This is a genomic window from Kitasatospora sp. NPDC041917 (assembly GCF_055589745.1).
The window spans coordinates 1-105,402 of record NZ_JBVJBI010000031.1; the positions used below are offsets into that span (position 1 = coordinate 1).

The following is a 105,402-nucleotide window of genomic DNA, read 5'->3' on the forward strand; positions in this document are numbered from 1 at the left end:
GTCCCCCCACCTCCCCCCCCCCCCCCCCCCCCCCCCCCCCCTCCCCCTCCCCCCCCCCCCCCCCCCCCCTCCCCCCCCCCCCGGGCCCGGTCGCGTTTCCCGTCCGTCCCACCCCGTTGCGCATGCAACCCATGGCGCATGCAACCTATGGCGAATGCCCCATACCCTCGCTTGCACTTATCGCGCGCCTGCAACTATTGTTTAAGCACGCAAGGCGCTAGCTCAAGCAATCACAGAAGGGTTCGGGCCCATGCCTCTCGCTCTCATCGCCCTGGCCATCGGCGCATTCGGGATCGGGACCACCGAGTTCGTGATCATGGGCCTCCTGCCCCGGATCGCCGGCGACTTCGGCGTCTCCATCCCCAGCGCGGGCCTGCTGGTCACCGGCTACGCCCTCGGCGTGGTCGTCGGCGCCCCGCTGATGACCGCCCTCGGCACCCGGATCAGCCGCAAAACCATGCTCATGCTGCTGATGGGCCTGTTCACGGCCGGGAACCTGCTCTCCGCGTTCGCCCCGTCCTTCCCCGTGATGCTGGCCGGGCGCATCGTCACCTCGCTCGCCCACGGCGCCTTCTTCGGCATCGGCTCCGTCGTCGCCGCCGAGCTGGTCGCCCCGCAGAAGAAGGCCGGCGCCATCGCCACCATGTTCACCGGGCTGACCGTCGCCAACATCGTCGGCGTGCCGCTGGGCACCTTCGTCGGCCAGGCCGTCGGCTGGCGCGCCACCTTCGCCGGCGTCGCCGCGCTCGGCGTGCTCGGCCTGCTCGGCATCGCCGGGCTCGTACCCGCCGTGCCCCGCGCCGAGGGCGCCCACCTGCGCCGCGAGCTCACCGCCTTCCGCAATCCGCAGGTGCTGCTCGCGATGGCGATGACCGTGCTCGGCTTCGGCGGCGTCTTCGCCGCGATCACCTACATCGCCCCGATGATGACCAACGTCACCGGCTACGCCGAAGGCTCCGTCACCTGGCTGCTGGTGCTGTTCGGCGTCGGCATGTTCCTCGGCAACCTGCTGGGCGGGCGCTACGCCGACCGCAAGCTGATGCCGATGCTCTACACCACCCTCGGCGGGCTCGCCGTGGTGCTGGCGCTGTTCACCCTCACCGCCCACAACAAGGTCGCCGCCGCCGTCACCGTCCTGCTGGTCGGAGCCCTCGGCTTCGCCACCGTCCCCCCGCTCCAGAAGCGGGTCCTGGACCAGGCCCACGGCGCCCCCACCCTGGCCTCCGCCGTCAACATCGGCGCCTTCAACCTCGGCAACGCGCTGGCCGCCTGGCTCGGCGGCATGGTCATCACCGCCGGTCTCGGCTACACCGCCCCGAACTGGGTCGGCGCCGTCCTCGCCGCTGCGGCCCTGCTGCTGGCCCTCTGGTCCGCCGCCCTGGAGCGCCGCGCCCCCGGGCAGGTGACCGCGGCCGCCGCCACCGCCCCCGTCCCCGCCCACCACTGACCCCACCCTCACCCCGGAGAAGACCTCATGAGTGCCACCACCGCCGTCGCCCCGCTCACCACCGCCGACGCCGAACTCCTCGTCGACGCCGCCCGGACCGCCGCCGAGGCCGCGGACGTGACCGTCAGCGTCACCGTCCTGGACGCGGGCGGCCACCTGCTCGCCTTCCGCCGCGACGACCGCGCCGTGCTGATCTCCGGCGAGACCAGCACCCGCAAGGCCTACACCGCCCTCCAGTTGAACGCCCCGACCGCCGACCTGGTCGACCTGGTCAAGCCCGACGGGCCGTTCCACTCCCTGCCCACCGCGCTGGACCGCCCGCTGCTGTTCATCGCCGGCGGCATCCCCGTCCACCGCGACGGCCGGCCGATCGGCGCCATCGGCGTCGGCGGCGGCGCCCCCGAGCAGGACCACTCCTTCGCCGCCGCCGCACTCGCCCGGCTCGGCTGAGGCCCCGCCACCGGCAGGCGCCGCCGCGCATCGCCCGTACCGGGCAATTTCCGCCGCGTCCCGCGGCCGGATGCGCCCGGGCGGGGCGCCGCTGTGGCAGGCAGGGGGACGGACGGCCGCCGCCCCCGAGGCCCGGACCGTGGCCCTGCGCTACGGCGGCAACGGCCGGGAGATCGACGGGCCGGGCAACATCGCCTTCGACGCCGACGGCAACGCCTGGGCCAGCAACAACTACCGCCACGACGCCGATCCCGCCGTCCCGGCCTGCGGCGGCGAGAGCGTCCTGAAGTTCACCCCCACCGGCCGGGACGCCCCCGGCGCCCCCTACCGCGGCGGCGGCCTGTACGGTGCCGGATTCGGCGTCACCGTCGATGCCCGGGGCTCCGCCTGGGTCGCCAACAGCGGCATCCTGCCGGTGCCCTGCGGCGACGGCACCGCGGGCGACCTCGCGGACGCCGCCGTGGCGGGCGACGCCGGTGCACGCCCGGGCGCCTCCGTGCCGCTGATCCGGTCCGACGGGACCCCGGCCCCCGAACCCTTCACCGGCGGCGGCCTGTTCCTGCCCTGGGGCGTGGCCGTCGACGGCGACGACACCGTGTGGGTCGCCAACTTCGGCGGCCCTGACCGTCCCCCCGCCCCCCCGCGGCTCCGGCCACCGCCGCGATGCCGGCGCTTCCCGGAGCCGTAGGGGCGACTACCCACCGGTACCGGTGGGCGTCGCGGGCGGCCGGGAAGACTGCGCCGATCGGCGCACCGCCGTGCAGGAGACCCGGGAGCCTTCCATGCCGCCGTCCGCCCGTCCCGCCCCCTCGCCGGCCGCCGCGGCGCCGGCCCGGCGCTCGGCGCTGCGCCGCCTGGGCGAGTGGTGCGCGCGCCACTCGCTGATCGTCATCGTGCTGTGGCTGATCGCCCTGGCCGGCGTCCAGGCCGCCAACAGGTCGGTGGGCGGCGCCTACTCGGACGACTTCTCGCTGCCCGGCACCCAGGCGCAGCAGGGCCGGGACGTCCTGCAGGCGCACGAGCCGGCCGCGGCGGGCACCAGTTCCCAGGTGGTGCTGCACGACGCGGCGCCGCTGACGGGGTTCCAGCCGCAGATCGCCCAGGCGGCGGCCTCGCTCCAGCAGTTGCCGCACGTGCTGTCGGTGCAGAGTCCGTTGCCGCCGCCGGGGCAGAGCCCGCCGCCGGGCGGGCCGCTGTCCGCCGACGGGCTGACCGGGTACTTCACCGTACGGTTCGACACCAACCCGACCCTGCTGGGCCAGGACTACCTGCCGGGGGTGGACGCGGCGGTGGAGCCGCTGCGGGCGGCCGGGGTGCAGGTGGAGTACGGGGGGCCGCTGGGCGAGCTGGCCCGGCCGGCGGCGGACGACCGCTCCAGCGAGGTGATCGGCTTCGCGGTGGCGGTCGTGGTGCTGCTGGTGGGGTTCGGCAGTGCGATCGCGGCCGGGCTGCCGCTGCTGACGGCGCTGTTCGCGGCGGTGGTGGGCCTGGGGGTGCTGGGGCTGGTCGCGGCGCTGTCCACGTTCGCGACGGTGGCGCCGACGCTGGCGACGATGATCGGCATCGGGGTGGGGATCGACTACGCGCTGTTCCTGCTGACCCGTCACCGGCAGAACCTGATGGACGGGGTGGATCCGGTGGCCTCCGCCGGGCAGGCGGTGGCCACCAGCGGGCGGGCGGTGCTGGTCTCCGGCTGCACCGTGATCGTCGCGTTGTCCGGGCTGTCGGTGTCGGGGATCTCCTTCATCGCCAAGCTGGGGGCGGCGGCGGGCATCACGGTGGTGTCGGCGGTGCTCGGGGCGCTGACCCTGCTGCCGGCGCTGATGGGGCTGATCGGGCGCCGGATGGACCGGTTCGCGGTGCGCCGTCCGGTCGCGGAGGCCGGCGGGGACGTGGAGGGCGGGGCCTGGCACCGTTACGCCCGGCGGGTGGAGGCGCGGCCGTGGCGGTACCTGGTGGCCGGGGTGGTGGTGCTCGTGGTGCTGTCGATCCCGCTGTTCTCCATTCAGCTGGGCCACATCGGTGACGGCGCGGACTCCACCGACTTCACCGACCGGCGGGCCTACGACCTGATGTCCCAGGCCTTCGGGCCGGGATCGAACGGGCCGCTGACGGTGGTGGTCGACCAGAGCGCCGTGCCCGCCGAGGCGCGGGCGGGGGTGTCGGCCTCGGTGCAGCAGGCGCTCACCGGCCTGCCCGGCGCGGCGAGCAGTACCCCGCTGCAGACCAGCCCGGACGGCGCGGTGCTGTTCGGCACCGTGATCCCGGCGAGCGCCCCGCAGGACCGGGCCACCACCGACCTGGTGAACCGGCTGGCGGACACGGTGCTGCCGGACGCGGTGGCCGGCACCGGTGCGAAGACGTACGTGACCGGCAACACGGCGGCGCAGGTCGACTTCCTGGACATCGTGTCGAGCCGGCTGGTGCTGATCATCGTGGTGGTGGTCGGGCTGGCCTTCCTGATCATCCTGCTGGTCTTCCGCGGTCCGCTGGTCGCGGTCAAGGCCGCGGTGCTCAACCTGCTGTCGATCGCGGCCTCGTACGGGGTGGTGGTGGCGGTCTTCCAGTGGGGCTGGGGCGGGCCGGCGCTGGGGGTGGAGGGGAAGGTGCCGATCGAGAGCTACGTGCCGATGATGATGTTCGCGATCGTCTTCGGGCTGAGCATGGACTACGAGATCTTCCTGCTGTCGCGGGTGCACGAGGCGTGGCTGCGCACCGGTCGCAGCCACGACGCCGTGGCGCACGCGCTGGAGATCACCGCGCGGGTGATCAGCTGTGCGGCGCTGATCATGGTGAGCGTGTTCGCCGCGTTCATCGTCAGCGACAACGTGGTGATCAAGATGATGGGGCTGGGCCTGGCCGTGAGCGTGCTGGTGGACGCGACGGTGGTGCGGCTGCTGCTGGTTCCGGCGGTGATGACGCTGCTGGGGGCGGCGGCCTGGTGGACGCCGCAGTTCCTGGACCGGGTGCTGCCGCACATCGACACCGAGGGCACGAACGTCTAGGGCTCCGGGTGGCGCAGGGCGACGGCGGCGCGGACGGTGTTGGCCTGGTGGGCGGCCTGGCGGGCGACGGGGAGCCGGACGGGGTGGAAGGTCCGCTGGTACTGGGCGCACCAGTCGCGCAGGAGGTGGTCGAGGCGGGCGGCCTGGGGTGCGGCGGGCGCACCGGCGACGCGGACGGCGCGGCGCAGCAGGGCGGCGGCGCGGACCGGGACGCGGTGGGCCCACAGGTCGATGCCGGTGAGGCGGGCGCGGCTGAGCGGGGTGCGCAGGAGGTCCTGTCCGTGGACGTCCGGGTCCCATTGGTCGGCGAGTTGGTGCAGGGCGGTCAGTGGGGTGCGGGCGGCGCGCAGCAGGGGGGTGTCGGGGTTTCGCACGTAGGGCAGGGCGGCGTCGAGGAGCGCGGTGAGGAGTGTGCCGCGGTGGCGCAGGCGGTCGGCGCAGGTGCGCAGGTACAGGCGGACGGCGTCGGCGGGGCGGGTGTCGCCGAGGTGGGCGCTGGTCCAGGCGGGGACTTCGACCAGGACGGTCTGGCCGCCGTGGCGCTGGGGGGCGAACCAGGTGCCGGCCCGGCCGCCGCCGTCCTGGCGGGGGGTGAGCATGCCGGTGGCGGTCTCCTGGTGGTCGATGTGGTGGGGGGCCATGAGGTAGAGGCCGGGGCCGGATTCGTGCAGGTGGAAGGTGTCGAAGTTGCCGGTCTCGACGGGGATGCCGAGGTCGGCGGCGGAGCGGGTGAAGGGCTCGGCGAGGGCGGCGGGGTCGCCGGTGGCCTGGACGAAGGTGCCGCCGACGTCGGTGCTGTGCAGGGAGAACTGGAGGGTGGGGCGCAGTTCGTCGATGAGGTCGAGGAGGGTGCGGCTCTCCGGGAGGTCGGAGCCGATGGCGGGGGCCCATTCGGGCTGGTCCTCGGCGGCGGGGCGGTAGTAGTGGTCGTAGTAGGCCCGCAGGGTGCGGGCGGTGCGGCTGCCGTCGGCGAGGTGGGCGCCGTCGGGGTCGAGACAGAGCAGGAAGTGCCAGGCCAGGCCCGGGTGTTGGGCCGCGAGGGCGTGGTGGGCGAGGTCGGTGACGGCGGCCCGGCCGGCGAACTCGTCGGCGTGGGCGCCGGCGACGACGAGGAGGTCGTGCGGGCCGCGGCCGACGGTCAGCAGGGTCAGGGGGCGTCCGGCGCGGGAGGTGCCGACGGTGCGCACCCGGCACAGGTCGGGCCGCTGGGCGGCCAACTGGTGGGCGGTGGCGGTGAGTTCGTCGAGGCTGGGGTAGCGGTCGTGGAGCCGGGCGGCCCGGCCGGCCGGGGTCGTCGTGTCGATCACCTTCGGTTTCCTCCCCTGTGGTCGTGGCAGTAGTTCTACCTGGCACGCGGGGCCGCCGGTACGGGCCGGGCCCGCCCGGGCGCGGAGGCTCGGGCGGGCCCGGGTGGGGCGGGGGGTGTCAGCCGGTGATGGGGCGGGTGTCGAGGCGGATGTGGTCGACGGCCCAGTACCAGTTGTTGCCGGCGTCGTACATGCGGAACCTGAGGGTCACCGAGCGGGCTCCGGCGGGGACGGCGAAGCTGCGGGTGATCCGGGTGTTCTGCACGTCCTTGCCGGCGTTGTCGTTGCCGGTGGCGTCGGAGCCGTAGGCGAGCAGGCGGGTCTCGGTGCCGTTGTCGAAGACGGCGGTGACGGAGGCCTTCTGCGGTGCCTCCTGGCGGTAGTGGGAGTCGAAGGCGAGGTGGAGGGTGTCGGTGCCGGCCGGGACGGCGACGGCGGGCGAGACCAGGGTGGAGTCGAAGACGCCCTTGCGGGAGGGCGAGCCGGTGTCGTCCCAGTCGTCGGGGTCGGCGACGGCGACGACGCCCAGGGCGCGGGTGAAGTTGCCGCGGTCCTGGCCGGCGGGGACGGACCACTCGCGCTTGGTGTGGAAGGTCCAGCCCTGGAGGCGGACGGTGCCCTGCGGCATGGCGGGGGCGTTGACGACCGTCCAGCCCTTGGGGGCCTGGGCGGTCCAGCCGAGGACGCCGGCCTCGGGCTTGAGGGTGTCGGCGAGGGACTCGAAGTCCTCGTCGAGGAGGTGGCCGGTCATCACCGGGGCGGGGCGGGCGGCGAGTTCGCCGTCGGCGAGGGCGAAGCGGCTGTCGGCCTGGGCGCGGGCGGTGACCAGCAGGCGGTGGGTGGCGGTGGCGGGCAGCTGGGCGGGCGGGGTGACCTGCCAGACGGCGGTGGCGGCGGCGCCGGCGGCGAGCCTGTCGGGCGCGGCGGTGACGGTGGTGGCGCTCCAGCCGGGCGGGAGCAGCGGCTGGGCCTCCAGGCGGGTGAGGGCGGTGGTGGCGGTGAGGGTGGCGGTGATCGTGGCGGGGCGTCCGGGCAGCAGGACGGGTTCGTCGATGGTGGTGGAGGCGGCGCCGAGGGCGAGGTTCACGGCGAGCGGGTCGGCCAGGCCGAGGGCGGGGTCGGTGACGGTGCGGTCGTCCCAGGGGAAGCGGCCGGCGATGCGGCGGCGGAAGCCGAGGTCGCCCTGGACGGCGACGGCGACGTCGTACCAGCCCTCGGGGCCGACCTTGAGGTTGACGGTGCGGTCGTCGCCGGCCGCCACGCGGACCTCGCGCAGGCCGTCGCCGTAGGCGAGGTCGCCGACCAGGAAGGTCTGGGCGGTGCGCGAGCGGTTGATGACGTCGACCTCCAGGACCTTGCCGTCGCTCTCCTCGGAGAGCGAGACCTCGTAGGCGGAGGCGGTGTCGCCGCGCAGGTGCCACAGGGCGCCGTCGGGGCCGTGGACGCGCAGGTCGTAGCCGGCGGGGCCGACCTTCCAGACGTCGGACAGGCGGCTCTTCGCGGCGACGGTGTAGTGCTTGGGGGCCTCGCCGGGGGCGGGGTAGACGGCGAGGACGGCGCCCTGGCGGCCCTGGTTGACGAAGTCGAGGGTCAGTTCGTCGCCCTTGAGGCGGGGCTTGACGAGCAGGTTGTACGGGGCGGGGCGGGCGGAGCGGGTGCCGCGCTCCTGCTGGGGGAAGGTCTGCGGGCTGGGCACGGTGGGGGCGGGGAGCTTGCCGGTGTCGACGACCTTCTGGCGGTTGCCGCTGGTGTCGGGCAGTTGCGGCCAGGCGGGGTTGCGGCCGGAGAAGTCGAAGACGTTGGTGAGGTCGCCGCAGACCGCGCGCCGCCAGGGGCTGATGTTGGGCTCCTGGACGCCGAAGCGCTGTTCCAGGAAGCGCAGCACGGAGGTGTGGTCGTAGACGGTGGAGTCGACGACGCCGCCGCGGGTCCACGGGGAGACGACGACCATCGGCACCCGCACGCCCAGGCCCATCGGGTAGGGGCCGGAGACCAGGGTCTCGCCGGCGGGGAGGGTGGCGGACCAGGCGAGGGTGCCGTCGGCGGCCTTGACCCGGTACCGGCCGTCCTGGCCGACGACCCGGTGGTAGGTGGAGGAGCCCTTGGAGACGCGGACGACGACCTCGCCGTCGACCGGGACGTTGGACTTGCCGCGGCCCTCGGCCAGCGGCGGGACGGGCGGCAGCTGGTGGTCGAAGAAGCCGCCGTGCTCGTCGTAGTTGAGGATGAAGACGGTCTTCTGGAACACCTCGGGCTTGGCGGCGAGCGCGGACAGCAGCCGGGAGGTGAGGTGTTCGCCGTTCGGCGGCGCGTAGTTGGCGTGCTCGGACAGCGCGGCGGGGGCGACGATCCAGGAGACCTGCGGGAGGCGGTCGGCCTGGACGTCGGCGGTGAAGGCCTCGACCAGGGCGTCGCCCATGGCGAAGGGGTCCTTGGCCTTGGCCGGGTCGCCGACGGCGCGCATGCCGCGCTCGTACAGCGGCTCACCGGGCTTGGCCTTGACGAAGGGGGCGAACCAGGCGAGGGCGTTGTCGTCGAAGTTGTCGAGGGCCTGGTAGGTCTTCCAGCCGACGCCGGCCTTCTCCAGGCGCTCGGCGTAGGTGGTCCACTCGTAGCCGCCGGGGATCTCGGTGTTGTCGGTCACCGGGGTGTCCCGGACGGTGCCGCCGCTGGTGCCGGTCATCAGGTGGTCGCGGTTGGTGTTGGTGTTGCACTGCACGGAGGCGTAGTAGGCGTCGCAGACCGTGAACACCGAGGCGAGGGCGTGGTAGAAGGGCATGTCGGCGGACTCGTAGTAGCCCTGGCCGAGCCAGCCGGAGGAGCGGCGGGTGACGGAGCCGTCGGCGCGGCCGTCGTTCCAGGCGTTCATGGAGTCGCCGTAGCCGAAGGCGGGCGCGCCCTGCTGGTAGGCGTTGGTGTGGGCGGCGTTCATCGCGAAGGGCAGCAGGTAGCCCTCCTTGCGGCCGGGGTCGGGCTGGTGGAAGACCGAGCGGCCGTCGACGCCGCGCACGGCGGTGCGGTCGCCGAAGCCCCGCACGCCCGCCAGGGTGCCGAAGTAGTGGTCGAAGGCGCGGTTCTCCTGCATGAACACCACGACGTGCTGGATGTCCGCCAGCCGTCCGGGCCGGGCCGGCGCGGCGAGTGCCTGCTGGACGCTGAGCGGGAGGGCGGACAGCACCGCGGCCGCCGCCGCGCCGCCGAGGACGCTGCGGCGCGACAGTTCGGGCTTCGGACTCATGGGGGTGGGGCTCCTTGCTGACGGACCGCGGTTCCTCGGTACGGGGGCCGGCCGCGCGGTTCGGACCGGACCCGTTATGTGTACGAGACCGAGGTGGACGCAGCCGTGGTGTCCGATGACGGGCCGATGACCGGCAAGAGACCCCGAGCTGTACAGACAACTTGACGCCCCATGATCAAACGGTTGGCTCGTCGACCAGCCCGGACCGGCCGTGGGCCGCCCGGCTGCGAGAGCCCGGCCGGGCGCCCGGCGGACTCCACCGCGCCCCGGACGCCGCAACCGGGGTGTCGCACCGTGCGCCGGGGGCAGACGCGCGGTGTGAACCCCATCGAGCGAGGCCTGCGGGCCGTGCAGCACGCCATGGCCGAGGTCTGGAACGTGCCGGGCGTGCAACGGCCCGGCTACTGGCCGCGGCTGGCGCGCAGCCTGCTGCTGTTCGCCGTCCTGGGCAGCGGGCTGGTGGTGGCCACCGCCGCCGCGCTGGTCGGCGGCACGCTCGCCGGGACGGCCGCCAGGATCGGGGGCCTGGTCGTCTCGGCGCTGGTGAACGCCGCCCTGTGCCTGGCCTGCTTCCGGGTGCTCACCCCGCGCGAGGTGCCGCTGCGGGCGCTGTGGCCGGGCTGCGCGCTCGCCGGGCCGCTGTTCACCGCCCTCCAGGCGGTCGGCTCACTGCTGGTCACCCACGAGCTGCGCCACGCGAGCCAGGTCTACGGGTTCTTCGCGACGGTGATCGGGCTGCTGTTCTGGCTCTACCTGACCGCGCAGGTCACCGTGTACGCGGCCGAGGTCAACGTCGTGCTCGCCCGGCGGCTGTGGCCGCGCAGTCTGCTGCAGCCGCCGCTGACGGACGCCGACCAGGCCGTGCTGTCCTCGGTCGCCCGGCAGGAGGAGCGCCGGCCCGAGCAGCGGGTCGACGTCTCCTTCCACGACGGGCCGCCCCCGCCCGGGGAGCCGGGGGCCCGGACGGGGACGGCGGGGACGGCGGGGACGGCGGGCAGGACCGGGGCGGCGGGCAGGACGGCAGCGGCGGCCGGTGACGGCCCCGGTCACGCGCCGGGCGTCCCGGGCCGTGCGGGCGGTTCCTGCGCGGACGGCGGCACGTCGGCGACGGCCCCGGCGTCCCGGGAGGAACCGGGTGCCGGTGCCACGGGCAGCCGGGGCAGGGCGTACGGGTGGTGGTCGCGCAGGTAGCCGACGAGGTGCTCGCGCAACTGGCAGCGGAGCTCGAACGCGTCGGCGCCGTCCGCCGCCGCGGCCAGGCGCCGCACCCCGAGTTGCGCGATCCGGTCCAGGCCGTACGCGACGAGCACCGCCGCGGCGCTCGCGAGTGCCAGGCGTAGCAGGCTCCACGTCGGCGTCTGGGAGTTCCGCGACGCCAGCGGCCACAGCGGGGGCGGTGCGGGGTACGGGGGCCGGGCGTGCGGGCCGGTGCGGGCCGCGGGTCAGCGGTGGGTCAGCCGGTGGGCGTCGAACTCGGCCCAGATCGCCTTGCCCCGGCCGTTCGGCTCGGCGCCCCAGCGGTCGGCGGTGCGCTCCACGATGAACAGGCCGTGGCCGCCGGGCAGGGCCGGCTCGTGCGGCAGGCGCAGCACCGGCATGGCCGGGCTGCGGTCGCTGACCTCCACCCGCAGGCGCTGCCCGGTGGCGTCCAGGACCAGCTCCAGCGGGCCGTCCCCGTGCAGCATGGCGTTGGCCACCAGCTCCGCCACCAGCAGCACGACGTCCGCGCCGACGCCCTCGTGGGCACCGGGCGCGCCGGCGGGCGGGTACCAGTCGCCGACCGCCTCGGCGGTGAAGGCCCGGGCCCGGGTGACCGGCTTGGGGAGCCCGGCCAGCGGCAGCCGGCGGCGCTGGCCGCCGGGCGGCAGGGCGGGCCCGGCCCGGTGCGCGTCGCCGTCCAGGGTTCCCCGGCTCATCGTCATATGAGGGCACCCTTCGGATCGACGGCGGTTCGCATGTCGGTTTCCCGGCGCTCCCGGGATTATGCCTTCCCCGGCGCCGGGTGCGCGGCACCCGCGACACGCGCGGCACCCGCCCCGCGACGGCGTGCCCGGCCGGCTCAGGCCGCCAGGGCCTCCTCGGCCGAGCCGTGGATGGAGAACACCGCCCGGGTGCCGGTCAGTTCGAGGACCCGCATGACGGTGGGCGGCACCGCGGCCAGGTGCAGCCCCACGCCCTCCTCCCCCGCCGCGAGGCGGGTCTTGAGCAGGAGGTTCAGGCCGGAGGAGTCGCAGAAGCCCACCCCCGCGAGGTCGATCACCACCGCGCCGGGCCGCCGGGCGACCAGGGCGGTGAGCGTGTCGGCGGCGGGGGCGAGCGTCTCGATGTCGAGGTCGCCCGCCAGGGCGCAGACCACCGCGCCGCCCGCCGCGGGTCGGGTCCGTACCGCGAGCTCCGCACGGTAGGGGGAGGCCGCCGGCGCGAGGCCCCGCTGGTCGTTGTCGGATGGCATCATCGTCGTCCCCTCGTGTCCGTGCCCTCCGACCTTACGTAGGCGGCGTGCCGCGGCCAAGCGGGTGCCGGGGCGCCGGGCGCCCTCAGTCCTCCTCCAGTCCCTCGCGCAGGCGCCGCAGGGTGCGGGAGAGCAGCCGGGAGACGTGCATCTGGGACAGCCCCAGGCGGGCGCCGATCTGCGACTGCGTCAGGTCCTCGCAGAAGCGCATCGACAGGATCTGCCGCTCGCGTTCCGGCAGGGCGGCGACCAGCGGCTTGAGCGCCACCAGGTCCTCCACCCTGGAGAGGTCCGGGTCCTCCTCGCCGAGGCGCTCGCCCAGGCAGCCGGGGCGGTCGTCGTCCTCGGTGCCGGTGTCCAGGGAGCCCGCGGTGTGCCCGTTCGAGGCGGTCAGGCCCTCGACCACCTCCTCCTCGGCGAGTTGGAGGTGGTCGGCCAGTTCGGCCACCGTGGGCGCCCGGTCCAGTTCCTGGGCCAGCCGCTCCTGGGCCTTGGCCAGGGCGATCCGCAGCTCCTGGAGGCGGCGGGGCACGTGGACGGCCCAGGTGGTGTCGCGGAAGTGGCGGCGGATCTCGCCGAGCACGGTGGGCAGCGCGAAGGTGGTGAACTCGGCGCCCAGCTCCGGGTCGAAGCGGTCGATGGCCTTGATCAGGCCCACCGCACCGACCTGCAGCAGGTCCTCCTGCGGCTCCCGGTGGGCGTTGAAGCGGCGGATCGCGAACCTCACCAGCGACAGGTTCATCTCCACCAGGGTGGCCCGCACGTACGAGTACTCCCGGGTGCCCTCCTCCAGCGCGGCGAGCCGGCGCAGCAGCACCCGGGTCAGCTCACGGGCGTCGGACGGCGCGACCTCCCGCAGGTCCTCGGCGGCGGCCAGCTCCGGTGGCAGCAGGTCGCGCAGCCCCGCCGTGGCGGAGGCGGCCGTGCGGGAGGGGTCCTTCGTCGGCGTAGCGGCGGAGGCGGTCAGTTCACCAGTGGTCGTGACCATCGGAGTCCTTCCTCTTGTCGGCACGGTCGAACGCCCCGGATACCCCGCCCGGGCCGATCGATGCAGAGGCGCCGCGTGGAGGTTTCGTGAATCCCGGGCGGGCGTTCGGGCGGGGCCGGAAAACCCGGTGGTCCGCGGCGCCGTCCGGTGGATCATGGCAGGGCGCGCTCCGGCGCCCCGATGCCCCTGACGCCCCGTCGACGTGAAAGCGGTGCCGCCCCCGTGACCCCCGCCGTGCCCGAACTCCCCGCCGTGCCCGATCCGACCGCGCTGCACCCCTTCCCCGGACAGCCGCGGGTGGTCCTGCTCAAGCCGCTGGTCACCTCGCCGCTGATCCAGGTGGGCGAGTACTCGTACTACGACGACCCGGACGACCCGACGGCGTTCGAGACCCGCAACGTGCTGTACCACTACGGGCCGGAGAAGCTCGTCATCGGAAGGTTCTGCGCCTTCGCCACCGGGGTGCGGTTCGTGATGAACGGCGCCAACCACCGGATGGACGGGCCCTCGTCCTTCCCCTTCCCCGTCATGGGCGGCGCCTGGGCCGAGCACTTCGACCTGATCACCGGCCTGCCCGGGCGCGGCGACACCGTGATCGGCCACGACGTGTGGCTCGGCTACCGCACCACCGTGATGCCCGGCGTGCGCATCGGCCACGGCGCGATCGTCGCCGCCGGGTCCGTCGTCACCTCCGACGTCCCCGACTACGCCGTCGCCGGCGGCAACCCGGCCAGGGTGATCCGGCTGCGCCACGACGAGGCCGACATCGCCCGCCTGCTGGACATCGCCTGGTGGGACTGGCCCGTCGAGCACCTCACCCGCCACCTGCGCACCGTCATGTCCGGCACCGTCGACGAGCTCGCGGCCGCCGCCCCCGGCGCCTGAGACCGCGTCCGCCCCTTTTCTGTTCGGCCACGGCCTCGCCCAGTACGACCCGGCGCCGCCGGACGGCCCCGCGCAGTCCCCCGGAAACGGCGGGGCCCCGAATCCCTAACGGGCCGTGGGGTGGTGGAGCCGGCGGGCGGCGGTGCGGATGGCGAGGGTGTACGGGGCGTCGAGGGCGCGGGTGCGGGCGTCGAGGTCGTCGAAGGGCACCAGGGCCTTGTGGGTGTCGTCGGTGGTCTGGGTCCAGGCCGTCCAGGCGTTGTGCACGTCCTCGTCGGTGACCTGCTCGCCCTTGGCCTGGAGCAGCACGGCGTAGATGCGGAAGAGGTCGTCGGAGCCCGCGGGGGGGCTGGCCTCCGAGGGCAGGCAGGAGCGGATCAGGTCGGCGATGGGATCGAGGTGGCTCATACGGCCAGTGTGCCGGTGGCGAGCGTGCCCGTGAGCAGGATCAGATGAGCCACCGCGAATGTCACCGGCACGAGCCGTTCGGTGGTGCCGAGTTCGGTGTAGTGCCGGTGGCGCCGGCCGGGCGCCGCGGCGTTGCGCAGGACGTCCCACTCGTCGGTGTAGATCCGCGCGGACAGCTTCTCCTCCATGCTGTTGATGACCTGGAACTTGGCGCCGTTGAGGTCCCGGTAGCTGCGCAGCTGCATCCACCAGGCGCCGGAGAGCGTGATGCCGGCCAGCGCGACGGCCGTCGCCACCCACCACGGGGACTCCGACAGCTTGGGTATGCCGAAGCCGATCAGGGTGACCAGCGCGGTCTGCACGGACAGGAAGAAGGTGTTGGCGTTGCCCCGGCGGGCCGAGACCCGGTCGGCCATCTCCACGGCGAGCTTGTACAGCTCCAGCAGTTCGGTCTGACGGTTCGGCTCCGGCGGCGTGGTCATCGCGAAACCCCCTCGGGCAGGTGGTGTGCCGGCTTCGCCCGCTGCCCGGGCTCCCCCCGTGGTGTTCATCCTTCCCGGCGGGACGGCCTGTCAGTGCTGCGCGGCCGGCGGTACTGCACGCCGCCGGTGCCGCGCGCCGTCAGTGCCGCGCGCCGGCGGTGGCCGTCGCGACGGCGCCCGCCACCGCGGGGGTGCCGGCCGACAGGGCGCGCAGGGCCGCGCCGGCCTCCGACTCGCCCTCCCCGTACTGGTGGGCGCGGGCGGTGCGCAGGGCGGCCCCGAGGTGGAGCGCGGCCTCCTCCGGCCGGCCGGTGGCGGCCAGGGCGCGGCCGTAGAGGGTCTGCAGGACCACCCGGCGGGCGACCGGGAAGGGCGGCTCGGCGACGGCCAGGCCGCGGGCGGCGTGGTGGGCGGCCTCCTCGGCGGCGCCGGCGGCCAGGCACTCGCCGGCCAGGTGCTGGCGGGCGAGGGCGACGAGGTCGGCGCGCCCGGCCCGTTCGGCCAGGGACAGGGCCTTCACCAGCAGGCCGCGCGCCCGGGCGCGGCCGGCCCGGTCGCCGTGGCGGGCGAGGGCGACGGCGAGGTTGACCAGGGCGACGGCCTGGGCGGTGCTGTCGCCGGCCCGGGCGGCGAGGTCGGGGGCGCGTTCCAGGTGGACGAGGGCCTGTTCGGGGCGGCCCTCCTCCAGCAGGACCCAGCCCAGCAGGGCCCGGGCGCGGGACTGGGCACCGGGGTCGCGGTCGGCCTCGGCGGCGGCCAGGCCGTGTTCGAGCAGCGGCGCCCAGCCGTCCCGGACCTGCCAGACGATCAGCGGCCACTGGAGCAGCACCAGGCGCCAGGCGCGGTCGTGCAGTCCGGCGGCGACCGCCGCCTCGACCGCGCCGCGCAGGGTGTCGCGTTCGGCGGCGTACCAGGCGAGCGCGCCCTCCCGGTCGGGGAAGGGGCGGACCTCGGCGGGACGGCGGGTGCCGGGCGGCAGGGTGCAGCACGGTTCGCTGCCGGGTTCGGCGGCGGAGCAGGCGGTGAGCAGGGTGTTCAGCAGGTGGTCGAGCAGGCGGGGCAGCACCTGGGTGTCGGTGTCGCCGGGCAGGCTGCGGGCGTAGAGGCGGACCAGGTCGTGCAGGGTGTAGGCGTCCCGGCCGATCTCCACGATCAGGTGGGCGGTGGCCAGTTGGGCCAGCGCGTCGGCGGCCTCGTCGGGGCGGCAGCCGGCCAGGGCTGCGGCGGTACGGCTGTCGAGGGTGGCGCCGGTGTGGGCGCCGAGGCTGCGGAACGTCCGGCGGACGGGTTCGCTCAGGTGCTGGACGGTCAGCGCGAGGGCGGCGGCCACGCTGGTGTCCTCGACGTCGAGGAGGTTCAGGCGGTCCTGCTCGACGGCGAGTTCCTCGGCGAGCGCGGCCAGCGCGCGGGCCGGGCCGGTGGCGAGGCGGGCGGCGGCCAGCCGCAGGGCCAGCGGCAGGCCGTCGCACAGGCCGGCCAGGCGGGCGGCGGCCTCGGGTTCGGCGGCGACCGGGTCGGGGCCGAGGGTCGCGGCGAGCAGGCTGACGGCCTGCGGGGAGGAGAGTTCGGCGAGCGGCACCGGGCGGGCGGCGTCGGAGGCGACCAGCCCGCCGAGCCGGTCGCGGCTGGTGACCAGGGTGACGCAGTCGTCGCCGTCGGGCAGCAGCGGGCGGACCTGCTCGGAGCGGCGGGCGTTGTCCAGGACGATCAGCATCCGGCGGGTGGCGGTCAGTTCCCGGTAGCGGGCGGCCATCGCCTCGGGGGTGGCGGGCATCTGCTCGGCGGGCAGGCCCAGGGCGAGCAGCAGTTCGCGCAGGACGGCGGCGGTGTCGCGCTCCGGGAGCGGGCTGTGGCCGCACAGGTCGACGAAGAGCCGGCCGTCGGGGAAGTCCTGCTGGCGGCGGTGCGCCCAGTACAGGGCGAGGGTGGTCTTGCCGACGCCGGCGCCGCCGGTGAGCACGGCGACGGCGCCGGGGGCGGCGGTGGCCCGGTCGAGCGCGGCCAGTTCGTCCTCCCGGCCGGCGAAGCCGCGCGGACGGCGGGGGAAGGGCCAGGGCGCGGGCTGGTGCCAGGGCGCCGGACGCACGGGGGCGGGCGCGGGGGCTGCGGCCGGCAGCGGTTCGGGGCCGGGAGCCCGGTCGGGGACGGAGGTCAGACCGCCGACGGTGGGGACCCGCGCGGGCGGGACCCGGTCTGCCGGTGCGCCGTCGGCCGGTGCGCGGTCGGCCGGTGCGCGGTCGGACGCGGCCCGGCCGGCCGGCTGCTCCTGGTCGCCGGGCAGCCGGGGCGGCGGCACCCGGTCGGACCGGCCCGGCAGGGCCTCGGTGTGCCGCGGGGCCTCGCCGCGCTGCGGCACGTCGGTGCGCTGCGGCACGTCGGTGTGCCGCGGCAGGTCGGTGCGCTGCGGCAGGTCGGTGCGCTGCGGCAGGTCGGTGTGCAGCAGGCGGTCGTAGGCGTCGGTGAGTTCCGGTCCGGGGTCCATGCCGAGTTCCTCGGCCAGGGCGCGGCGGGTGCGGTGGAACCAGTCCAGGGCCTCCGAGCGGCGCCCCGCGCGGCCGAGCGCGTGCATGAGGTCGGCGACCAGCGGTTCGCGCAGCGGGTTGGCGGTGGCCTCGGCGTGCAGCAGGTTCGCGGCCGCGCCGTGGTCGCCGAGCCGGCCGTGGGCGCGGGCCAGTTCCTCGGCGGCGGCCAGCCGCAGTTCCTCCAGGGCCTGGGCGGCGCACTGCAGCGGCAGGCCGGGGATGGTGCCGGCGAGGGCGGGGCCCCGCCACAGGGCGAGTGCCTCGCGCAGGGCGGCGGCGGCCTCGGCGGCGTCCTCCAGGGCGCGGGCGCGGACCACCAGCTGTTCGAACCGTACGGTGTCCACCGCGTGGTCGGGGGCCCGCAGCAGGTAGGCGCCGTTGTCGGTGACGAGTTCGACGCCGGCGGCGGGGGCGTCGTGGGCGGTGAGCAGGGCGCGCAGCCCGGAGACGTGGTTGTGGATGACGGTGCGCGAGTGCCGGGGCGGCTCCTCGTCCCAGAGGGTCTCGGTGAGCCGTTCGACGGTGACCGGTGCTCCGGGGTTCAGCAGCAGCATGGCGAGCAGGCTGCGGCGCTTCGCCGATCCGGCCGGAAGCTCCCGGCCGTCCGCGGCCACCACGGCCACCGAGCCCAGCAGTCGGAACTCCACGCACCCCCCTTAGATGGATTAGATGTATATGACAAGCTTATGACACCAGGCGATCTGTCGATCGCGGAGCGTCGTCCCGGGCGCCCGGGACGACGGAGGCGGGACCGGGGCCGCCGCGTCCGGGAACTACCAGGTGACGGCGTCGTCCATGATCTGCTGCCAGCAGGTGACCTTGAGCGAGTCGTCGATGTACAGACCCTTGACGGGCAGCGAAGGGTTGCTTCCCGCGCCGACACTCTCGTTGCCCGAGGGGCCCTGGAAGTGGACGGCCGGTGAAGTCCCGGTGCGGCCGTGGCCCTTCGGTGCTCGGGTCGGTGCGGTGTCGGTGCGGTGCTCGGGTCGGTGCGCTGCTCGGACGACCGGAGCCTGCGCGGTGATCCGTCCCGGCCGCAAGGGTCAACGGCCGATCAGGGACGGCGGGACACTGGAACGGGCTCCGAGCAGGGGGAATGCCGGGGCCCTGGAACGCGGGGATGAGACGCGGGGCTGCGCGGTGGAACGGGTCGTCACCGGGCGCGCGCCGTTCCGGGGCCGGGCGCCCATGGCCGGGCGCCCGGGGAGGGTCTTCCGGTCAGCGGGTCTCGATGACGACCTTCTCGATGACCACGTCCTGGACCGGGCGGTCGTTGCGGGGGTTGGTCTCCGCCGTCGCGATGGCGTCGACGACCTTCCGGCCGGCCTCGTCGGCGACCTCGCCGAAGATGGTGTGCTTGCCGGTGAGCCAGGTGGTCGCCCCGACGGTGATGAAGAACTGGGAGCCGTTGGTGCCCGGTCCGGCGTTGGCCATGGCCAGCAGGTAGGGCTTGGTGAAGGCCAGGTCCGGGTGGAACTCGTCCGCGAACTTGTACCCGGGGCCGCCGGTCCCGTTGCCCAGGGGGTCGCCGCCCTGGATCATGAAGCCCTCGATGACCCGGTGGAAGACCGTGCCGTCGTAGAACTTGTCCGTGGTCTTCTCACCGGTCTCCGGGTTGATCCACTCCCGCTCGCCGCTGGCGAGCTCCACGAAGTTCTTCACGGTCTTGGGGGCGTGGTTCGGCAGCAGCCGGATCACGATGTCGCCCTTGGTGGTCTTCAGCGTCGCGTACAGCTCTTCCGCCATGGCACGTCCTTCGATAGCTCCTACGGATGCGGCCAGTCTTCAGGGCGGCCGGCGGGTTCGAGCGGCGGCGACGCGGCAGTACACCCACACGGGTGACACCCCGCGAACGGGCATCCGGCCCGCGGCCGGATCCTGTGGCGCGCGGCCGGATCCGCGGTGCGCGGGCGGTGGCCGTAAGATCCCCGACAGCACCGGGCCCGTCGGGCCTCGTCACACGTATCCGCAGCTCACGCGGGTCCGTGTGATCGCCGGGACATCCGGCGGCCACGAGAATGGTGCGGACGGTTCCCCGAAGTACAGAGAAAGCGAAACACCATGGATCTCGGCGTGCGCTGGAAGCTGCACGGTGACGGGCGCACGCCCGCACCGGGGGCGGTGGTCCGTCCCGACGAACGGCTCTCCTGGCCCCGCACGGCAGGCCTCGGCGCCCAGCACGTGGTGGCGATGTTCGGGGCGAGCTTCGTGGCGCCCGTGCTGATGGGGCTCGACCCCAACCTCGCGATCATGATGTCCGGCGTGTCGACCGTGATCTTCCTGCTGGCCACCAAGGGCCGGGTGCCCAGCTACCTGGGCTGCTCGCTGTCCTTCGTGGGCGTGGCCGCGGTGATCCGGGCGCAGGGCGGCACCAGCGCGACGGTGACCGGCGCGGTGTTCGTGGTGGGTGTGGCGCTGTTCCTGGTCGGTGTGGCGGTCCAGCGGTTCGGGGCGCGCATCATCCACGCCGCGATGCCGCCGATCGTCACCGGCGCGGTGGTCATGCTGATCGGCTTCAACCTCGCCCCGGTGACCGCCTCGGTGTACTGGCCGCAGGACCAGTGGACGGCGCTGCTGGTGATGCTGTTCACCGGCCTGGCCGTGGTGTGCCTGCGCGGCTTCTGGTCGCGGGTGGCGATCTTCCTGGGGCTGCTGTTCGGCTACGGGATCTCCTGGCTGTTCGACCGGGTCTTCGGGAAGATCCACTCGGTCGACGGCGGCGGGCACATGACCGACCACTGGCGCCTGGACCTGTCGGGCGTCGGCAAGGCGGACTGGGTCGGCCTGCCGACCTTCCACGGCCCGTCCTTCCAGTGGTCGGCGATCCTGGTCGCGCTGCCCGTGGTGATCGCGCTGGTCGCGGAGAACGCCGGGCACGTCAAGGCCGTCGGCGAGATGACGGGCTCGAACCTGGACGACAAGCTGGGCACCGCGATCTCCGCGGACGGCGTCGGCTCCATGCTCTCCACCGCGGTCGGCGGCCCGCCGAACACCACGTACTCGGAGAACATCGGCGTCATGGCCGCCACCCGGGTCTACTCGACGGCGGCGTACTGGGCGGCGGCCGGCTTCGCGCTGCTGTTCGGCCTGTGCCCGAAGTTCGGCGCGATCGTGGCCGCGATCCCGGGCGGGGTGCTCGGCGGGATCACCGTGATCCTGTACGGCATGATCGGGCTGCTGGGCGCGCAGATCTGGACCAAGTCCCAGGTGGACCTGCGCAATCCGCTCAACCTGGTGCCGGCCGCGGCGGGCATCATCATCGGCATCGGCAACGTGACGCTGAAGTTCACCGACACCTTCAGCCTCAGCGGCATCGCGCTCGGCACGCTGGTCGTCATCACCGGCTACCACGTGCTGCGGGCGCTGGCCCCGGCGCACCTCAAGACGCAGGAGCCGCTGCTGGACGAGGGCACCTCCTCGTACGACCAGGACGCCGAGGAGCCGCGCACCCCGTAACGGCCGGGAGCGGGGCCGGGTTCAGGTCAACAGGGCGGCCGGCGGAAGTGTCCGAAAAGGATCTTCCGTCGGCCGTTTCGGCTGGCCGGACGGGCCGATTGCTGGTCGAATCGCTCCTCGCCCGTGTCCGCCACTCATCCCCCCGGGAGAGGCATGTCCCTTCTGACCCACCGCCGCAAGGCCGCCGCCGCGGCCGTCGCCCTCGCCACCTTCGCGATCACCTGCGGCCAGGCCTCCGCGAGCAGCTCCGCCGCCGCGGGCAAGGTCCTGTGGACCCCGAGCACCAGCACGGGCCCGTCCTCGTTCAAGGCGGTCCAGTGCGCGGCCGGCAACTTCGGGGTCGTGAAGGACTCCGCCAAGGGCAACGTGTGGCGCGCCTTCCAGGCCGGCGGTGAGGAGCGCTGCGAGACCCTCAGCCCGGACCTGAAGGAGGGCGACACCTTCTACCTGGGGTGGTCCTCCAAGGTGGACATCCAGGACACCAACAGCCGGTACGTGTTCCAGCTGAAGTGCTCGCCGAGCACCGACACGGCCAACCACCCGATCGAGATCGACATCGTGAACGGGCGCGTCCGCCTCCAGGAGTGGGACACCGCCCACGTGTCGCACTCCCTGTGGACCGCGCAGACGGCCAACAACACCTGGCACTCCTACGCCCTGAAGATCCGCCTGGGCCGCACGGACGGCACCATCGACTTCTGGTTCGACGGCGTGAAGCAGACGTTCACGACGGGCTCGGGCACGTTCAAGGGCACCACCTGGGACGGCGACCGGAACTACCTCAAGTGGGGCTCGTACCACCCCTCCACGGGCGACGCGACGAACACCTTCACCAGCCCCGTGATGGCCACGACCCTGGAGGCGGCCACCGCCGGCTCGTAGTCCCCCGAAGCACAGCCCGCAGGCCCGGACCGCGTGGACGCGGTCCGGGCCTGCGGTTGTCGGACCGGGGCTCGGACCTCGCCGAACGCGCCGCCGCCGCCTCCGGCCGAGCTGGGTGCCGGACTCACCGCCGCATGGGAGGCCTACCGCGTCGGCGACTTCGTCGGCGCGGGCGTGCGTGTCGCTCCGGCTCTGCGCGAAGCCGCCACCGCTCTGCGGGCTGCAACCACCGACCAGCGGGACGCGGCGGCCGGCTTCCTCGCGGACGCCTACCGGCTCGCCGCCTACGTGGCGAACCAGTTCGGCGCCCGCGACCTCGCGTACGCCGGTATCGGCCATGCGCAGCACCAGGCCCACCAGGCCGGGGATACCGTCCGTTCGGCCATGGTCGCATCGGGCCGCTCGTGGATCTACCTGCGGGATGCCCGGCTCGACCAGGCCGAGCAGACCGCGCGGTTTTCCTACGAGGCGATCGAGCCCCGGTACGGGAACCGTGATCTCGATCTGCTCGCCACATACGGATGGCACGTGACCTTCGCCGCCGTCGTCGCGGCACGGCGGGGCGACGTCGCGGACGCGGACGATCTGCTGTCGCAAGGGCACGCCGTCGCCGCTCGGATGGGCCGGGACGTCACGGTGAACGGTACGGCGTTCGGGCCGGCCACGGTCACCGCGCAGGCCATCGGCATCACGGTGTCGACCGGGCGCCCCGGCAAAGCCCTCGGTCTGTTCTCGTCGATCGGCGACACCTCCGGCCTCACCCCGTCCGCGCGCAACCGGATGCTGCTGGATGTCGCCCTCGCCCAGGCGGAGACCCGGCAGTCGGACACGGCGCTGGACACCCTGTGATACGCCCCCGCCGTTCACCGACAGTGCCCACATGGTCACAGTGGATCCGTGCTGACGCACCATCACGAAGTGGTGTGTCAGCCACAGCTGCCCCACGGCGGCCGACACCTCCCGTCCCCGAACGCAGTGCCGGCAACCGCACCACCCGACCTGAGGGGAAGCAACACCATGTCCGTTCTGACCGATCGACTGCCCACGCTGAACATCGCCGTGGACGCGGAGCCGACCGGCCCGCTCGCCACCCGGCCGTTCGGGCTCGACGCCATCACCAACCCGGTGACCGTCGCGCCGCTTCCGCCCGCCTGCGTCGACCCCGACACGCAGTTGTCGCTGATCGACGGCCGCACGGCGATCGACCTGCCCACCATGGACGGATCGGGTTGTCAGACCGAGTCCGACGGGCAGACCGTGATCAGCGTCGACTACGACCAGAACGACGACTGATGTCCGACGGCGCCAGGAGCACGCGGGGCGACTCTCCCCGCGTGCTCGTCATCACCCACGACCTCGACCCCACCGCCGACTACGTCCTGCGTGAACTCAACGCCCGAGGCGTCCCGTTCTGGCGCACCGACGTCGCCGACTTCCCGCAGCGCATGACCATGACGGCCGAACTGGGGCCCGACGGCCAGTGGATCGGCACCCTCAACGGTGCCCTGCGGGGCCTCGACCTGTCCGAACTCGCGTCCGTGTGGTGGCGCAAGCCCACCGCCTTCCAGTTCGCCGCCGGCATGTCCGGCCCCGAGCGGCGGTTCGCCGCCTCGCAGGCCAAGCGGGCGTTCGCCGGCGTTCTCGGCTCGCTGCCCGGGGTGCTGTGGGTCAACCGCCCGGAGCGCAACGCCGACTGCACGAAGCCCGCGCAACTGACCGCCGCCGCCGGGGCCCGGCTGCCCGTGCCGGCGACACTGGTCACCAACGTTCCCAGGGCGGTGCGCGAGTTCGCCGAGCGATGCGGCGGCCGGATCGTCACGAAGGTACTCGGCGGGATCGTCCACACCGAGAACGGGCAGCGGGGCCAGATGTACACCACCCGTGTCCCCGAAGACCGGTGGGACGATCCGCGTGCGGCGCTGACGGCGCACCTGTACCAGCAGGAGATCACCGACAAGGCGTACGAAGTCCGGGTGACCTGCGTCGCCGGTCAGCTGTTCCCCGTGCGGATCGACGCCCCGGACGGCCCCGGCCGGCTGGACTGGCGTACCGATTCGAAGAACCTCGCCTACACCCCGGAACTGCTCCCCGAACCGATCCGTACAGGCATCCTGGACATGCTGCGGCGTCTCGGACTCGTCTTCGCTGCCGTGGACCTGATCGTGGACCGGTCCGGGACGCACTGGCTGGTCGATGTGAACCCGGGCGGGCAGTGGGCCTGGATCGACGTCACCCGCGACGCCGTCACCAACGCGATCGCCGATCTCCTCCAGAAGGGCACCACGTGACCGAAACCGCCGAGCCGACTGCCGAGAGCCTGCGCCACGCCATGGTCGACGCGCTGACCGCCGACGGTTCCCTCACCGATCCGGGGTGGCAGCGCGCCTTCCGGGACGTGCCCAGGCACCTGTTCGTGCCGTACTTCTACCGGCAGGGCCCCGGCGGAAGTCAGCAGCGGGCCAGCGGTGACGACCCCGGGCACGCTGCCGAGTGGCTGAAGGCCGTGTACGAGAACCGGGCACTGGTCACCCACCTGATCGACGGGAACACCGCGTCGTCGTCCAGCCAGCCCTCCCTGATGGCCGTGATGCTCGAAGCACTCGGCGAGCGGGCCGACATTCGGGTGAAGGAAATCGGTACGGGTGCCGGTTACAACGCCGCGCTGCTCTCCCATCGCTACGGCGACGACCAGGTGGTGACCGTCGACATCGACCACGACATCACCGACACGGCACGGCGCCGCCTCGGCCGCGCCGGCTACCGGCCGACGGTGATCACCGGCGACGGCGCCGCCGCCCACTCGCCCACCGAGCCGGGGCGATCGGAATCGCGGCGCTACGGCGCGATCATCGCCACGTGCGGACTCTCCCGCATCCCGCCCGCATGGCTGCCCGAGCTCGCCCCCGGCGGCGTGATCGTCGCACCCGTCGGATACGGCATCGCGCGTGTCCACCGGACCGGCGAAGCCGAGGCCGACGGCCGGTTCCTCACCACCCCTGCCTACTTCATGCCCCTGCGGACGGCCGGGGACAGCGGGATCATCCGCCGGCCCCAGCTCTCCGACGGCGACCGCCGGCCGTCCACCATCGGTGCCGATGCCCTGGCGGACGAGGACTTCCGCTTCCTGGTCAGCATCACCATGCCACCGCTCGGCTGGCAGTACGACCTCGGCGACGACGGGGCGACGACCGGCGCCCGGGTGTGGACGTCGAACGGCTCGATCGCCGAACTGCGGCCCGACGGCACCGTGACCGAGACCGGCCCACGCCCGCTGTGGTCCGAACTCGAATCGGCGCACCGCGTGTACCGGGCCCACGACCAGCCGGCCCGAGACCGGTACGGCATCACCATCACGGGCACCGGACAGCAGGTGTGGCTCGACCGTCCGGACGGCCCGTCATGGACGATGAGCCCGCGACGTTGAGCCGGCACGACGGCCCCGAGGCAGGCCGCGCGGGCACCGCGTCAGTCTGCGGTCCGGGCCTGCGGTTCGGCTGCCGCCGGGTGCTACTGCCCGGTCAGTGCGCGGGCCCGGGCGGCGCGGCGCAGGGTGTCCAGTTGGTCGACCAGGCCGCGCCGGGTCGCCACGGTGAGGTCCGGGTCGGTGAGGCAGGCCTCGGCCGCCCGGACGGTCCGTTCGGTGGCGGCGAAGGCGGGGAAGGCCGCCGTGGTGAGCACCCGGGCCAGGGCGGGGCCGCGGCGGGCGGCGGCCGGGGCCAGCTCCTCGAAGTAGCGCGTGGTCAGTTCGTCGAGCAGTTCGGCCTGCTCGGGCTGCCACAGTCCCTTGGCGGTGGCGGCGGCCAGGTAGTTGGAGAGCTCGCCGTGGAACAGTGCCTGCCAGGCGGCCTCCTTGGCCGCCGGGTCGGGCAGGGCGGCGCGGCAGCGGGCGGCGCCCTGCTCGCTGGTGTCGCTGGGGTCGGCGGCGAGTTCGGCGGCGATCTCCGGTTCGCCCGCCGCGCCGAGCACGCACAGCCGCGCCAGCAGCTGCCAGCGCAGGTCCGGGTCGAGCTCCGGCCCGCCGGGCACCGTGCCGGCGGCCAGCCAGTCGCGCAGTTCGGCGGCGTCGGCCTCGTCGGCGGCGGTGGCGATCACGCCGCGTACGGCGACCAGGCGCAGGCCGGTGCGGTCCGGCTCGTTCTCGGTGCGCCGCAGCAGGGTGCGGCAGACCCGGGCCAGTTCGGCCAGGGCGGCCGGCCGTTCGGCGGGCGGCAGGGCGCAGTCCGCCACGAAGTCGCGGGCGAAGGAGAGCACCGCGTCCACCAGGTGCACCGAGGTCTCGCCGGGCAGGTGGTCGGCGACCAGCCGCAGGTACTCGCCGGGCGCGAGTTCCCCGTCGCGCACCTGGTCGCGGGCGGCGCCCCAGAGCACTGCCCGGGCGAGTTCCTCGGGCACGGCGCCGAGGGAGGAGCGCGCGGTCCGCCAGGAGGCGGGGTCGAGGCGGATCTTGACGTAGCTGAGGTCGGTGTCGTTGAGCAGGGTCAGCTCGGTGCCGTCGGCCGGCGGGTCCAGCGGCACGGCGCCGTCGCCCGGCAGGTCGCCGGGCAGGTCGAGCGGCACGCGGTCGGCGAGTTCCAGGGCGCCGTCGGCGGTGCGCCGGTAGTGGCCCGCGGTCAGCTGGTGCGGGCGCAGCGCGCCGTCCGCCGAGGTGTGCTCGATGCGGCCGTCGGTCACCCGCAGGGTGTCCACGCCGCTGGTGCGCAGCCAGCGGTCGGCCCAGGCGTGGACGTCGCGGCCGCTGGCGGCGGCCAGGGCCCGGAGCAGGTCGTCGAGGGTGGCGTTGCCGAAGGCGTGCGCGTCGAAGTAGTCGTTGACCCCGGTCAGGAAGGTCTCCTCGCCGAGCCAGGCGACGAGCTGGCGCAGGACGGCGGCGCCCTTGGCGTAGGAGATGCCGTCGAAGTTCTGCAGTGCCTGGGCGGTGTCCTCGACCGTGCCGGGTGCCACCGGGTGGGTGGAGGGGCGCTGGTCGGCGTCGTAGCCCCAGGGCTTGCGGTCGGCGGCGAAGCCGGTCCAGGCGCCGGTGAAGCGGGTGGAGGCGGCGGTGACGCTGTAGGCCATGTACTCGGCGAAGGACTCGTTCAGCCACAGGTCGTCCCACCACTTCATGGTGACCAGGTCGCCGAACCACATGTGCGCCATCTCGTGGATCACCACCATGGCGCGTTCCTCGCGCCTGGTGTCGGTCACGGCGGAGCGGAAGACGTACTCGTCGCGCAGCGTGACGCAGCCCGGGTTCTCCATCGCTCCGGCGTTGAACTCCGGGACGAAGCACTGGTCGTAGCTGTCGAAGGGGTAGCGGTGCCGGAAGACCCGGTGGTAGTGGTCGAAGCCCTGCCGGGTGATCTCCAGCAGTTCGGCGGCGTCGGCGTCCAGGTGGGCGGCGAGCGAGCGGCGGCAGTGCAGGCCGAGCGGGATCCCGTCGTGCTCGGCGCGCACCGAGTGCAGCGGTCCGGCCACGACGGCGAGGAGGTAGCTGCTGATCGCCGGGGTGGTGTCGAACTCCCAGCGGCCGGGCGAGGTCTGGCGGCCCAGGCTGTTGCCGACCACGGTCCACTGCTTCGGCGCGGTGACGGACACCGTGTACCGCGCCTTGAGGTCGGGCTGGTCGAAGGAGGCGAACACCCGGGGGCCGTCGTCGAGGAAGGACTGGGTGTAGACGTAGTCCTCGCCGTCGGCGGGGTCGGTGAAGCGGTGCATGCCCTCGCCGGTGTGCGAGTAGGCCATGTCGGCTTCGACGGTGAGTTCGTTGTCGGCGGCCAGGTCGGTCAGCGGGAAGCGCCCGTCCCGCAGGGTGGTGACGTCCAGTTCGCGGCCGTTCAGCACCACCCGGTGGAGTGCGGCCGGTTTGACGTCCACGGAGGTGGCGGCGCCCGGGGTGGTGCAGCCGAAGCGGATGACCGTGGTGGAGCCGAACACCTCCCGGCCGCGGGTCAGGTCGAGGTCGAGGTGGACGGTGCGGACGTCGAGCAGGCGGTGGCGCTCGGCGGCCTCGATGCGGGTGAGGATGGAGGTATCAGACACAGGGGTCATGCTGCTCCATCCGGCGGGCGGACGGCACCGGTTTTCGGCTCCGTGCGGGGCGGCGGGGGCGGGGCGGGCGGGTCCGGTCCGGGCCTGTGCGACCGGGCCGCGGAACACTGAGTCCCCGAGAGTGGGGACGCGACGCGCGCGAGAAGTCGGCCCCGCCGACTTCTCGCGCAGAGCCCTCGACCGGCTGGGCAGGGGCGGATCAGCCGGCTTTCGACGCCCGTGGAAGCGCTCCGGGATTCGAATGCGGAAGGTTGCCGAGGTGTGCCGGGGGCAGGTGCACGGCCCTGGTCGGAAGTGCGTCGAAGCGTGGCACGAGGCCCTTCCGGTCGCCGGCCGGCGCGGATGTCGAATTGCTCCGCGCCGATCCGGAAGGCCCCACTCGTGTCGGGACCGACGTACGGTGCGTGCGCCGCCGGGCCGCGCGGAGTGGGAAGTCGGACCGGCCGACTTCCCACTCCCGAGGTCGGCCGGTGAGCGTCAGTCCTGGTAGACGATCCAGTTCTGGTCGGGGCTGCCGGGCAGGCCCGCGCCGCTCGGGCCGCCGCCGGTGTTGGGGGCCGGGGAGCCGGCGACGGGCTGGCCGACTCCGGTGGTGTGGAGGACGAGGCCCAAGTCGCCGTGGCTCCTGATCAGGGTGGTGTCCTGGCTGACGTCGATGATCCAGCGCTGGGTCAGGTCGCCGCTGCGGCACGGCTCCTGGACGACGGCCTGCCCGATGCCCTTGGCGGTGACGCACTTCCCGGAGGTGCTGCCCTTGACGGTGAAGACGCCGACGGACTCGAAGGCGTAGTCGACCTTGTCGAACACCCAGGTCTGGCCGGTCGAAGCGGCGGCGCGGGCGAGGACGTCGGTGCCCGCACCCTCGTCCAGGTAGGTCTGGTCGCCCTGGACCTGGAGCTGCCCGGTGAAGTGGGCCAGTCCGGCGGACGCCGGGGCGCTGTTGAGGACCGCGATACCGGTGAAGGCGACGGTCGCCCCCGCAAGGGTGGCGAGGGTCTTGGGGGTGATGAGCCTCATGTGCTCCGACGGTACGCCAACGGACCAGCGGCGGGAAGAAGGCTGGGACTTGGAGAGGATCGTCGAGCGCACCGACGACCTGTCCGGGTTCCGCGTCGTCCCGCGCCACCGGGTTGCAGAGAGGACGCTCGGCTGGGGGAAACCCCCAGCCGAGCGCCCGACTGCCTTTTCACGGCCTTGACTCGGACGGCGACCAACCCCGCACCCCGGGCAGGGGGCTCCTCTCCCGGGCTCAGGCTCAGATGTCGCCGAACTCGCCGCTGCGGACAGCGGCAACGAACGACACCCAGGCCTCGGCGGGGAAGACGAGAGCCGGCCCCTGAGGATCCTTGGAGTCACGGACAGGAGCCAGGCCGGGAAAGTCAGGAGCCACCTCGACGCAAGACCCGCCATTGTTGCTGTAGGAAGACTTGAACCACCGAGCCCCGAACAGATCTACGCCGTCGATCATGACGCCCCTCTCAGGCTTCGCCGAAGTCGCCGCTGCGAATGGCGGTAACGAATGACACCCAGGCCTCGGCCGGGAAGACGAGAGCCGGGCCGTGGGGGTCCTTCGAGTCACGAACGGGCGCAAGACCCGGGAAGTCCGCTGCTACCTCGACGCAGTTACCACCGTTGTTGCTGTACGTGCTCTTCCGCCACCTGGCGTCGACGAGGTCGAGTTCCATAGCGCTCACAGCCCTTCCGTGCCCTCCCCCGCCCACGCAAAAACGCCTGGCTGGGGGAAACCCCCAGCCAGGCGTCCGACTACCTCTTCACAACTTCGACTCGGACGGCAACCAACCGTGCACCCCAAGCAGGAGACACCTCTCCCGGGCTCAGACGTCGCGGAACTCGCCGCTGCGGACAGCGGCAACGAACGACTTCCACGCCTCGGCCGGGAAGACGAGAGCCGGGCCCTGGGGGTCCTTGGAGTCACGGACAGGAGTCAGGCCGGGGAAGTCGGGAGCCACCTCGACGCAGGTACCGCCGTTGTTGCTGTAACTGCTCTTGAACCATGCGGCGTCGGACAGGTCTACAGGGGAAATCATGACGTTCCTCTCACGCCTTGCTTGCGGATCATCTCCAGTGACGCAGCCTTCGACAGCGCTTCCACCTGGAGCTGATGGTAGTCCCGTTCCCAGGCCTGGGCCGTATCAGCGTCTCGCGCGAGGAAGCCGCGCAGCTGGCACTCCGAGTATGCCAGGAGTGATCGATCCGCCAGGGTAAGCAGCGTAACAACCATGGTGAACGGCAGCTCTTCTGCGAGTGAGAACGGCGCCACCTGGATGGTGACGTTCGGACGGCTTGCGAGGTCTTCAAGGTGCGCCAGCTGCCGCGCCATGACCCTGGGCCCTCCCACCCTTCGCAGGAGCGCACCTTCATCCAGGACGAAGTGCAGGCGCGGAGCCGACCGCTGGTCGAGCAGCTTCTGCCGTGTGGCCAGGAAGTCGAGGCGATCCGCCGCCTGCTCCTCGGTGATGCTGCCGCGCCGCACGGCCGCAGAGGCAAAGGCGTTGGCGTACTCCATGGTCTGAGCCAGGCCTGGCACGATGCCCAACTCGAAGTGGGAGATGCCCTGAGCTTTCGCCTCTTGCGCCGCGTACTCGGGAAACCCTTCCAGCAACGACGACCTGCTCAGGCTCCAGTACGTCAGTTCCAATGTTCCACCGGCATCGATGACCTTGTCAGCCTTACGAACCCAGTCAAGCGTGGGATTGCGCGTCCCTCTTTCGAGGTTCGAAATCTGACTATCACTCAAGTTCGTACGCTGGCCAAGCTGGGTCTGCGTCAAGCCTGCCGCCTTGCGCAGCTTGCGCAGTTGGGCTCCGAACGCCTTGAGGGGCGAGGCCGATGGATCCAGCCGAGACTCACGCATCGTCAGACCTCCACTGCTGCACGAATACCACACGGGGGAACTGTCAAGTGGGAAAGCCTTCCGATCGTAGCGGGCAAGGGGCCACTATGGCTACACCCAGTTATTCACCGGGAGCACAGAGCAACCAGCGGAGACCCCATGCGCCACGCGCGGAATCCCGGTAATCGCCTTCAACTCGCACTGGACTTCACCAGTCCGGAGGACGGCGATCCGCGCGAGGGCATCGTCATGGAGGTCGCGTCCGGGAAGGCCCACCGCCCGCCCGTCGACGGGTGGCCACTGCCACCCTCCATCAATTCCTCTTACCTGGAGCAGAGTTGAGCAGGACCCGCATCATGAGCAAGCCCCCGGCCCGCCGGTCGGGGCAGCAGATCTTCGCCCTGCGCGAGGACCCCGGCGGATCGGGCGAACTGTCCGCCCTCCTCGTCGATCCCGTCTACATGGACGGGCTGATCCTCCCCGGCGGCAGCGCCGAGCAGGACGAACTCCCCCACCTCGCGGCCCGCCGGCACCTCGAAACCGAGACCGGCCTCGTCCTGCCCCTGCGCACCGTCCTCACCATCGACTACATGCCGGCCGCCGAGTTCCCCGAGGGCCTCAACCTCGTCTACGCGGGCGGGAAGCTCACCCCCCAGCAGGCCAACACCGCCACCCACCACCAGCCCCCGGACGAACTCCGCGCCCTCCACTGGGTCCCCCGTCACCGGCTCCGCGACCTCATGGCCGACGACCAGTGCCGCCGTGTCGAGGACGCCTGGGACGCCTGGGAGCACGGCGACGGCCTCCCCCTCCTTGTCCGGGGCGTCCCGGTCCCGGTCGGCTGATCACACCGACACCCCAGAGGCCGGACCGCCATCGCTGCGGTCCGGACCCTCACTTCAGCAGAACCCCTGAGTCGGCGTCGTAGCGCACCGCACGGCGCACTCCATTCGCACACACCCCTCCCTTGAGGCACTCCCCCATGCTCAAAACCCACCGCCGTCCCCGCATGTTCGTCGCGCGTCTCGACTCCCGTACCGAGTCCACGCCCCTGGCGCGCTACCTGCTCCGCGCGTACCTCTCCGGCCTCCCCGCCGGCGAGCGCTACGCCGACACCGCCGAGTTGCTCCTCGGCGAGTTGTTCGCCAACGCCGTCCAGCACTCCGACGCCCCCGACGACCAGCACATCGAGGTCCGCTTCACCGTCACCGGCTCCCGTCTCCGGCTCGAAGTCCACGACGCCGACACCACCCACCCCTCCCTCCGCCTCCCCGCTCCCGACGACGAGCACGGCCGAGGCCTGCTCCTCGTCGACCAGCTCGCCGAACGCTGGGGCAGCGCCAACCGCCCCGGCGGCACCGGCAAGTACGTCTGGGCGCTCGTCGCCCCCGCCCCCAGCCCCTCCCTCGTCACCGCCTGAAAGCCCGAACCCCCATGCACCTCACCACGCTCGCTGGCCACGCCCTCTCCCGCGGCCGCACCCCCGCCGACACCTACGCCCTCCTCGCCCGCCGCACCCACAAGCCCGTCCCCTCCGCCCGGGCCGTCTGCCTCGCCCTCACCATCCCCCTCGCCGAGACCGTCCGCCGCCTGGCCGACTGCCACGACGCCCTGCTCACGGACCCCCGCCCGGGCTCCGAGACCGACACCGGCGAACTCCTCGAAGCCCTCGGCGTCTTCGACGTCCCCGCCTCCCTCACCGACACCGAACTCGCCGTCGTCGAGCTCTTCCTCACCGCCATCGACGCCATGGGGGGCATCCGACCCGGCCACCACCACGGCCTCACCCGCTGGTTCACCACCGGCAACCTCACCGCGGCCTACCTCTCCCTCGCCGCCGCCCGACCCCTCCCCCGCACCGGCAACCCCACCCTGTACTGGACCACCCTCGTCACCGCCGGCGAACTCCTCACCACCACCCCCAACCCCGACACCCGCCTCACCTACGCCCTCACCCACTGCCGCACCCAAGCCACCCGCACCTGACCAACACCCCTTGCTGCGCAGGAAGTCGGCCCCACCGACTTCCTGCGCAGCAGCACACGCCGATCGCCCCGCCCAAAAACCCAGCCGCCCCATGCACGAGAAGTCGACCCCGCCGACTTCCTGTACGCCATCCCAGAGGGCGTTCTGTGAGGGCATGAGAGAGGTCCATCCATTGCGCCGAAGGCCGGTGCCGATCAACGCGGTTGACGTTCGGCAAGGACGCGTTCCGACGGAGACAGGAACGAGCGCAGCCCGCCCAGGCGACCTCTCGGCCACCAGGGCGCGTTTCGAAAGTGCTGGTCACCGCCACTCGTTGACGGCTTCGACCAGCACCGTCGCTTCGTGGCGGACGGCGAGTTCGTCGTGTCCCGTGGCTGCCGCGCGGTGGTGCTTGAAACGGTGGTTCACCATCACGGTGCCGCCGAGGCCGACGCGGCCCCCGGCACTCGCCCTTCGAGAACGGATCCGTCACGACGGGCGACGCGTCACGCCCGTCCTGGACCGGGTACCGCGAGGGCGACAGGCCCACCCGTCAGTTGCGCGAGCCACGCCGAGTTGGCCGCACGCACCTCCTGCGGACGTTCACCGATCAGGCCGCGGGACTCGCCGGCTGCGGGCATGCGACGGAGCCCCGCAGCCGAACGGACGGGGCGTCAGCGCATGCCACCGGAAGCGAGGATGACATCCCCGGTGATCCAGCGCGCGTCGTCGGAAGCCAGGAAGGCCACCAGCGGGCCGTAGTCGTCCGGGGTGCCCGTACGGCCCAGCGGGGTACCGGCGATCGCCTGTGCCTCCTGGGCCGAGCCGGGGAATCCCATGGCCCTGGTGCCCTCGGTGTCCGACGGTCCGGGCATGATCGCGTTGACCCGGATGCCGCGCGGGCCCAGCTCCTTGGCCGCCACGATGGTGAACGCGTTGACGGCGCTCTTGGACGCGACATAGAGCGAGGCGTACGGCGGGTGGGTGAGCGTGCCGGCCGTCGAGACGTTGATGATGGACGCGGCGCCGATGTCGTCCTGCGCGGCCAGGGCCTGCGTTGTGAGGATCGTACCGAGCAGGTTCGTGGTCATCTCGCGCTGGAACTCCTCCTCGGTGATGCCCGACAGCGGCGCGAAGGCGGCGACGGCCGCGTTGTTCACGAGCACGTCGACCGGTCCGTACTCCTCGCGCGCGCGATCGAACAGATGGCGCACGTCGTCGCCGCGGGCCACGTCCGCCCGGACCGCGATCGCCCGGCCGCCCCCGGCGGTGATGCCCGCGACGACCCGTCCGGCACCCTCCGCGTCCTCCCGGTAGTTCACCACGACGGCCGCGCCGCTCCCGGCCAGCGCCTTGGCGATCCCCGCACCGAGGCCCTTCGACGCGCCCGTGACGATCGCCGTACGTGCGTTGCTGCTGATCACAGTGACTCCTCGAACGTTGGTGCCTGCGGAAGTCACCGTAGGAAAGCTGGTTACTGCGAGGAAGTACGTACTTTTTTGTCACCTCATGACGTGATGGAAACTCAGCACGTCGCGACGGCCGCCCGGCTCCTGGCCCACGACACCTTCGACAACAGGTGCGTGCTCAGGCCGATCATGGATCAGACGACAAGCCGCTGGGCGACACTGATCGTCTCGGCCCTCGTCGCCGGCCCGCACCGCTTCGCGCAGCTGCACCAACGAGTCGGTGGCATCAGCCAGAAGATGCTGTCGCAGAACCTCAAGGCACTGGCCCGGGCCGGGCTCGTCGACCGCCATGTCGCGCCCACCACCCCGCCCCAGGTCACCTACGACCTGACGGAACTCGGTGTCGGCCTGGCCGGACCGCTGACCGAACTCATCCAGTGGTTCGGCCGGCACGGGGACGAGCTCCTCGCCGCCCAGGAGCGCTACGACCGCCGGCAGGAGCCACCGCACGCGTCCTGAGTGGGACGGCCGCCTGTCGGAGCCGTCGCCTAGAGTGCGGCATCGGATACGACGACGGCCGACAAGGGATGGGCGATGACCGAGGCGTGGGACCGACTGCGGGCGGTCATGGGAGAGCCGGTGTACACCCCGGCGCGGGTTCCGTGGGAGCTGGCGCCCGGCGAACTCGGGGTCCAGCTGCCCTCGGACTACCGCGCGTTCATCGACCTGTACGGCGGGGTGAGTCTGAACGGCGAGTGGGGCGTGTACACGCCGAGCGAGAAGCCGTCCTTCTACAAGGCGCCGGGCGGCCTGGCGGACTGGCGTATCACGAACGACGTCGATCTCCGCGACCAGATCGAGGGCGAGGAGCAGTGGTGGGACCAGCCGGGCCCCACCCCGGTGTTCCCGGATCCGGGCGGCCTGCTGTCCTGGGGCTGGAACAGCAACCACAACCAGTGCTGCTGGCTGACGACCGGTCCGGACCCCGAGCAGTGGCCGGTGACGGTGTTCTACGAGGACCGGCTCGACCACTTCGACGGCGGTTTCGCGGAGTTCGTGGCAACTGTGCTGACCGGCGGCTACGCGGCGGAGGACGAGCTGCTGGTGCGCGCGGACCCCGAGGTGTGGGGGCCTCAGCCGGCCCGACCCCTCTGGTCTCCCAAGAGCGACTGGGCGGGCAGGAACTGGGGCGCCGAGTGGGGTATCGAGGGATTCCTCGACGCGCCCGGGTCGACGGAGATGCCGTGGGTCAGGACGTGATGGGCGATCGGCGCGACGGGCAGCTCCGCTTCAAGGCGCCGGTCCGGTACCGGCGGACGGGCCGGCGGACCTTGGTCCTCTTCCCGACCGCTCTGGCCTGCGCCCTTGCCTTCGTCCTCGCCGCGGGGGCCAAGGGCCGGGATCCCGCGATGATCGCGGCCTTCACGGTCTGCCTGATCGTCGCCTATGTCATCGCCGCCTCCTTCGTGGGCCCGTTCTGCGGCAGTACCACGGTGGATTCCGCGGGCCTGACCACGCGGACCCTGCTGAGGACACGTGTGGTCACCTGGCCGCAGGTGCGGTCGTTCGGGTTCTCGCCGGAGGTCAACCGCGGCATCGAGCACTGTCTCCTGGAGGTGCGCCTGCACCAGGGGCGGGCGGTCGTCCTGCCGGGCCTGGTCGCGTCGAGCGCGGACGACCCGGAGCTCCGGTCGCGCCTGTCCCAGCTGCGGGCCGCGTGGACCGCGGCCCGATCCGCTGCCGCGGCCGGGTGATGCGGCTCGACGGGCGTGCTGCCCCGGCTGGCCGGCCCGGGCGGCCCGGCCGGGTCTGCCCCGCGGGGGCAGCGACTCTGCCCCCGTGTACCTGGCCGGGGGCCGACCGTGGCACGTATACAGGAGGCTGAGCCGTCCTCCGCCCCGAAAGGGTCCCTCATGCACGCACGGGAAGCCGCCAGAACGCCGGACGGCGCCCGCTCCGGCCGCCGGGGCGCCGACTCCGCGCGGACGGCCCGCACCGCGGCCGTGCCGGTGCGGCCGGGGGCGGGTCTTCCGTCCCCGCTGGAGGTGGCCGCCCTTCAGCGCACCGTCGGCAACGCCGCCGTGGCCCGGATGTTCGAGGAGGCCCGCCACCGGCACGGCCCGGGCTGCGGCCACCAGGAGCCGGACGGCGGCGGGGCGCCCGTGCAGCGCTCCGCCGTGCACCGGGTCCTCGGGTCGCCGGGCCGGCCGCTCGACGCCGGGCTGCGGGAGGAGATGGAGCAGCGGCTGCAGGCGGACTTCTCCGACGTGCGGGTGCACACCGGCACGGCCGCGCAGCGTTCGGCGCAGGAGGTGGGTGCCCGCGCCTACACCTCGGGCAGCCATGTCGTCCTCGGTGCCGCAGGGGCGGACAAGCACACCCTGGCCCATGAGTTGACCCATGTGATCCAGCAGCGCAACGGCCCGGTGGCCGGGACGGACCACGGGAACGGCCTGCGCGTCAGCGACCCGTCCGACCGCTTCGAGCGCGAGGCGGAGGCGACCGCGCGCCGGGTGATGGCGGCGCCGGTGCAGCGGGCCGTCGCCGTCCCGGACGCGCCCGGCCGCGTGGACCGTGCCCCGGGCGGGGCGGCCCCGGCGGTGCAGCGGGTCGTCACCGTCGCCAGGGGAACGATCGGCAGTTCGGGGGAGACCGACAAGGTCCAGTGGAATGCCGGGCGTCACAAGAACCTGCCGGAGGCGGACAGGAAGGCCATCCTGGCCGAGATCGGGAGGATGGCCGACGCGGAGGAATCCGAACACTTCACCTCGTACGAGAAGCTCATCGACGCGGCCCACGCCCGGGTGCGGGCGGCGAGCGGGCAGAACCTGGCGCCCGTGACGCCCGTCGCCGTCGCCACCGGGGCGCTCCAGCACACCTTGACGATCTCCGACGAGGAGCAGATGAAGCGCCACAAGGAAGTGCGCCGGCGGCTGTCCCTGCGCGGGGTCAGCCTCGACCTGGAGGCGTTCCGCAACCGGCAGGCGATGGTGAACCCGTTCACGTACAGCGACGTGGAGGACGGCGCCTCCTACACCATCGGCGCCGGCGGGAACTTCGTTCTCGGCAGCGTGCAGGAGGGCGACTACTCCCAGCTGTTCGACCTGGCCAGGAGCAAGTCGGGCCTCACGGAGCAGCAGTTGGCGAACCGGTTCATCAAGGCGCTGTCGGAGAGCGGCAGCAGGCCGTTCGACGATCTGCCCAAGGACGCGCAGAAGTACTGCGCCAAGATCGTGGCCATCATCCAGGGCGCCGAGTTCCGCCGGGCCGCCGCCAACCCGACCGCGGCCGTCGCGGCGTTCAACAAGGTGGTCACCGGTGAGACGGCCACGCTCCACGAAGCGATGAACACGTTCACCCTGTTCGCCAAGGCCGGCGGCGGATCGGCGGACTCGCAGTACCACCGCGCCGGCAAGGAGCCCGACGCGGAGCTCAACGCCCGCATCCTCCAGGAGTTCAGGTCACTGGCCCAGCTCGTGTCCGCGAACGGCTTCGACCCCAACGACGAGAAGCAGTTCTACACGGCCTGCGAGACCATCGCGGTCGGCTCCATGAACTCCTTCAAGTCGAACTTCAGCTACACGATGACGTGAGCGGACCGGCCCCCGGGACCGCGCAGGCGCCGAGGTGTCGGCCGTCGCCGCCGAGGCGACGACGGCCGACGCCCTTGTGCGGTGGGTCAGTTGTCGTTGTTGACCTTGGTGTAGGCCGCGCTGTAGCCGGTCGGACAGTAGAGGGTGTCGCTCCCGTTGCCCATGTGCCAGGAGCCGAGGACCGTCGTCTGGTTGCCCTTGACGTTGTCGTTGTTGCAGACCAGCACCAGCTGCCAGTGGTTCTTGGTGGCGGTGGTCTGGCAGCTCACCGATCCCCAGTTCGTGCCCTGGGTGGTGCTGCAGTACGAGGTCGCCGACGCCCCCGGCGCCGCCATCACACCGGCGGCCACCAGCAGCGCCGCACCGGTTCCCAGAGCCGCAATTCGACGCATGACCTTCTCCTTCGTCGCATCTCGAACAAGCTGTGCGGTCAGCATGCCGAGGATGCGATCAGTTGTATCCACTGTCGGCGCGACTGGCCGAAACCGGCCGTTCCGCTCTCCCGGGCGGCACCTGCCGGGACCGCCGTGCGCCCGGGGCGCCCGGCCGAGGGGGGAAGGTCCCGGCCGGGCGCCCGACGGTCAACCGGCTACCGCTCAGGGGCCCGTGATCGTCCAGTACACGGCGGCGTTGTTGCCACCGCCCCCGCTCTGCGCGAACCGGAACATCGGGTCGGAGCCGGCGGAGTCGTAGCCGTTGCTGCCGGCGTACGGGTTGTTCCAGTGGAGCTGCACGCGCTTGCCGTTGAGCCCGGGGTTCCCGCAGTTCTCGGCGTCGTAGATGACGTGGCCCTCGGTCCCGGTGAGGAAGCCGTCGCTCTCGGACTGCCAGCGCCCGGTGTTCCCGTCGCGCACGATGGCGTCCGGGGCCAGGCCGCTCGACCAGATGCCGTGGTCCAGCCAGGCGTTCTGCAGGCGCAGTTCGCAGCCCGTCCAGTTGACGACCGCGACCTGCGTGCTGCGCGCCGCGCTCAGCGCCTGCGCCGGCTGCTGGTCCGCGGTGGCCGCGCCGGCCGGGGCGGCCGTCGCGAACAGCGCGGCGGCGACGCCCGCCGCGGCCAGCGCCGTACGGACCAGGGACTTCCGCTGTGCCATGGGGTACTCCTCTCGTTCTCGGACCGCGTCGGTGCGGTCCTGCTGCTCGAAGCCTCGGCCGGGCCCGTCAACAGGCGGTCGACAATGTGTTGACAGGTGATGGACAAGCAGCGCGTCGTCGACCGCCCGGACCGGGCACGGCGCCTCTGACCAGGGGTGATGCGGTCGGTATCATGCGCCGGGGGGATCGTTGTTCGGGCGGAGGGGGACGGCTGGTGGGTGGTTTGCGGTTCGCGGTGCTGGGGCCGCTGCGGGGGTGGCGGGACGGCGGCGAGCTCGTGCTCGGGTCGCCGCAGCAGCGCAGCCTGCTGCTCGCGCTGCTGCTGCGGGCCGGCCGCCCGGTGTCGACCGGTCAGCTCGTCGACGACCTGTGGGGCGAGGAGCCGCCCGCCAAGCCCTCCGCCGTGATCCGCACCTACGTCCACCGCCTGCGCCGCGTCCTGGGGCCCGACGCGCCGACCACGCTCAGTGGGGGCTACCTGCTCGCCCTGGACCCGGGCGCACTGGACACCCACCGCGTCGAGGAGCTCCTCGACGAGGCGAAGGAGCTGCGCGCCGACGGCGAGCACGCCCACGCCGCCGGCGTGCTCCGCTCGGCACTGGCCCTGTGGCAGGGCGAGCCGATGACCGCGCTCCCCGGCCCCTACGCCGAACGCCAGCGCGGCGAGTGGGCCGAACGCCGGGTGACCGTCCTGGAGTCGTGCCTGGAGGCCGAGGTCGAGGCCGGACCGTCCGGCGAGATCGTCGCCGAACTGAGCGCCGTCGTGGCCGAACACCCGCTCAGGGAACGGTTCTCCGAGCTGCTGATGCTCGTCCTCTACGGAACCGGCCGGCAGGCCGAGGCCCTGGGCGTGTACCGCGCGGCGGACCGGCGGCTGCGCGAGCAGCTCGGCGTCAGCGCCGGGCCCGGACTGCGCGAGCTGCAGCGCCGGATCCTGGTGGCCGACGCCGGCCTCGTGGCGCCCGCGCGGCCCCGGCCCGCCGCCGCGGCCCGCCCGGCCCACCAGGAGCGCCCGCCGTACCGGGCGGCGGTCCGGCCGACCCAGGTCCCGGCCGACCTCGCCGACTTCACCGGCCGCGAGGCGCAGACCGAGGCCCTGCGGGCCGTCCTGCTCGCCCCCGGCACCGTGCCCGTGGCCACCGTCTCCGGCCTGGGCGGCGTGGGCAAGACGGCGCTGGCCGTCCACGTCGCGCACGAGCTGGCCGCCGACTTCCCCGACGGCCAGCTCTACCTCGACCTGCACGGCGCCGACGGCCGCCCGACCCGCCCCGAGGAGGCCGTGGGCACGTTCCTGCGCTCCCTCGGCGTACCGGCGGACGCACTGGCCCCCGGGCTCGCCGAGCGCTCCGCCCAGTTCCGCTCGCTGCTCTCCGGCCGGCGCGTGCTGGTGGTCCTCGACAACGCCCGGGACGCCGAACAGATCAGGCCGCTGCTGCCCGGCCGACCCGGCTGCGCCGTGCTCGTCACCAGCCGGGCCAGGCTCGGTTCGCTGCCCAACGCGCACGTCGTCGAACTGTCCGCCTTCGCCCGGCAGGAGGCCCTCGGCCTGCTCGGCCGGGTGATCGGCGGGCAGCGGCTGCGGGCCGAGGAGCCGACGGCCGCGGAACTCGTCCGGCTCTGCGGGCACCTCCCGCTGGCCGTGCGCATCCTCGCCGCCCGCCTCGCCTGCCGGCCGGACTGGACCATGGCCCGGCTGCTCGACAAGCTGTCCGGCGACGGGCGCCGGCTGGACGTGCTGCGCGCCGGGGACCTCGCCGTCGAACCGGCGTTCCGCTTCGGCTACGACCAGCTGACGCCCGAACAGGCCCGGGCCTTCCGGCTGTTGGCGGTGCCGGAGGTGCCGGACCTGTCGCCGGGCGCGGTCGCGGCGGTGCTCGGCCTGCCCGAGGAGGAGGCCGAGGAACTGGCCGAGTCGCTGGTCGACTGCTCGATGCTGGAGACCGCGCCCCCGGACCGCTACCGGTACCACGACCTGCTGCGCGCCTTCGCCCAGCAGCTCGCCCCGGCCCCGCAGGCCGGCCCGCAGGCGGGGGCCGGCTCGCAGGCGGAGGCGGCGGAGGACTTCCCGGCCGCCGTGCTCACCCGGCTGGCGGCCCACCACCACGCCGAGACCGTCGCGGCCCTCGGCCCGTCCGCCGCCCGCGCCGCCCTGCCCGGTGCCGTTGCCGACGGCGGTGCCGGAGCCGATGGCGGTGCCGGTGCCGGAGCCGCCTTGCGTGCGGCGGCACCGCCCCACGGCCGCGTCGACTACCACGGCATCGGCGCACTCGTCGGCCAGTACGCCGGGCTCCCCGAGCCGCCCCGGCTCGACCTGGTCGCCGAACTGCTGCTCGGCTGCAGCCTGTTGTGCGACACCGGCCAGGCCACCCGGCCGCTCGGACACGCGGCCAAGGTCCTGCTCCGGGCCGCCCTCCGGCAGGGCGACCGCACGGCCGAGGTCAGGGCCCGGCTGGTGCTCGGACGACTGCTCACCGAGGTCGGCTCCGAACCCGCGGCCCTCGCCGAACTGCTCAGGGCCCGCGACCTGTGCACCGCCCACGACCTGCCGGGGCCGCTCCTCGCCCTGGCCCACGCCTCACTGGCCGCCCTGTTCGTCCAGGTCGGCCGGCCGGGCGACGCGGTCGCCGGCTTCACGGCGGCGGTCTCGGCCTGGGAGAAGCTCGGCGACCGGCGCTCGGTGGCGGCCGAACTGCTCAACCTGGCCCGCGCGTTCACCGAACTCGGCCGGTTCGACGCGGCCGTCCGCGTCGTCGACCAGTCCCTGCTGATCTGCCACCGGCTCGCCGACCACGACCTCCAGGCGCTCGCCCTCGACTCGATGGGGACGATCGCCCACGACCGCGGCGAGTTCGAACAGGCCCTGCACCACCACCGCAACGCCCTGTCCCTGCTGCGGCCGGACGACCGGCGCCGCACGGGCCGTACGCTGCTGCGGCTCACCGAGTCGCTGCGCGCCGTCGGCCGCGGCGAGGAAGCCGTGGCGGCGGCCGACCGGGCGGTCGAGGTGCTGACGCTCGACGGCGACCGCCGGGGACGGGGGCTGGCCCTGGCGGCGCTCGGCGACGTACTCGCCGAGCGCGGCGGGGACGGCGACGGCGACGCGGCCCGGGCCCACCGGTCGGAGGCCTACGACATCCTGGCCTCCCTCGGCTCCCCCGAGGCCAACCGGCTGCGCGCCCTGATCGGCCCGGGCGGACCCGCCGTGCGGCCCCGCCGGCAGTGGCCGTCCTGGCTGCCGGAGTGACCCTCCCAAGGCCCGGCCGGCGGCCGGCGGCTCACCTCAACGTCCACACCTGGTTGTCCGCGCCCGAGCAGGGCGCCACTCGGACCCAGTGGCCCACGCCGTCGGACGTCAGGCACAGGTTGGTGTCGGCGTTGACGATCCGGTGGCCGCCCGGAACCGGCGTGATGGCCCAGACCTGGTTCCAGTTGGACGGCGGGCTCGTCCAGATCTGCACCCGACCGCTGTCCCTGTCCTGGTCCAGCCCCTTGGTGAAGTTGCTGGAGGCGTTGCGCAGGTAGTACCTACCCTCGTCGACCTTGTCCAGCCGCCACACCTGCGCCAGCGTGCCGTTGGCATCGAAGGTGTCGACCTGGTTGCCGTCCCGGTCCTTGGAGTAGGAGTTGTCCAGCGTGCCGCCGTTGCTGCTGATCCGCGCCAGCTCGGGCAGCGGTGCCACCGGCTGCTGGGTGGGCTGCGTCGGCGTCGCGGACGCCGTGGGCGTGGCCGTTTCGTCGGGGGCCGGCCGGGCCGGGGCGGTGGGGGTCGGCGCGGGCGCGGCGGGGTTCTCCCCGGTGGTGGGGGCGGGGACCGGGAGCGGGGCGGAGCTGCGGGTGGGCACGGCGGCGGCCGGGGCGGGGGGCGTGGCGAAGGGGCTCCGGGTGGTCGGCGCGGGGGCGGCCGGGGCGGGAGCGGGACTCTCGCCCGTGCCCGGCACGGCCGGCGGGGGCGGGAGCGCCGCCGAGGCGGACGGCTGTCCGGCGAGCGGGCTGCCGGCCTCCACGAACGCGGCGGCGTCCGACCGGGCGGGGCCGTCCGTGGGCCCGGCGACGGCGGCGGTGTCCTGCGGCGCGCCGTTCCGGTCGGACCGGACGACCGCCGCCCCGGCAGCCCCGGCCATGCAGAGCAGGGTCAGGGCCGTCACCCCGGCCAGCGCCCGCAGGCGGCGCCCGACCCGCGGGGCGCGTCCGGCCTGCGGGGCGCGTCCGGCCTGCGGGGCGTGTCCGGTCCGCGGGGCGTGTCCGGCCTGCGGGGCACGTGCCGCGACCGGCCGGGGCCGGGTCCCACTCCCTGTCCAGGACGGGGACGGGCCCGGCGACGGCGCCGCCTCCACCGCGGTGAGGGCGCGGCGTGCGGCGGTGGCCATCGTCGCCGCGTCGGGCCAGCGCTCACCGGGTTCCTTGGCCATCGCCCGCTCGACCAGCGCCCACACCGGCGCGGGCACCTCCCCGGGAAGCGGCGGCACGGGCTCCGTCAGGTGCTTGAGGATCACTTCGAGGGCGGTCTCCCCCTCGTACGGGAGCCGGCCGGCGAGACACTCGTAGAGGACCACGCCGAGCGCATAGAGGTCGGCCGAGGCGGTGACCGTCCCGGTGGAGGCCTGTTCCGGCGCCTGGTAGGCGGCGGTACCCAGCACCATCCCCGGGACGGTCGTCCGGGCGTCGCAGTCGGGCCGGGCGATGCCGAAGTCCGCGATCACCGTCCGGTCGCCACGGACCATCAGGTTGGCCGGTTTGATGTCCCGGTGGACCACCCCGGACTCGTGCGCGGCCTCCAGCGCCTCCAGCACCTGCAGGGCCAGCTCCAGGGCCTCCGCCACCGGCAGGGCTCCGCGGCGCTCCAGGACGGCGCTCAGCGGTTGCCCTTCGATCAGCTCCATGACCAGGTAGCCGACCGGGCGCCGACCGTTCGCGGCGCCGGCCCCGGCGTCAGGCCCGTGGTCGGGCCCGTGGTCGTCGCCGAGCCCGGCGTCGGGCCCGCGGTCGTGGTCGTGGCCGGCCCCGCGGTCGTGCCCGTAGTCGTACACGCCGACGATGCCCGGGTGCCGCAGCCGGGCCATGACCCGGGCCTCGGCGTGGAAGCGCTCGGCGAAGCCGGGCTCGTCCAGCAGGGCGGGCTTCACCACCTTGACCGCCACCCGGCGGCCGAGGACCTCGTCCTCGGCGAGCCACACATCGCCCATCGACCCGCCGCCCAGCCAGTCCACCAGTCGGTAGCGGTCGGCGAGCACGGTGCCGCGCATGCATCTCCCTGAATCGAGCCCGAGGACCGGAGCGGATCCGGGGACCGGCCCGGTTCCCCGGGCGTGCCCTGGTCCGGGCGCACTCCGAGGATCATGACACCGGCAAGTCAACTACTGAATTCCCATCATATGAACCGCTCTCGGCTCGGGCCATCACCGGCCCCCGCCCCCCGGCGGGCCGGCGGCGGGCCCGGTCTCCTCCGGCGGCGTGCGGGGCGCCGGATTCGTCGTTCGCCCACGGACGGTGCGACCGGGAGGCGTCTCCGCCCAGGTCGCGGGCAGCCGACCGTGCACGGACGACCCTCGCTCCACGGCCCGGTGAACCGCCCCGCCCGGCGCCGCGAACAGGCGGCGGACCGGCGGGCTTCCACGGACTTCCGCGGGCTTCTGCGGGTTCCGCGGGCTTCTGCGGGCGGTTCCGGTGCGAATGCCGACGTACCACCGCATAGCGTTCCGGGGTTTGCCCCTCCCCCAGGGGAAGGCGGCACAGTGGCGGGCGTGCAGCAGAACGTGATCACCATCGGCGAACTCGCCGCCCGGACCAGGCTCAGCCTCAAGGCCCTGCGGCTCTACGACGAGCGGGGGCTGCTGCCGCCCGCCCTGGTCGACGCGCGCACCGGGGTGCGCCGCTACGGCCCGGCGCAGGTCGAGCGGGCCCGGCGGATCGCGCTGCTGCGCGCCGCCGGGCTGCCGCTGGCGCGGATCGCGGCCGTGCTGGACGCGGCCGTGCTGGACGCGGCCGTGCTGGACGCCGACGCGGACGCCGACGGCAACGCGGGCGAGCGGGAGCTGCTGGCGTACTGGCGGGAGCGGGAGGCCGAGCACGCGGCCCGCCGGGAGGCGGTGGGCTACGCCCGGGAGGTTCTGAGCGGAAGGAGCACCACCGTGTTCGAGATCGCCGAGCGCGACGTGCCCGAGCAGCGGGTGCTGTTCGTGCGCCGGCACGTGGACGCCACCGCGCTGCCCGGCTTCCTCGCCGAGGCCGGCGAGTTGCTGCTCGGCCGGCTGCGGGAGGTCGGCGCGTGCCTGTCCGGACCGCTGTTCGCGGTGTACCACGGCCTGGTGGGCGAGGACTGCGACGCCCTGGTCGAGGTCTGCGCCCCCACCCCGAACGACGTCGGGCCGCACGGCCCGTTCGCGGTGCGCATCGAACCCGCGCACCGCGAGGCGTACACCGCCCTGACCCGGCGGGGCTTCGCCGCGATGGCCGCCGCCCACGACGCGGTGGGCGCCTGGGCCGCCGCCCGCGGGTACGGGCGGGGCGGGCCGAACCGGGAGGTGCACTACCCGAACCGGGCGACCGCCGGACCGCAGGAGCACGTCGTGGACGTCGCCGTACCGCTGGCCGCGGGCCGGTAGCCCGCGACCCCCGGCCGGGGGTTGACGGCGAGCCGACGCGGGGCCCGCCACGGCCCGTCGGGGATGACGCAGCGGGGTCACCCCCGTACGGACGGGCACCGCCCGAATGTGGAACGGGTCACAGTTCCAGGGCTGTTGGGGGCCGCGGGTGAGAAGGGTCACGCCCGGAGCGCTTTCGCGGCCCGCGGCGGCGGCCGCCCCCGGCAGGACTGGGCGGGCGCCGTTCCGGCACGGGCGAAGGGCCTGTCCGCTTCGGGACCTTGGTCGCGAATCCCCTCGACCTTCGGCCCGGTGGCGGCCCCGCGGGGCCGGGGCAACCGTGGACGGTCGCCCGTTGTGACCGGGCGATGGCGCCGTCCGAGGTGGGCGGCGTCTTCCCCTGCCGTCTACCCGGCGCACGGTGCGCAGTGCGTGCCGTACGCTCCGGAGGACCCCCAGCACATGTCCCAGACCATCGACAACGCCCCGTATACCGCGTTCCACCGCAGGCTGGCCCTGGCCTGTTCGGGCGGACCCCTGCTCGACGGCTACATCCTGAGCATCGTCGGCGTCGCCCTGATCGGGATGCGCCCGGACCTCGGGCTGTCCACCGCCGAGGTCAGCCTGATCGGCGCCGCCGCGCTGGTGGGAATGTTCGTCGGCGGCGCGCTCTTCGGCGTGCTGACCGACAAGATCGGCCGGGAGGTGATGTACACCGCCGACCTGCTCGTGATGGTCGCCTGCTCGGTGCTCTCCTTCTGGGTGGACGCGGTGTGGGCGATCGCCGTGCTGCGCTTCGTGCTCGGCATGGCCGTGGCCGCCGACTACCCCATCGCCACCTCGCTGCTCGCCGAGTGGCTGCCCGCCAAGAAACGCGGCCGCCTGCTCGGGCAGCAGATCGTCGCCTGGTACGCCGGCTCGGTGCTCGCCTACGTGGTGGGCTACCTGTTCCTGGAGCTGGCCGGGCCGGGCAGCTGGCGGTGGATGCTGGCGAGCTCCACGGTGCTGTGCGTGGTGTTCCTGGTGATCCGGCGCGGCTCGCCGGAGTCCCCGCGCTGGCTCGCCGCCAACGGGCGGGTCGGTGACGCGGTGCGCGTGGTCGAGAAGCACCTCGGGGTCCGGGTCGACGGCCGCGAGCTGATGCCCGATCCGGCCGAGCGCGGCCGCCCCGCCGGGCTGCGCCTGCTGATGACCCAGCCCTACCGGCGCCGCACCCTGTTCTGCGGCCTGTTCTTCATGTGCCAGGTCGGCCCGCTGTTCGCGATGCTCACCTTCGGCCCGCAGATCCTCTCCTCCTTCGGCATGCCGGGCGGCACCGTGACGGAGACCCTCGGCACCGGCCTGATCAGCCTGGTCTTCCTGCTCGGCTGCTACCCGGCGCTGCGCCTGATCGACACCCGCGGCCGGCGGCCCGTCATCATCTGGTCCTTCGCGCTGATGACCGTCCCGCTGGCGCTGCTGGGCGTGTGGCCCACCGCCCCGGCCGCCGTCGCGCTGCTGGCGCTGTGCGCGTACGCCTTCCTGTGCGGCGGGCCGAACGTGCTCGACTGGACCTACCCCAACGAGCTGTTCCCCACCGAGATCCGTGCCACCGCCGTGGGCGTTGCCACCTCGGTCAGCCGGATCGGCGCGGCCGTCGGCACCTACCTGCTGCCGCTGTCGCTGACCGGGCTCGGCACCGGCCCGACCATGCTGATCGCCGCCGGGACCACCGCCGTCGGCCTGCTGGTCTGCGTCCTGTGGGCCGAGGAGACCCGCGGCACCGCGCTCGGCGCCTCCCCCGCGGCCGCCGCCGGCGCCCCGCGCCCGGCCCGGGCCGCCGTCCCCACCCAGCGGGTCCCGCAGACGGCGCGCTGACGGCCGCCGCGCACGGCCCCCGCGTCCCGCTTCGACGGCGCCGCCCGGTTCCCCGGGCGGCGCCGTCCGGCGTTACGGGGTGCCGACCCTTGCAAGTCCCTGCGTGCGCAACTATTGTTTGCGAATGTAAATGCAGCTGCAAAAGTTGCATGCTCGTCCTTGATTAGCCTCTGCGTCCTGGCGTCAGCCGCCCCACCGGGAGTCCGACATGAGCACCTCTCTCTTCGCCCCGTTCACCCTGCGGTCCCTGACCGTCCCCAACCGCATCTGGATGCCGGCGATGTGCCAGTACAGCGCCGCCCCGAACGGGGACGCGGCCGGCGTGCCCACCGACTGGCACTTCGCCCACCTCGCGGCCCGCGCCGCCGGCGGCACCGGGCTGATCATCACGGAGGCCACCGCGGTCAGCCCCGAAGGACGCATCAGCCCGTACGACCTCGGCATCTGGAACGACGAGCAGGTCACCGCCTTCCGCCGGATCACCGACTTCCTGAAGAGCCAGGGCACCGTCCCCGCCATCCAGCTCGCCCACGCCGGACGCAAGGCCTCCACCGAGCGCACCTGGATCGACCGCGGACGCCCCGTCACCCCGGACGAGGAGCACGGCTGGACCCCGGTCGGCCCCAGCGCCGACGCCTTCTCCCCCGCCCACACCACCCCGGACGAGCTGACCGAGGAGCAGATCGGCGGGATCGTGCGGCAGTTCGCCGACGCCGCCCGGCGCGCGCTCGACGCCGGCTTCCAGGTCGCCGAGGTCCACGGCGCCCACGGCTACCTGGTCCACCAGTTCCTCTCCCCCGCGTCCAACCACCGCACCGACGGCTACGGCGGCTCCTACGAGGGCCGCATCCGCTTCGCGCTGGAGGTCGTCGACGCCGTCCGCTCGGTGTGGCCCGAGGACCTGCCGGTCTTCTTCCGCGTCTCCGCGACCGACTGGATCACCGAGAACCCGCAGGACGGCCGCGAGGGCTGGACCTCGCAGGACACCGTCCGCCTCGCCAAGGAGCTCCGGGCCCACGGCGTCGACCTGCTCGACGTCTCCACCGGCGGCATCGTCCCCGACGCCCGGATCGAGGCCGGGCCCGGCTTCCAGGTGCCCTTCGCCGAGGCCGTGCGCCGCGAGACCGACCTGCCGGTGGCCGCCGTCGGCCTGATCACCGACCCCGCCCAGGCCCAGGCCATCCTCACCGACGGCCACGCCGACGCCGTCCTGATCGGCCGCGAACTGCTGCGCGACCCCTACTGGGCCCGCCACGCCGCCGCCACCCTCGGCGGCGAGGTCGCCACCCCCGCCCCGTACCACCGCGCCTGACGCCCGCATGCGCGCGTGGGGCGGGGAGCCGATCCGGTCGGCTCCCCGCCCCACGCGGGCCCCAGGGGGCTGCTCAGGCTCCCTGTCGCCGCGAGCCGTCGGCGCCTTCGTCGTCCACGGCCGTGGCGTCGCTCAAGTCCTCCACTCTCACCGGCCGTTGGCCGTCGAACACGACCGCGAGGCCGTAGGGGTCGCAGATCGGCAGGCGTCCCTCGGCGAAACGCAGGTGCCACTCGTCGAGGTAGAAGTTGAGCTGCGGGCAGTCCAGGGGGAAGTCCGCGACGGGCAGGCCGCGGTAGGGCTGCGCCTGTGCTTCGGTGAGGCCGAAGAAGGCCGGGTCGGCCTCCACCTGCTCGCGCACGAAGCGGATCCCCGTCCCGATGTAGTGGTCGACCCTGCCGAGCACCTCGCCGACCAGGGGAAGATCGGCCCGGTCGAGGTCGTCGGTGCCTTCGAGCAGGATGGTGGTCTCGACGGGGGCGCCGTACAGCGTGCTCCTCGGCGCCCGGGCCACGCTCCAGACCCTCAGCCCATCGGGCCCCTGATCGGGGAGCAGCTGTCCGATGCCGCTGCGGAAGACGTTCGAGGACACGGCTGCTCCATCTCGCGAAAACCCGGGAACGGACGGACAACGCTACCCCGGCGCAGTGCGGGCCCCGTCCGATCGGGTGCGTGGTCCGCAGGAAATCTTTCGGCCCGGGTAGGGCGGGGTGATGCCATTTCAGGGGGTCCGGGCCGCAAATCTTCCTGTGGAGGTGGAGTTGCGTGGCGGACTTGAGTTGGAGTGCGCTCCAAGTTCTACGGTTCCTTCCGTGGTCGCCGCCGCGGTGGTCGGCGGCCGGGAAACGGGAGAGGAGCAGCGCAGATGAGCATGTCCGCGAGTGAGGCCGAGGTCCGCCGGGAGCGTTTCGCGCACGGGTCCGAGGTGCTCGACCGGATCGACGGCGAGGCCGGGCGGCGGGTGGTGGAGTCGCTGGGCGAGGTGAGCCCCGAGCTCGGGCACCAGGTGGTCGCGTGGGGGTTCGGGGAGATCTACAGCCGTCCCGGGCTGGCGCCGCGCGAGCGGCAGTTGGTCACCCTGGGCATGCTCACCGCGCTCGGCGGGTGCGAGCCGCAGTTGGAGGTCCACGTCAACGCCTCGCTGAACGTCGGGCTGACGCCGCAGGAGATCGTCGAGGCGCTGCTGCACTCCGCCGTCTACTGCGGGTTCCCGAAGGCGCTGAACGCGACCTTCGTCGCCAAGAAGGTGTTCGGCGAGCGCGGCCTCCTGCCGGTCGTGACGGACCGGCCGGCAGACGTGCCGTCGGACCGGCAGGCCGACTGACCGGCAGCCGGCCCCACGGCCCGGTGGTGCTGGTGCGCGCTTCGGTACGGCGGGTGCCGCACCTGGCCCGCCCCGCTGCAACAGGGCGGGCCGGATCCCCTGGGTGGTGTCGAGTGGCAACAACCGCACCCCAGCGAAGAGGCCTCGCCCCGCAGGCCGGAGCGGGAGGTCGGCCCGTCCGGCGTGTCATGCCGTGGCCGGTGGTTCCTCCTCGGGCAGCAGGTGCCGGCCGAGGTGCGCCGTGAGGAACGCGGCGATCGTCTCCGCATCGGTGGACTCCGCCGGCAGGTCACCCGGGCGGGGTTGGTGGATCCTGATGAGTTCGTCCCTCAACCGGGCGTCGAGAAGCGGCGCCTGGTAGCGGTCGATGGTCCCGCGGTGGAACAACCAGGTGGAGATCCTGACCGCGGGGCAGCGGCCGGGCTGCGGCTCGTCCGACAGATGGCCCTCGTGCCAGGCGCCGACGTAGACGTAGTTGGCGCGCCTCAGGGCTCCGTCGAGGTTCGGGGTGGGGAGATCCTTCAGGTTCCAGTAGCTGCGGGCTTCGGCCTCGGGTACGGGTCCCGGGAGTGCGGCAAGCCAGAGACGAAATTCGAACACCGAAGCAGCTTGGCAGACCTTCACCGGACCGTCGGCCGGGACATCGGCTCAGAACCCGGTCAGGGTCGTCTTGCCGATCGCCGCACCGGACTCCTGGAGTCGGTGGGCCGCCCGGAGGTTGGCGGCGTTGACGGGGCCGAGGTCGCGGGTGGCGGTGGTGGTCAGGACGCCCGCGTCCACCAGGCGCGCGACCCGGTCGAGGATCCGGTGCTGCACCGCCTGGTCGGCGGTGGCGTGCAGGGAGCGGGTGAACATGAACTCCCAGTGGAAGGAGATGCTCTTGCCCTTGAGGACGCCGATGTCCAGGGAGTCGAAGTCGTCGATGGCGACGATGCCGCCGAAGGGGTTCAGGGCCTCGGCGTAGGCGGCGAGGTTGCGGTCGGTGGCGACGGTGCTGAAGACGTGGTCGAGGCCGCCGGGGGCGGCCTTCGCCAGCTGCGGGCCGAGCGGGCGCGTGTGGTCGATCACGTGGTCGGCGCCCATGCGGCGGGCGAAGTCGGCCGACTCCGGGCGGGACGCGGTGCCGATCACGGTCAGGCCGGTGAGGGCGCGGGCGAGCTGGGTGACGAGGGAGCCGACGCCGCCCGCGGCGGCGGTCACCAGCAGGGTGCCGCCCTGCTCCGGGCCGCCGGTGCCCAGGCCGAGGCGTTCGAAGAGGCCCTCCCAGGCGGTCAGCGCGGTCAGCGGCAGCGCGGCGGCCCCGGCGTGGGAGAGGGTGGCGGGCTTGTGGCCGACCAGGCGCTCGTCCACCGCGTGGTAGCGGGAGTTGGTGCCGGGCCGCTCCAGGGCGCCGGCGTAGTACACCTCGTCGCCGACCTCGAACAGTTCCACCTGCGGGCCGACCGCGACCACGGTGCCGGACGCGTCCCAGCCCAGCACCCGCGGCTCACCGCCCGGGTCGGCGTTCTGCCGGACCTTGTGGTCCACCGGGTTGACGGCCACCGCCTCCACCCGCACCAGCAGGTCGCGCGGGCCCGGCCGGGGCACGGGCAGCTCGACGTCGAGCAGGCTCTGCGGGTCGTCGACCGGCAGGCTCCTGCGGTAGGCGACGGCGGGCATCGTCGCGGGGATCGCGGCCGTCCCGGGGGTCGTGGTCGTCTCGGGCATCAGGGGTCTCCTCGTCGGAAGGGGTGGGCGGCGCATCGCCGTCCGGGCACGTCGGCGACGGTATGCGAGGGGTGGTGGTTACCCGCAAGGACCATTGGTACCCATCGGGTACCGAAGCAGTACCCGATGGGTACCATCGGCGGGTGACGACGACCCGTACGGCGAAGAGCCATGCCCCCGACTGCACCGACCCCAGGTCCGTCTACGCCGCGGCCTGCCCCTGCCGCGACATGCTCGACCTGCTGGCCAACAAGTGGAGCGCCCTCGCGCTGGGCGCCCTGGAGGACGGCCCGCAACGCTTCGGCGCGCTGCGCACCCGCCTGCAGGGCGTCAGCCCCAAGGTGCTCACCCAGACCCTGCGCCGGCTGGAGGAGCACGGCCTGGTCGACCGCGAGATCCACGCCGAGGTCCCCCCGCGGGTCGAGTACAGCCTCACCGCACTGGGCGCGGACGCCTGCGTCCCGCTGGCTCACCTGCGCACCTGGGTGGAGCACAACATCGACCGCTTCCCCGGCCCCGCCTGAGCCCGGCCCGCCCGAAAGGCCCGGGGCGAAACGCGCATGCGCTTCCGTCGGGGCGGCGGCCCTCGCCCGGCTCACCGAGCTGTCCCGGGGGCCGGTCGCGACGACCTGCCTCGTCGTCGGGGACGACGGTGAGGAGCCGGGCCCCCGGATCGCGCATCCCGCGGTCGACGGCCGGGCACCAGTGGCGCCAGCCGTCCCGGAAGACCACCTGCTCGCCGCCGTCCGCCCGGCGCTCCTGGGCCGCCCGCCGCGCCGGAGCCGCGGAGGGTCAGCCGTCGGCCTGGTCCGGACGGCGGCGCTGGCGCAGCGAGATCCGGTTGCCGTCCGGGTCCGCCGTCTCGATGCGGACCCCGAATCCGTAGTCCTCCGGCTCCGGCAGGTCGAAGACCACCCCGCGGTCGCGGAACACCCGGACGTCGGCCCGCAGGTCGTCCGATTCGAGGATGACCGGGCCGGGCGTCCCGTCCGGCCCGTCCGGCCGGCCCGCGGCGGCGGGGTGCGCCCACAGGAGGAGTTCGACCGGGGTGCCGGGGACGCCGACGGTGAGGAAGCGTCCGCCGGGGTTGGGGAAGTCGATGCGCTTCTCCAGGCCGAGCTGCTCCGTGTAGAACGTCAGGGCGCGGTCCTGGTCGGTGACGTAGAGCGTCACGTACATGAGGTTGGTGAGCACGGTGCGGTCCTTCCGGCTGTCGGTCGCTGTCGCCTCACCGACGGATCCCGGCCCGGGGATGTGACGGACGGAGGGATTTTTTCCGGTCATCCGGCTGCGCGCGGGTCGGGCCGTTCCCGGTCGGCGGCCGGGCCTGGCAGGGCGAGGGTCGCCCGCAGGCCGCCGGCCGGGTCGGGGGCGAGGTGGAGTTCGCCGTGGTGGGCCTCGGTGACGGCGGCGACGATCGCCAGGCCCAGGCCGTGGCCGCGGCGGGCCGGGTCGGTCCCGGCGGTGCGCCCGCGTCCGCGCAGGAACGGTTCGGTGAAGGTGGCCACGGCCTCCTCCGTCAGCCGCGGGCCGGTGTTGGTGACGGTCAGGTGCACCCGGCCGGGCCGCTCGGGGTCGGCCCCGGTGGCGACGGTGACCCGCCCGCCGGCGCCGGGCGGCAGGTTGTGCCGCAGCGCGTTGTGCAGCAGGTTGACGGCCGCCTGGCGCAGCAGGACGGGGTTGCCGGTGGTCGGGGCGGGGCGCAGGTCGGCGGTGAGGGTGACACCGAAGGCCTCGGCCTCGTCGCGGACGGCGGCCAGCGCCTCGCCGGTGGCGGCGGCGAGGTCGGTGGGGGCGAGGTCGGGCGGGGCGTGGCCGAGGTCGGCGAGCTGGAGCAGGGCTTCGCTGATCTCGATGCCGCGCTGGTTGGTGTCCTGGAGGCGGGTGACGAGGCGGCCCCAGTCCTGGCCGGCCGGGTCGGCGGCGGCGACCTGGAGCATGGTGCGGGTGATCGCCAGCGGGGTGCGCAGTTCGTGGGAGGCGTTGGCGGCGAAGCGCTGCTGGGCCTCGAAGGAGCGCTGGAGGCGTGCCAGCATCTCGTCGAAGGCGTCGGAGAGGTCGGTGAACTCGTCGCGCGGCCCGGTGAGGGCGATGCGGTGTTCCAGGGCCCCGCTCGCGGCGCGGTGGGCGGCGCGGGTGATGTCCTGCAGCGGGCGCAGCACCCGGCCGGCGATCAGCCAGCCGCCGATCAGGCCGACGGCGGTCAGCAGGGCCAGGGCGTAGCCGCTGGCCCTGAGCAGCGAGTCCAGGATCTCCTGGCGGGAGGGGGCGTCGGAGCGGTAGCGCGGGTTGGAGGAGGTGAGGGGGTAGTTGGGGACGTAGCGCATGCCGACGTAGACCACGGCGAGGGAGAGGAGGCCGGCGGTGACGGCGAAGAGGGTGTAGCTGAGGGTCAGGCGCATCCGGGCGGTCAGGCGGCGCGGGCGGTTTCCGGTGCGGCGTCCGCCCGTACGGCGGCCGCCCGTACGGCGGCCGGGGTCGGAGGAGTCGGAGCCGGGGTCGGGGTTCACCGCGGGGTGCCTTCCTGGCCGGGGTCGGTGGAGGGGTCGGTGAGGCGGTAGCCCACGCCCGGCACGGTCTGGATCACCCACGGGTCGCCGAGGCGTTTGCGCAGGCCGGAGATGGTGATGCGGACGGCGTTGGTGAAGGGGTCGGCGTTCTCGTCCCAGGCGCGTTCCAGCAGGTCCTCGGCGCTGATGACGCCGCCGCGCGCCGCCATCAGGACCTCCAGGACGGCGAACTGCTTGCGGGACAGGCCCACGTAGCGGCCGTCCCGGTAGACCTCGCGGCGGAAGGGGTCCAGGCGCAGCCCGGCGTACTCCAGGACGGGCGGGGCGGCCTGGGCGGGGCGGCGGGCCAGCGAGCGCAGCCGTACGACGAGTTCGGCGAGGTCGAAGGGCTTGGTGAGGTAGTCGTCGGCGCCGAGTTCGAAGCCGGCGACCTTCTCGTTCAGGCGGGCGGCGGCGGTGAGCATCAGCACCCGGCAGCCGAGGCCGCTGCGGACGATGCTGCGGCAGACGTCGTCGCCGTGGGTGCCGGGGATGTCGCGGTCGAGGACGACGACGTCGTAGCTGTGGACGGCCAGGCGCTCCAGCGCCGCGTCGCCGTCGGTGACGATGTCGCAGGCGATCGCCTCCAGCCGCAGGCCCGCCTGGACCGCCTCCGCGAGGTAGATCTCGTCCTCCACCACCAGGACCCGCACGTGCCGTTCTCCCTGCTCTCCGCTGTTCGTACCCATTGGACCCGATGGGACCTATCGAAAACGTATCGGCCTGCGCAGACGTCCTCGCAACACCGGCTCTCCTCCAATGGTCCGGCAACGGACGAGCACCACCGGGAGGCAGGAATGGACACGACGGACACCCCGACGGAGACGGGTACCGGCACGGCCACGGGCACGGCGGCGCGCGGCGGACGGCGGCGGCTGGCCGCGGGCGCCGCCGCGACGGCGGTGCTGACCCTGGCCGGGGCGTGCGCCGCCGCCGACCCGCCGGGCGCCGGGGCGGTGCTGCGCACCCTGGCGGCCACCGTCACCGCCAAGCCCGTCACGACGGAGGCCGAGGCGGACGGGGAGATCCCGGACGGCAGGACCCTGAGCCCTTCCGACACCGGCTCCCCGGCCGTGGGCAACCTGGACGGGCCGCTGCGCGAGGCCCTGCAGCGGGCGGCCGGCGACGCCCGGGCCCAGGGCATCGAGATGACCGTCACCTCCGGCTGGCGCAGCAAGGCCTACCAGCAGCGGCTGCTGGACCGGGCGGTGACCAGGTACGGGAGCGTGGAGCAGGCCCGGAAGTTCGTCAACACGCCGGAGAAGTCCGCGCACGTCTCCGGCAAGGCGGTGGACGTCGGCCCGACCAGCGCCGACTACTGGCTGATCCAGTACGGCGCCCGGTACGGGCTGTGCCAGGTGTACAACAACGAGATCTGGCACTTCGAACTGCTCACCCGGCCGGGCGGGACCTGCCCGGCTCCGCTGCCGGACGCCGCAGGGTGAGGGGGCGCGCCGTGACGTCTTCCGTGCCGTCCGAGACGCCCGGGGCGTCCGTGCCGCCCGTGCCGCCCGGGGCGCCCGCACTGACCGGGGCGCCCGCCCGGCCCGGCCCGCCGGAGCGACGGCGACGGGCCGCGCCGACGTGGCCGGCCGCACCGAGATGGTTGGCCGCACTGAAGCGGCTCCTCGTGTCGAGGGGGCAGGGCGCACCGGGGCGGGGAGCCGCGCCCGCGTGGCGGGCCGTGCCCCGCTGGCGGCGCGGGCGCGTGCCCGCCGCGCTCGGGCTGCTCACCGCGCTCGCCCTGGGCGGCCACCGGCTGGTGCCGGAGCTCGGCGTGGGCCTGGGCAGTCTGTGGGAGAGCGCCCTGCCGTGGAGCGGCCTGGTGGCGGTGGCGGCGCTGCTGTGCGCGGCGCTGCGCCGGGCACCGGCGGCGGCCTGCGCGGGCGGGGTGCTGGTGGCGGTGTGGGCGGTGGTGTTCGGGCCGCTGCTGCTGTCCGGCGGGGCCCCGGCGGGCGGGGCCGGCGGGCCGGGCCTGACGGTGGTCACCCACAACGTGAACGCCGCCAACCGGGACCCGGCCGGCACCGCCCGCGCGCTGCTCGCCGCCGACCCGGACCTCATCGCGCTGGAGGAGGTCACCGACGCGGCCCTGCCCGCCTACCGGAGCGTGCTGGACCGGGCCCTGCCCCACCACGCCCGCACCGGCACCGTCGCCCTGTGGAGCCGCTACCCGGTGACGGAGTCCCGGCGGCTGATCATCGACCCCGGCTGGAACCGCTCCCTGCGGGCCGAAGTCAGCGCCCCGGGCGGGCCGTTGGCGGTGTACGTCGCCCACCTCGCCTCGGTGCGCACGACCTTCTCCGGCTTCGCCACCGCCCACCGCGACCGCGACATCGCCGCCCTCGCCGGGGCCCTGGACGCCGAACCGCTGCGCCGGGTCGTGCTGCTGGGCGACCTCAACACCGCCGCCGACGACCGCGCCCTGGCCCCGCTGGCCCGCCGTCTCACCCCGGCCCGCAGCGGCTTCGGTTTCAGCTGGCCGGCCGCGTTCCCCCTGGTCCGCATCGACCACGTGCTCACCCGCGGCCTTGCCGCCACCGACACCTGGACCCTCCCCGCCACCCCCAGCGACCACCGCCCGGTGGCGGCGAGGCTGCAGGGGTGACGGCAGGGGCCCGGCGGCCGGGCCGGGACCGTGCTCCCGGCCCGGTCAGGCGACCAGGCGCAGCCAGGCGGCCGCGAGTGCGGCGTGGCCGGCCGGGGTCGGGTGGACGCCGTCCGCGGACCAGTGCTCCGGTCGGGCCGTCGCGCCGAGTTCGGCGAACCTGCCGTCCGCGGCGAGCAGTTGGGCGCCGTACCGGCGGGCGAGCCTGCGCACGGCCTGGATCTTCGGGTCCAGGTCGGCGCGCCACTGCTCGCGTTCCTTCTCGCCGATGAGCACCGCGTCGCCGGCCTCGACGACGCCGCGGATCGGCACGAGGAACGGCTCGATGAGGAGCAGTTGGGTGCCCGCCTCGGCGAGGGGCGCGAGCAGGCGGTCGTAGGTCGCCTCGAAGCGCTCCGCGGGGATCGGGTACCCCTCCGGGTCGAGGGTGTGCCAGCCCGTGTCGTTGACCCCGACGAGGATCGACACCACGTCCGGGCGCGCGTCGAGCACGTCCGTGCGCCAGCGGGCCTCCAGGTCCATCGCCTTGTCGCCGGCGTTCGCGGTGTTCAGCCAGGTCACCGGCCGGTCCGGGTGGCGGTGGCCCCACTCGCCCGCGACGAGCAGCGGGTAGCCGGTTCCGAGGCCGTCCTCGCTCTCCCGGCGCCGGCCGTCGGTGATCGAGTCGCCGGTGAACATCACGGTGCTTCCCGGCCGGACGGTGATCGTCATGTGCGCTCCTTGGAAGAGGTGGGGCAGGTCCTCTTCCAAGGTGCCGGGCCGCGCCGTCGGCACACCGGCGGCCGTCGGCATTCCGCCGTCATCCGGCTTTCACCATCGTGTATGTGACGTGGCGTCAGCTCGCGGGGACGGCGTCCTTGGGCAGGGTGTGCCAGTTGGTGACGACCGGCTTGTCGACCGGGGTGGTGCCGACGGGGACGCTCGCCGGGTTCGGGTCGGGGGTGCCGATGCCGATGATGACGTCGGTGTACTGGACGGCCTGGTTGCCCTTGGTGGTCTTGGCCATGATGCCCGCGTAGGCGGTCTTGGCGCCGCTCAGGGTGATCGACTCTCCGGTGCCGTGCTCGAAGGGCCCGGCCTCGATGCCGCCGGAGCCGAACGCGATGACGGGGTGGGTGGCGGGGAGCGTGCAGGTGATGCCCTGCTTGGCCTTGGCGCTGATCAGGATGTAGCCGCCGGCCTGGGTTTCGGCCTTCGCGGTGAAGTCCAGGTCGTTGGCTCCGCAGGCCTGGCCGTACCCGCTCTTGTCGGCGCCGGGGGCGGAGGGGGCGGAGGGGGCGGCGGAGGACTTGGGCGGGGCGGTCTTCGTCGGCGCGGCCCCGGCCGGGGCGGCCGTGGTGGGCGCGGCGGCGGGTGCCGCGGGGCCGGTGGCGGCGGGGCCGGTGGCGGCGGGAGCGGCGCTCGTGTCGCTGTTGTCCGGTCCGCAGGCCGTGGCGGTGGCGGCGATCGCCGCGACGGCGGCGGCGGTGAGGACGAGGCGGCGCGTGCGCATGGGTTCTCCTGCTGTCGATTTTCGGCGGTGCGTTCTCCGATGCGTGATCACCGTACGCGGGGGTCGTTCACGGGCCGGTGCGGGAAATATCCCGATCCTGTCCCAGAAGGCGCGCGGGGAAGACGGCCGGGCCGGCCCCCCGGGGGGAACCGGCCCGGCCGCTGAGGCGAGGTCAGGACAGCAGATCCGCCTGGAGGGTGACGACCTGCCGGAACGGCGCGGTGGGCACGCCGGCGGGGTTGGTCATGGTGACGACGGCGAGGACGTCGGCGGCGGAGAGGTAGGCGACGCGGGCGGTGGGGGCGCCCTTGGAGCCGGCCGCGGTGGACTCCACGGTGGTCAGGCTCATGCCGTCGAGGGTGTCCCAGTCGTCGTGGGGGGTGCTCCTGGTGTCGGCGGCGGCCTTGGGGCGACCCTTGGAGCGCAGGTCGGCGAAGGCCTCCCAGGACTCCCGGACGGAGCCGAAGCGCAGCAGCCGGATCTGGGTGCGGGTGCCGTCGGAGGCCGTCCACTCCCGGACGGTGGCCGCGCGGCAGGCGTCCTCCAGCAGCAGGACGCGCACCTTGACCGGGTCCTGCTGGTCCTCGGCGAGCGCGTCGCAGGGCACCCACTGGCCGAACCCGGAGCCGGCGGCGGGCGCGCCGGCGGCGGCCGAGGGCGCCGGGGAGGCGGTCGGCGACCCCGAGGCGGTGGGCGCCCCCGAGGGGACGGCACCGGCACCGGGGGCCGGGAAGACGGGCGGGGTCAGCGAACCACCGGCCTCCTCGGGCGCGGGCAGCAGCAGGTGGCGCAGGTCCGCGTGGTGCAGGGACTTGCCCTTGTCGTCCGGGGCGTTCTTGCCGGCGGGCAGCGGCGGCAGGGTCAGCGGCGCGAAGGTGTAGCGGCCGTCGCTCGCGGTGGCCAGGCCCGGCAGGTCGGTGCGCTCGGGCGCGGTGACGGCCAGAGCGGTGCCGGTGCCGGCGAGGACGAACACCAGGGCGGCGCCGCCCCAGCGCACCGCGGCCTTGCGGCGCAGGGCCCGGCGGGCCTCCCGCTCCGCGAGGACGGCCGGGTCCTCGGGGACGGCGACGGGCGCGGCGAGCGCCGCCAGGAGCGGATCGGGCGCGTTCGCGGGCGCGGGAGCGTTCGCCGGGACGTTCCCGGGCGCGGGCGCGGGCGCGGGCGCGGGCGCGTTCTCGGGCGCGGGCGGCGGGGTGGCGTGGTCGGTCATACGGACGCTCCCGGGCGGGCGAGGCGGTCGAGCTGGGCGGTGAAGAGGGCGACGATCCTGTCCTTGGGCAGCGGTGCCACGCCCTCGGCGCTCATGATCACCAGGAGGTCGCCCTCGGCGGCCGAGCACTCCAGGTAGTCGATCGGCGCGGACGGCGGCGCCGGCATCAGGTAGCAGTGCGCCTCGGGGTGGCCGGGGATCGCCGGGCCGATCCGGAACAGGCCGGTGTCGCCGGTGAAGACCGCGGTGTACTCGTTGATCCGCTGCACTTCCTGCTGGTTGAACTGGCGCAGCTTCAGACCGATCACCAGGTCGTCCCCGTCGGCGCGGTAGGTGCGCACGCCGGTGGCCTTGACGTGCATGCTCTCCCAGTAGGCGCGCATCTTGTCGCGCTTCTCCTTGGGGAGCTGCTGGAGGTCGGCGTCCAGCTCGGCGGCCAGCTGCTCGCCGCCCAGCTCGGTGTCGTTGCCGTAGCCGCCGTCGTCCGGGCCGGGCTGGTAGCCGGCCGGGACGGGCAGCAGCAGGTCGCGCAGCGAGCCGAAGTGGCTGCCGTTGGACTTGGCGCCGTACGGCGTGGCGGTCGCGGTGGGCGTGGGACCGGTGGACGGGGCGGCGACGGTGACCGGCGCGGGGTCGTCGTACCGGGTCTTGATGATGCCGACGCCGATGACCACGCCGACCAGCGCGGCCGCGGCGGTCGCGGCGCCCGCGCGCAGCAGGCGGCGGGAGGCGGGACTCGGACCGGCGGGAACGCCGGGTGCGGCGGGTGCGGCGGGCACCGGCTCGGGGGTGCCGGGGGCGGCAGCGGTGGTCACGGTGTCGTCGTTCATCGGGGACCTCCGTGGATACCCCCGGCTTGGGCCGGGGGAGGAAACGGGCTGCCTGCGGGGCAGGTCAGGGAACGGCGTTTCGCCGTTGGAACGGACCGCCGTACAGGTGGCCACAGGTGATTGTCAGTGCCTGCTGGCAGGCTGATCCCGTGTATCTCAGGTACTCCTATCGCATCTATCCGACGGAACGTCAGTGTCAGGTACTGGCCCGTACGTTCGGGTGCGTGCGGGTGGTCTACAACGATGCGCTCGCCCTGCGGAAGCAGGCGTGGAAAGCGGACCGGTCGAATATCCCGACCGGCACATTGGCCAAAGCTGTGATCACCGACGCGAAGAAGACCGTTGCCAGGTCGTGGCTCGGGTCGGTGTCGGTGGACGCCTTGCAGTCGTCCCTTCGCGACCTGGACACCGCCTACCGGAACTACTTCGACTCGAAGACCGGCAAGCGGGCCGCTCGCCCGGTGGGCCTGCCCGTGTTCAAGTCCCGCAAGGACAACCGGCAGTCGCTGCGGTTGTCCCGGAACGGGTTCCGCCTGCGGTCCAACGGCAAGCTGCATCTTGCCAAGATTGGTGACGTCCGGGTCAAGTGGTCCCGGCCTCTGCCTTCCGGCCCCTCGTCCGTGACGGTGGTTCTCGATCCCTCCGGCCGCTACCGCGCCAGCTTCGTCGTGGACGTCGAACCCCAGCATCTTCCCGCATTGGACACCGAGATCGGAGTCGACCTCGGTTTGACCACATATGCCGTTCTCTCGGACGGCACAGTGATCGACAACCCGCGCTTTCTGCGAAAAGCGGAGCGCCGGTTGAAGGCCGCCCAGAAGGCTCTGTCCCGCAAGGCCAAGGGATCGAAGAACCGGGCGAAAGCTCGGCGCAAGGTCGCCAGAGCTCACGCCAAGGTGGCCGACACCCGCATGGACTGGTTGCACAAGCAGACGACCAGGATCATCCGCGAAACCCAAGCGGTGTACCTGGAAGACCTGAATGTGCACGGCCTTGCCCGCACCCGCCTGGGCAAGTCCGTCCACGACGCGGGATGGTCGACCTTTCGGCGTCTCCTTGAGGAGAAGGCCACGCGGTACGGACGACACCTCGGCGTGATCGGCCGGTACGAACCCACGTCGCAGGTGTGCTCCACGTGCGGAACCTTGGACGGGCCCAAGCCGCTGGACGTCCGCCTGTGGACGTGTGGCGCGTGCGGCACCTCTCACGATCGTGACCTCAATGCTGCTCGAAACATCCTGGCCGCCGGGCGGGCGGACAGGCTGAACGCCTGCGGAGGGCCAGTAAGCCCCGGCGTGGCAATCCCACGCCGGGCACGGCCCGTGGAAACAGGAACCCACCGGAGCGTCGGCGGCACCGGGCGCAAGCCCCGCGCCGCGGGCGCGGCCGGAATCCCCGTGCTTCAGCGCGAGGAGGACGTCAAACCAGCCGCTCCCACTGCCGCTTGGCGAGGTCCTTGAGGATGTCGGGGTTCACCGGCTGGGGGCCGAAGACCTCGACCTTCATCTCCAGCGGGCCGCGCTTGGCGACGGCCTCGCCGAGGTAGTACTGCTCGTTGCTGTCGGCCCAGTGGTGCGGCGCGGCGTCCACCTTGTAGCCGCCGGGAGCGCCGTCGGCGAACGCCGGCCAGGTGACGGAGCGCACCTGGTCCGCGTGGTCCGCGGTGTACTGGGTCAGCGTGATGCGGTAGCGGACGTCGTCCTTCTTCCAGGCCACCTCGGCCGCGCGGCGGAAGCCGTTGGAGGCGAGGTCCTTGAAGGTGGCGACCTCGTCGCCGTTCTCCTCGGCGAGTTCGCCGATCGAGACCCAGCTCGGCTTGTCCGCGAAGTCCGCCCAGGGGGCGCTGCCCTCGGGGGCGGTGATCAGCAGCTTGGTCAGGTCGCCGTCGATGGCCAGCGGCTTGGGCTGTTCGGCGGCGAGGGCGGCCGGGTCGACCGTGCCGGCCGGGTAGGACGGGTGGGCGACCTGGAGCGGCGGCAGCGGCGTGGGCGGGCGCTGGGCCTGCACGGCGTAGCCGATGCCGCCGCCGGCCAAAGTGCCCAGCACCAGGGCGCAGGCGCCCAGCAGCACGGGGCGGGGGCGGCGCGGGGCGCGCGGGGCGGGAGCGGGCTCGGCCGCGAACGGCTCGGCGGGGACGGCGGGTTCGCCGTGCTCCGGCGCGACGGGCGGGGCGACGGGCGGCATGGCGGGCGGGGCGACGGGCGACGGCGGGACAGCGGCCGCGGACGCGGCGGGCACGGCGGGCACGGCGGGCACCGGCTCCGCGGGTTCGGTGGTCACGGAAGTGGCTCCAGAGAAGGGGGAAGAGGAAGGGGCGGAATCGGGCGGGCGGGCGGAGCCGGGCTCAGCCGCCGGCGGTGAGCCACTCGCGCTGGCGCTTCATCAGCTCGTTCAGCAGCGCCTTGTCGGGCGTCCCCTTCACGTCGACGTCGACCGTGTACTGCACGTCGCCCTGGCTGGAGATGCCGCTCATCGATCCGGTGTAGGCCTGCTGCTTGGGGGCCTGCAGGTAGCCGTGGCCGCCCGGGTCGCCGTCGATGTCGAACGGGCTCAGCGACTTGACCTCGTAGCCCTTGACGAAGTCGCGTGCCGCCGCGGTGGAGCCGAACTTCAGCAGGGTGACGGTGACTTCGGCCTTGCCGTCGGCGGTCCGGTACGTCCGGGTCGCGCCGCTCCTGTAGCCGTACGAGCCGAGGATGTCCATGATGCCGTCCTGCTTGCCGAAGAGCGCGGCGACGTCGTCGTTGGTCATGGTCATCCCGTCCGCGGGACCGTAGGACTCGCCGCCGGCCGGGAGGGGGAGCAGGAAGTAGCGCAGGTCGCCCTCGTGCTGGCCGTTCTTGACCGTGCCCTTGACGGTGCTGGCGGGGGCGGGTTCGGCCGGGGCGGCGGTGGGCGCCGGGACGGGCGCGGCCGAGGGCGTCGCGGACGCGGTGGCGCTCGCGGTGGCACTGGCGCTCGCGCTCGCGGCCACCCGCGACGGGGCGGGGGCGGCCGCGGCCGAGCGGGCGGCGGGCTTGCCGACGGCGACGGTCACCGCGGCGCTGGCCGCGGTGACGGCGAGCAGGCCGGCGGTGGCCAGCGCGACGCCGACGGCGCGCGGCAGCCGGCGCGGGGCCGGCTGCGTTGCCGGCTCCGGTACGGGCGCAGCGGCCGGCTCGGCCGGTGCCGGAGGTGCGGCGGCGGCGCCCTCGTTCTCGGGCTCAGGCTCGGGCAAGGAAATCCCCCCAGGAAGAATGCGGAATCCCACGCGCGGGCCCCTTGCGGGCGCCACTGCCCCAGCGGGTTCTCCGGGAATTCCGTTACGCGTGTCGGCAGGAATTATGAGAGGCCGCCGACACCGCTGCCAAAACAGTTAACCGTCACACTTTCCCCCAATGTTCGACGAATCGGACACACCGTGATCGAACCGCAATGGGCGCTGTCCTGCGGTGATGACACTGTGTCGACACATCGATTCGAACACGGCCTCCTCCCGCCCCGGCGGCCCGTGACGATGTCGCGGTCCCGTCACCGCTCGGCACGAAGGCGCGCCCGCGGGGTCGGGACGGCGTCAAGAACGGGCAAGGACGGGGAGAAGGACGGGAAAAAAGGGGGGACGTGCCGTGACGAGGGGGAAAGCCGGCCGCCGGCGGGCGTGGCCGGCCGTGGTGGCGCTCGCGGCGCCGGCCGCCGCCGGAGCACCCGTGGTGTGGGCGTGGTCGCTGGACCGGCCGGTGGGCGCGGGGCCGCTGTGGCTGTGCGCCGCCGCACTGGCGGTGGGCACGGCCGCCTCGGTCCGGCCGGGCCGAGGTGCGGATCAACGGCCGGACCGGCGGGCGGGCCGTCGCACGGGAGGCGGCGGGGACGCGGCGGTCCGCGCGTGGGCGGTGGTGCTGCTCGCGACCGCCTGGGGGACGGCGTTCGCGACGGCCCAGGCCGTCCACACCGTCCAGGTGCGGGCGCACGAGCCGCGCAGCGTCGCGGCGGTGGTGACGCACTGCCGGGCGACCGGCCAGCGGCCGGTGGAGGGCGGCGGTCTGGGCTCGAAGACGTACGGCTGCACCTACCGTTGGAGCGTGGACGGACAGGAGTTCAGCGAGGAGCGCCCGGTCGACGAGCCCTACCCGGACGGCCATGAGGTCCGGGTGGGGCTGGAGGACGGCGGGCGGATGGTCACCGGCCGCCCGAGCCCGGCGGCGGTCCCGTTCTGGATCGTGCTGGCCCTGCTCGGCCTGGCCGCCGTACCGTACGCCGCCGTCCGCCTGGCCGCTCAGGTCCGGGAGGCGGACCGGTGAGCAGCGGCGGCGGGACCGGCCCGCGGTTCGCCGTCGGCCCCGGGTACGCGCTGTACCAGGGGCCGCTGGCCGACAGCGCCTTCCACCGGCACACCACCTTCCAGATCGCCGTCGCGGGCGCCACCCGCACGGTGGCCATCGAGGACGACACCGGGCGGCGCCACCGCGGTCCCGCGCTCGTGGTGCCGCCGATGGTGCGCCACCGGATGGCCCCGACCCGGGAGGTGCTGACCTTCTACGTCGACCCGCACTGCGCCTTCGCCGACCGGCTGCGCGCGGACTGCGGCGACGGGGTCACCGTCGCCCCGCAGTGGCACGGCCTGACCGAGCGGGAGGTACGGCCGGACGGCGGGCTGCCCGCCACCGGCCTGGACCCGCGGCTGCGCGCGGCCATGGCGGCGCTGGCCGACGGCCGGGAGCCGCTGGAGGGCCTCGCCGCACGCGTCGGGCTGTCCCCGCAGCACCTGCGGGCCCTGGCGCGGCGGCAGTTGGGGGTGCCGCTGGCGCGCTGGCGCAGTTGGCAGCGGCTGTCCCGGGCGGCGCTGGCGCTCGGCGAGGGGTGCTCGCCGGCGCAGGCGGCGTTCGCGGGCGGGTTCGCCGACCAGGCCCACTTCTCCCGGTGGATGCGGGAGTTGACCGGGCTGACGCCCTCGCAGGTGCTGCCCGCGCTGCGCGCGGCGGAGGGCGGGGCCGGGGATGCGGCCGGGGGTGCGGCCGCTCAGCCGGGGCGGCGCGCGGTGTAGAGGGACATCGAGCCGGTCACCGTCGCGACGGTGTCCGTCTCGCGCACGCCCTCGAAGCCCGCCTCGGCGATGAGGCGGGGCAGGATGCCGTCGGCGTTGGTCTGGGTGTCCTGCTTCCCGTCGGCGAACTGGACGATCCGGAAGGCCAGGCGCATGGCCGGGGTGCGCTGCCGCCCGTAGTCGGCGATCACCAGTTTGCCGCCGGGGCGCAGGGTGCGGTGCATGGCGGCGAGGATCGCCCGCTTCATCGGGACGGGGCACTGGTGGAGGACGAGGCTGGAGACGACGGTGTCGGCCGCTTCGTCGCCGACGACCTCGGCCACCGCGTCGCCCATGCCGGTGCGGAAGTCGGGGGTGGCGCCGGCCGCGGCGGCCTTGCGGCGGGCCAGGCGCAGCACGGCGGGGTCGGGGTCGACGCCGATGACGGTGGCCTGCGGTTCGGCGCGGTGGAGGAGGACGGCGAAGGAGCCGGTGCCGCAGCCGACGTCGACGATGACGTCACCGGGGCGGGGGGCGGCGTGCATGGCCAGCAGGCTGCGCCACAGGCGTTCGCGGGTGAGCGAGACGATGGGGTCGTAGAGGCCGAGGGCGAAGCGTCCGGCCGCGGGGGTGAAGGTGTCGGTCGGTGTCATGGGGTCAGTGTGGGCGGGTGGTTGGGGCGGAGTCTTGAACGAATCGCTCGCCCGCCTCGCCCGCTGAGACGCCTGCGGCCGGGCGGCTCCCGCGGGGGCTGGTGTCAGGACGATCCGGAGTTCGCACGGGCCTCGTTCGATAGTCCTGGGCCGTGCCCCACCTGTTCCTTCGCCGGTCTCGACGTCGCGCAGGAAGTCGGCGGGTCCGACTTCCTGCGCACAAGGGGGCAGTGAGGGCGGCGGGAGCGACGACAGGCCCACGGCATCACCGAGGTTGCGAACCGCAGCACAGCACCGGGTGGCCCCGCGCACTCCGCGGGGCCGCCCGAGAGCTCTTCAGAAACGGTCCGGAACGTCGCCCGCCCTGATGCCGATGACGAAGGACCGCCACGCCTCGACGGTGAAGGCGAGAGCCGGACCGTGAGGATCCTTGCTGTCCCGAACCCGAACCATGCCCGTGACGCCATCGGCCACCTCGACGCAGTGGCCTTGGCCATGGCTGTGGGCGCTCCTGCGCCGGACGGCCCCGTGGGATCGATCGCTCATGTCGGTTCCGGCCACAGTTCCGTGAACGGCCTGATAGCGAACACGCATGAGGACAAGGAAGCACGAGCCTTCTTGCCGACCCGCCGCAGAAGCTCTCTGCGTTCGCAAGTGCGCGTCATGCCTGAGCGCTTCACCCCTACCAGGCATGCCAGAGCGCATCGTGGCGGTGGTGGACCGGAGGGATGTCCGCACCGTCGGTGTCGTGGCCGGCGCGGTGCAGCCCGCGGATCCGCTGGGCGTCGAGTCGGCCCCGGAGCCGGGCCCGGCTTTCGGCCGTGGCGATCTCGACGGAGAACGAGCCCGTCCTGCAGTCGAGCACCGTCGACAGCCGAAAGGTGATCCGACGCCGCGTCTTCTTCGGGACGGGGCGACGGCCTTCGCGGGCGGCCCGGCCCAGTTCGGCGTGGTCGTAGCGGAGGTCGTACAGGGACATGGACTCCATTGCGCCCTCCTCGACGCGGAGTTGCCTGGGAGTCGTGCGGACGGTTCGGGACATCAAGAGCCTCCGTGGGGCCCTCCGGACTCTCCAGAGGTACCTACGGCGGGTGCGCATTGGTCAGCACGACTCGCTCCCCCATCGGTCGGGATGATCTACCCGGGCAGCACAGTAGTCGCGCGCAGGCGTGGGGGCCCGAGCTTTTGCTCACCCCCGTTGTGAGGCCAAGCCGCTCCACATCGGAAAGGCCGGGTGGCCCCGCGAAGCACGCGGGGCCGCCCGGCAAGAAGCGCCTCAGGAGCCGGCCGGGAAGTCACCGGCCTGGACACCCTCGACGAAGGACCGCCAAGCCTCGGAAGTAAAACGGAGAGCCGGGCCGTGAGGATCCTTGCTGTCCCGGACCGGAACCATGCCGGTGATGCCGTCGGCCACCTCGACGCAGTTGTCGTTCGGATTGCCGGCGCTCGACTTGCGCCAGGTGACGGGGAGTTCCGTAGCAACCTCGACGCAGTCGCCACCAGAGGCGTTGCTGTAGCTGCTCTTGCGCCATGTCAGGTCAGCTGTCACGCGATTGACCTCCTGGAGCCCTCAGTCGGTGGTGGGCTGCCCCGCGCGGTGCGGGGCAGCCCACGGTACTGGGTCAGTTGGTGGCCGGGAAGTCGCCCGCCCGGACGCTAGCGATGAAAAACTGCCACGCCTCGGGAGTGAACGCGAGAGTCGGGCCATCGGGGTCCTTGCTATCCCGAACTGGAACGATGCCAATGAGATCATCGGCCACTTCTATGCAATCGCCTTGGCCATTGCTGTATGTGCTCTTGCGCCACTTGACGCTGTGGTACTCGTGACTCACCGTGAATACTCCTCCGCAACTTCCTTCAACCAAGCGATTGACCTCTCGGGCTGCACCGACGACGCCATGAGGCGATCGAAGGCATCCTCGTGGCGAGCGATCTCATGCGGCCGTTCCGAATAGGTGCTACTGGTGGGCGCCTCGGAGTAGGCAACACTGCCAGGGATGTCGTTGAACGACAGAATGGAGAACGAGGAACCCATGGCCGCGTGAGCGCCAGCGGAGAACGGCAGGATCTGGACCGTGATGTTGGGCCGTTTATCCGCCATGGCCGCGAGGTGGCTCAACTGCTCGGCCATGGCCGGGTTCCCGCCGACTGGCCGTCGAATGACAGCCTCACTGATGATGGCCCACAGCTGTGGCGGCTCATGGCGGTCAAGTATCTGCTGACGATCCATCCGCAGTGCGACTCGCCGCTCGACTTCTTCAGCGGATTCGATCGGATTCATGGCCCGGATGACACTCCGAGCATAGGCCTCGGTCTGGAGAAGTCCTGGAACCAGCTCGCACTGGTAGGTCGTGATCTTCGCTGCGTCCGACTCGAAGCCCACGTAGGCGCGGAACCAGTCCGGCAGAGCATCGCCGTACGCATGCCACCAGCCCTGCTGGCGGCTCTGGCGCGTCAGCCCGAGGAAGTGCTTCACCTCATCGGATGAAGTGACGCCGTAGTGCGCCAGGAGCTTCGCGGCGTCGCGCTCCTGAAGTGGCACCAGGCCGCTCTCGATGCGGCTCAGCTTCGAAGCGGACCAACCCAGCGCGGCGGCCACGTCCTTGGCGTTCAGCTCACGCGATGCGCGCAACTTGCCAAGCTCGCCGCCGAGCCTACGCCGCAGCACGGTTGGACTGCCCATGCGTCACACTCCCTGGCTGTTCGCTTCCTTGCATAGTTTGCCACCCCTCCCGGGGGCCCTGTCGCGCCCCATGATCATGCAATTGCACGAGCGAAGCAGTTGCATGCAATTGCCCGACTAGGGCAATCTACAGGGAGTAGTCCTTCAGGTCGCCTGAGTGACCGAGAGTGCTCTACGGCCGGGCATCCCCATGCCCCGCCCGGCCTCCGCATGGCTTCAAACTTCGTTCCTGGAAGGCGGATTCGCCATGTCCTCCTGCCCCTCCACCACCTGGCTGCCGCGCAGCCGCCGCGCCCCCTCCGAGGGGCGCCGCTTCCTCGCCTCGATCCTCTCCTCCACCCCTCACGGGGAGCCCTACCTCGACTCCGGGCTCCTGATCGTCTCGGAGCTCGTCACCAACGCCCTCCTGCACGGCACGCCGCCGGGGCACCGCATCTACCTCTCCCTCGATCTCGACCCCACGTTCCTCCGCATCGAGGTGCACGACGCCCGGCAGGACCGCGAGCCCGTCCTGCGCGCCCTCACCCTCGACGGCGAGGCCGGGCGCGGCCTGCACCTCGTCAAGTCTCTGGCCAAGAGCACGGGTTGCTCCCCGCGCCAGCCGATCGGCAAGATCGTCTGGTGCGAGGTGGCCGTGTGAGGGCCGATCACGACATCCGCGTGGAAGTCCCGGGCCACCGCCCGCCCGCCGTCCACACCCTCAACGCCGACGCCCTCGAACGGATCTGGGCCTCGGTCTGCCACCTGCCGATGTCCCGCTTCCAGCACTACGTCCTGGAGCGCCGCCTCACCGGCCCCTGCGCCCGGCGCGACATCGTCCGCGACCTCGCCGACGCCCCCGTCCTCGCCCTCCCCCTCGGCGACCGCGAGATCCGCATCAGCTGGGCGGACACGGCCCGGTAGCCGTCCGGCCCGGACGCCGCCGCATCGCCGGGCCGCTCCGATCCGACGGCGGCCGCAGCCACTCCCCCGCGTGAGAAGTCGGCCGGTCCGACTTCTCGCGCCGAACCCCGCCGAGCAGCACTTCGCCCCCCGCTCAGAGCCACCCCCGCCGGGCCGCCTGCACCCCCGCCTGGAACCGGGTGGTGGCGCCCAGGTGCGCCAGCAGGGTGGAGACCCGGCGCACCACGGTGCGCCGCCCCAGCCCCAGCCGGCGGGCGATGGCATCGTCCGTCGCACCTCCCGCCATCAGCGTGAGGATCCGCCGGTCGCGTTCGTCGATCCGCAGGTCGACCTCGGCCATCGACGCGGGCACGGCCAGGCGCCACAGCGTCTCGAACACCGCCGTCAGCGCGTTCAGCAGTCCGGAGGGCCGGATCAGCAGCGACACCACCCCCGGCCGGTCGTCGGCGGGCAGGGTGACGATGGCCAGGTCGTCGTCGCCGATGGCGAGTTTGAGCGGCGGCTCGTCCAGGGTGCGGGCCTGCTCCCCCGCCTCGATCATCCGCGCCATGTTGGGCCCGACCACCGGGTCCTGGAACGCGCAGCCCTGGTAGATCACGCGGTAGTTGACGCCCGCGGCCATCCGGCGGCGTTGCAGCACCTCCTGGTCGAGGTAGTGGGCGGGGCTGCCGGAGTACGGCGGCACGTCGATGACCCGTAGCTGGTGGCGGGCCGCGAGCTGGAGGCGGCGGCTGGCGGCCAGCACCTCGGCGGGGTCCTCGACCACCTCCAGGGCGCCGTAGCTGCCGGTGTCGCGGCGGGCGAAGCGGTAGAGCCGTTCCAGTTCGGCGCCGGCCCGGCGGGCGGTGGCCTGGCGCAGCGCGTCGTGCTGCAGCACCGCTTCGACGACCCGGGCGGGTGGCAGCGCCTCCCAGGCGTGGTCGCGGTCGTCGGCGCTGTCGGTGGTGTCGAAGGCCACCGCGACGCCCTCGTCGGCGAGGTCGCGCAGGACGGCCAGGACGGCGTCCTCGTCCAGGCCGCTCTCGCGGGCGAGTTCGGGCACGCGGGCCCGTGGCCGGCCGACCAGGCCGTGGTAGACGCGGCCGCGTTCGGAGTCCGGTTCCAGCACGTCGTGCACGACGCCCCCCAGTCATCGTGTCCCGCCACCATGTCATGTCCAGGGCAGGCTTGGGGGAGCCTACCCGCGCCTGCGGCGCACATGCGCCAGTGGCCCAGGTGCGCCGCCGGGGACCCTGGCGTCGGGGCGGGCCCACTGACAAGAGTTGTCGGCGATCAGTCAGATTGCCGAAGATTGCCAAAGGTCGCTGAAGGTCGAGGACGCCCATGCCCCCTGCCCGGCTCCGGCGCGCCCGCGCGGCACTCGCCGCCCTGGCCGCCTGCCTGCTCCCGCTCGCCGCGACGCCCGCGGCCTCCGCCACAGCGGCGCCCGCAGCACCCGCGGCGCCCGCCGTACGCGCCGAGGCCGCCGTACGCGCCGAGGCCGCCGTACGCGCCGAGGCCGCCGTACGCGCCGAGGCCGCCGTACGGGACGGGGCCGACGCACCGCCGCCGCTGACCGACGGCTTCGGGCTGACCCAGGTCGGCGCCGCCACCGGCACCGCCACCAACTTCGTCATCACCGTCACCACGGCGAAGGTCGCCGGGCCGCACACCATCCGCATCCTGCTGCCCGCCGACTACGCGCAGCGGCCGGACAAGCGCTACCCGGTGCTGTACTTCCTGCACGGCGCCTCGGACAACCCGAGCGACCCGGCCCTGGCCTACCCCGCGCTGACCGCCGCCCAGTCGATGATCACCGTCATCCCGGACGGCGGCCTGCGCGGCTGGTACACCGACTGGCTCGACCAGAACACCGCCGCCGGCGCCCAGAACTGGGAGACCTTCCACCTCACCCAGGTCCTGCCGTTCGTCGACGCCAACCTGCGCACCCGCACCGACCGCGCCCACCGGGCCGTCGGCGGGCTGTCCATGGGCGGCTTCGGCGCCCTGCACTACGCCCAGGACCGCCCCGACCTGTTCGGCCAGGTCCTCACCATGTCCGGCGCCAACGACCTCTCCACCGACGAGATGATCATCCGCGGCGCCGTGGTCGCCACCCTCACCAACGCCGGCACCGTGCTCTGCGGCCCCAGCGACGGCCACCCCTGCGGCCTGGACTTCGGCCCCACCGTCTCCAGCGACGCCATCTTCGGCACCCCGTACCCGGTGTTCAACGCCGACTGGCGCTGGAACGCCGCCGACCCCGTCTCGCGCGCGGCCCTGCTGGAGCACACCGGCATCACCGTCTACACCGGCAACGGCAACAACAACCCCGCCGACATGGAGTTCTGGGCCGAGGGCACCGCCAAGCGCCTCAAGCAGCGCCTGGACGCGCTCGGCCTGCCGTACCGCTACGTCGGCTACGGCGACGGCACCGGCTGGGGCGCCGACTGCCACGGCGGCCACACCCCGGGCTGCTGGGCGCAGGACCTCGCGGACTACGTCCCGCGCCTGGAGACGGCCTTCGCCGCCGCGCCCTGAGCCCCTCCCCTCCCTCCTGCTCCCCTCCCCCTCTCCCCGACGAAAGGAAAACCCTTGCCCACCACGACCCCCGGCCGTACGGCGCCCTGGCTGCGCCTGTTCGCGGCCCTCCTGGTGACCTGTTGCGCCGCCCTGGGCCTGACCGCCGCGCCCGCCCGCGCCGCCGCGGCCACCCCGGAGGCCGCGCCGGCCCCGCTCGCCGCCTGCGCCTCGCCGCAGCAGTGCCTGACCATCAAGTCGCTCAGCAACGGGCGCCAACTCGACGTCCAGAACGGCAACATGGGCGACGGCGCCTACATCGTCACCAACTCCGCCCCCGGCTACCACCAGTCCTGGCGGCTGAACGTCGACCCGTCCGACTCCTCCTTCACCATCGTCAACAACGACACCGGCAAGTGCATCGACCTGGCCTTCTTCACCCCGGCGCTGCGCCAGCAGAGCTGCGCCGGGCAGGCCAGCCAGCGCTGGTACTTCCAGCCCGCGGCGGCCGGCGGGGCGGACTCGTTCATGATCCGCCACGCCGGTGACAACACCTGCCTGGACCTGCTGCTCGGCGGCAACTACGACGACGCCTGGACCGACCAGTACAGCTGCAACGGCACCGTCAACCAGCAGTGGTCCACGGGCTTCGCCCAGGCCGCCCGCAACCTGGCCGTCGACCACGGCGCCAAGCAGTGCCAGAAGGACCCCTCCAGCTGCTCCTGGGCCACGAAGAGCGAGGCCCCGGCCGCGCCGCTGCCGCGCACCTGCGCCTCCGCGGTCTGGTTCAACAACACCAGCAGCGCCGTCCAGCAGTCCTTCGCGGTCACCGACGACAGCGGCTGGTCCAACACCATCGGCGCCGACATGGGCACCCAGATGTCCGCCGGCGCCCCCGGCAACGTCCTGACCGGGACGATCAGCTCCTCGCTGAAGTACAGCAACGAATGGCACGGGTCGCGGAGCGTCAACAACAGCGTGACCGTCACCGTCCCGACCCAGGAGTACGGCTGGGTGACGCTCGCCAAGATCGCCCGCAAGGTCACCGGCACCTGGACCTTCGACGCCCACGGCATCCCGTGGACCGCCGAGGACACCGTCACCGTCCCGCTCAGCTCCGACCCCACCGCCGGCGCCACCCTCTACATCGCCAACACCAGCGCGACGTTCAGCAGCTGCTCCTGACACCGCGCCCGCTCCACGGCCGCCGCCCGCGCACCGCGCCGGGCGGCGGCCCCGCGTTTCCGGCCGGGCGGCGGCCCCGCGTTTCCGGCCGGTCGGCAGGGCCGTCCGGACGTGCGCCGCCGCGCAACCCGCCGTACAGTGCCCCGGCCCACCCCGCCCGCACGGCTGTGACCTGCGCATTCACCCGAAGCTGCGGGCGGACGGACCTCTGGCTAGCCTGGTCGTCGGGTGGGTGCGAAGCATCGCCGTGCCCACCGGCCCCCGGAGGCCCGGCGGCCGGTGCGACCCACAGGGACCCCCAGGGCTTCCGGCGTCATCCGCGGAAGTGCCCGCGCACCTCTCGGACCACCTCACAAGGGACAACCCGCATGAGAGTGACAACCATGTCTCCTGCCAAGCGCATCGCGACCGCGGCCGTCGCCGCCGTCCTGCTGGGCGCCACCCCCGGCCTGGCCACGGCCGCCACTCCGCAGACCGCACTCCCCTCCCAGCCGACCGGCGAATGGCACCAGTTCAAGATCTACCCGCCCAACCTCCCGCCCAGGAACCTGGACGTCGACAGCGCCGGCAGGGCCGTCGTGGCCGTCGTCGACCCCGAGAGCGCACGCCAGCAGTGGAACCTGAGCAACATCGGCGGGCTGCCGCTCATCGAGAACAGGGCGACGGGCACGTGCCTGACCGCGCCGAACGACACCCTGGACGCCGTCACCGTCCAGGCCTGCGACAAGAACAACCCGAACCAGCGGTGGGACGTGCACTACGTGACGGCCGGCCAGGTGGCGATCTCACCGAAGGCCCACCCCCGCCTCGCCCTCACCGGGGGCACCCAGGCCGGCAGCAACGCAGCCCTCCTGCGGACCTACGCGGCGCAGGACAACCAGCAGTGGTCCATGCGGTCCGTGAAGTAGTGGCCCTCCCGGGCGGCCCCGCCCCCGGCCGGCCCGCCGACGCCCGCGGCACGCCCGTGACCTGCCTGTTCCCTCGGAGCTGCGGACGGACCGACCTCTGGCTAGCCTGGTCGGGTGGGTGCGAAGCACCTCCGTGCCCACCGGGCCCCGGCGACCGGGGCGGCGAGTGATCCACCCCCTCGCATGCACCCCCGGCGCGCCCCACGGCCCCGTGAACCCGCGGGGCTTCCGGCGCCATCCGCCGAGGAACCCGCACGCCTCTCGGACACCCCACAAGGGAAAACACATGAGAGTGACAACCATGTCTCCTGCGAAGCGCATCGCGACCGCGGCCATCACCGCCGTGCTGCTGGGCGGCACGCCCGGCCTGGCGGCGGCAGCCACCGGAACGGCCGGCTCCCAGGCCCCGCAGCAGACGACGCAACCGTCCAAGCAGACCGAGAACTGGAACCAGCTCCGGGTCTGGCCGCGGGGCGACACCTCGGCCAGGAACCTGGAGGCCGGGCGCGGCGGCCGGGTCATCGTGGCCACTCCCGAGCGCAACAACGACCGCCAGCAGTGGAGCCTGAGCACCATCGCCGGGAAACAGCTCATCAAGAACAAGGCGACGGGCACCTGCCTGACCGCGCCGAACGGCTCCCGCGGCTCCGTCACGCTCCGGCCCTGCGACCAGAACGACATGAACCAGCAGTGGACCGTACGCAACGTGGGACAGGGCAAGGTCAGGATCTCCCCCGCCACCCACCCCGACCTCGCCCTCACCGGCGGCACGAGGCTCGGCAGCGCCGTCGCCCTCCGCACGTACGACGGGGCGCGCTCCCAGCAGTGGAGCACCGTGCCCCCGGGCTCCTGATCCCCCGGAGGTCCGACGGCCCGTTCACTGCGTACGGCCCTGCCCGACCGGTCGGGCAGGGCCGTACGCAGTGAACTCCCCATCAGTCAGCGATTTCTGACTTTACATCAGGTCACCGTAGCCGCCTTGCCGCTCAGGCGGTCCGACGCCTCGCGCACCGCCAGGCGCCCGGCGGTGCGGAAGGAGTACTCGCGCGAGTCGGCCAGGTGCACCACGGTGTGGTGCACCACCAGCGCCAACGCCACCGGGGTGCCGGGCAGTTGCTCGGACAGTTCCGCGCGCACGCCCTCGGCCAGGGCGGCGTGGAAGCGCTCCAGGTCCCCGGGCTCCGGATCGCCCCGGACGGTGGCGTCCGGGGCGGACTCGACGCGCAGGCCCTCCTCCCAGGGCTCGAAGTCCACGGTGACGATCGCGACGTCGCCCGGGCAGCTCGTCTGGTGGACGTAGCGGGCCCGTACGCCGCGGACCGGGCGGGGCGGGAAAGCCTGCTGCTCGGCGGTCACCGGGTCAGGAGTGCTCGATCTCGACGGAGGTGATCACCACGTCCTCGACCGGGCGCTCGTTGTCGGTGGGGGTGGTGGCGATGGCGTCGACCACGGCCTTGGAGGCGGCGTCGGCGACCTGGCCGAAGATGGTGTGCTTGCGGTTGAGGTGGGCGGGGGTGCCCACCGTGATGAAGAACTGCGAGCCGTTGGTGCCCGGGCCGGCGTTGGCCATCGCGAGCAGGTACGGCTTGGTGAAGAACAGCTCCGGGTGGAACTCGTCCGCGAAGGAGTAGCCCGGGCCGCCGGCGCCGGTGCCGGTCGGGTCGCCGCCCTGGATCATGAAGCCCGCGATCACCCGGTGGAAGAGCGTGCCGTCGTAGTACGGGCCCTGGCCCGGCTCGCCGGTGCGCGGGTCGGTGTACTCCCGGGTGCCCTCGGCGAGTTCGGCGAAGTTGCGGACCGTCTTCGGCGCGTGGAACGGGAACAGCTCCAGGCGGATCGGGCCCGCCGTGGTGTGCAGGGTGGCGAACCGGGCAGTGGCCACGGGTGACTCCTCGGGTACGGCTGGCGGGTGGGGCCCGTGCGGCCCGGTGCGGTGACCTGGGCCGTTCGGCTACCGCATCCTGGCACAGCCTCCGCCCGCACGGCCGAACCGGGTGGGACGATCCGGACGTCAGACGTAACAGGACGTCGGGCGAAAGGCGGGTGGTCGTGATGGTCGGTGCGGTTCTGGTGGGAGTGCTGGTCCTGGTCGTCGCGGGGTGCGGCTGCGTGGTGTGGGCCGACCGCGGCGGGCCGCGCTGGACCCGGGTGGTCGCGGCCCTCACCCTCGGCGCCGGAAAGGCGGTGCGCAGCTACCAGCGCCAGCGGCCCCGCCGGGTGGGGAACGGCGGGGCGGACGGCGGGGACGGCGGGGACGGCTGCTGAGCCACCGGCCGGGGCGGGCGACGCGGCGGACGGCGACGGGCCGCCCGGGACGCGGCGCGTCCCCGGCCGCCGGGGGTGTGCGGCGGCCGGGGACGCGAGGGGGTGTCAGCTCTCGGTGGGGCGGCGGCGGGCGGCCACGACCATCGCCGCACCCGCGGCGAGGGCCGCGGCGGCGCCGCCGGCCTCCCAGCCGAGCCCGTCGCTGCCGGTGGCGGCGAGCGTGCCGGAGCCGGTGCTGCCCGTGGTGCCGGTGCCCGTACGGGCGCCGGTGGTGGTCGTGCCGCCGGTGGTGGTGCCAGTGCCAGTGCCGGTACCGGTTCCGGTGAGGCCGGCGGGCTGGACGGTCTGCGGCTGCTGCCCGGAACCGTCGGTGCCCGTGCCGGTGCCGGTGCCCGTGCCGGTGCCCGTGCCCGTGCCGGGCTTGGCCGCCGCGGCCTCGTCCTCGGCCCTGGCCTTGGCCCAGCCCTCCTTGAGGAAGGCCAGGAGGTCCGCGTAGCTGCCCTCGAAGGCGGCCATGGCGGCCTTCTTCACCGCGGGGCCGCCGGTCTCGATGATCTGGGAGACCTTCAGCCGGTTGTCGCTGAAGCGCAGGTTCGGCAGCTCGACGGTCAGGAAGCGCCGCACGTCCTCGGCGTTGCCGTCCATGGCCTTCTGGGCGGCCGCGGCGGTGACCGGACCGGTCCCCTTGTCGGCGATGATGCGCAGCACCTCGACCCGGTCGTCCTCGAACTGGGCCTTGGCGAAGCCGCTGTTGAGGAAGGCCTCGACGGCCTCGTCGGTGCCGGCGTCCAGCGCCTTGCCGGCCGCCTCGCGCACGGCCTTGCCGCCCTTGTCCATGAGCTGGGCGAGCTTGACCCGGTTGTCGTCGCCGCGCAGCTTGGGCAGCTGGACGTCCAGGAAGCGGCGCAGCTCGGCGGCGCCGCCCTTGAGAGCGTTCTCGGCGCCCTCGCGCACGCCGGGGCCGGTCTTCGGGTCGGCGAGCAGGGCCTCGACCTCGGCGCGGTCCTCGTCCTCGGCGCGGGCGATGTACTGGCCGGTCTTCAGGAACTCGGCGATGGCGTCGTCGCCGCTGTTGAGGGCGGCCCTGGCGGCGGCCTTCACGGCCGGGCCGCCGGTGCTGTAGATCTGGGAGGTCCTGACCTGGTCGTCGATCTTGCGCTGCTCGTCGAGCTCGACCTCCAGGAAGTGGCGCAGCTCGGCGGCGCCGCCCTTGAGGGCCTTCTCGGCGGCCTCGCGCACGCCGAAGCCGCTCTTCGGGTCGGCGAGGATGCGCTTGACCTCGGCGCGGTCGCGCTGCTCCTGTCCGTCGTCGTCCCCGGGGGCGGCGTCCTTGGCGGAGTCCGAGCCGGTGTCGGGACCGGAGAGGCCGATCGGCTTCGGGGCGTCGGAGGCGGAGGCCGTGGAGGGGAAGAGGACAGCGGGGGCCAGGACCGCGGCGGCGACGACGGCGGACACCCGGGGCAGCTTCATCGAGAGCAAACCTGCTTTGTGTGAAGGGATCATGAATGACCCACAGCATAGATCCACTTTTACGATCGGCATACCGGATAAGTGCCGACCCCCGACCCGCCCCGACCTGCCCTGACCTGCCCCGATCTGTCCGGCTTCCCCTTCCGCCTTCCCCCTTCCGGCGCCGGGCCGCACCGGCCCGCACCGCGCCCCCTGCCGGTCCGAGGCCGCCGCTAGGCTCTGACGGATGAGCTTCCACCTGGTCGTCGGACACGGGCCCGCCGGGGCCGCCACCGCCCGCCTGCTGGCCGAACAGGGCCACGAGGTCCGGGTCGCCACCCGCACCGGGCGCCCCGCCGGGCCGGCCGTCCCCGGCGTCGAACACCTCGTCCTGGACGCGAGCGACCCCGCACAGCTGGCACCGGCCGCCCGCGGTGCCGCCGCCGTCCACGGCTGCGCCGCGCCGCCGCTGCCGCAGTGGGCGCGGCGGTGGCCGGCGCTGACCGCCTCGCTGTGCGCGGCGGCCGAGGAGAGCGGCGCGGTGCTGGTCATGCTCGGCAACCTGTACGGGTACGGGCCGGTGGCCGGCCCGATGACCGAGGACCTGCCGCTCGCCGCGACCGGCCCCAAGGGTCGGGTGCGGGCGGCGGCCTGGGAGCAGGCGCGGGCGCTGCACGAGGCCGGGCGGATCCGGGCGGTGGAGGTGCGGGCCTCGGACTTCTTCGGCCCCGGGGTCACCGACGGCGGCCACCTGGCGGCGCGGGTGATGCCCGGTCTGCTGAAGGGCCGCCCGGTCGCCACCCTCGGCGACCCGGACACCGCGCACAGCTGGACCTACCTGCCGGACGTGGCCCGGGCGATGGCGGAGATCGCCGGCGAGGAGCGGGCCTGGGGCCGGGCCTGGCACGTGCCCACGGCCCCTCCCCTGTCGGTGCGCGCGATGGTCGACCGACTGGCCGCCGAGGCCGGCGGCGGGCCGGTCGCGGTACGCCGCCTGCCCGCGGCCGCGCTGGCCGTGGCGGGGCTGGTCTCCCCGCTGCTGCGCGAACTGCGGGAGGTGCGCTACCAGTTCGACCGGCCGTTCGTGGTGGACAGCTCCGCGTACGAGGCCGCGTTCGCGGTGCGGGCCACGCCACTGGAGGAGCAGCTGCGGGCGACGGTCGCCTGGTGGCGCGAGCGCGCGCAGCCGTAGCACCGCACGGGCAACCGGCCTGCGCGGAAGGGACCGTTCCGGCTCGATGCCGCGCTGCTGCCGCATCACGTCCCGCACGCAGGGGTGCGGTTGACCGCGCCGGGTCTGACCCTTGCCTACAGCGGCGACGCGGGAGCGGACCCCGCCCTTGCCCGGCTGGCCGCGGGAGCGGATCTGTTCATCGCCGGAGCCACGCTGCAGGGCCCGTCCGCCGACGGCGGCGACCCCCACCTGATGAACGCCGCGGAGGCCGGGACGTGGGCGGCCCGTTCCGGGGCCGAGCGCCTGCTTCTCACGCACTTCTGGCCCGGCAGCGACCGCACGCGTTCGACCGCCGAGGCCCGGAGCCGGTTCTCGGGCGAGGTGATCGCGGCCGAGGAAGGCATGGTGCTCTCGTTATAGCTGGAAAGCGTGGAAGGAAATCCTCCTGTCGCCCGACGGCAGCGGGGCCGGCAGGCCGGGGACGGCGATCCGTCCGGCGTACAGGCCCTCCAGGAAGGACACGGCCCCCCTCCGGGTACGACCACCAGCCGCCGCTGCGGCCCCGGACCACGACCGGCCACGCGTCGGGGTCGGCAGCGGCGGTGTGCCAGAGGATCTCGTCGCCGTCCGGGGTGCCCGCCCACGCCAGCAGTGCGGGCCGTGCCCCCGTCCCCTTCGCCGGTGGTGTACTCCGCCGGGATGTCCCCCTCCCGGAGGTCGTCCTCCAGGATCTCCCGGTCGGAGCGGACGCCTGCGACGAACGCCGCCTCCGACCCGGGCACCGGGGTCGACACGAGGAGGAACTCGTCGACCGAGAAGCCGGGGCAGCGGGCCGACAGCTCGCGGTGGTCGGAGGGCAGTCCGGTACCGGTCCCCTCCCGGATCGCCGCCCAGTCGATGTCGCGACCACCGGCGGCGGCGGTCAGCCCCGGGAGCCGGAGCATCAGCCGGGCGATCGTCTGCGGCACGTCCATGGCCCCACCTCCGTGATGTTCGCGCGTCCTGCCGGAAGGAGGAGAGCCGTCGGTCGGGCCCTGCGCGTGGCGACCCATCTGATGACCGCACCCGCGCCGGCGGGCGCAACACCGGCGCCCGCGCCCCCGCCGGGCGACGTTGTCGCAGGTGGGGCCTAGGGTGCGGGGCATGAACGTTCCCGAGGTCATACCGATCCGCCACGAGCCCGGCTACCGCACGGACACCATCGGGCGGTGCGAGGGCGGCCAGTTCTACGCGACCGTCGTCGCGGCCTTCCCCGAGGACTGGAGCGGCGACGACTGGCAGGCCGTGAAGCGCTGGCACGCCGTGCTGCACCGGTTCGACGAGGCCGGCCGCCACCTGGGCTCGCGCATCGAGTCCACCGGCACGACGGCGGACGGCGAGCGGCAGGCGGTCGACGCGGCCGCGCTGCTGCTGGAGCAGTGGCTGGACGCCCTGCCGGGGCGGCACTACCAGGACATCGCCATCGCCCCCTTCGAGGTCCGCTTCGAGGGCGCCCTGTTCGGCCTGGTCCTGGAGGTGGACGAGGACGAGGAGGACGAGGAGGACCGCGTGCACCTGGAGCTCTACCCGGACGGCCTGGGCTTCTTCGCCCCGTGGGACGGCTGCTACGACACCTGAGCAGCGGCGGCCCGCGCGGCCCGTTCCTCGCTAGGCTCGGCGGTGCCGGGGTCCGCGAGGCCCCGGGGTCTCCTGCGGGAAGGCGGGTGCGCGCATGCTCGGGTACGACGCGGACGGGTTCGTGCGGGACGGGGTGCCGCACCGGGTGGTGGCCGGGGCGGTGCACTACTTCCGGGTGCACCCCGAGCTGTGGGAGGACCGGCTGCGGCGGGTGCGGGCGCTGGGTGTGAACACGGTGGACACCTACGTCCCGTGGAACTTCCACGAACTGCCCGACGGCACGGTGGACTTCACCGGCTGGCGGGACGTGGCGCGCTTCGTGCGCCTCGCCGCCGGCCTGGGGCTGGACGTGATCCTGCGCCCGGGCCCGTACATCTGTGCGGAGTGGGAGTTCGGCGGGCTGCCGGCCCGGCTGCTGGCGGTGGACGGGCTGCGGCTGCGCTGCGCGGACCCGGCGTACCTGGCCGAGGTGGACGGCTGGTTCGACGCGCTGGTGCCCGAGCTGCTGCCGCTGCTGGTGAGCCGGGGCGGGCCGGTGGTGGCGATGCAGGTCGAGAACGAGTACGGCAGCTACGGCGACGACGCCGCCTACCTCGCCCACCTGCGCGACGGCCTGGTACGGCGCGGGGTGGACTGCCTGCTGTTCACCACCGACGGCGCCCACGACACCATGCAGCAGGGCGGCACGATCCCGGGCCTTCTCGCCACCGCCACCTTCGGTTCGCGCGCCCCCGAGCGCCTCGCGGTGCTCCGCCGCCACCAGGACGAAGGCCCGCTGACCGCCATGGAGTTCTGGATCGGCTGGTTCGACCAGTGGGGCCTGCCGCACCACGTCCGCGACCCGAAGGAGACCGCCTCCTCGCTGGACGAACTGCTGGCCACCGGCGCCTCCGTCAGCCTCTACATGGCGCACGGCGGCACCAGTTTCGGCCTGTGGTCCGGCGCCAACCACTCCGGCACCCACCCGCTGGACGCCGGCTACGAGCCGACCGTCACCAGCTACGACTACGACGCGCCGATCGGCGAGGCCGGCGAGCTGACCGAGAAGTTCCACGCCCTGCGCGAGGTCATCGGCCGCCACCTGCCCCTGCCGGACGCCGAACTGCCCGACCCCCCGCCCCGGGTGGCGCCGCAGCGCCTGGAACGGGCCGACGGGCGGGCGCTCCTGGCGCAGGCCCTGGACGCGCTGTCGCAGCCGCGTCGGCACGCGGCGCCGCTGCCGATGGAGCGGCTCGGACAGGACCGCGGCCTGATCCACTACCGCACCCGCGTGCCCGGTCCCCGCCCCGAACTGCCGCTGCGCATCGACGGGTTGGCCGACCGGGCGCAGGTGTTCGCGGACGGGCGCCCGCTCGGGGTGCTGGAGCGCAACTCCCCCGGCGCGACCCTGCCGCTGGCCACCGGGCCCGACGGGGTGGTGCTGGACATCCTGGTCGAGGCGCTGGGACGGGTGAACTACGGCCCCCAGATGGACGACCGCAAGGGCATCACCCGCGGCGTCTCGCACGGCCACCAGCGGCTCTTCGACTGGCAGATCCGGCCGCTGCCGCTGACCGACCTGTCCGCACTGCGCTTCACGGACGACGTCGAGGCCCGCGACGGCGAGCTGGGCGACGGCGAACCGGCCTTCCACCGCTTCACCGCCGAACTCCCCTCCCCCGCCGACGCGTTCCTCGCCCTGCCCGACTGGGGCCGCGGACTGCTGTGGCTCAACGGCTTCCTGCTCGGCCGCCACTGCGCCGCCGGCCCCCAGCGCACCCTCTACGCCCCCGCCCCGCTGTGGCGGCCCGGCGCCAACGAACTGGTCGTCCTGGAACTCGAACGCCACGGCACGGCACTGGAGTTGCGCGACCGACCGGACCTCGGCCCGGTCACGGCGGCACCCAGCTCCGAGTACTGACCGGCCGGGTACGCCCCCCGCGTCGGGCGGAAAGGCGGATGTGTTCCGTTCCCGAACTCCCGGGAACCGGCCGGGTCGAACGGTTCCGCTTTCGGCCCCGGCAATGTACCCCGGCACGGAACCGGACCGTCCTGGCGCCGATCCGGACAATCGCGCGGTCGGCGACCCGTCATTGCCGAGCATTCCTGTGTCCTTGTCCGGCACGTGAACTGCCAGGAGTACGAGTCGCACGAAGGAGCCAGGATGTTCCGCAGGAATTCCGCTCGCACAGCGGCCCTCGCCGTGATGGCCGGCTCGATTCTGCTCGCGGTGCCCGCCACCGCCGACGCGTCCACCACCGCCTACACCCCGCAGACGGCCTGCGGGTCCAGCTACGCCACGATCGATTCCTTCAACCTGCCGGGCGGCACCTCGACGGTCTACCTGACCTACAGCAGGACGACCGGCAAGAACTGCGTCGCCACCATCAAGAACACCAAGACCGGAACCCCGACGCTGACCGGCGCCTACCTGACCTTCGGCGACGGCAGCGGAAGGCAGCAGGACCTGGGGAACTACAGCTACTACGCCACGGCCTACCTGTCCGCAGCCGGACAGTGTATTTACTACGGCGGCCGGACTACAACTCCGGTGACTGGTGGGGAAAGGGCCCGGGATGGTGCAGCTGAGCGGCCGGTGGCCCGGTAGCGGTAGCGGTCGGACGACGGAATTCCGCGCCCGCTGAGACCGATCGGTGAGTGCGTCGGCGCCTGTCGCCGCATCCCGCGATGCGGCGACGGGCGCCGGCCCCGCTCAGGACCCGATCAGGCGCAGCGAGGCCCACAGGGCCAGGACGGCGGCGGTGAGGGTGGCGGGGACGGCGAGCAGGCCCAGGCGGGTGAACTCGCGCAGCTCCACCGGTACTCCGCGGTCGCGGACGATGCCGCGCCACAGCAGGGTGGCCAGCGAGCCGGCGTAGCTGAGGTTGGGGCCGATGTTCACCCCGAGCAGGACCGCGAGGACGGCGCCGGGCCCGGCCGGGGCGGCCAGCGGCACCAGGGCGAGGGTGGCGGGCAGGTTGTTGATGACGTTGGCGAGGACGGCGGCCAGGGCGGCGGTGGCGAGCAGGGCGGGCAGGGCGGTGCCGTCGGGGACGAGGTGGGCCAGGCCGGCGGCCAGGCCGTTGTCGACGACCGCGCGCACCACGATGCCCAGGGCGAGGACGAACGCCAGGAACGGCAGGGCGGCCGAGCGCACCACCGTCGCGGGGGTGGCGTGGCCGCGGGCCAGGGCGCGCGCGGCCAGGGCGGTGGCGCCGGCGGCCGCCGCCCAGGCCGGGTCGACGTCGAGTGCGGAGGCGAGGGCGAACCCGGCGAGCGTGCAGCCGACGGTGGCCAGGGCGAACAGCGGCATGGCGGGGGCCGGTCCGGTCTCGGGCGCCGCGGTGGGGGCGGCGTCCAGGTCGGCGGCGAAGAAGCGGCGCAGCACCAGGTACTCGACGCCGACCGCCGCCAGCCACGGCAGTGTCATCAGGGCGGCGAAGCGGCCGAAGCTCAGGCCGCTGGCGGTGAGGGCGAGCAGGTTGGTCAGGTTGGAGACCGGCAGCAGCAGCGAGGCCGTGTTCGACAGGTGGGCGCAGGCGTACAGGTGCGGCCCGGGCCGGGTGCCCAGGCGGGCGGCGGTGGCGAGGACGACGGGGGTGAGGAGCACGACGGTGGCGTCCAGGCTGAGCACCGCGGTGACCAGCGAGGCGACGGTGAACACCTGGACCAGCAGTCGGCGCGGGCGGCCGGCGGCGCTGCGTGCCATCCAGGCCCCGCAGGCGCGGAACAGCCCCTCGTCGTCGCAGAGTTTGGCCAGGACCAGGATGGCGGCCAGGAAGCCGATCACCGGTCCGAGGCGGGCGGCCTCGGCCGTGGCGTGCTCCAGTGGGACGGCGCCGGTCGCCACCAGCAGGGCGGCGGCCGGCACCGCGGCGGCGGCCTCCGGCCAGCCCCAGGGGCGGGCGACGGCGCAGACCAGGACGAGTATCAGCAGGCCTGCGGACAGGGCTTCGGCGCAGGCGGTGTTCAGGGGGTGCTCCTCGGGGGGCCGGGACGGGTGTCCGTGCGGTGGGCGGTGCTCGGGCCCGGTTCGCGGCCCGGCGCAGCATGCCACACGGGTGGCCGGCGGGCGCCGGGCGGGTCGTCGCGCCCGGGTCCGTCGCGCCCGGGCGGCTCCGCGTGAGCAGGCGGCTCCGCGCCCCCGGCCCCCAACCCCCGGCCCCCGGATCAGGTCAGGTCAGGTCAGGTCAGTCCCACCAGAAGGACCACTGGTGGGCGCCGACCAGTCCCTCGGCGTACGCGGTGAGGCTGCCGGAGCCCTGGAAGACCAGGTCGGGGCAGAAGGCGGTGTGCTCGGCGGCCAGCGGGAGCGCGTCGGCGAGCGTGGCGGGCGGCACGGGGACGCTCAACTCCAGGGTGTCGAAGCCGACTTCGACGACCTGGGCGCCGAAGCGGCGTTCCCAGTCGGCGAGCACGGTGGCGATCCTGGCGATGTCGTCGTGGTTCGTGGGGCCGCTCCAGCCGCACACCGCGAGGGCCTGGGCGCCGCTGTCGGCCCGCACCAGGCCGAGGCGGGCGTCCTTGACGGACCGCAGCACCTCGGCCAGCTCCCGGGCCTCGGTGCCGGCGGCGCCGTCGGGGACGGTGGCGGCGGGGGCGGGGCCGGGCCAGGTGCGGCCGTAGGGGGCGAGGGCTTCGTCCAGGATCTCGGCGTCCTCGCTCACCTCCCCGTCCTCGTCCTCGTCGACCTGTTTCCACCAGGTGGCCAGCAGGGCGGCCGGGTCGTAGAGGCCGGGTACGGCGGCGTCGACCGGGTACAGCTCGCCGGACAGCCAGGGCCGGTAGTCGGGGCCGGCGGGGTCCAGCGGGGTGAGCAGCAGCGGCCACAGCCCGGTCTGCGGGTGGGCGCGGTGCAGCTGGCGCCAGAGCCCTGCGGGGGCGGGGGCGTCGCTGATCCACAGCAGCGGCTCGGGCCCGTCGTCCGCGGTGACCGTACGGCCGGGCGGCAGGTCGACGGACAGGTCGACGGGCAGGGCGGCGAGGGCGGCGACGAGGTCCAGGTGCTCGGTCATGCGGCTCACCGTAGGGGCGGGCACCGACAACGGGCGGGGGCGCGAGAAGTCGGCCCCGCCGACTTCCTGCGCAGCGCCCCCCAGCCGGCACCCCCGCCCACAACACCTCAGGACCAGGGCAGCCCCGCCCGCGTACGCCAGTACGCCCCGGCCGGCTCGGCCATGGCGCCGAGGGCGGCGAGGTCCTCGGGGGTCGGGCGGAGGCCGGTGGCGGCGAGGTTGGAGGCGAGCTGGTCGGGGGTGGCGGCGCCGGAGAGGACGATGTCGGCCCAGGGCTGGGCGGTGGCCGCGGCGAGGGCGAGGGCGTCGGGGGTGGCGGCGGTGCGGTCGGCGAGGGTGCGCAGCGGGGCGGTGTCGGGGCCGGTGGCGTTGCGGCCGGCGAGGCGGCCGTTGGCCATGCCCTCCTTGACGACGACGAGCCATCCGGCGGCGTGGGCTTCGGCGAGGGCGGGGGCGGCGGAGGTCTCCAGCAGGTTCCAGGTGGCCTGGACGGCGGTGAACAGCGGTCGGCCGTCCGTGGTGACGGCGAGGGCGCGGCGGATGGTGTCGGCCTGGGCGGGGCCGCTGGTGGACAGGCCCACCCGGACGCCTTCGGCGGCGAGGTCGGCGAGGCGCCGGTGCAGGGCGGGGTCGGTGAGGGCGGGGCTGTCCGGGGTGACGGAGTGGACGAGGTAGACGTCGAGGTGGTCGCCGAGCAGGGTGCGGGTCTCGTGGATCTGGCGGTCGTAGACGGCGGTGGAGTGTTCCTTGACCTCGTGCGCGGCGACTCCGTCGGTCTGCCAGTCGGCGGTGTAGGTGTAGCCCCATTTGCTGCCGACCGTCACCTCGGCCGCGGCCTCGGGGTGTTCGGCGAGCCACTGGCCGAGGAACTCCTCGGCGCGGCCGTAGGAGCGGGCGGTGTCGAGGTAGCGCACGCCGGCGGCGTACGCGGCGTCGAGCAGGGTGTGGGTGCGTTCGCGCAGGGCGTCGACGGTGCGTTCGGCGGGCAGGTCGGCGTCGCGCCCGAGGTTGATGTAGCCGGGCCGGCCGACGGCCGCCGTGCCCAGGCCGAGGCGCGCGGGGTGCGGGCGCGCGGCGGCGGGGGCGGGGATCGCGGTGGCGGCGGGGTCGGTCGGCATGGCGGGCTCTCCTCGGGCGCGACGGTTCTCACCTGGGACTTTAGCCGCGCGGTGGGGTCGGGGCGTCAGCCGGCAGCGAGGGTGCCGCTGATCCAGGGGGCGTAGGCGGGCACGTCGGTGTACAGGCCGGGGCCGCCCGCGCAGGGCACGCCGGGGGCGCCGGGGCCGGAGGTGGTGCCGACGAGTTCCCAGCGGCCGCCGCGGCCGCGCTGGATCTGGGGGCCGCCGGAGTCTCCGAAGCAGGCCATGGCCCCGGGGACCCGGCTGAGCGTGCACAGGCGGGTGGGGTCGGCCCAGCCGGGGGCGCAGTCGGTGGTGGCGCCGATGCGGGTGGGCAGTTCCTGGAGGCGGTCGGGGAAGACCATCCGCTGGTAGTCGGTGGTGTCGACGACGGTGCCGAAGCCGAGCAGCCGGGTGGGGGTGCCGGGGCTGCCGGGGTGTTCGGCGACGCGGACGGGCTGCTGGGGGGCGGGGCGGTCCAGGCGGACCAGGGCCAGGTCGTTCCGGTTGGGGCGGGTGGCGCCGTCGCCGAACTCGAAGCCGGGGTGGACGACGACGCGGTCGACCTTGCGCACGGTGCCGCCGCTGTCGCGGTGGGCGCTGCCGATGCGCACGGTGCCCTTGAGGGTGACGCCGGTGTCCTCGGTGCCGACCACGCAGTGGGCGGCGGTCAGCACCCACTGGCGGTCGATCAGGGTGGCGCCGCAGGCTCCGTCGGCCAGTTGCTCGGCGCTCAGCGGGAGGGTGGCCATGAAGGGGTAGCGCTCGGTGGAGTCGCGACCGTTGACGATGGCCGAGGCGCTCGTGCTCATGGCGGTGGCGCCGAGCGCGGCGGCCAGGGCGGTGACGGCGGCGGCCCGGGCGGCGGCCCGGGCGGCGGTGCGGGCGGCGGTGCGGGCGGTGGTGCGGACGGTGGTGCGGACGGTGGTGCGGACGGTCGTACGGACGGTCGTACGGAAGGGCACGGGTGACGGCCTTTCGGTTCGGCTGGTGCTGACCGCTCCAGCCAACCCGGCGCCGGCCCGCCGGAACACCCGGCCAGCGGGCCGCCGTGGCCTGGGGGTATCCCCCGCTCGCGCCGTCGGGCTACCAGGCGGGCCGCCCGCTCTCCCTCGGCGACACCGACGGCGCCGCGGGGGCGGTGCCGCGCTCAGGGGCGGTGCCGCGCTCGGGCCCGGTCGCGGGCCCGGACTCGGGCCAGCCCGAGGAGGAGGTGCGGACGGCCTGGACGGGCGCGGCGATCGGTGCCTCCAGCGGACGGGCGGCGCGCACCGGCGCGGCGGTCCGGGTGACGGCCGGAGTGACGGCCTGGTCCAGGCGCAGCACGAAGTTGACGTAGTCGAGCGGTTTGCCCGGCCAGTGGCAGTCGTTGCTGGTGAGCAACTGGCTGCGCAGGCCGCCGTGTTCGGTGACCGGTCCGGGGGTGGTGCGCAGGTTGGGCTGCCAGCTGCGGCCCCACAGGTGGTGTTCCAGGGACAGCGTCCAGCTCTCCTCGTCCACCTCGATGGTGGCGCCGACCCGCCCGGGCAGCACCCGCAGCCCGTACGCGCCGCGCACGACGGCCCGCTGGTCGAAGTCGGCGCTCCTGCCGACGACGGTGATCCGCCATGCTCCGTGGAACCTGAGCACGCCTGCCTCCTGACGCCGCGGCGCCCGCTCCGGCAGAGGGCGCCCCTTCCACGTCTACGGCCCCGACCCGGCCCCCGGCTCAACGGCGGGGCGGGCGGGGCCCCGGCCGGTGACGGCCGCCGCGATCCGTCGGGCGGCCTGGGCGGGGGTGAGGTGGGTGGTGTCGAGGACCTCGGCCTCGGCGTGCAGCCAGGTGCGGGCCGCCTCGGCGTAGGGTTCGAGGTGCCTGAGGCGGAAGGAGGAGGGGCCGAGGACGGTGTCCCCCTCGATCCGCCCGCGGAGGGTCTCCTGGTCGGCGTGGAGGACGAAGTGCCGTACCGGGATGGCGTGTCGGGCGAGGCCCGCACTGATCTCCCGCCAGTACCGCTCGACCAGGACGGTCATGGGCATCACCAGGGTGCCGCCGGTGTAGTCGAGTACCCGGTGGGCGGTCTCGACCACGAGTTGCCGCCACGGCGGCCAGTGCTGGAAGTTGTCCGTTCGGGGAAGCCCCGGCGTGATGTCCATGAGGGTCTCGCCGACCTTCTCGGCGTCGAACACCCGCGCATCCGGAATCAGTGGCTGCACGAGTGCGCCGGTCGTCGTCTTGCCCGCGCCGTGGGTACCGTTGAGCCATACGATCACGGCTCGATGCTAGTCCCGCGCGGAGCCGTGGGGGCGCGGGGCGCCCGCCACGCGGCGCTCGCCGCCGTTGCGCTCCTGCCAGAGGCGGTACACCTCGACGGCGTCCTCGCGCGGCTCGTGGCGCATCGGCAGCCTGCGCTCCTGCCACGGCTTGGCGAACTCGTCGTAGAAGGTGCCCAGTTCGAAGTACTTGCGGTCGTCGACGTAGTGGGGCTCGTAGGCGTCGCGGGTGGTGAGGAAGACGACCTCGTCCGGCGAGCAGTAGTAGAGCGAGCCCAGGCACATCGGGCAGGGGTGGGCGAGCACGTAGACGGTGGTGCCGGTCAGGTGCTCGGTGCCGAGCCTGGTGCAGGCCTCGCGGATGGCGAGGATCTCCGCGTGGGCGGTGGGGTCGCCGGTCTGGGCGACCCTGTTGGGGCTCTCCGCGAGGATCTCGCCGTCCTTGACGATGACGGTCGCGAACGGGCGGCCGCCCTCGGTGACGTTCTGGCGGGCGATGTCGATGGTGCGCTGGACGAAGTCCATCAGGGCCTCCGGGGCGGGAGCGGGGGAAGGGACGGGCGGTGGGGAAGGGGCGGGCCGGGCCGGGGGTCCCGGCCCGCCTCCCGATCGGCAGGGCTTGGCCGCAAGGGCCGGTCAGAAGGGCTTGGTCGGCAGGTACTTGCCGTCCAGGGTGATGATCGCGCGCTCGCCGCCCTCGGGGTCGGCGACCTTCCGCACGTCGAGCCTGAAGTTGATCGCGGAGATGATGCCGTCGCCGAACTCCTCGTGCACCAGGGCCTTGAGGGTCGTGCCGTAGACCTGGAGCATCTCGTAGAAGCGGTACATCGTCGGGTCGGTGGGGATGCGGTTGGGCATCGAGCCGCGGAGCGGGACGGTCTGCAGCAGCAGTGCCGCGTCCTCGTCCAGGCCGAGCAGTTCGGCCACGGCCTTCGCGGACTCCTCCGGCAGCGGGTGCTGGCCGAGGACGGCGGCGGTGGTGAAGGCCACCGACAGGCCGGAGGCCTCGGCGATCCGCTTCCAGGAGAGGTTCTTGCGGATCTTGGCGTCGACGGCGGCGTCGGCCAGCGCCTCGCGGGCGCTCTGGTTGAACTGGGCGTGCACCATGGCGGTTGTCCTTCTCTCTGCGGGGTCCACGTCACCCGGGGACGGGGGCAACGCGAGGGGGTACGGGGGGTGGGGCGATCAGGCGACGAGCGCGGGGGCGCCGGCGCCGAGGACCTCGACGCGGCCGGTGGGGATGTCGTAGACCCAGCCGTGCAGGGCGACCCCGCCCCCGGCGAGGGCGCGGGCGACCGCGGGGTGGGTGGCCAGGTTCGCCAGCTGGGCGAGCACGTTCTGGCGGACCAGGGCGGGGACGTCGCCGTCGGCGCAGGTGCGGGCCACGGAGGCGTCGGCGTGGCGCAGCCAGGTGGCGACCGCGGGGGCGCCGCTGAGGTCGTGGCCCTCGGCGAGGGCGGTCATCGCGCCGCAGGCGGAGTGGCCGCAGACGACGATGTCCCGCACGCCGAGTGCGGCGACGGCGTACTCGATGCTGGCCGCGACGCCGTCGGCCTCGGGTGTGTGGGCGGGCACCAGGTTGCCGGCGGTGCGGATGACGAACAGGTCGCCCGGCTCGGTGCCGGTGATCAGCTCGGGGACGACGCGGGCGTCGGAGCAGCCGATGAACAGGGTGTGCGGGGTGTGGTGCGTGGCCAGGTGGGCGAAGAGCTCCGCCTTGGCCGGGAAGACGTCCCGCTGGAAACGGGCGACGCCGTCGGTGAGGTCCTGCACTGGTCACTCCCTTCGGGTGGTGGCCGGCCCCGGTGGGCCGGTGAGATCCACCATGCATGACCTGTGCCTATAGCGTCCAAGAGCCACTGGGCATGTAAACCATTGGTCGCATCTATAGTTCTTTCCATGGCCGCCCTCGAACTGCGTCACCTGCGCTATCTGCTCGCCGTCGCCGAACACGGCAACTTCACCCGCGCCGCCGAGGAGCTGCACATCTCCCAGCCCACGCTCTCCCAGCAGATCCGGCAGCTGGAGAAGACCCTGGGCGTGCAGTTGCTGGACCGCACCGGCCGCACCGTGCGGCTCACCGACGCCGGCGCCGTCTACACCGACCACGCCCGGCGCGCGCTGCGCGACCTGGCCGCCGCCGAACGCGCCGTCCACGACGTCCAGGACCTCTCCCGCGGCCACCTGCGCCTGGGCGTCACCCCCACCTTCACCGCCTACCTGGTCGGCCCGCTCACCGCCGAGCTCCACGCCCGCCACCCCGGCGTCGGCCTCACCCTGACGGAGACCACCCAGGACCGCATCGAGGCCGCGCTGCTCGCCGACGACCTGGACCTCGGCATCGCCTTCGCCGGCACCCACCCGCCCGGCATCACCGCCACCGCGCTGTTCACCGAGACCCTCAGCCTCGTCACCGGCACCTCGCGCGCCCCGACGCTGCCCGACCCGCTACCGGTCCACGCCCTCAAGGAGGAACAACTCGCCCTGCTCAGCAGCGACTTCGCCACCCGGGCGCACATCGACGGCTACTTCGCCCGCCACCGGGCCGCCCCGCGGATCACGGTCGAGGCCAACTCCGTCCAGGCCCTCACCGAGATCGTCCGGCGCACCGACCTGGCCACCGTCCTGCCCGACGCCCTCGCCCACGACCACCCCCACCTCGCCCCCGTCCCCCTCGACCCTCCCCTGCCCACCCGCACCGTCACCCTCCTGCACCGCGAGGGCGCCTACCGCAGCGCCGCCGCCCGCGCCTTCACCCGCCTCACCCGCGACCTCGTCCACGCCCGCGGCTACCCGCCGGCCCCGTAGCCCGCACCGGGCCGCCCCCACCCCGACCGCCCCCTGACGGGCTCTCGGCGAGCGGCGGCCGGCACCGGCCCGGTCAGCGGCGGGCGGCGGACAGGGAGCGGAGCTGGACGTGGACGGCGGCGGGTTCGGTACCGGTGAGGGCGGCGATCTCGGCGGCGGACAGGTCGAGGACCAGGTGCAGCAGCAGGACGTCCTGCTGGGTGGCGGTGAGGTGGGCGACCGGGCCCAGCGGCCGGGGGCCGGCCAGGGTGCAGACCCGGCGGCGCACCGCCTGCCAGGCGCAGGCGGCGGGGCTGGCGGTGGACAGGGCGTCGAGCCAGTGGCCGCCGAGTTCCTCGAAGGCGGAGCGGACGGCCAGGGGCGCGGCGGCGGGCGGCAGGAGCAGTTCGGCGTAGTCGAGGTAGTGGCGCAGGTGGAGGTCGTGCAGCGCCCACAGGCCCAGGGCGGGCCCGGGGGCTGCCGAACGGCGTCGTGGTGTCGGCATGGTGGTTCCCGAGGTGGCGCGGGTGAGTGCTGGGGCGCGGGTGGGTGCCGGTCCGCGGCGGGCGCCGGTCCGGTCCGCGGCGGGTGCCCGGTCCGGTCCGCGGCCGGGGCGCGGGTGGCGCGTCCCGGCCGCGGAGCGGGTCACACGAGCACCGACGGGTTGTCGTCGGTGCCTTCGCGGCCCGCCGCCGCGGGGCGAGCGGGGCTTTCGTCCCGTTCAGCGGCGAGGCTGGTGCGCAGGGTCGCCCACAGGCGGAACAGGATGTCCGTCGGGGTGCCGGCGCTGGAGGACTGCATGGCCCGGACGAACTCGGCGTGGTGCGTGCGCGAGTTGACCGGGATCGGGGTGCGGGCGTTGTTGGTCCGGTCCCAGGCCGCCGCCCACAGGGCGCGGCGGGCCTCCCTGACCCCGCAGACCTCCATGTAGGCGAGGAAGACGGGTTTGCGCAGCGGGGCCTCGCCCTTGAGGACCAGGGCCAGCGTGCTGGAGGGCAGGCGTCCGCCCCGGTCGCGGGCCCGGCGGTCCAGTTCCCGCAGGGAGGGCCAGTCGGCCTTGCGGCGCATCTCGTGCATCGCCCGGCGCAGGTCCGCGAAGGAGTCGACCTGTTCGGGGTCGACCCGCCGGGGTGCCCGCAGCCGCCGGCTGCCCGAGGGGCGCGGCACGTGCGCCCAGTAGTTGGCCTGGACCCACTTGCGCCGGGCCGTCTTGAGGTCGCCGCCGCATTCACGGACGACGGCCTCGACGACCTTCCAGCTCGGTACGGAGCGCCCGCCGGCGGCCCGTTGCAGGGTGGTGGGGTGGTAGTTGGTCCGAGCGGCGAGCTGACGGTACGTCAACCCGGCCTGCTCGCGCTGCTGTCGCAACCAGACGGCCAGCCGGCCCAGTGCCGGCTCGGTCGCCTCGATCGGATTCTCTCGGCGTCCCATCTCGGGCCGGCGCTCTTCCTAGGCCCGCTCCCGTCGGATCCTTGTGGCCAACAGGCATCCGCCCGTGGCCAGTTCGAGCGCGGCCCCGGCCGACATGCCCGTCGCCACCAGGGCGGCGGCCAGCGCGACCGTCAGGACGAGCACGACGACCACCACGACCGCTTCGCCGAACGTTCCACCGGCCTTCCCGCCGACCGCGAGCGGCCGGTACGGGCGCGGGCGCGGCGGTAGCGGTTCCGCCGCCGCGCAGTGGGTAGGGGTGTGGGCGCGCTTGTTCCGCTTCCTCGTCATCGAGGAGTCCTCCATATCACTGTCCACTCCAACGGGCGGGCACTTGTGCGGTTGGCGTCGCACTGTGTGCCCGGTGGGCACACACTCTGTCAGGCGTACGGGTGAATCCCAATCGGTTCGGTGAACATCGCGAAGATTGATGCGCCACGGTCCCGGCCCCTGGCCGCAATCTCGTGAACGCCCTATCAGAAAGGCGCAGTTCAACGAAGTGAAACCGGATTTTGATGCGTCTTTGTGCAGCATGCCCTTGTGAGCCGTCCTGGCTGGATGTGACGATTTGCAGCGGCGTCACCCGGACCCGCGGGTCCGGAACCCGGGGCGCTGTGCACTCCAACAACTCGGGAACATCGGCAGCGGGCCGTGTTGGCGCATGGGTCCGCCCGAACAGCAGAGACCGCCCGGCCCTGGTGGCCCGAGCGGTCTCTCTGCGTTCCGACCCTCTGCGTTCCGGGCCCGCGTCGACGGGGCTTTCGCACGTCGCGGCGCGGGTGGGGAGGGGCCGGGCGGCTCCTCCCCACCCGCGCGCGACCCACCCGCGCGCCCGTTCAGGTCCCGTCGACGACGGACCACCGGGTGACGAAGAAGTACTGCTGGTCGATCTCGCCCTCGGCGTCCACGGTCCGGCCGGCCAGGTGGTTCATGCTGCCCGGCTCGAAGGGGTTCTCTCCGGGTACGCGCACGACGTAGTCGTGTCCGCCGCTGTGGAGGACCAGGGCGTCCCGTTCGCTCTTGGAGCCCACGTCGACGTGCTCGACGGAGAGTTGACCGCGTAGCCGGGTCACCGCTACTTGGCCTCTCCTTCTTCCACGGACACGATCTTTCCGTCCTGTTCGCGGACCACGATGAAGACATCGGTGCTGACGGGGGCGTTCGGGTCGCGTTCGGCGTGCAGCACGTGGATGCGCGGCGGCGCCTGGAGGTCCTTCGTCGTGGCGTTGTCGCCTTTCCAGACCGAGGCGAAGGACTGGATGGTGAACGACGACGGCAGTTCGTGCCGTTGGGCGATCTCGCGCAGGACCGTGTCGAGTTCGGTGCCGCGTTCGCCGGCGGAGATCGGCTGGGGCACGGAGATGCTCTGCTCCAGCACGCGGGCGGCGAGTTGGACCTCCCGGCGGCGCTCGGCCACGGCGGCGGCCGGGTCGATCTCGGCCTTCTGCGCCGGGGGCTCCACGGGTGTGACCGAAGGATCGCCGAGGAGGACGAACTCGGCGAGCGTCTTCAGGTCGTACGGTTCGAGCTGGGTCTTGTGCTTCACGTAGTCCAGCCTCGCCTTGAGCGTGGCGTAGCCGCTGGACTTGCCGTCGAGGGTCTCGCGGTACAGGTACTGGGTGAGCAGGTCGGCCCAGTTGCAGGAGTCCGCCGGCCCGTAAGCGGAGACCGTGCTGCCGAAGAAGAGGGCGGCGCCGTTGTGGAGGTAGGTGCTGCAGATGCCCATCCGCGTGGTGGTGTCCGGCGGGTAGAGCTGCGCACCGTAGCAGGCCTCCGAGGCCACGACCGTCCCGGTGGTGAGGAAGTGGTCGACGTCCTCGGCCGACAGGGCCACCGGATAGCCCGACTCGCCCTGCCCGTACCAGTGGGGGTCCCGGGAGCCGCCGTGAACGTTGGCGAAGTGACTCTTGGGCGCCAGGGCGCTCGCCTTCCACGGCGGGCCGTCCGGCGGAACGAGGTGGAGCTTCGAGGCGTCGCCGAAGACGGTCGTCAGGTTCTCCCGGGTCGACTTCTCCCAGACCGCGGCGGAGAGGGCGAAGTACGCCTTGTACGTGTCGCGCGGAGCGGAGGTGGTGGCGGCGGCGTACTCGACGAGACGCACCAGGTACTCCGGATCGTGGCCGCCCGTGACGTCCGGGAGACGGCCGACGACGCGGCTGGGACCCGTGAAGTTGACCGGGTCCTGCTTGCCTGCGTCGTAGGTGGTCTCGCACGCGTAGGGCAGGTCGCTGGGGATCGCGAGCTGGCCGCCCGCGGTGGGGTCCTTGAGGACCTGGTGCGGGATGACGTCGAGGCTGCCCAGAAGCATCAGGTAGTCCGGCTTGGCGGAGTGGAACACCGCGTCGATGGCGTCCTTGTTCTGCTTCTCGTCCTTCTCGCTGGTGACGACCGGCGCCTTGTACCGGTCCATGTCGTTCTTGTCGCTCAGGTCCACCACGGTGGTGGTGATGTCGCGGTCCTTGTCGGCCTGGACCAGTTTCGCGAGTGCGGCCTTGACCGAGGCCACGTCGGAGTCCTGGTAGCCCTTCTTCTTCAGGGCGGAGAAGTTGGTGACGACGATCTTGGTGGACGTGCCCACGTGAAACACCTTTCTGAGGGAGGGTGTCGGCTTGCGGAACCCGGCGAGGCGCATCGGCCGTCACTCGGTTGGCGTGACCCCGCGGTGACTCGCGCGGCGGGCCGTGCGCGATCGCTCGGGCGGTTGGGGACGGTGCACGCGGCCGGAGCGGTTACGCCGGAACGCAGCCCTGTCGGCGGTGGTCGCCGCGCGGGCCACGCGGAGAGGGACGCCTGTCCGCGCACACGTTCCGCGAGGCAGCGGCGAGAGGTTTGTGCACTGACTCACAGCCTGGCAAGGGGCGAACGGCGCTGCATCTCGATCTTCACCGCTTCGCGGGCCGGGGCGGACGGACCGTGATCGGGCCCTGGTGCGGGCAGGACGGCGGCGGGCGGGGCGGACTCGACCGGGCCGGCGTTCGCGGAGCCGGCCCGCCATGTCCCTCGAATGCATTCGATCGGCGGGGGGTTCGGAGTGGGAAGTCGGCCGGGCCGACTTCCCACTCCTGACGTGCGGGCCGACCACGTCATGACCCTTGTGTGCGGCGGGAGTCCGGCGCGGCGCCGGGTCATCGCCCGCCCTTGCGCCACGGCAAGCCCGCAGGCCGATGGACCAACCGATTGAGCAGAAGCCTGCGGCGCTCGCACCCACACCCGCGGCGAGGCGCGAAGCCGAGGCGATCGATGCAGGCCGCGACCATGTCGCCCAGGCCGAGCGATGTCGGCCGCGGCGACGGCTTCGCGGGTTCGGAGGTTCTTCGAAAGGGGATCACCGAGGATCCTCCTCCGGCGCATGGGGCTGCGCCGGGACTTCGTCGATCGCGACGTCCCGGCCGCGTCCGGTCACATCGGGGGTTTGTCGCAATTGCAATAATTTCCCCCCTGCTCGGGATGATTCTTGCACAGCCACTTACAGTATTCGCTGCTGCTCATCTTGACGATGGCAACGGACCCCAAGGCCGCGAGTCCGACGACGGCAATCGTCGACAATTTTGCTCTCATTGTTCAAGACCAGCCTTCCGATCCCTCAGGGACGTCGACCGTCACAATACGTACTCGACCAACTGTTTCCGCACTTCGGAATCAAGAGCGCACCGCCGCTTTCAGGATCACTCCCACCACCCCTCGCCCGCAACCCGAAAGACCAGGCCACGGCGCCCGCCTGCAGATAGTGCCAGGCGCGTCGGATCATAGTTCGCACATACATGAACACGGTTGCAGTTGCACCCCAATCAGGGACCCAACATGCTGGGCCCAAGAGGAATTCAGGAATCACACAATTTCACCGGAGGGTGTCGTGCGTCGATCCGCTCCTCGTTCCCGGCCCCTGAGGACCGCGACCTGCGTTCTGGGCCTGGCCGGAATGCTCGCCGTTCCCGTCGGAATTTCGGCTCCCGCCTCCGCCCGGACAGCCGTCACCCGGACGTTCACGGCGAACAGCACGTTCACCGTCCCCGCCGGAGTCACCAGCATCACCGCCTCGTTGGTCGCGGGCGGCGCCGGAGGCTCGGGGGGCTACGCCGGTTTCCCCTACTTCGACCTGATCGCCGCCCACGGCGGCCGGGGCGGCTCCGGTGGAGGGGGCGGCGCGCGGGTCACGTGCACGATCGCCGTCACGCCCGGCCAGGTCCTGACGGTCGGCGTCGCCGACGGGGGCGGTGGCGGAGCCGGCGGTGTCCACCACGACACGACACCCGGCCGGGAAGGCGCCGGACTCCCGGGAGAGGACGGGGGCAAATCGTCCCTCACCCCGGCGAGCGGCACGGCGATGGCCGTCGCCGAAGGAGGCCGGGGGACCCATGGCGGCAGCGGGATCGGACCGGGCCCCGACCGCTCCGTCTGCCACGGGACATCGGCCGGCTCGAACGCGGGCAGCGACGGCCACAAGGGCAGCCGGGGGTCGGCCACCGCGGGCGGGCAGGGCGGAGCGGGCGGAGCCGCGGGAATCCCGGTGCCGGCCACCTGTCCGCGCGGCACGGGTGCCGGCGGCACGGGCGACACGGGCGGCCCGCTCGCCGACAACCACTCGGCCAGGGGCCTCACCGGGGCTTCCGGCAGTCCGGGCTGTGTGACCCTCACCTACTGAGAGGTCAACTCGCCTGGTGGGGCGCCGGGTCGTGGCCGGTCAGCTCGCGGCTGGCCGCCCACAGCCGCGCGGCGGTCGCGGTGTCGGCCAGGTGGCCCCAGAGCGGCTCGGCCCTGGGCTCACCGCGCAGCCCGAACGCGCGGGGGCTCCACATCTGCCCGCCGCGCACGGCCGGGTCGAGCACGGCCCGGACGGCGGGCCACGCGGCGGCGTCCTTGCCCTGGACGACCAGCCCGAGCGGCAGGTGGCGCAGCCGCTCGCCGGTGGTGCGGACGTGGACCGGCGGGCGCGAGGGGGTGAGGGAGTCGAGCGCGCCGCCGGGGTGGACGAGCACGCTCAGCGTGGTGCTGCCGGCGGCGCGCAGACGGCGGTCGAGTTCGAGGGCGAAGAGCATCTGGGCCAGCTTGGAGCGCGCGTAGGTGCGCTTGGGCCGGTAGTCGCGCGTGCTCTGGAGGTCGTCGAGGTCCAGGCGTTCGGACTTGGCGGCGAAGCTTCCGGTGGTGACGATCCGGCTCCCGGGTGCGGCCGCGAGCAGGGGTGCCAGGTGGTGGGTCAGCGCGAAGTGCCCGAGGTGGTTGGTGGCGAACATCAGCTCGTGCCCGCCGACGGTTTCGCGGCGCGGAGGATGGTCGAGCGCCACGCCGGCGTTGTGGACGACCGCGTGGAGGCGGTCCAGGGCCAGGGCGTCCACGGACGGGCCGAGCGAGGCGAGGTCGGCGAGGTCCAGCGGCAGGTGCCGCACCCTGGCGCCGGGGACGCGCGAGGCGATGGAGGCGATGGCGGCTTCGGCCTTCGCCCGGTCGCGGCTGCCGAGGACCACCGTGGCGCCGGTGGCGGCGAGTTGCTCGGCGACGAAGTACCCGATGCCCGCGTTGCCGCCGGTGACCAGGACGTTCTTCCCCTCGGCGCGGGGCAGCCGGTGGACGTCCCACGGCGGGTTGTGGGGCAGGGAGGGCATGGCGGGCTCCTGGAACTCGGAGTGGGCTGGTGGTGGTTCCCAAGATCCCGGAGGCCACTCACATCCCACCGGCAGCCCACCGTCCGCGCTGTCGGCCGACCGGCACCGGCCGGACCCGGCGCGCGCGAGAAGTCGGCGGGGTCGACTTCCCGCGCGGGGCACAGGGCGCGTGATGGGGGCGTGCGGCGTGACGCTGCGCAAGCAAAAGATCGCTTTCCGGTACTGCCGGCCGGAATGCGGGGGTTACGGTGGCGTCCGAATACACGTGTTGGGCACGTGGCGCGAGAGCTGGGGGCAGTGGTGGCACAGCGGAAGATCAAGCGGGGACCGACGGCGAGCTCCGCGATCATGTTCGGCGAAGAGATCCGCTACGCGAGGGAGTTGGCGGGCTACACCCAGGAGGACCTGGGAAAGCTCCTGCACCTCGACCGGACGGTGATCTCGCGGACCGAGAGCGGGCGGCGGAAACCCACGATCGAGGAAGTCGAGGAGCTCGACCGGCTGCTGAACACCGGCGGGCTGCTGAAGCGGCTGTACGACCGGGTCGACTGGAGCGCGCAGATCGAGCATCCGGACTGGTTCCAGACCCATGCCGACTCGGAAGCCGAGGCGGTCGGGGCCCACGTGTTCCAGACCGACTACATGTTTGGGCTGCTTCAGTGTCGGGACTATGCCCGAGCGATGTTCGAGGCAAGCGGGACTGATGAACGCCCCGAAGTGATCGAAGAGCGAGTCGTGGCAAGGCTCGCACGGCAGAAGCGGTTCCTTGTCGAGGACGGGCCTCAGATGGTGGTCCTCCTGGACGAGAGCGCCATTCGATCGGTGGTCGGCGGACCGAAGGTGATGGTGCGGCAGATGCAGCACCGGCTCGACATCGCCCGACGCGAGAACATCGTGATTCAGGTGGTGCCGTTCACTGCTCGGGCGACGATCATCAATACCTCGATGGTCCTTCTGGAGATGCCGGATGGTCGGCACTCGGTGTACTCGGAGAGCCTTGACAGGGGCAGCCCCTGCGACGAACCGACCGTCGTCTCCGGGCACCGCCGCCGCTATGATCGCCTCCGTGGCGATGCGCTCACAGCGAGCGAATCGCTGGTGCTGATCGCCGAGGCGCTGGAAGGTTTCAAAGATGATGCGGAACAAGCTCGACGCGGCCAGCTGGCGCAAGAGCAGCTACAGCGGTACGAACGGCGGCAACTGCGTCGAAGTGGCCCCCGGATTCCCCGGCCTCGTCCCCGTACGTGACTCCAAGGACCCCCACGGCCCGGCCCTCGTCTTCCCGGCCGCCGCCTGGGACTCCTTCATCACCGCCATCCAGGGAGACGAGTTCCCGGGTTAGGCCCTGCTCCCCCGGTTCCCCTCCCCGTGCCGGCCGACCGCGCGGCGGCGGCCGGCACGCCAGAGCTCACTCGGCACGAAGCGCGCGCCCGCGGTGCGATCGGGTGGTCGAGTCCCTGCGCGGATCGACCTGTTGCCGGACAAGCCGACCCCGGGTGCGGGCCGCAACACCGGGTTGCGGCCCGCACGCCGAAAAAACCGCCTGCCGGCCCCGCTACTCGCGGGGGCGGCCCAGCAGGGCGGCCGAGGTCGGGTCGCCGACGCGGGTCGCCACCGCGCCCTTGAGCACGGTCAGTGCGGCCGGCAGCGCCGCGACCGCCGCCGCCTTGAGTGAGCTGATCGACGTGAGGTCGAACTTGTCGGCCAGCAGCAGGCCGAGGAACGCCGCGGCGTACGTGGCGACGGTGCGCTCGACCAGATCGAGGATGAACTTCCGCATGGTCAGGACTCCTTCGCGGTGGAGGCGGTGAGGTGCCGGTCTGTGCGCGACGGTCGCGCGGGCGTCGGGGTCGGCGTTCGGCAGGAATGCGGCAGGCGCCGTCGGGGAGTTGCCGCCCCTCATGTACACGTTCACGCCGTCGATTCCGACGACGGGCCCGGCGGGCGATTCCGGCGGCCCCGCGCCGTACGCCTCATCCCAGCGGGGTGCTCAGCTCCATGGCGCGCAGGGCCGCCGCCAGGGCCGGTGCGTCGCCGACGTCCAGGGCGGTGTCCGTCAGCTTGATGACGTGCTCGTCGCCGTGCGCCAGCGCCCGCTCGAAGACCTCCTCGGGGGTGAACGCGCCGGGCGGGACGTACGCGACCGGCGCGGCGGGCGCGTACATCGCCGTGACCGCCGCCGAGGCCGTCCAGGCCGCCCGCAGGCTCGCCGGCCACAGCGCCCGCGGGAGCGCGGGCAGTGTGCGCAGCACGGCGTTGGGGGCCGTGGCCGCGTGGACGAGCATCGTCTCCTCGCCGTGGCCGTGGGTGGCGTAGCGGTGGGTCGCCGCCCGCACCAGTTCGGCGAGGCGGCGGGGCACCTCCTCCGGTCGGGGCGCCTCGGCCCCGGCCCACACCGGCAGGGCGGTGACGCGGTCGAGCCTCGCCGGGAAGCCGCCGTCCTGGACGGCGACGGCCGGCACCGCGTCGAGGGCGGCGGCCGCGTCGAGAGCGGCGGGCAGGCTTGCGGGCGTCGCGACGGTCCGGTGGCGGGCGGCCCAGTAGCCGAGGCCGTGGGCGAGTTCCGCCAGGCGCGGGCCGGTGGCCTCGCCGGCCAGCAGCGTGCGCACCGCGTGCCCCACCCGGATCACCGGGTGCGTCGAGCCGCCGTACAGTCCGGGCAGCAGCCGGGGCCACCAGCGGGCCAGGACCTCGCGCCAGGGGTGCTCGGCGACCTGCCGCTCGAAGTGGCCGATCCAGTCGGCCGCACGCCTCGGATCGCCCAGCGCCGTACGCCAGTTGGCGTCCGTCACCGGCTCGACGCGGGGCGGGAAGTCCTCCAGCTTGCGCGCGTAGAGGTCGAGCCAGCGGTGCACCGACGGCGCCTGTCCGCGGGCGGTGAGGGCCTCGACGGCCATCGGCGCGTGGTTGGTGAGCCGTCCGAGCCGCTCGGGCCCGCAGGTGTGCAGTCGTTGGAGCGCTTCGTCCAGAATCCCTGTCGTGTCCACGGGTAAGGACCGTAGGCGGCGGGCCTGGGCGGCGTAACGGGCTGGAGTCCTAGGCCCGGCGCGGGGCCGCCCACCGGCCCCGCTTGGACACCTGCCGGGGGACCGTCGAGGATGGACGCGGCGGGTGTCCCCGCCGGGCGTGCGAGGAGGAGCGATGGATCCGCTGCGCGGGGCCCGGGCCCGTCGCCCGGTGACGGCCCGGTGACCGCCCCGGGGCCTGCGGGCCCGCGCCGGCTGCGGTTCGACGGCTGGATCGCCGGCATCGGCACGGCCTCCGGCACGCGCGTGGTCGTGGGGCACTGGGCGGCCTCGCCGTTCGGGCCGTTCTCCGACGTGATGGTCGAGCACGCCGACGGGACCCGGCTCCTGCTGGCGCCCACCGGGCGGACGGCGGAGTTCATCGCCGACACGTACGCCTTCGACCGGGTGCGGGTCGTACCGGTCGCGGTGCGGCGGGGCGCGACGCGCTGGCGGGTCACGGCGGGCCCGCTCGACCTGCGCTTCACCACCGGGCGGCGCGGCATCCTGGGGCTCGCGCTCAGGACGGTGCCCGGCCCGGTCGCGGCCCGCCCCGCCTGGACCGTGGTGACGGACCCGCTCGCCCGGCTGCTGCTCGGCGTGCGGACCCGGGGCACCGCGGGACGGGGTCGGCGCGAGTGGTACGGCGTCCGCGACCTCCACGCGGTCACCGCGGTGAGCGCCGTGCTCGACGGCCGGGGGCTCGGCCCGCTCGCGCCGGTCGCACCGGTGCGGTTCGGCTTCGGTTCCACCCCGCGGCGGCCCTCACTCGTCCGCGTCACGACCACCGTGGCCACGCGCTGACGCACCGTCGCACGGAGTGGCGCGGAGGCCCGGACGCGGCGGCCACCACAGGCTCTTGGCGGCCGGGAGGTTCGGCCGGGAGGTTTGGCCGGCCGGATCGGGGTGAGGCGAGGAGCGGGTCGGCAGCGGGCGGCCCGGACCGCGTCCCCTCCCCTCTGGACGGCCGTCCGGGCCCGCCGTCCGAGCCCGCTGCCGATGGCTCAGAGCCCGGCCACCGTGACGACCGCACCGGCGGCCGGGCGTCCGCCGTCCTCCTACCGGCGCCGCGGCCCGTCCGGGACCTCGGACGGAAACCCGGACGGGAGCCGGACCGGGTTCCGAACGGCCCCGCCGGGATCCCGGCCGAAATCCCGGCGGCGTCCCGGGCATGCACCCCGCGGATCGGGACAGACGAGCGAACGGCAACCGACCGACCCGTCCGGAAGGAGTCTTTCCGTGACCGACATCCAGCGCCTCCCCGGAGCCCTCGAACACCACTGGTCCTGGCAGTTGGAGGGAGCCTGCCGCACCGTCGACAGCAGTGTCTTCTTCCACCCGGGCAACGAGCGCGGCGAGGCAGCGCGAGCAGGCGGCGAAGTCGGTGTGCGCGCGCTGCCCGGTCGCCCTGGAGTGCCACCGGTACGCCCTGGCCGTGCGCGAGCCCTACGGGGTGTGGGGCGGGCTGACCGAGGAGGAGCGCCGCGTCCTGCTCTCCCGCCGGCGCACCCGGCCCGCCCCGGCGGCCGCATGACACGGACCCGCCCGATCGGCTCCGCGACCCCGCCCGACTCCGCGACCCCGCCCGACTCCGTGGACCCGCCCGGGCCGTGGCGGCTATCGTCGGCCCATGAGGGACCTGATCCGCCGGGGCTGGCCGCTGCCGCTGGCCGGCGCGGTGCTCGCGCTGCTGGTGCTCGTCCTGAGCCTGTCCGGCATGCTCGCCCAGCACCGGGCGGCGGACCGCATCGACGCCTCGCCCCTGCGCGTGGACGCCACGATCAGCGCCGAACGGCAGCGGGAGAAGAGCGGGGTGGAGTACACCGTCACGTACCGGGTCGGTGGGCGCGAGTACAGCACGGCCTCGCTCAGGGTCAGGGCCGCCGTCCCCCACCCGGCCGTCGGCGTGACCGTTCCCCTGGAGGTGGCCGCGGACCACCCGGCGACGGCCCGCGTGCTGGGCACTCACTACCCCGACGACGACCTGCCCGACACCCAGCTGCTCATCGCGACGTTCTCCGCCATGGCCCTGCCGACCTGCCTCTGATTCCTCGTCAGCCGCCTGCGGGCCCGCTCCCGCACACCGGCCCCGGTCCCGGGGAGCGCGCCCGCGCACCCGTGACCGCGCACCCGTGACCGGGCGCGCGCGGACGGGCCGCCGTACGGACCTCGCCGCGGGAGCCCCCGGCCGTGACGAACCGCGGGCCGGGCGGGGACCGGACCCCGGCGGAGGCGCCCGGCTCCGCGCCCGTGCCAACTCCGCGCGGGGAGGCCGGGCCCTACCGGGGACCGCGCGGGCTGCCGATCCGCAGCAGGTTGCCGCTGCGGTCGACCAGGGCGAACTCCCGCATCCGGTAGGCGGTGTCGACGGGCTCGGTCAAGCGGCTGCCGGTGGCCGGGTCGGTGGGCACGCCGAGCCGGGCCCAGTCGCGGTGCAGCGCGTCCGCGTCCCGGACCTGCAGGTAGCAGCCGCCGGCGGTGGACAGCGGGTCCACCCCGGGGTCGTGGCGGAAGTGCAGTTCCACCGTGCCCCGGACGAGGATCAGGTAGCCGCCCTCGCCGCTCTCACCGCCCTCGCCGCTCTCACCGCCTTCGCCGTCCCAGCGCCCGCGCGGCTCGAAGCCCAGGCGGGCGTAGAACTCCTCGGTCTCGTCCAGGTCCCGGCTCGGCAGGACCGGCACCGCGTACTCGTCCATGGCGCCACCGTAGGCCACGCCCCTGACAGTCGCGGGCTCAGACGAGGGCGGTGACGAGCAGGGTGAAGGCGGCGACGATGACGGCGACGCGGACGTAGTGGAAGCGGTCCCAGCGGTTCATCTGCTGCTTCCAGTCGGCAGGCCGGTTCTCGGGGGTCCACGTCCTGCCCCGGTTGTTGATCGGGACGAGCAGCAGGATCGACATGATCACGCTGACGATCAGCAGCGCCCCGGCGACGACGACCAGTCCGGCGCCGGGGCGGTGCCATCCGGCGACGGCCCACACCGCGCTGAGGGCGAGCGAGCCGAAGTACCAGAACGGCATCAGGGCGCCGAGCATCCGTCCTCCGTGGGCGCGGCCGAGCTGGCCGCTGTCCTCGGGGAGTGCGTCGAGGATCCGGCTGATGACGAAGGCGACGGAGAACTCCACCCCCACCATCAGGCCGACGACCACGGTGGTGAAGACCTCAAGTGCGTCGAGCATGGTGACCCCTCCGAGAATCTAGCACTGCTAGCTGATGTGGCAACGCTAGTACTGCCGCCGCTCGATTGTCTAGCAGTGCTAGAATCGACTCATGTCGGTACAGGAACGCAAGCAGCGCGAACGGGCGGACCGCGAGCGCCTCATCGTGGCCACGGCCCGCGAACTCGCCGAGCAGCAGGGCTGGGACGCGGTCACCACCCGCCGGCTCGCCGAGCGCATCGAATACAGCCAGCCCGTCCTCTACAGCCACTTCCGCGGCAAGCGCGAGATCATCGGCGCCGTCGCCCTCGACGGCGCCGCCGAGATGGCCGCGGCACTGCGGGCCGCGACCGCCGCCGCGAACGGCCCCCGCGCCCGGGTCACCGCCCTCGCCCGCACCTACCTCGACTACGCCGAACACAACCCGGCGGTCTACGACGCCATGTTCCGGCTCGACGGCGGCCTGGCGTTCGCCCGCGAGGACACCCCGGAGCCGCTGAAGGACGCCTTCGCCGCCCTGCTGGAAAGCCTCGCCGAGGTCGCCGGGGACGGCGTCCACCCGGCGCTGTTCACCGAGACCTTCTGGGCGGCCCTGCACGGGCTGGCCACCCTCACCCGGGCCGGACGGCTGCCGCCGGAGGACACCGAACGCAGGGTGGAACTGCTGGTGGAGCGGCTCGCCGTGGTCTGACACACCGTCGCGGGGGGGGGGGGGGTGGGGGGGGGGGGGGGGGGGGGGGGGGGGGACACCACCCCCCCCCCCCCCCCCCCCCCCCCCCCCCCCC

General features: G+C 73.6%; 111 protein-coding genes and 1 pseudogene. 51 read left to right on the top strand and 61 right to left on the bottom strand.

The features are described from left to right. Positions 1-250 precede the first annotated feature (250 nt). The 4 genes from ACZ6EM_RS29420 (at position 251) to ACZ6EM_RS29435 (ending at position 4,902) form a co-directional block, all read left to right on the top strand. Positions 251-1,447, top strand: a complete 1,197-nt coding sequence (locus ACZ6EM_RS29420; protein ID WP_465773630.1) for an MFS transporter — start codon at positions 251-253, stop codon at positions 1,445-1,447. A 27-nt stretch (positions 1,448-1,474) separates the two neighbouring features. Then, the gene (locus ACZ6EM_RS29425; RefSeq protein ID WP_401054121.1) at positions 1,475-1,897 is read left to right on the top strand and encodes a GlcG/HbpS family heme-binding protein; all 423 of its coding nucleotides are present in this window, start codon (positions 1,475-1,477) and stop codon (positions 1,895-1,897) included. Positions 1,898-1,967: 70 nt separating this feature from the next. Next, positions 1,968-2,585, top strand: a complete 618-nt coding sequence (locus ACZ6EM_RS29430) for a hypothetical protein (protein WP_465773631.1) — start codon at positions 1,968-1,970, stop codon at positions 2,583-2,585. A gap of 94 nt (positions 2,586-2,679) precedes the next feature. Next, the gene (locus tag ACZ6EM_RS29435; protein ID WP_465773632.1) at positions 2,680-4,902 is read left to right on the top strand and encodes an MMPL family transporter; all 2,223 of its coding nucleotides are present in this window, start codon (positions 2,680-2,682) and stop codon (positions 4,900-4,902) included. On the opposite strand, the gene ACZ6EM_RS29440 is transcribed toward ACZ6EM_RS29435, so the two are convergent. Together ACZ6EM_RS29440 and ACZ6EM_RS29445 are read right to left on the bottom strand one after the other, a co-directional pair. Continuing rightward, on the bottom strand, positions 4,899-6,209 hold the full coding sequence (locus ACZ6EM_RS29440) for a M14 family zinc carboxypeptidase (RefSeq protein ID WP_452178877.1): 1,311 nt from the start codon (positions 6,207-6,209) through the stop codon (positions 4,899-4,901). The genes ACZ6EM_RS29435 and ACZ6EM_RS29440 overlap by 4 nt on opposite strands. 118 nt (positions 6,210-6,327) lie before the next feature. Then, positions 6,328-9,447 carry a phosphocholine-specific phospholipase C gene (locus tag ACZ6EM_RS29445; RefSeq protein ID WP_465773633.1) on the bottom strand — a complete coding sequence of 1,040 codons (3,120 nt, stop codon included), beginning with the start codon at positions 9,445-9,447 and terminating at the stop codon, positions 6,328-6,330. 318 nt (positions 9,448-9,765) lie between these two features. Between ACZ6EM_RS29445 and ACZ6EM_RS29450 the strand changes: the two genes are divergently transcribed. Both ACZ6EM_RS29450 and ACZ6EM_RS29455 read left to right on the top strand, forming a co-directional pair. Further along, positions 9,766-10,638 carry a YihY/virulence factor BrkB family protein gene (locus tag ACZ6EM_RS29450; RefSeq protein ID WP_465773634.1) on the top strand — a complete coding sequence of 291 codons (873 nt, stop codon included), beginning with the start codon at positions 9,766-9,768 and terminating at the stop codon, positions 10,636-10,638. Further along, positions 10,623-10,787, top strand: coding sequence for a hypothetical protein (locus ACZ6EM_RS29455; RefSeq protein ID WP_465773635.1), 165 nt, complete (start codon positions 10,623-10,625; stop codon positions 10,785-10,787). Before ACZ6EM_RS29450 ends, ACZ6EM_RS29455 begins: the two co-directional genes overlap by 16 nt. 102 nt (positions 10,788-10,889) lie before the next feature. Here ACZ6EM_RS29455 and ACZ6EM_RS29460 read toward each other — a convergent pair whose 3' ends face one another. The 3 genes from ACZ6EM_RS29460 to ACZ6EM_RS29470 all read right to left on the bottom strand — a co-directional run bounded on the left by ACZ6EM_RS29460 (position 10,890) and on the right by ACZ6EM_RS29470 (position 12,887). Continuing rightward, the gene (locus tag ACZ6EM_RS29460) at positions 10,890-11,363 is read right to left on the bottom strand and encodes an ATP-binding protein (protein WP_401047921.1); all 474 of its coding nucleotides are present in this window, start codon (positions 11,361-11,363) and stop codon (positions 10,890-10,892) included. A gap of 143 nt (positions 11,364-11,506) precedes the next feature. After that, positions 11,507-11,902, bottom strand: coding sequence for an STAS domain-containing protein (locus tag ACZ6EM_RS29465; RefSeq protein ID WP_380356015.1), 396 nt, complete (start codon positions 11,900-11,902; stop codon positions 11,507-11,509). 82 nt (positions 11,903-11,984) lie between these two features. Beyond that, positions 11,985-12,887: a SigB/SigF/SigG family RNA polymerase sigma factor gene (locus tag ACZ6EM_RS29470; protein WP_401047917.1), complete on the bottom strand. Its 903-nt coding sequence runs from the start codon at positions 12,885-12,887 to the stop codon at positions 11,985-11,987. A 234-nt stretch (positions 12,888-13,121) separates the two neighbouring features. Here ACZ6EM_RS29470 and ACZ6EM_RS29475 point away from each other — a divergent pair, with 234 nt between their 5' ends. Continuing rightward, on the top strand, positions 13,122-13,772 hold the full coding sequence (locus ACZ6EM_RS29475) for a CatB-related O-acetyltransferase (protein WP_465773695.1): 651 nt from the start codon (positions 13,122-13,124) through the stop codon (positions 13,770-13,772). A 105-nt stretch (positions 13,773-13,877) separates the two neighbouring features. Here the strand turns inward: ACZ6EM_RS29475 and ACZ6EM_RS29480 are convergent, their stop codons facing one another. The 5 genes from ACZ6EM_RS29480 to ACZ6EM_RS29500 all read right to left on the bottom strand — a co-directional run bounded on the left by ACZ6EM_RS29480 (position 13,878) and on the right by ACZ6EM_RS29500 (position 18,930). Next, positions 13,878-14,180 carry a DUF7701 domain-containing protein gene (locus ACZ6EM_RS29480; RefSeq protein WP_465773636.1) on the bottom strand — a complete coding sequence of 101 codons (303 nt, stop codon included), beginning with the start codon at positions 14,178-14,180 and terminating at the stop codon, positions 13,878-13,880. Beyond that, the gene (locus tag ACZ6EM_RS29485; protein WP_465773637.1) at positions 14,177-14,662 is read right to left on the bottom strand and encodes a RipA family octameric membrane protein; all 486 of its coding nucleotides are present in this window, start codon (positions 14,660-14,662) and stop codon (positions 14,177-14,179) included. The genes ACZ6EM_RS29480 and ACZ6EM_RS29485 overlap by 4 nt, the downstream gene beginning before the upstream one ends. 139 nt (positions 14,663-14,801) lie before the next feature. Continuing rightward, positions 14,802-17,831 (bottom strand): AfsR/SARP family transcriptional regulator, encoded by a 3,030-nt coding sequence (locus ACZ6EM_RS29490; RefSeq protein ID WP_465773638.1) that lies wholly within the window; start codon positions 17,829-17,831, stop codon positions 14,802-14,804. Between the two features lie 126 nt (positions 17,832-17,957). Continuing rightward, positions 17,958-18,224, bottom strand: coding sequence for a DUF4232 domain-containing protein (locus ACZ6EM_RS29495; RefSeq protein ID WP_465773639.1), 267 nt, complete (start codon positions 18,222-18,224; stop codon positions 17,958-17,960). Between the two features lie 178 nt (positions 18,225-18,402). Continuing rightward, complete coding sequence (locus tag ACZ6EM_RS29500) at positions 18,403-18,930, bottom strand: peptidylprolyl isomerase (protein ID WP_465773640.1); 528 nt, start codon at positions 18,928-18,930, stop codon at positions 18,403-18,405. Between the two features lie 315 nt (positions 18,931-19,245). Between ACZ6EM_RS29500 and ACZ6EM_RS29505 the strand changes: the two genes are divergently transcribed. The 6 genes from ACZ6EM_RS29505 to ACZ6EM_RS29530 all read left to right on the top strand — a co-directional run bounded on the left by ACZ6EM_RS29505 (position 19,246) and on the right by ACZ6EM_RS29530 (position 24,946). Continuing rightward, on the top strand, positions 19,246-20,640 hold the full coding sequence (locus ACZ6EM_RS29505) for a uracil-xanthine permease family protein (RefSeq protein ID WP_380548481.1): 1,395 nt from the start codon (positions 19,246-19,248) through the stop codon (positions 20,638-20,640). Between the two features lie 153 nt (positions 20,641-20,793). Next, positions 20,794-21,522 (top strand): polysaccharide lyase family protein, encoded by a 729-nt coding sequence (locus ACZ6EM_RS29510; protein ID WP_359910753.1) that lies wholly within the window; start codon positions 20,794-20,796, stop codon positions 21,520-21,522. A gap of 33 nt (positions 21,523-21,555) precedes the next feature. Further along, entirely contained in the window at positions 21,556-22,371 is an 816-nt protein-coding gene (locus tag ACZ6EM_RS29515) for a transcriptional regulator (protein WP_465773641.1), read from the top strand. Between the two features lie 168 nt (positions 22,372-22,539). Continuing rightward, positions 22,540-22,815 (top strand): hypothetical protein, encoded by a 276-nt coding sequence (locus ACZ6EM_RS29520; protein WP_401045433.1) that lies wholly within the window; start codon positions 22,540-22,542, stop codon positions 22,813-22,815. 41 nt (positions 22,816-22,856) lie between these two features. Then, the gene (locus ACZ6EM_RS29525; protein WP_465773642.1) at positions 22,857-23,810 is read left to right on the top strand and encodes an MvdC/MvdD family ATP grasp protein; all 954 of its coding nucleotides are present in this window, start codon (positions 22,857-22,859) and stop codon (positions 23,808-23,810) included. Further along, a complete protein-coding gene (locus ACZ6EM_RS29530; protein WP_465773643.1) occupies positions 23,807-24,946 on the top strand; it encodes a methyltransferase domain-containing protein in 1,140 nt (379 codons plus the stop codon). The genes ACZ6EM_RS29525 and ACZ6EM_RS29530 overlap by 4 nt, the downstream gene beginning before the upstream one ends. Before the next feature lie 83 nt (positions 24,947-25,029). Here the strand turns inward: ACZ6EM_RS29530 and pepN are convergent, their stop codons facing one another. The 6 genes from pepN to ACZ6EM_RS29560 all read right to left on the bottom strand — a co-directional run bounded on the left by pepN (position 25,030) and on the right by ACZ6EM_RS29560 (position 30,424). Continuing rightward, positions 25,030-27,540 (bottom strand): aminopeptidase N, encoded by a 2,511-nt coding sequence (gene pepN, locus ACZ6EM_RS29535; RefSeq protein WP_465773644.1) that lies wholly within the window; start codon positions 27,538-27,540, stop codon positions 25,030-25,032. A 486-nt stretch (positions 27,541-28,026) separates the two neighbouring features. Beyond that, entirely contained in the window at positions 28,027-28,566 is a 540-nt protein-coding gene (locus ACZ6EM_RS29540) for an RICIN domain-containing protein (protein ID WP_401045439.1), read from the bottom strand. Positions 28,567-28,804: 238 nt separating this feature from the next. After that, positions 28,805-29,017 (bottom strand): DUF397 domain-containing protein, encoded by a 213-nt coding sequence (locus ACZ6EM_RS29545; RefSeq protein WP_465773645.1) that lies wholly within the window; start codon positions 29,015-29,017, stop codon positions 28,805-28,807. A gap of 10 nt (positions 29,018-29,027) precedes the next feature. Then, positions 29,028-29,234 (bottom strand): DUF397 domain-containing protein, encoded by a 207-nt coding sequence (locus ACZ6EM_RS29550; protein ID WP_465773646.1) that lies wholly within the window; start codon positions 29,232-29,234, stop codon positions 29,028-29,030. A 150-nt stretch (positions 29,235-29,384) separates the two neighbouring features. Then, on the bottom strand, positions 29,385-29,597 hold the full coding sequence (locus tag ACZ6EM_RS29555) for a DUF397 domain-containing protein (protein ID WP_465773647.1): 213 nt from the start codon (positions 29,595-29,597) through the stop codon (positions 29,385-29,387). Beyond that, complete coding sequence (locus tag ACZ6EM_RS29560) at positions 29,594-30,424, bottom strand: helix-turn-helix domain-containing protein (RefSeq protein WP_465773648.1); 831 nt, start codon at positions 30,422-30,424, stop codon at positions 29,594-29,596. The genes ACZ6EM_RS29555 and ACZ6EM_RS29560 overlap by 4 nt, the downstream gene beginning before the upstream one ends. A 335-nt stretch (positions 30,425-30,759) precedes the next feature. On the opposite strand from ACZ6EM_RS29560, the gene ACZ6EM_RS29565 reads away from it, so the two are divergent. From ACZ6EM_RS29565 to ACZ6EM_RS29575, 3 genes are all read left to right on the top strand, one after another. Next, positions 30,760-31,248 carry an NUDIX domain-containing protein gene (locus ACZ6EM_RS29565; protein ID WP_452178893.1) on the top strand — a complete coding sequence of 163 codons (489 nt, stop codon included), beginning with the start codon at positions 30,760-30,762 and terminating at the stop codon, positions 31,246-31,248. A 164-nt stretch (positions 31,249-31,412) separates the two neighbouring features. After that, a complete protein-coding gene (locus tag ACZ6EM_RS29570) occupies positions 31,413-31,823 on the top strand; it encodes an ATP-binding protein (RefSeq protein ID WP_452178894.1) in 411 nt (136 codons plus the stop codon). 14 nt (positions 31,824-31,837) lie between these two features. Further along, positions 31,838-32,389 (top strand): hypothetical protein, encoded by a 552-nt coding sequence (locus ACZ6EM_RS29575; protein ID WP_465773649.1) that lies wholly within the window; start codon positions 31,838-31,840, stop codon positions 32,387-32,389. A 653-nt stretch (positions 32,390-33,042) separates the two neighbouring features. On the opposite strand, the gene ACZ6EM_RS29580 is transcribed toward ACZ6EM_RS29575, so the two are convergent. After that, entirely contained in the window at positions 33,043-33,792 is a 750-nt protein-coding gene (locus ACZ6EM_RS29580) for an SDR family NAD(P)-dependent oxidoreductase (protein WP_465773650.1), read from the bottom strand. Positions 33,793-33,885: 93 nt separating this feature from the next. Here ACZ6EM_RS29580 and ACZ6EM_RS29585 point away from each other — a divergent pair, with 93 nt between their 5' ends. From ACZ6EM_RS29585 to ACZ6EM_RS29600, 4 genes are all read left to right on the top strand, one after another. After that, positions 33,886-34,296 carry a winged helix-turn-helix transcriptional regulator gene (locus ACZ6EM_RS29585; RefSeq protein ID WP_452178540.1) on the top strand — a complete coding sequence of 137 codons (411 nt, stop codon included), beginning with the start codon at positions 33,886-33,888 and terminating at the stop codon, positions 34,294-34,296. Between the two features lie 75 nt (positions 34,297-34,371). Further along, positions 34,372-35,037 carry an SMI1/KNR4 family protein gene (locus ACZ6EM_RS29590; protein ID WP_465773651.1) on the top strand — a complete coding sequence of 222 codons (666 nt, stop codon included), beginning with the start codon at positions 34,372-34,374 and terminating at the stop codon, positions 35,035-35,037. Continuing rightward, on the top strand, positions 35,022-35,531 hold the full coding sequence (locus tag ACZ6EM_RS29595) for a PH domain-containing protein (protein ID WP_465773652.1): 510 nt from the start codon (positions 35,022-35,024) through the stop codon (positions 35,529-35,531). The genes ACZ6EM_RS29590 and ACZ6EM_RS29595 overlap by 16 nt, the downstream gene beginning before the upstream one ends. Positions 35,532-35,690: 159 nt before the next feature. Further along, on the top strand, positions 35,691-37,370 hold the full coding sequence (locus tag ACZ6EM_RS29600) for an eCIS core domain-containing protein (protein ID WP_465773653.1): 1,680 nt from the start codon (positions 35,691-35,693) through the stop codon (positions 37,368-37,370). Between the two features lie 86 nt (positions 37,371-37,456). Here ACZ6EM_RS29600 and ACZ6EM_RS29605 read toward each other — a convergent pair whose 3' ends face one another. Together ACZ6EM_RS29605 and ACZ6EM_RS29610 are read right to left on the bottom strand one after the other, a co-directional pair. Then, positions 37,457-37,762, bottom strand: coding sequence for a hypothetical protein (locus tag ACZ6EM_RS29605; RefSeq protein ID WP_401050661.1), 306 nt, complete (start codon positions 37,760-37,762; stop codon positions 37,457-37,459). A gap of 204 nt (positions 37,763-37,966) precedes the next feature. Next, positions 37,967-38,464 (bottom strand): hypothetical protein, encoded by a 498-nt coding sequence (locus ACZ6EM_RS29610; protein WP_465773654.1) that lies wholly within the window; start codon positions 38,462-38,464, stop codon positions 37,967-37,969. A 215-nt stretch (positions 38,465-38,679) separates the two neighbouring features. Here ACZ6EM_RS29610 and ACZ6EM_RS29615 point away from each other — a divergent pair, with 215 nt between their 5' ends. Next, positions 38,680-41,709 carry an AfsR/SARP family transcriptional regulator gene (locus ACZ6EM_RS29615; protein WP_465773655.1) on the top strand — a complete coding sequence of 1,010 codons (3,030 nt, stop codon included), beginning with the start codon at positions 38,680-38,682 and terminating at the stop codon, positions 41,707-41,709. A 31-nt stretch (positions 41,710-41,740) separates the two neighbouring features. Here ACZ6EM_RS29615 and ACZ6EM_RS29620 read toward each other — a convergent pair whose 3' ends face one another. Then, entirely contained in the window at positions 41,741-43,708 is a 1,968-nt protein-coding gene (locus tag ACZ6EM_RS29620; RefSeq protein WP_465773656.1) for a serine/threonine protein kinase, read from the bottom strand. Between the two features lie 498 nt (positions 43,709-44,206). Between ACZ6EM_RS29620 and ACZ6EM_RS29625 the strand changes: the two genes are divergently transcribed. The 3 genes from ACZ6EM_RS29625 (at position 44,207) to ACZ6EM_RS29635 (ending at position 48,215) form a co-directional block, all read left to right on the top strand. Next, on the top strand, positions 44,207-45,067 hold the full coding sequence (locus ACZ6EM_RS29625; RefSeq protein WP_465773657.1) for a MerR family transcriptional regulator: 861 nt from the start codon (positions 44,207-44,209) through the stop codon (positions 45,065-45,067). A 441-nt stretch (positions 45,068-45,508) separates the two neighbouring features. Further along, the gene (locus ACZ6EM_RS29630; RefSeq protein WP_465773658.1) at positions 45,509-46,903 is read left to right on the top strand and encodes an MFS transporter; all 1,395 of its coding nucleotides are present in this window, start codon (positions 45,509-45,511) and stop codon (positions 46,901-46,903) included. Between the two features lie 208 nt (positions 46,904-47,111). Further along, positions 47,112-48,215 (top strand): NADH:flavin oxidoreductase/NADH oxidase, encoded by a 1,104-nt coding sequence (locus ACZ6EM_RS29635; RefSeq protein ID WP_465773659.1) that lies wholly within the window; start codon positions 47,112-47,114, stop codon positions 48,213-48,215. 73 nt (positions 48,216-48,288) lie between these two features. On the opposite strand, the gene ACZ6EM_RS29640 is transcribed toward ACZ6EM_RS29635, so the two are convergent. Beyond that, positions 48,289-48,807: a hypothetical protein gene (locus ACZ6EM_RS29640; protein WP_401054852.1), complete on the bottom strand. Its 519-nt coding sequence runs from the start codon at positions 48,805-48,807 to the stop codon at positions 48,289-48,291. Between the two features lie 279 nt (positions 48,808-49,086). Here ACZ6EM_RS29640 and ACZ6EM_RS29645 point away from each other — a divergent pair, with 279 nt between their 5' ends. Next, on the top strand, positions 49,087-49,539 hold the full coding sequence (locus tag ACZ6EM_RS29645) for a carboxymuconolactone decarboxylase family protein (RefSeq protein ID WP_401054856.1): 453 nt from the start codon (positions 49,087-49,089) through the stop codon (positions 49,537-49,539). A gap of 186 nt (positions 49,540-49,725) precedes the next feature. Here ACZ6EM_RS29645 and ACZ6EM_RS29650 read toward each other — a convergent pair whose 3' ends face one another. Then, positions 49,726-50,139: a hypothetical protein gene (locus ACZ6EM_RS29650; RefSeq protein WP_465773660.1), complete on the bottom strand. Its 414-nt coding sequence runs from the start codon at positions 50,137-50,139 to the stop codon at positions 49,726-49,728. Between the two features lie 48 nt (positions 50,140-50,187). Next, positions 50,188-51,246, bottom strand: a complete 1,059-nt coding sequence (locus tag ACZ6EM_RS29655) for a zinc-binding alcohol dehydrogenase family protein (RefSeq protein WP_452180688.1) — start codon at positions 51,244-51,246, stop codon at positions 50,188-50,190. A 143-nt stretch (positions 51,247-51,389) separates the two neighbouring features. On the opposite strand from ACZ6EM_RS29655, the gene ACZ6EM_RS29660 reads away from it, so the two are divergent. Then, positions 51,390-51,770, top strand: a complete 381-nt coding sequence (locus ACZ6EM_RS29660; RefSeq protein ID WP_401055248.1) for a winged helix-turn-helix transcriptional regulator — start codon at positions 51,390-51,392, stop codon at positions 51,768-51,770. 268 nt (positions 51,771-52,038) lie between these two features. Here the strand turns inward: ACZ6EM_RS29660 and ACZ6EM_RS29665 are convergent, their stop codons facing one another. From ACZ6EM_RS29665 to ACZ6EM_RS29675, 3 genes are all read right to left on the bottom strand, one after another. Further along, positions 52,039-52,440, bottom strand: coding sequence for a VOC family protein (locus ACZ6EM_RS29665; RefSeq protein ID WP_401055247.1), 402 nt, complete (start codon positions 52,438-52,440; stop codon positions 52,039-52,041). An 86-nt stretch (positions 52,441-52,526) separates the two neighbouring features. After that, on the bottom strand, positions 52,527-53,756 hold the full coding sequence (locus ACZ6EM_RS29670) for a sensor histidine kinase (RefSeq protein WP_465773661.1): 1,230 nt from the start codon (positions 53,754-53,756) through the stop codon (positions 52,527-52,529). Continuing rightward, positions 53,753-54,448: a response regulator transcription factor gene (locus ACZ6EM_RS29675; RefSeq protein ID WP_359910714.1), complete on the bottom strand. Its 696-nt coding sequence runs from the start codon at positions 54,446-54,448 to the stop codon at positions 53,753-53,755. The genes ACZ6EM_RS29670 and ACZ6EM_RS29675 overlap by 4 nt, the downstream gene beginning before the upstream one ends. 144 nt (positions 54,449-54,592) lie before the next feature. Between ACZ6EM_RS29675 and ACZ6EM_RS29680 the strand changes: the two genes are divergently transcribed. Continuing rightward, entirely contained in the window at positions 54,593-55,240 is a 648-nt protein-coding gene (locus ACZ6EM_RS29680) for a M15 family metallopeptidase (protein ID WP_401045131.1), read from the top strand. Between the two features lie 263 nt (positions 55,241-55,503). After that, complete coding sequence (locus ACZ6EM_RS29685; protein ID WP_401045128.1) at positions 55,504-56,403, top strand: endonuclease/exonuclease/phosphatase family protein; 900 nt, start codon at positions 55,504-55,506, stop codon at positions 56,401-56,403. Between the two features lie 45 nt (positions 56,404-56,448). Here the strand turns inward: ACZ6EM_RS29685 and ACZ6EM_RS29690 are convergent, their stop codons facing one another. From ACZ6EM_RS29690 to ACZ6EM_RS29705, 4 genes are all read right to left on the bottom strand, one after another. Next, positions 56,449-57,114 (bottom strand): GDSL-type esterase/lipase family protein, encoded by a 666-nt coding sequence (locus ACZ6EM_RS29690; RefSeq protein WP_401045125.1) that lies wholly within the window; start codon positions 57,112-57,114, stop codon positions 56,449-56,451. A 124-nt stretch (positions 57,115-57,238) separates the two neighbouring features. Further along, positions 57,239-57,895, bottom strand: coding sequence for a DUF4232 domain-containing protein (locus tag ACZ6EM_RS29695; RefSeq protein ID WP_465773662.1), 657 nt, complete (start codon positions 57,893-57,895; stop codon positions 57,239-57,241). A 172-nt stretch (positions 57,896-58,067) separates the two neighbouring features. Then, the gene (locus ACZ6EM_RS29700) at positions 58,068-59,105 is read right to left on the bottom strand and encodes a hypothetical protein (protein WP_465773663.1); all 1,038 of its coding nucleotides are present in this window, start codon (positions 59,103-59,105) and stop codon (positions 58,068-58,070) included. Next, positions 59,102-59,935, bottom strand: a complete 834-nt coding sequence (locus tag ACZ6EM_RS29705; RefSeq protein WP_452180683.1) for a hypothetical protein — start codon at positions 59,933-59,935, stop codon at positions 59,102-59,104. Before ACZ6EM_RS29705 ends, ACZ6EM_RS29700 begins: the two co-directional genes overlap by 4 nt. Positions 59,936-60,084: 149 nt before the next feature. On the opposite strand from ACZ6EM_RS29705, the gene ACZ6EM_RS29710 reads away from it, so the two are divergent. Beyond that, positions 60,085-61,395, top strand: coding sequence for an RNA-guided endonuclease InsQ/TnpB family protein (locus ACZ6EM_RS29710; RefSeq protein ID WP_465773696.1), 1,311 nt, complete (start codon positions 60,085-60,087; stop codon positions 61,393-61,395). Here ACZ6EM_RS29710 and ACZ6EM_RS29715 read toward each other — a convergent pair. Together ACZ6EM_RS29715 and ACZ6EM_RS29720 are read right to left on the bottom strand one after the other, a co-directional pair. Next, positions 61,355-62,215 carry a hypothetical protein gene (locus ACZ6EM_RS29715; RefSeq protein ID WP_465773664.1) on the bottom strand — a complete coding sequence of 287 codons (861 nt, stop codon included), beginning with the start codon at positions 62,213-62,215 and terminating at the stop codon, positions 61,355-61,357. The genes ACZ6EM_RS29710 and ACZ6EM_RS29715 overlap by 41 nt on opposite strands. 64 nt (positions 62,216-62,279) lie before the next feature. Then, the gene (locus ACZ6EM_RS29720) at positions 62,280-63,152 is read right to left on the bottom strand and encodes a hypothetical protein (RefSeq protein ID WP_465773665.1); all 873 of its coding nucleotides are present in this window, start codon (positions 63,150-63,152) and stop codon (positions 62,280-62,282) included. A 388-nt stretch (positions 63,153-63,540) separates the two neighbouring features. Between ACZ6EM_RS29720 and ACZ6EM_RS29725 the strand changes: the two genes are divergently transcribed. Continuing rightward, on the top strand, positions 63,541-64,212 hold the full coding sequence (locus ACZ6EM_RS29725; RefSeq protein ID WP_465773666.1) for a hypothetical protein: 672 nt from the start codon (positions 63,541-63,543) through the stop codon (positions 64,210-64,212). Further along, positions 64,209-64,955: an AraC family transcriptional regulator gene (locus ACZ6EM_RS29730; RefSeq protein WP_465773667.1), complete on the top strand. Its 747-nt coding sequence runs from the start codon at positions 64,209-64,211 to the stop codon at positions 64,953-64,955. The genes ACZ6EM_RS29725 and ACZ6EM_RS29730 overlap by 4 nt, the downstream gene beginning before the upstream one ends. On the opposite strand, the gene ACZ6EM_RS29735 is transcribed toward ACZ6EM_RS29730, so the two are convergent. From ACZ6EM_RS29735 to ACZ6EM_RS29760, 6 genes are all read right to left on the bottom strand, one after another. Beyond that, on the bottom strand, positions 64,931-65,587 hold the full coding sequence (locus tag ACZ6EM_RS29735; protein WP_401045104.1) for a class I SAM-dependent methyltransferase: 657 nt from the start codon (positions 65,585-65,587) through the stop codon (positions 64,931-64,933). The genes ACZ6EM_RS29730 and ACZ6EM_RS29735 overlap by 25 nt on opposite strands. A 336-nt stretch (positions 65,588-65,923) precedes the next feature. After that, positions 65,924-66,292: a DUF397 domain-containing protein gene (locus ACZ6EM_RS29740; protein WP_465773668.1), complete on the bottom strand. Its 369-nt coding sequence runs from the start codon at positions 66,290-66,292 to the stop codon at positions 65,924-65,926. Further along, on the bottom strand, positions 66,270-66,575 hold the full coding sequence (locus ACZ6EM_RS29745) for a hypothetical protein (protein ID WP_465773669.1): 306 nt from the start codon (positions 66,573-66,575) through the stop codon (positions 66,270-66,272). Before ACZ6EM_RS29745 ends, ACZ6EM_RS29740 begins: the two co-directional genes overlap by 23 nt. A gap of 288 nt (positions 66,576-66,863) precedes the next feature. Beyond that, a complete protein-coding gene (locus tag ACZ6EM_RS29750) occupies positions 66,864-67,136 on the bottom strand; it encodes a DUF397 domain-containing protein (RefSeq protein WP_401045096.1) in 273 nt (90 codons plus the stop codon). A gap of 73 nt (positions 67,137-67,209) precedes the next feature. After that, the gene (locus ACZ6EM_RS29755; RefSeq protein WP_401045093.1) at positions 67,210-67,419 is read right to left on the bottom strand and encodes a DUF397 domain-containing protein; all 210 of its coding nucleotides are present in this window, start codon (positions 67,417-67,419) and stop codon (positions 67,210-67,212) included. Further along, positions 67,416-68,270 carry a helix-turn-helix domain-containing protein gene (locus ACZ6EM_RS29760; RefSeq protein WP_401045090.1) on the bottom strand — a complete coding sequence of 285 codons (855 nt, stop codon included), beginning with the start codon at positions 68,268-68,270 and terminating at the stop codon, positions 67,416-67,418. The genes ACZ6EM_RS29755 and ACZ6EM_RS29760 overlap by 4 nt, the downstream gene beginning before the upstream one ends. Positions 68,271-68,517: 247 nt before the next feature. On the opposite strand from ACZ6EM_RS29760, the gene ACZ6EM_RS29765 reads away from it, so the two are divergent. Further along, complete coding sequence (locus tag ACZ6EM_RS29765; protein ID WP_452179395.1) at positions 68,518-68,910, top strand: ATP-binding protein; 393 nt, start codon at positions 68,518-68,520, stop codon at positions 68,908-68,910. Continuing rightward, a complete protein-coding gene (locus tag ACZ6EM_RS29770) occupies positions 68,907-69,173 on the top strand; it encodes a hypothetical protein (protein WP_452179396.1) in 267 nt (88 codons plus the stop codon). Before ACZ6EM_RS29765 ends, ACZ6EM_RS29770 begins: the two co-directional genes overlap by 4 nt. Positions 69,174-69,306: 133 nt before the next feature. Here ACZ6EM_RS29770 and ACZ6EM_RS29775 read toward each other — a convergent pair whose 3' ends face one another. Beyond that, entirely contained in the window at positions 69,307-70,290 is a 984-nt protein-coding gene (locus ACZ6EM_RS29775) for a helix-turn-helix transcriptional regulator (protein WP_452179397.1), read from the bottom strand. Between the two features lie 206 nt (positions 70,291-70,496). Between ACZ6EM_RS29775 and ACZ6EM_RS29780 the strand changes: the two genes are divergently transcribed. From ACZ6EM_RS29780 to ACZ6EM_RS29795, 4 genes are all read left to right on the top strand, one after another. After that, on the top strand, positions 70,497-71,693 hold the full coding sequence (locus tag ACZ6EM_RS29780) for an alpha/beta hydrolase (protein WP_465773670.1): 1,197 nt from the start codon (positions 70,497-70,499) through the stop codon (positions 71,691-71,693). A gap of 54 nt (positions 71,694-71,747) precedes the next feature. Continuing rightward, on the top strand, positions 71,748-72,857 hold the full coding sequence (locus ACZ6EM_RS29785; protein ID WP_401049364.1) for an RICIN domain-containing protein: 1,110 nt from the start codon (positions 71,748-71,750) through the stop codon (positions 72,855-72,857). A gap of 383 nt (positions 72,858-73,240) precedes the next feature. Beyond that, positions 73,241-73,765 carry an RICIN domain-containing protein gene (locus ACZ6EM_RS29790; RefSeq protein ID WP_401049366.1) on the top strand — a complete coding sequence of 175 codons (525 nt, stop codon included), beginning with the start codon at positions 73,241-73,243 and terminating at the stop codon, positions 73,763-73,765. A gap of 301 nt (positions 73,766-74,066) precedes the next feature. Beyond that, entirely contained in the window at positions 74,067-74,618 is a 552-nt protein-coding gene (locus ACZ6EM_RS29795; protein WP_465773671.1) for an RICIN domain-containing protein, read from the top strand. 107 nt (positions 74,619-74,725) lie between these two features. On the opposite strand, the gene ACZ6EM_RS29800 is transcribed toward ACZ6EM_RS29795, so the two are convergent. Together ACZ6EM_RS29800 and ACZ6EM_RS29805 are read right to left on the bottom strand one after the other, a co-directional pair. Continuing rightward, complete coding sequence (locus tag ACZ6EM_RS29800; RefSeq protein WP_465773672.1) at positions 74,726-75,121, bottom strand: hypothetical protein; 396 nt, start codon at positions 75,119-75,121, stop codon at positions 74,726-74,728. Positions 75,122-75,125: 4 nt separating this feature from the next. Then, complete coding sequence (locus ACZ6EM_RS29805) at positions 75,126-75,647, bottom strand: peptidylprolyl isomerase (RefSeq protein ID WP_401049371.1); 522 nt, start codon at positions 75,645-75,647, stop codon at positions 75,126-75,128. Positions 75,648-75,817: 170 nt separating this feature from the next. On the opposite strand from ACZ6EM_RS29805, the gene ACZ6EM_RS29810 reads away from it, so the two are divergent. Continuing rightward, the gene (locus tag ACZ6EM_RS29810) at positions 75,818-76,030 is read left to right on the top strand and encodes a hypothetical protein (protein WP_380546641.1); all 213 of its coding nucleotides are present in this window, start codon (positions 75,818-75,820) and stop codon (positions 76,028-76,030) included. Between the two features lie 105 nt (positions 76,031-76,135). Here ACZ6EM_RS29810 and ACZ6EM_RS29815 read toward each other — a convergent pair whose 3' ends face one another. Beyond that, positions 76,136-77,500: an ALF repeat-containing protein gene (locus tag ACZ6EM_RS29815; protein ID WP_465773673.1), complete on the bottom strand. Its 1,365-nt coding sequence runs from the start codon at positions 77,498-77,500 to the stop codon at positions 76,136-76,138. A 226-nt stretch (positions 77,501-77,726) separates the two neighbouring features. Here ACZ6EM_RS29815 and ACZ6EM_RS29820 point away from each other — a divergent pair, with 226 nt between their 5' ends. The 5 genes from ACZ6EM_RS29820 (at position 77,727) to ACZ6EM_RS29840 (ending at position 82,857) form a co-directional block, all read left to right on the top strand. Next, positions 77,727-78,671, top strand: a complete 945-nt coding sequence (locus ACZ6EM_RS29820; RefSeq protein ID WP_465773674.1) for an NAD-dependent epimerase/dehydratase family protein — start codon at positions 77,727-77,729, stop codon at positions 78,669-78,671. Positions 78,672-78,728: 57 nt separating this feature from the next. Further along, entirely contained in the window at positions 78,729-79,073 is a 345-nt protein-coding gene (locus ACZ6EM_RS29825; RefSeq protein WP_465773697.1) for an MBL fold metallo-hydrolase, read from the top strand. A 723-nt stretch (positions 79,074-79,796) separates the two neighbouring features. Then, complete coding sequence (locus ACZ6EM_RS29830) at positions 79,797-80,270, top strand: hypothetical protein (RefSeq protein ID WP_465773675.1); 474 nt, start codon at positions 79,797-79,799, stop codon at positions 80,268-80,270. Positions 80,271-80,364: 94 nt separating this feature from the next. Then, entirely contained in the window at positions 80,365-82,170 is a 1,806-nt protein-coding gene (locus ACZ6EM_RS29835; RefSeq protein ID WP_465773676.1) for a glycoside hydrolase family 35 protein, read from the top strand. Positions 82,171-82,413: 243 nt separating this feature from the next. Next, the gene (locus ACZ6EM_RS29840) at positions 82,414-82,857 is read left to right on the top strand and encodes a spore-associated protein (RefSeq protein ID WP_465773677.1); all 444 of its coding nucleotides are present in this window, start codon (positions 82,414-82,416) and stop codon (positions 82,855-82,857) included. A gap of 105 nt (positions 82,858-82,962) precedes the next feature. Here ACZ6EM_RS29840 and ACZ6EM_RS29845 read toward each other — a convergent pair whose 3' ends face one another. From ACZ6EM_RS29845 to ACZ6EM_RS29885, 9 genes are all read right to left on the bottom strand, one after another. Continuing rightward, positions 82,963-84,222 (bottom strand): SLC13 family permease, encoded by a 1,260-nt coding sequence (locus ACZ6EM_RS29845; protein ID WP_465773698.1) that lies wholly within the window; start codon positions 84,220-84,222, stop codon positions 82,963-82,965. Between the two features lie 217 nt (positions 84,223-84,439). Continuing rightward, positions 84,440-85,264 carry a DUF4253 domain-containing protein gene (locus ACZ6EM_RS29850; RefSeq protein ID WP_465773678.1) on the bottom strand — a complete coding sequence of 275 codons (825 nt, stop codon included), beginning with the start codon at positions 85,262-85,264 and terminating at the stop codon, positions 84,440-84,442. A gap of 107 nt (positions 85,265-85,371) precedes the next feature. Then, positions 85,372-86,382 (bottom strand): aldo/keto reductase, encoded by a 1,011-nt coding sequence (locus tag ACZ6EM_RS29855; RefSeq protein ID WP_465773679.1) that lies wholly within the window; start codon positions 86,380-86,382, stop codon positions 85,372-85,374. 65 nt (positions 86,383-86,447) lie between these two features. Beyond that, positions 86,448-87,347: a S1 family peptidase gene (locus tag ACZ6EM_RS29860; protein WP_465773680.1), complete on the bottom strand. Its 900-nt coding sequence runs from the start codon at positions 87,345-87,347 to the stop codon at positions 86,448-86,450. A 121-nt stretch (positions 87,348-87,468) separates the two neighbouring features. Next, positions 87,469-88,011 (bottom strand): hypothetical protein, encoded by a 543-nt coding sequence (locus ACZ6EM_RS29865; RefSeq protein WP_401054074.1) that lies wholly within the window; start codon positions 88,009-88,011, stop codon positions 87,469-87,471. A 54-nt stretch (positions 88,012-88,065) separates the two neighbouring features. Beyond that, positions 88,066-88,635, bottom strand: a complete 570-nt coding sequence (locus ACZ6EM_RS29870; protein ID WP_380357808.1) for an AAA family ATPase — start codon at positions 88,633-88,635, stop codon at positions 88,066-88,068. A gap of 9 nt (positions 88,636-88,644) precedes the next feature. Continuing rightward, complete coding sequence (locus ACZ6EM_RS29875) at positions 88,645-89,160, bottom strand: nucleoside deaminase (RefSeq protein WP_401054072.1); 516 nt, start codon at positions 89,158-89,160, stop codon at positions 88,645-88,647. 111 nt (positions 89,161-89,271) lie between these two features. Next, complete coding sequence (gene cynS / locus ACZ6EM_RS29880) at positions 89,272-89,742, bottom strand: cyanase (protein WP_452190468.1); 471 nt, start codon at positions 89,740-89,742, stop codon at positions 89,272-89,274. Positions 89,743-89,820: 78 nt separating this feature from the next. Then, the gene (locus ACZ6EM_RS29885) at positions 89,821-90,408 is read right to left on the bottom strand and encodes a carbonic anhydrase (protein WP_465773681.1); all 588 of its coding nucleotides are present in this window, start codon (positions 90,406-90,408) and stop codon (positions 89,821-89,823) included. A 126-nt stretch (positions 90,409-90,534) separates the two neighbouring features. Between ACZ6EM_RS29885 and cynR the strand changes: the two genes are divergently transcribed. Next, positions 90,535-91,443, top strand: a complete 909-nt coding sequence (gene cynR / locus ACZ6EM_RS29890; RefSeq protein WP_465773682.1) for a transcriptional regulator CynR — start codon at positions 90,535-90,537, stop codon at positions 91,441-91,443. A 73-nt stretch (positions 91,444-91,516) separates the two neighbouring features. Here cynR and ACZ6EM_RS29895 read toward each other — a convergent pair whose 3' ends face one another. From ACZ6EM_RS29895 to ACZ6EM_RS29915, 5 genes are all read right to left on the bottom strand, one after another. Further along, positions 91,517-91,927: a sigma factor-like helix-turn-helix DNA-binding protein gene (locus ACZ6EM_RS29895; RefSeq protein ID WP_465773683.1), complete on the bottom strand. Its 411-nt coding sequence runs from the start codon at positions 91,925-91,927 to the stop codon at positions 91,517-91,519. A gap of 140 nt (positions 91,928-92,067) precedes the next feature. Beyond that, the gene (locus ACZ6EM_RS29900; protein WP_465773684.1) at positions 92,068-92,853 is read right to left on the bottom strand and encodes a helix-turn-helix domain-containing protein; all 786 of its coding nucleotides are present in this window, start codon (positions 92,851-92,853) and stop codon (positions 92,068-92,070) included. An 18-nt stretch (positions 92,854-92,871) separates the two neighbouring features. After that, complete coding sequence (locus ACZ6EM_RS29905; protein ID WP_465773685.1) at positions 92,872-93,144, bottom strand: hypothetical protein; 273 nt, start codon at positions 93,142-93,144, stop codon at positions 92,872-92,874. A gap of 545 nt (positions 93,145-93,689) precedes the next feature. Continuing rightward, positions 93,690-93,926, bottom strand: coding sequence for a hypothetical protein (locus tag ACZ6EM_RS29910; protein WP_465773686.1), 237 nt, complete (start codon positions 93,924-93,926; stop codon positions 93,690-93,692). Positions 93,927-93,928: 2 nt separating this feature from the next. Next, positions 93,929-95,431 (bottom strand): C25 family cysteine peptidase, encoded by a 1,503-nt coding sequence (locus ACZ6EM_RS29915; RefSeq protein WP_465773687.1) that lies wholly within the window; start codon positions 95,429-95,431, stop codon positions 93,929-93,931. 1,341 nt (positions 95,432-96,772) lie between these two features. Between ACZ6EM_RS29915 and ACZ6EM_RS29920 the strand changes: the two genes are divergently transcribed. Next, positions 96,773-97,495 (top strand): hypothetical protein, encoded by a 723-nt coding sequence (locus ACZ6EM_RS29920; protein WP_465773688.1) that lies wholly within the window; start codon positions 96,773-96,775, stop codon positions 97,493-97,495. Between the two features lie 4 nt (positions 97,496-97,499). Here ACZ6EM_RS29920 and ACZ6EM_RS29925 read toward each other — a convergent pair whose 3' ends face one another. Then, positions 97,500-98,453, bottom strand: a complete 954-nt coding sequence (locus tag ACZ6EM_RS29925; RefSeq protein WP_465773689.1) for an SDR family NAD(P)-dependent oxidoreductase — start codon at positions 98,451-98,453, stop codon at positions 97,500-97,502. Between the two features lie 276 nt (positions 98,454-98,729). Between ACZ6EM_RS29925 and ACZ6EM_RS29930 the strand changes: the two genes are divergently transcribed. Further along, the gene (locus tag ACZ6EM_RS29930; protein ID WP_465773690.1) at positions 98,730-99,701 is read left to right on the top strand and encodes a helix-turn-helix domain-containing protein; all 972 of its coding nucleotides are present in this window, start codon (positions 98,730-98,732) and stop codon (positions 99,699-99,701) included. Beyond that, positions 99,664-99,795 (top strand): DUF397 domain-containing protein, encoded by a 132-nt coding sequence (locus tag ACZ6EM_RS29935; RefSeq protein WP_465773691.1) that lies wholly within the window; start codon positions 99,664-99,666, stop codon positions 99,793-99,795. The genes ACZ6EM_RS29930 and ACZ6EM_RS29935 overlap by 38 nt, the downstream gene beginning before the upstream one ends. A 213-nt stretch (positions 99,796-100,008) precedes the next feature. Here ACZ6EM_RS29935 and ACZ6EM_RS29940 read toward each other — a convergent pair whose 3' ends face one another. Together ACZ6EM_RS29940 and ACZ6EM_RS29945 are read right to left on the bottom strand one after the other, a co-directional pair. Beyond that, a complete protein-coding gene (locus ACZ6EM_RS29940; protein ID WP_452179415.1) occupies positions 100,009-100,233 on the bottom strand; it encodes a holin in 225 nt (74 codons plus the stop codon). A 193-nt stretch (positions 100,234-100,426) separates the two neighbouring features. Next, positions 100,427-101,440 (bottom strand): questin oxidase family protein, encoded by a 1,014-nt coding sequence (locus tag ACZ6EM_RS29945; RefSeq protein WP_465773692.1) that lies wholly within the window; start codon positions 101,438-101,440, stop codon positions 100,427-100,429. Positions 101,441-101,641: 201 nt separating this feature from the next. Between ACZ6EM_RS29945 and ACZ6EM_RS29950 the strand changes: the two genes are divergently transcribed. From ACZ6EM_RS29950 to ACZ6EM_RS29960, 3 genes and pseudogenes are all read left to right on the top strand, one after another. After that, positions 101,642-102,262 carry a hypothetical protein gene (locus ACZ6EM_RS29950; RefSeq protein ID WP_401045064.1) on the top strand — a complete coding sequence of 207 codons (621 nt, stop codon included), beginning with the start codon at positions 101,642-101,644 and terminating at the stop codon, positions 102,260-102,262. A gap of 435 nt (positions 102,263-102,697) precedes the next feature. Continuing rightward, positions 102,698-102,992 (top strand): annotated as a pseudogene (locus ACZ6EM_RS29955) (WhiB family transcriptional regulator). Positions 102,993-103,088: 96 nt separating this feature from the next. Beyond that, positions 103,089-103,505 carry a hypothetical protein gene (locus tag ACZ6EM_RS29960; RefSeq protein ID WP_465773693.1) on the top strand — a complete coding sequence of 139 codons (417 nt, stop codon included), beginning with the start codon at positions 103,089-103,091 and terminating at the stop codon, positions 103,503-103,505. A gap of 232 nt (positions 103,506-103,737) precedes the next feature. Here the strand turns inward: ACZ6EM_RS29960 and ACZ6EM_RS29965 are convergent, their stop codons facing one another. Further along, complete coding sequence (locus tag ACZ6EM_RS29965) at positions 103,738-104,154, bottom strand: bleomycin resistance protein (RefSeq protein WP_465773694.1); 417 nt, start codon at positions 104,152-104,154, stop codon at positions 103,738-103,740. Positions 104,155-104,191: 37 nt separating this feature from the next. Further along, a complete protein-coding gene (locus tag ACZ6EM_RS29970) occupies positions 104,192-104,638 on the bottom strand; it encodes an anthrone oxygenase family protein (RefSeq protein ID WP_401045059.1) in 447 nt (148 codons plus the stop codon). Positions 104,639-104,729: 91 nt separating this feature from the next. Here ACZ6EM_RS29970 and ACZ6EM_RS29975 point away from each other — a divergent pair, with 91 nt between their 5' ends. Further along, positions 104,730-105,308 (top strand): TetR/AcrR family transcriptional regulator, encoded by a 579-nt coding sequence (locus ACZ6EM_RS29975; protein WP_452179419.1) that lies wholly within the window; start codon positions 104,730-104,732, stop codon positions 105,306-105,308. Positions 105,309-105,402 lie beyond the last annotated feature (94 nt).

Bases quoted from the DNA above. Each gene is read 5' to 3' on its own strand.
- ACZ6EM_RS29765 (WP_452179395.1), top strand. From the start codon at position 68,518: ATGTCCTCCTGCCCCTCCACCACCTGGCTGCCGCGCAGCCGCCGCGCC.
- ACZ6EM_RS29480 (WP_465773636.1), bottom strand. From the start codon at position 14,180: ATGAGCCACCTCGATCCCATCGCCGACCTGATCCGCTCCTGCCTGCCC.
- ACZ6EM_RS29565 (WP_452178893.1), top strand. From the start codon at position 30,760: ATGAGCAAGCCCCCGGCCCGCCGGTCGGGGCAGCAGATCTTCGCCCTG.
- ACZ6EM_RS29520 (WP_401045433.1), top strand. From the start codon at position 22,540: ATGTCCGTTCTGACCGATCGACTGCCCACGCTGAACATCGCCGTGGAC.
- ACZ6EM_RS29700 (WP_465773663.1), bottom strand. From the start codon at position 59,105: ATGACCGACCACGCCACCCCGCCGCCCGCGCCCGAGAACGCGCCCGCG.
- ACZ6EM_RS29960 (WP_465773693.1), top strand. From the start codon at position 103,089: ATGAGGGACCTGATCCGCCGGGGCTGGCCGCTGCCGCTGGCCGGCGCG.
- ACZ6EM_RS29690 (WP_401045125.1), bottom strand. From the start codon at position 57,114: ATGACGATCACCGTCCGGCCGGGAAGCACCGTGATGTTCACCGGCGAC.
- ACZ6EM_RS29505 (WP_380548481.1), top strand. From the start codon at position 19,246: ATGGATCTCGGCGTGCGCTGGAAGCTGCACGGTGACGGGCGCACGCCC.
- ACZ6EM_RS29485 (WP_465773637.1), bottom strand. From the start codon at position 14,662: ATGACCACGCCGCCGGAGCCGAACCGTCAGACCGAACTGCTGGAGCTG.
- ACZ6EM_RS29920 (WP_465773688.1), top strand. From the start codon at position 96,773: ATGCTCGCCGTTCCCGTCGGAATTTCGGCTCCCGCCTCCGCCCGGACA.
- ACZ6EM_RS29815 (WP_465773673.1), bottom strand. From the start codon at position 77,500: ATGAAGCTGCCCCGGGTGTCCGCCGTCGTCGCCGCCGCGGTCCTGGCC.
- ACZ6EM_RS29695 (WP_465773662.1), bottom strand. From the start codon at position 57,895: ATGCGCACGCGCCGCCTCGTCCTCACCGCCGCCGCCGTCGCGGCGATC.
- ACZ6EM_RS29600 (WP_465773653.1), top strand. From the start codon at position 35,691: ATGCACGCACGGGAAGCCGCCAGAACGCCGGACGGCGCCCGCTCCGGC.
- ACZ6EM_RS29645 (WP_401054856.1), top strand. From the start codon at position 49,087: ATGTCCGCGAGTGAGGCCGAGGTCCGCCGGGAGCGTTTCGCGCACGGG.
- ACZ6EM_RS29655 (WP_452180688.1), bottom strand. From the start codon at position 51,246: ATGCCCGAGACGACCACGACCCCCGGGACGGCCGCGATCCCCGCGACG.
- ACZ6EM_RS29900 (WP_465773684.1), bottom strand. From the start codon at position 92,853: ATGGGACGCCGAGAGAATCCGATCGAGGCGACCGAGCCGGCACTGGGC.
- ACZ6EM_RS29895 (WP_465773683.1), bottom strand. From the start codon at position 91,927: ATGCCGACACCACGACGCCGTTCGGCAGCCCCCGGGCCCGCCCTGGGC.
- ACZ6EM_RS29820 (WP_465773674.1), top strand. From the start codon at position 77,727: ATGAGCTTCCACCTGGTCGTCGGACACGGGCCCGCCGGGGCCGCCACC.
- cynR (WP_465773682.1), top strand. From the start codon at position 90,535: ATGGCCGCCCTCGAACTGCGTCACCTGCGCTATCTGCTCGCCGTCGCC.
- ACZ6EM_RS29740 (WP_465773668.1), bottom strand. From the start codon at position 66,292: ATGCGCTCTGGCATGCCTGGTAGGGGTGAAGCGCTCAGGCATGACGCG.
- ACZ6EM_RS29465 (WP_380356015.1), bottom strand. From the start codon at position 11,902: ATGATGCCATCCGACAACGACCAGCGGGGCCTCGCGCCGGCGGCCTCC.
- ACZ6EM_RS29850 (WP_465773678.1), bottom strand. From the start codon at position 85,264: ATGACCGAGCACCTGGACCTCGTCGCCGCCCTCGCCGCCCTGCCCGTC.
- ACZ6EM_RS29875 (WP_401054072.1), bottom strand. From the start codon at position 89,160: ATGGACTTCGTCCAGCGCACCATCGACATCGCCCGCCAGAACGTCACC.
- ACZ6EM_RS29590 (WP_465773651.1), top strand. From the start codon at position 34,372: ATGACCGAGGCGTGGGACCGACTGCGGGCGGTCATGGGAGAGCCGGTG.
- ACZ6EM_RS29510 (WP_359910753.1), top strand. From the start codon at position 20,794: ATGTCCCTTCTGACCCACCGCCGCAAGGCCGCCGCCGCGGCCGTCGCC.
- ACZ6EM_RS29545 (WP_465773645.1), bottom strand. From the start codon at position 29,017: ATGATCGACGGCGTAGATCTGTTCGGGGCTCGGTGGTTCAAGTCTTCC.
- ACZ6EM_RS29605 (WP_401050661.1), bottom strand. From the start codon at position 37,762: ATGCGTCGAATTGCGGCTCTGGGAACCGGTGCGGCGCTGCTGGTGGCC.
- ACZ6EM_RS29680 (WP_401045131.1), top strand. From the start codon at position 54,593: ATGGACACGACGGACACCCCGACGGAGACGGGTACCGGCACGGCCACG.
- ACZ6EM_RS29550 (WP_465773646.1), bottom strand. From the start codon at position 29,234: ATGGAACTCGACCTCGTCGACGCCAGGTGGCGGAAGAGCACGTACAGC.
- ACZ6EM_RS29940 (WP_452179415.1), bottom strand. From the start codon at position 100,233: ATGCGGAAGTTCATCCTCGATCTGGTCGAGCGCACCGTCGCCACGTAC.
- ACZ6EM_RS29435 (WP_465773632.1), top strand. From the start codon at position 2,680: ATGCCGCCGTCCGCCCGTCCCGCCCCCTCGCCGGCCGCCGCGGCGCCG.
- ACZ6EM_RS29790 (WP_401049366.1), top strand. From the start codon at position 73,241: ATGTCTCCTGCCAAGCGCATCGCGACCGCGGCCGTCGCCGCCGTCCTG.
- ACZ6EM_RS29470 (WP_401047917.1), bottom strand. From the start codon at position 12,887: ATGGTCACGACCACTGGTGAACTGACCGCCTCCGCCGCTACGCCGACG.
- ACZ6EM_RS29745 (WP_465773669.1), bottom strand. From the start codon at position 66,575: ATGGAGTCCATGTCCCTGTACGACCTCCGCTACGACCACGCCGAACTG.
- ACZ6EM_RS29610 (WP_465773654.1), bottom strand. From the start codon at position 38,464: ATGGCACAGCGGAAGTCCCTGGTCCGTACGGCGCTGGCCGCGGCGGGC.
- ACZ6EM_RS29705 (WP_452180683.1), bottom strand. From the start codon at position 59,935: ATGAACGACGACACCGTGACCACCGCTGCCGCCCCCGGCACCCCCGAG.
- ACZ6EM_RS29795 (WP_465773671.1), top strand. From the start codon at position 74,067: ATGTCTCCTGCGAAGCGCATCGCGACCGCGGCCATCACCGCCGTGCTG.
- ACZ6EM_RS29840 (WP_465773677.1), top strand. From the start codon at position 82,414: ATGTTCCGCAGGAATTCCGCTCGCACAGCGGCCCTCGCCGTGATGGCC.
- ACZ6EM_RS29430 (WP_465773631.1), top strand. From the start codon at position 1,968: ATGCGCCCGGGCGGGGCGCCGCTGTGGCAGGCAGGGGGACGGACGGCC.
- ACZ6EM_RS29575 (WP_465773649.1), top strand. From the start codon at position 31,838: ATGCACCTCACCACGCTCGCTGGCCACGCCCTCTCCCGCGGCCGCACC.
- ACZ6EM_RS29585 (WP_452178540.1), top strand. From the start codon at position 33,886: ATGGAAACTCAGCACGTCGCGACGGCCGCCCGGCTCCTGGCCCACGAC.
- ACZ6EM_RS29760 (WP_401045090.1), bottom strand. From the start codon at position 68,270: ATGGGCAGTCCAACCGTGCTGCGGCGTAGGCTCGGCGGCGAGCTTGGC.
- ACZ6EM_RS29635 (WP_465773659.1), top strand. From the start codon at position 47,112: ATGAGCACCTCTCTCTTCGCCCCGTTCACCCTGCGGTCCCTGACCGTC.
- ACZ6EM_RS29620 (WP_465773656.1), bottom strand. From the start codon at position 43,708: ATGCGCGGCACCGTGCTCGCCGACCGCTACCGACTGGTGGACTGGCTG.
- ACZ6EM_RS29630 (WP_465773658.1), top strand. From the start codon at position 45,509: ATGTCCCAGACCATCGACAACGCCCCGTATACCGCGTTCCACCGCAGG.
- ACZ6EM_RS29460 (WP_401047921.1), bottom strand. From the start codon at position 11,363: ATGAGCCGGGGAACCCTGGACGGCGACGCGCACCGGGCCGGGCCCGCC.
- ACZ6EM_RS29445 (WP_465773633.1), bottom strand. From the start codon at position 9,447: ATGAGTCCGAAGCCCGAACTGTCGCGCCGCAGCGTCCTCGGCGGCGCG.
- cynS (WP_452190468.1), bottom strand. From the start codon at position 89,742: ATGGTGCACGCCCAGTTCAACCAGAGCGCCCGCGAGGCGCTGGCCGAC.
- ACZ6EM_RS29500 (WP_465773640.1), bottom strand. From the start codon at position 18,930: ATGGCGGAAGAGCTGTACGCGACGCTGAAGACCACCAAGGGCGACATC.
- ACZ6EM_RS29855 (WP_465773679.1), bottom strand. From the start codon at position 86,382: ATGCCGACCGACCCCGCCGCCACCGCGATCCCCGCCCCCGCCGCCGCG.
- ACZ6EM_RS29735 (WP_401045104.1), bottom strand. From the start codon at position 65,587: ATGACACCGACCGACACCTTCACCCCCGCGGCCGGACGCTTCGCCCTC.
- ACZ6EM_RS29540 (WP_401045439.1), bottom strand. From the start codon at position 28,566: ATGAGGCTCATCACCCCCAAGACCCTCGCCACCCTTGCGGGGGCGACC.
- ACZ6EM_RS29830 (WP_465773675.1), top strand. From the start codon at position 79,797: ATGAACGTTCCCGAGGTCATACCGATCCGCCACGAGCCCGGCTACCGC.
- ACZ6EM_RS29810 (WP_380546641.1), top strand. From the start codon at position 75,818: ATGGTCGGTGCGGTTCTGGTGGGAGTGCTGGTCCTGGTCGTCGCGGGG.
- ACZ6EM_RS29905 (WP_465773685.1), bottom strand. From the start codon at position 93,144: ATGACGAGGAAGCGGAACAAGCGCGCCCACACCCCTACCCACTGCGCG.
- ACZ6EM_RS29835 (WP_465773676.1), top strand. From the start codon at position 80,365: ATGCTCGGGTACGACGCGGACGGGTTCGTGCGGGACGGGGTGCCGCAC.
- ACZ6EM_RS29975 (WP_452179419.1), top strand. From the start codon at position 104,730: ATGTCGGTACAGGAACGCAAGCAGCGCGAACGGGCGGACCGCGAGCGC.
- ACZ6EM_RS29570 (WP_452178894.1), top strand. From the start codon at position 31,413: ATGTTCGTCGCGCGTCTCGACTCCCGTACCGAGTCCACGCCCCTGGCG.
- ACZ6EM_RS29780 (WP_465773670.1), top strand. From the start codon at position 70,497: ATGCCCCCTGCCCGGCTCCGGCGCGCCCGCGCGGCACTCGCCGCCCTG.
- ACZ6EM_RS29560 (WP_465773648.1), bottom strand. From the start codon at position 30,424: ATGCGTGAGTCTCGGCTGGATCCATCGGCCTCGCCCCTCAAGGCGTTC.
- ACZ6EM_RS29970 (WP_401045059.1), bottom strand. From the start codon at position 104,638: ATGCTCGACGCACTTGAGGTCTTCACCACCGTGGTCGTCGGCCTGATG.
- ACZ6EM_RS29555 (WP_465773647.1), bottom strand. From the start codon at position 29,597: ATGATTTCCCCTGTAGACCTGTCCGACGCCGCATGGTTCAAGAGCAGT.
- ACZ6EM_RS29425 (WP_401054121.1), top strand. From the start codon at position 1,475: ATGAGTGCCACCACCGCCGTCGCCCCGCTCACCACCGCCGACGCCGAA.
- ACZ6EM_RS29965 (WP_465773694.1), bottom strand. From the start codon at position 104,154: ATGGACGAGTACGCGGTGCCGGTCCTGCCGAGCCGGGACCTGGACGAG.
- ACZ6EM_RS29420 (WP_465773630.1), top strand. From the start codon at position 251: ATGCCTCTCGCTCTCATCGCCCTGGCCATCGGCGCATTCGGGATCGGG.
- ACZ6EM_RS29925 (WP_465773689.1), bottom strand. From the start codon at position 98,453: ATGCCCTCCCTGCCCCACAACCCGCCGTGGGACGTCCACCGGCTGCCC.